Source organism: Ferrovibrio sp., assembly GCF_017994015.1.
GTDB lineage: Bacteria > Pseudomonadota > Alphaproteobacteria > Ferrovibrionales > Ferrovibrionaceae > Ferrovibrio.
The window spans coordinates 1-83,124 of sequence record NZ_JAGOLP010000015.1; the positions used below are offsets into that span (position 1 = coordinate 1).

Genomic DNA, 83,124 nt, shown 5'->3' on the forward strand with positions numbered 1-83,124 from the left:
CCGCAAGGCGGTGAATTTCAAAAACGGCTTTTCGGTCAATCTCACCGATGAGATCAAGAGCAAACTGGAAAAGACCATTGCGGCGAAGGGTCATGCCTTCGCCCTAGAGGTGATGGACAAGCTGAAGGCGATGCGCCAGACGATCCAAGGCGCTGGGACCGATACTGCCGCGCGCGCGGCAATATTGCCGAATTTGGCCGAAATGGCACTGGAAATCAAAGGCATGGGCGGCATCTTCGGCTACCCTTTGCTCACCATGCTGGCCAAGTCGCTGAACGATTTTGTCGGCACGCTGGGCATGCCGAGCGATGCGCAATTTGAGGTCATCCGCATTCATGTCGATGCCATGTATGTGATGCTCGGCCAGCATGTCACCGGCAATGGCGGCGCCACCGAACAGACCATGATGGCGATGCTCAATCGCGCCATTGACAAGGTGGCCCAACCGCCGGCGCATTAAGCGCCGGCCGCATCCGGCATCAATCAACCTGGAATAGCAACCACTTCAAATATGCGCTTTCCGGCAGATGCGGGTGCACCGGATGATCCGGACCCGCACCGCCTTGCGCCAACAGCCTGCCCTCACGGCCCGCCAGGCTGAGGCCGGCAGCAACTTCCTTGGCAAACAGCTCGGCCGGCAGCAGATGCGCGCAGCAGGCCACAAACCAATAGCCGCCGGGCGCCACCAGCGGCACCGCCAGGCGCGCCAGCTTGCGATAGGCCCGGCTGCCTGGGCCAAGGTCCTTGCGGCTTTTGACAAAGTTGGGCGGGTCGGTGATCACCAGATCAAAACGCTCGCCAGCCGCGCCCAGGCTTTCCAGCCGTTCAAACGCATCCGCCTTCTCGAAGCGGCAGATGGCATCCAGGCCGTTTTCCGCCGCCGCCTTGGCCGCCAGCGCCACGCCCAGTTCGGAACGATCAATACCCAGCACCGCGGCAGCGCCACCCTTGCCAACAACGCCCTTGGCCGCGCGCAAGGCAAAGGCACCGGTATGGCAATAACAATCCAGCACCCGCGCTCCGGCACTCAGGCTGGCGATCAGGTCGCGCGCAAAACGCAGGTCGAAATACCAGCCGGTCTTTTGCCCGGCCAGCGCATCAAGCGCAAAGCGCAGGCCACCTTCTTCCACCAATGGCGCCGGCTCCAGCGCGCCATCGGCCAGCGCGATGGTTTCACCCAGACCTTCCAGGCGCCGCACCGGGCTGTCATTACGCAACACGATGGCGCGTGGCTTGAACTCGCTGCGCAGCGCATCGATCAGCAGCGGCGTGAGCTTCTCGGCCCCGGCGGTATTGGCCTGCACAACAAACGAATCGGCAAAGCGATCAATCACAAAACCCGGCAGGCCGTCGCCTTCGGCATGCACCAGGCGATAATACGGCTGTTCGAAAAAGTTGCGTCGACGCTCGGCTGCACGCGCCAGTTTGCCGGCCATAAACACGGCGTCTATGCGCGTTTCTATATTCCTATCAAACAATCGCACGGCGATTAGGGAATGCAGGTTGAAACTGCCCACGCCCAGCCCGCCGCCATGGGCGTCGTAAACCCGCACTGCTTCGCCCGGCGGTAGCGCCTTGGCAGTTGTATCAAGAACCAGTTCATTGGCGTAAATCCACGGATGGCCGCTACGAATACGGCGATCTTCACGCGGCTGCACGCGCAAGACGGGCATGTTTGAAACGGGCATGGACATATCCCCGAAAAGTGCTTAATCCAGCCGGTGCGATACTCGATAAACAGCAATAAAGCGAGAAGTTTCGATGTTCCAACTGCACGACCAGCTGCGGCGCGACACGTTTCCGATCTGTCGCATGAAGCTATGCCTCGTGCAAATCATGAATGACAGCCAGTTCCCCTGGCTGGTCCTGGTGCCGGCGGCAGAGAACCTGATCGAGATCGCCGACCTGAATGAAAAGCAGCGCAAACTGCTGATCAACGAAATCGCTCAGGCACAGCGTGTGATGAAAAACGTGTTCGGCCCCGACAAGCTGAATACCGGCGCGCTCGGCAATCAGGTTTCACAATTGCATGTGCATGTGATCGGACGTTTTCACAACGATCCCTGCTGGCCGCAGCCGATCTGGGGCAAGCTGCCGCCCAAGCCCTACGATCAGACCACCCTGCGCGCCATCATTGCCAAATTGCAAAACGCCTTCATCTCGCGTCTCTGAGCCATGCTGCCGGATGCTGCCTGGATCGAAGCCGTAGGCATTGCCGCCGGCTGCCTCACCACGCTGGCCTATCTGCCACAGGTGATCCAGGTCTGGCGCAGCCGTTCGGCGCGCGATGTTTCGCTGGGCATGTTTGTCCTGATGGTGGCGGGCCTTGTGCTCTGGCTCGGCTATGGCCTGCTGATCGGCTCTGTGTCGCTGATCCTGGCCAATGCCGTCACGCTGCTGCTGGCCGGCCTGGTGCTGATCGGCAAATTGCGGTTCGACAAGCCGGGCTGACGCGCTATAAAGGCGCATGCGCCGCCGCGACCTGCTGCTCTCGCCCTTCGCCCTCGCTGCCGCCGGCCTGGCCCTGGCGCCATCCGGTCGTCCGGCCCAGGCCCGCGTGGCCGGCGATGAATTGCGCTTTTTCCGCATCCTGACCGGCTCTGCCGCCACCACCGCATTTCCAATCGGCACGCTGGTGGCTTCGGCGATATCCAATCCGGCCGGCAGCCGGCCCTGTGATCGTGGTGGCTCCTGCGGCGTGCCCGGGTTGATCGCCGTGGCACTGACCAGCCCGGGCTCAGTGGCTAACATTGCCGCCGTAGCCAATGAATCGATTGAGAGCGGTTTTGCCCAGGCCGATCTGGTCTATTCCGCCTATAGCGGCGAGGGCCTGTATTTCCGCCGCGCCAAGCAGCCCAATCTGCGCGTCATTGCCAATCTGTATCCCGAAACCGTGCATCTGATCGCCCGGCGCGACAGCGGCATCCAGGATATCCGCGACCTGGTGGGCAAGCGGGTGTCGATTGATCGCGCCGGCTCCGGCACACGCTTCAATGCCGAGATCATCCTGAATGCCTATGGCGTGCGGCTGAGCCAGATCAAGGCTGCCGAGCTGGATCCGGGCGATGCCGCCGACCGGCTGGCTGCCGGCGAGATTGATGCCTTTTTCCTGATCGCCGCCTATCCCGCAGCCGTGGTGGCCGACCTGACGCAGAAGGGTATCGCCACCGTGATCCCGCTGGCCGCCCGCGCCATTGAGGCGGCGCTGAAGCGGCATCGTTTTTTCAGCCGCGAAGTGATTGCAGCCAACAGTTATGCCGGCGTGCCAGAAACCGAAACCCTCAGCATCGGCATGCAATGGGTGGTTTCGGAAACTGCCAATGCCGAATTGATCTACGACATTGTCGCCGCATTATGGCAGCCGGCCAGCCGCAAGCTTTTGGATGGCGGCCATATCAAGGCGCAGCAAATCCGCCGCGAAACCGCCCTCACCGGCCTCTCGACGCCGCTACATTTCGGCGCCGAGCGCTATTACCGCGAAGTCGGCCTGCTCAGTTAGTTGGTGTTTTCCAGCGGCGTTTCGGCCTCGGCAGCCTGGCACCATTCGCGCATCGCCGGATGTGCCAATACCGCATCACTGTAGGCCTGGCTAATGGCATCCAGCGCCAGGCCATAGGTGCGGAAGCGCGTTACCACCGGCGCGAACATACAATCGGCAATGCCGAAACGACCAAACAGGAAATCGCCGCCGGCACCAAAACGCTGCCGGCAATCGCGCCACACTTCCTGCACACGCGCCGCATCAGCCCTGGCCTCGGCGCTGCCCTGATCGGGAAAACGCCGCGAAATATCCATGGCATAGTCGCGCCGCATCGCCATGAAGCCGGCATGCATCTCGGCTGACACGGCGCGGGCGGTGGCGCGGGCATCGGCGGCATCCGGCCACAAGCCAGCCGCCGGCTGGCGTTCGGCGATGTATTCGCAGATCGCCAGCGAATCCCAGATCCGCAGCGTGCCATCGATCAGCAGCGGTAGCTTGCCGGAAGGCGAATGGCGCAGGATTTCGGTCTTGGTTTCGGGCCGGCGCAGGCCAACCAGCACTTCGTGAAATGGCAGGCCGGCGGCTTTCAGCGCGAGCCAGGGGCGCAGGCTCCAGGAGGAATGGTTCTTGTTGCCAATCACCAGGGTAAGTTCAGTCATTCTATCCGTCTCCGGCTTTTGCCATGTCCCCTGGCCGCTTATAAATTGTCGGATGTTATTGCGCCAGACCGGAGCCAGCCGTGACCCAGCCGCTGATTGACAAAAGTGCCAAAGCCGCGCCGCTTGCCTGTTTCACCGCTGCCGGCTGGGAATTGGCCGCCAAGCGTGAACCGGCCACCACCCGCGCCTGGGCCGCTGCGCAGGGTTTCAGCGCCAGGCCGGGTCAGGTGCTGCTGCTACCCGATGCCAGCGGCAAGCCGCAGCGTGCGCTGGCCGGATTGCCGGAGCCGGCAGATCTCTGGTCCTATGCCGCAATCGCTGCCGCCTTGCCGGCGGGTGACTACCAGTTCGCCACCGCACCCGCCGACCCGAGCGCCGCCGCGCTGGGCTGGGCCCTGGCCTTCTATCGCTATGAGCGGTATCGCAAGCCGGCCGGCAAGGCGGCGGCGCGGCTGGTCTGGCCCGCCGGTGCAAACCAGGCCAGGGTGCGCGCGCTTTACGATGCCATCGCACTGGCGCGTGACCTGATCAATGCGCCCAGCAACGATATGGGCCCGGCCGAACTGGCCGAAGCGGCGCAAAATGTGGCCAAACAGCACAAGGCGGAATGCCGGGTGATCAGCGGCGATGCGCTGCTGAAGGCCAACTACCCGCTGATCCATATGGTGGGGCGTGCCGCCAGCAAGGCGCGGGCGCCGCGCCTGATTGATCTGCGCTGGGGCAAGGCCGGGGCGCCAAAGCTGACCCTGGTGGGCAAGGGGGTCTGCTTCGATAGCGGCGGCCTTGATATCAAGCCATCCTCCGGCATGCTGCTGATGAAAAAGGATATGGGCGGCGCCGCAATCATGCTGGGGCTGGCCCAGGCAATCATGGCGCTGAAACTGCCGCTGCGGCTGCGGCTGCTGATCCCGGCAGTGGAGAATGCCATCTCCGCCGATGCCTTCCGGCCCGGCGATATTGTGAAAAGCCGCAAGGGATTAACCGTCGAGATCGGCAATACCGATGCCGAGGGCCGGCTGATCCTGGCTGATGCCCTGGCCGAGGCAGATGGCGAAAAGCCCGATCTGCTGCTGGATGCCGCCACGCTGACCGGTGCTGCCCGGGTGGCGCTGGGGCCAGACCTGCCGGCCTTGTTCAGCACCGACGATACCCTGGCCGAGGCCATGCTGGCGGCGGGCCGCGCCGAAGCCGACCCATTCTGGCGCCTGCCGCTGTATACGCCCTACCGTGAGTATCTCGACAGCAAGATCGCCGATATCAACAATGCCGGCGATACGCCCTTTGCCGGCTCGATCACCGCCGCCCTCTTCCTGCGTGATTTTGTTACCGAAACAAAGGCCTGGGCGCATCTTGATGTCTATGCCTGGACGGCACGGCCAAAAGCCGGCCGGCCAGCCGGCGGCGAAGCGATGGGCTTGCGCGCATTGCTGCATATGCTGGAGCGGCATTTCCGCTAGAGCGAGCCATTCCAAAACACTTACCCTACCTGTGGCGGCATGCCGAAACGCAATTCTGTAGTTGCGCGCAATTTATATCCAAAAAAGACACTCATTTATCAAAGACATACGAATCATAGCCATTACCCGGAAAAGTTTTGGACCGGATATTATTACGGCTTGCATTCCATACGATCCGCTTTAAACGTGATGAATACTTATCATTAGTAAGTATAAGACAACCAGTAACTATCCCCGGGAGAGGAAGTTTCCCCGAAGATGCCCAAGCGTTCAAAGAATATTCTTGTCGGCAGTATCGAAATAGGCCGACGCCTGCGCGGTGCAGTCCTGGATCGAGCGCAAGCCTTGGGCCTCAGCCTGAATCAAGTCGCCGTTGCAATGGGCCGCGATGAAAGCACGCTGCGTGCCTGGTTTCGTGGCAGCAACCGCATGACTTTTGAAGATGTTCTGCAATTGGAAAACTACTTCGCCGAGCAAGGCCATCCCGGCCTGATTGACGATCTGCGCCCGCCGCACAGCCAGTCGCAATGGCGCCTGCAAGAGCAGCCGCTGGAAGCCCTGCGCAGCCCGGCCGAGCAGGCCTTGCTGCATGCTGCCTATAATCTGCTCGATAACAACGAGGAACCACGCGCACCGCTTAGCCTGCTGGCGGATTACGGCCTGCTGCATCGTGCGCAATTGCATCTGTTGCTCAGCGGCACAGCCTATCCGGTGCATTGCGGGCCGGATGCCCCGCCTTCGCCAATGGGCCGCCTGCTGCCGGGCCGTGACCCGCTTGACCAGCCCGATCCCGGTTTTGCCCTGGCATTGCAGCGGCATCTGCTCGGCCTGGAAAGCCGGCGCCGGCCGCAATTGCACAGCCTCAGTTCGGCCGATACCCGGCAGCGTTGCCTGACCGTGCGTATTTCGCCGCGTTTCGTCATCACCTTCCCGCTTGAGCAGGAGCAAGCATGAAACGCAAGAACAACAACCCGCCGCATCCGATGGATATTCAGGTGGGCCAGCGCCTGCGCGCCGCCCGCCTGCTGGCCGGCTTCAGCCAGAGCAAGCTGGGCGACCATGTTGGCCTGACCTTCCAGCAGATTCAGAAATATGAAAAGGGCATGAACCGCATCGGCGCCAGCCGGTTGCAGCAATTCGCCCAGTTGCTGAATGTGCCGGCAGCGTATTTCTTTGAGCAGCAATTCGATGCCGGCATGGCGGATATCTGCGCCGGACAACAGCCCGCACCCGGCTTTGCCGAACCCCTTGTGACCGTGCTGCGCAGCGACCAGACCCGCGACCTGATGGAGCATTTTGACCGCATCCAGAGTGAGGCGATGCGCGCCAGCATCCTGCATCTGGTGAAAACCGCCGCCAATTATGGTGGCGCCGAGCTGGGCTGAGCCGAACTATGCGATGCGCAGATTGCCGGCAGCGACCATGGCGGCAATTTCCTCGGCGCTGTAGCCCAGTTCCACCAGCAGGTCGGCGCTATCCTCGCCCACCTGCGGCGGCGAGCGGCGCAACGGCAGGCGGCCATGGCCTGCCGCATCACCATCGGCCAGGCTGCCAAACTGCATCGGCAAAGCCGGCAGCCGGGTTTCGCGGCCATCCGGCATGGTCAGCGGCAGCAGCCCGCCGGAGTGATTCAGATGCGGGTCGTCAAACAATTCCTCGGGCCGCGTCACTGGCGCGAATGGCAGGCCATGCGCTTCCAGCTTGGCAACCAGTTCAGCCTTACCATAGCCGGCGAAACATTCCGCCAGGCGCGGGATCAGCCGCGCCCGCGCCATAACGCGCTGGCTGTTGCTGGCCAGGCTCTGGTCGGCATAAAGATCCGGCAGATCAAATGCCGCGCAGAAAATCTTCCACTGGCTGTCGCTCACCACGGCAACAAAAACCTGCTCGCCATCGCGCACGCTGAACAGATCGTAGATGCCCCAGGCCGAGATGCGGTTTGGCATCGGCGCCGGCGCCTGGCCGGTGACGGCAAATTGCGCCATATGCTGCGCTACCAGGAAGATATTATTCTCGAACAGGCCGCTTTTGACATACTGGCCCAGGCCGGTGGCATCGCGCTGGCGCAGGGCAGCCAGGATGGCGATGGCGGCGAACATACCGCCCATGATGTCGTTGACCGAAGAACCGGCGCGCAGCGGCCGGCCCGGCGGGCCGGTCATATAGGCCAGGCCGCCCATCATCTGCACCACTTCATCCAGTGCCGTGCGGTCCTCGTAGGGACCAGCCAGGAAACCTTTCAGCGAACAATAGACCAGGCGCGGATTACGCTGGCTCAGCGCCGCATAACCGAAGCCCTGGGCATCCAGCGCGCCAGGGCGGAAATTTTCCGTCACCACATCGGCGCTATCGATCAGCCGCAGCAATGCCGCCCGCCCGGCATCGCTTTTGCTGTCGATCGCCAGGCTGCGCTTGTTGCGGTTGAACATGATGAAAAAGCCGGCCCCGGCACCCACCAGGCGGCGGGTATTGTCGCCTTCCGGCACCGGCTCGATCTTGATCACCTCGGCGCCGAGATCAGCCAGCACCAGGCCGCAGGTTGGCCCCATCACCATATGCGAGAATTCCACCACGCGCAGGCCGGCCAGCGGCAATGCAGCGGATGCAGATTGCGGATCAATGCTCATTATTGCCTCAGGCCCGTGCCGCGCGGCGCGCCAGTTTGTGGCTGTACATCATCTGGTCAGCGGCAGCCAGGGCGCTGCCGGGGTCCTCGCCAGCCTTGAGCGGATAGACGCCATAGGCGGCATCCAGCGGCAATACCTTGCCTTCCCAATGCAATGGCCGACGCTGGATCGCGGCGGCAAGCTGATCGGCTTTCTCGCGGCCCTGCTGGGCATCGGTCTCGGCCAGGATGACGCCATATTCATCGCCGCCCAGCCGCGCCACCACATCGGTATCGCGGGTGGCGTCCAGCAATATCTGGCCCACCTGGATCAGCGCGGCATCACCCGCAGCATGGCCGAATTTGTCGTTGATGTCCTTGAGGCCGTTGAGATCGAAGTAGATCAGGCAGGAGGCGCGGCCAAAACGCTCGACATGCGCCATGGCGCGGCTCAGTTCGCGCACAAAGGCGCGGCGGTTATAAAGCGGCGTCAGCGTGTCGCGGTCGGCCAGGCGTTCCAGATCGGCCAGACGCAGCTTGGTGCGGTTCAGTTCGGTGCGCAGATGATCCACCTCGCGCATCAGCGCCATCACCGCATCGCGCACCCGCGGCGTCAGTTCGGTTTCGGGAATGCCCATCACCGTGGCGGTGGCAGCGGGATTAGCGCCAGCCGGCGCCTGGGCATAGGCCGCAGCCCCGGCAGCGGCCGGGCGGGCCACGCCCTGCCCCGCGCCGCCCGGTGAAATGGGCGCGCCGGCACCTGCTCCAATGCCGGGCAAAGGATGGCGGTCGTCAATCCTGGTCATGCGCGATGGTCCATGCGCGCGGTAACTCCGGCCAAGACAGGGTCAATATGCGCCCATATATGAGCCTAGTTCGTTAACAAAGGATAGTCGGGCCGCGCTTTACATCACCCTGCCCGGCCCTATAATCCCGCGCTTCCCGCACACGCCAGGAAGGAACAGGCATGGCGAGCCCGCGTACCAGTCGCAAATCCGGCAAGGCCGCCCCAGCCAAGGCGCCCGAAAACAAAATGCCGGCGCGTAAAAGCACCCTTGCCACCCGCGCCCCGCTGGTTGGCATCATCATGGGCAGCCAGTCGGATTGGGCCACCATGGGCCATGCCGCCGATATCCTGGCGGCGCTGAAAATTCCGGCCGAACACCGCATCGTCTCGGCGCATCGCACGCCTGAGCGGCTTTATGCCTATGCCTATTCGGCTGCCGAGCGTGGCATCCAGGTGATTATCGCCGGCGCCGGCGGTGCAGCGCATCTCCCCGGCATGGCGGCGGCGATGACGCATCTGCCGGTGCTGGGCGTGCCGGTGGAAAGCAAGGCGCTCAAGGGCCTGGACAGCCTGCTCTCGATCCAGCAGATGCCGGCCGGCATCCCGGTCGGCTGCCTGGCCATCGGCAAGGCTGGCGCAATCAATGCCGGCCTGATGGCCGCTGCGATTCTGAGCTTGCAGGATGAAGCCCTGGCCACGCGGCTCAAAGCCTGGCGGGCCAAGCAGACCAAGGCGGTGAAATTGCAGCCGCGCGACGAGGCCTGAGGGTGGCCGCGCTTCCTCCCGGCAGCCGCATTGGCATTCTCGGCGGCGGCCAACTTGGTCGCATGATCGCGATGGCGGCTTCGCGGCTGGGCTATCGCTGCCATATCTATGCGCCGGAAGCTGACCAGCCGGCGGCGCAGGTGGTGGCCGATGTCACCCGCGCCGACTATGCCGATATCCAGGCATTGCAGGATTTTGCCGGCAAAGTTGATGTGGTGACCTACGAATTCGAGAATATCCCGGTGGAGCCGGTGGCGGCCCTGGCCGATCTGGTGCCGGTGCGCCCCGGTGTGGCAGCGCTGCGCATCACCCAGGACCGCCTGTTCGAGAAGGATTTCTGCAATCGGCATGCTGCGCCCACCGCGCCCTATCGCGCCGTCAGCAGTGTGAAGGATCTGGAAGCAGCGATTGACGCGCTCGGCCTGCCACTGATCCTGAAAACCCGCCGCATGGGCTATGACGGCAAGGGCCAGCGCCGCATCGACAGCCGCGAACAGGCCGCACAGGCCTTCGCCGAACTGCGTTCAGACCTGCTGATCGCCGAAGGCTTTGTGCCGTTCCAAAAGGAAATCTCGGTGGTGCTGGCGCGCAGCCTGGATGGCGCCCTGCAATCCTTCGGCGCGGTGGAGAATATTCATCGCAATCATATTCTATGGCGCAGTTTTGCCCCGGCCGGCATTGATGCCGCCCTGGCCGCCGAGGCCGAGGCGATGGCGCAGCGGCTGGCGGTGGGCCTGGATTATGTCGGCGTGCTGGCGGTGGAGATGTTTGTGGTGGATGGCCGCGTGGTGGTCAACGAAATGGCGCCGCGTGTGCATAATTCCGGCCATTGGACTTTGGATGCGGCGATCACGTCGCAATTCGAACAGCATGTGCGCGCAGTTTGCGGCCTGCCGCTGGGCAGCGCCGAGCGCCTGGCTGATGCGGTGATGGAAAACCTGATCGGCGACGAGATCGATGCCTGGCCCAAGCTGCTGGCCGAACCCGCCAGCAAGCTGCATCTCTATGGCAAGGCCGAGGCCCGGCCGGGCCGCAAAATGGGCCATGTCACCCGCCTGTATCCGCTGGGGCAACGCCCATCAGCGGAAAGCTGATAGCTAAATCAAGGCGTTAACCACATCTCATCCCGGCTTGGACTCTGGCGCGCCGGCACGCTATATTAATGTCCAGATTTTCCGGGTTGCCGAGAACGGCGACCGGCTTCGCGGTTGGCACAGAATGCTGCCGGCATGTCGAAGTTAGGAACAGAAGTTATGGCAACCATCGACACCTCTACCGGCAGCGCCGCGCAACAGGCCCTGCTGCGTTTGCAGAATCCTTCCGACCAAGCCGCTGGCAGCGATAACCGCACGGTTGGCAACCAGCGCAATACGCTGAACCAGGGTCCGGTCAATGCTGCCACGGCGGCGGCACAGCGCCCCGGCATTGCCGATACCGGCAATGCCGCTGCGGAGCGCCCGCGCCCGGCTGAAGCGGCGCGGAACAACAATGCGCCGGGCCAGGGCTTTGGCGATGCCACACGGGTGGATATCCGCTCGGCCGGCAATAACCCGGGCCAGCCCCAGGCAGCCAATGGCAACATCCCGGCCGAGCCGCGCAATAACGATCAGCGCAGCGGCGTGCAGATCAATTTCAGTGCCAGCGGTGCGGTGAACACGTCGAACAATCCAAACCAGGCCGGCCGTAATCTCAGCCTGTCGGTTTGATCTCTGCCGCCAATTCAGCAAAAAGCCCGGGGCTAGCCCCGGGCTTTTTCGTTTCAGGCGCGGCGAAACAGTCGCAGCGGGTTGGGTAGCCGGCTACCCAGGCTTTCGAGCTTGCCGCGCGCTTTCTGAATCTGCATCACATTGTCGATGCGGCGCATGAGAAATTCGCGCGTGGCTGTGAAGCCTGGCGTCTTGTCATCCAGCCACACCAGCAGCGTGGCGCTATACACCCCGGCCAGCAGCAGGCGCTTGGTGTAGAAATTGAAATCCGTGGCGGTATCGCCGGCGGCATACCAGATCGCATCCACTGTGCGGTAGAGCTGGCTCAGGAAACGTGGTGCCAGATGTGGCTGCGCCGCCAGGGTCAGCGCCCGGCGCACCGCCTCGCGCTGCGGCGCGGCGATTTCCAGCCGCAGCATGATCGCCAAAGCCACGCGCTCGCGGATTTTCAGCTTTGCGCCATGCTGTGCTTCAAAAGCCGCCACCATGGCCTGATCGGTTTCACGCACCCAGAAATCCAGCGCCTGCAACGCCCCGCCAGGAAAGGCGCGGCTGACCAGCCCGGCATCCAGACCGGCATCGCGTGCCGCAGCATTCAACGCCACGACGCTCCAGCCATCAAAGGCAACATGCGGCAGCATGGCCGCCAGCAGAGCGCGCTTCTCCTGCAACAGATGCTCGGTCTCGCTCATGTCTCACTCTCCTCAGGCCGTGTCGCCGGGCCTTGCGGCGGCGTTCTGTGGCGCATCTCACTCTCGAAGATCAGGTCGCTCAGATCACGCATGCGCTGCGGATAAAGCATGCCGTCCAGATGATCAAATTCATGCTGAACCACCCGGGCATGCCAGCCGCTCACCTCGCGTTCCAGCCGCTGGCCATCGGGCAGGATGCCGCTGTAGCGGATATGGGTGTAACGCGGCACCAGCCCGCGCAAGCCCGGCACCGACAGGCAGCCTTCCCAGGCCATGTCCTGCGCCTCGCCCAGCTTCTCCCAGGTCGGATTGATCAGGCGCACCAATTCGCGCTGGCCCTCGGCATCCGGCGGCGTGATGAACACCGCCACGCGCAGGCCAACATGCACCTGCGGCGCCGCCAAGCCCTGCCCCGGCGCATCGAACATGGTCTCCACCATGTCGTCCACCAGACGCAGAATTTCCGGCGCCGCCGGATTCGGCACCAGGGCCGCAGACTGCGCTAGAATCGGATGGCCCATGCGGGCGATTTTCAGGATGGCCATGGCTGGAATCTAGGCCAATCCATGCCGTCGGGCGAGGCTCGAAGCGGTTTACTGCGGCATTTTGGCGCCATTCAAGCCCGATAAACTGGCAAAAACCCAGCAATCCCGGGAAAAAATCATCACTAAAACCCGCTTCACAAAGGGGGTTGGGCATGTTACAAGCCCAACCTCGCCGGGTTGCCTCGGGCCTCGGCCACGGAATTTGACGGCCAAAACACCTAATTCGACGCCCGGCTCTAAAGACCAGGACGCCGGAAGCGACTGAAAGGAATGACCAGACGTGCAAGTGCTCGTTCGTGATAACAATGTCGACCAGGCTCTCAAGGCGCTGAAGAAGAAGATGCAGCGCGAAGGCATTTTCCGCGAGATGAAGCTGCGCGGCCATTATGAGAAGCCGTCGGAGCGCCGCGCGCGCGAGAAGGCCGAGGCAATCCGCCGCGCCCGCAAGCTGGCCCGCAAGCGCGCCCAGCGCGAAGGCACCGCTGCCTGATACCTGCCGGGAGCCCCAGGCTCCCGCGCCATAGCGTCATTCAGACGCAGGCAAAGCCGCCCTCCCAGGAGTGACTCTCCCGGGGCGGCTTTTTGTTTTACTATCAGCCGATGGTCACCGCCCTCTCCCTGTTGCTCGGCTGCCAGCTTGTTGGCGAATTGCTCGCTCGCGCGCTTGGCCTGCCGCTGCCCGGCCCGGTGCTGGGCATGGTGCTGCTGTTTGCCCTGCTTTTGCTGCGTGGCGCGACCTGGCAAACCACCGCCTTGGCCCAGGCGCTGAACCAGACGGCGGATTTCCTGCTCAAACATCTGTCACTGCTTTTTGTGCCGGCCGGTGTTGGCGTGGTGCAGCATTGGGCTTTGCTGGAAGCGCATCTATTGCCGCTGCTGCTCACCCTGGTGCTCTCCACCCTGCTGGCGCTGCTGGCCGGCGCCGGCGCCTTCATGCTGGTGCGGCGCTGGCGCGGCGGGGATGACACGGATGCGGCAAAGCCATGACTGCGGTCAGTGATATCTGGGTCTATCTGGCGGCCTCGCCGCTGCTCTGGCTCACCCTGACCCTGGCGGCCTATGCCGTAGCAAGCTGGTTTGCCGCACGCATGCACCATGCGGCCTGGGCCAACCCGGTGGCGCTCAGCATCTGCCTGCTGATCCCGGTTCTGCTGCTTACCGGCACGCCTTATCCCAAGTATTTCGAGGGCGCGCAGTTTGTGCATTTCCTGCTCGGCCCCACCACGGTGGCCCTGGCCGTGCCGCTTTACCGCCACCGCGCCGTGGTGCGCCGTGCCGCCGCGCCGATGGCCGCGGCTTTGATCACTGGCGCCGTGGTTGCTGCCGGCTCGGCCTTGCTGCTGGGGCGCGCCTTTGGCCTGGATAACGCTCTGCTGGCGGCACTGGCACCGAAATCCGCCACCGCGCCGATTGCCATGGCCATTACCGAACGCCTGGGCGGCCTGCCTTCGCTGACCGCCGCCATGGTGGTGCTGACCGGGCTGGCCGGCGTGCTGCTGGGCCTGCCGCTGCTGAACCGGCTGACCCGCGGCAGCGATGCTGCCTATGGCCTGGCGCTGGGTCTCAGCGCCCATGGCATCGGCACCGCTCGCGCCTTTCAGCGCAGTGAACTGGCCGGCACCTTTGCCGGTATCGCGCTGGGCCTGACCGGGCTGCTTACCGCCCTGCTGGTGCCGCCGCTGTGGCAGCTACTGGCGCCATGAGCCGGCCTGGCATAGACTCGGCGCAAAGTCGTCTCGGGAGGGTGACAGTGGGGCAAGCCGACCTGCTGCTTCAAGGCCTGGAATATATTGATCAGGGCATCAGCGTATTTGATCGCGACCTTGTGCTGGTGGCCTGTAATCAGCATTACGCCGCGCTTTATGGCTTCCCGCCCGAATTGTGCCGCCCCGGCACCAGCGTGGAAGCAATCTACCGCTACAATGCCGAGCGCGGCGAATATGGCCCCGGCGATGTGGAAACCCTGGTACGGGACCGGCTGGAACTGGCCCGCCGCTTCCTGCCGCATCGGCTGGAACGTACACGGCCGAATGGCGTGGTGCTGGATATTCGCGGCACGCCGCTGCCCGGTGGCGGCTGGATCACCACCTATACCGATGTGACCGAACGGCGCCGGGCGGAAGATGCGCTGCGGCAGGCACGGGACGACCTGGAAGAGATGGTCCGGCGCCGCACGGCTGACCTGGCACAGCGCGAAAGCGAATTGCTGCGGCAGAACCGCATGCTGGATGTCATCGTTAACAATGTGAGCCATGGCATCTCGCTGTTTGACCAGAATCTTGATCTGGTGCTGTGCAATCGGCGCATGCTGGAAATTCTCGACCTGCCGGATGAGTTCGCCATCCCCGGCACACCGATTGCGGCGCAGTTCCGCTATAATGCCGAACGCGGCGAATATGGCCCTGGCGATATCGGCGAATTGGTCAGCCAGCGCGTGAAGCTGGCCTTGCGCTTCGAGCCGCATCGGCTGCAACGGATGCGGCCGGATGGCCGGGTGATCGAAGTGATCGGCAACCCGGTGCCGGGCATCGGCTTTGTCACCACCTATTCCGACATTACCGAATTGCGCCGCGCCCAGGACCAATTGCGTGATGTGGCTGAAAGCCTGGAGCGCCGCGTGGCCGAGCGCACCGAAGCGCTAACCCGCGAAGTGGAGGAACGCCGCCGTGCCGAGCGCGAGTTGCGCCGCGCCAAGGAAATGGCCGAAGTGGCAAGTCGCGCCAAGAGCAGCTTCCTGGCCAATATGAGCCATGAATTCCGCACGCCGCTGAATGCCATCATCGGCTTCTCGGAAATGCTTTCGGCGCGCTATTTCGGCGAATTGAACGGGAAACAGCAGTCCTATGCGGAGGATATCCACAAATCCGGCCGCCATCTGCTGCAACTGATCAATGATGTGCTTGATCTGGCCAAGATCGAGGCCGGCAAGATGGAGCCGCATCCGGCGCCGCTGGAGCTGGATCACAGCCTGGCCGATTGCCTGGACCTGATCCGGCCGGAAGCCGACAAGGCCCAGGTGCTGATCAGCGCCGAATTGCCGCAGGATTTGCCGCTGCTGATGGCCGATGAACGCATGCTGCGCCAGATGCTGCTCAACCTGCTGAGCAATGCGGTGAAATTCACCCCGCCCGGTGGCCGTATCCATGTTGCCGCCAGCGCCGCGCCCGGCCTGCTGCGGGTCAGCGTGGCTGATAGCGGCATCGGTATGGCGCCGCATGAGATCAAGGTGGCGCTGGAACCTTTTGGCCAGATCAATGAAGGCGCCCGCAACAGCCTGCTCAGTCGCGGCCAAACCGGCACCGGCCTCGGCCTGCCGCTGGTGAAATCCCTGGTCGAACTGCATGGTGGACGGCTTGAGATTGAAAGCCGCAAGGGCGAAGGTACCACCGCCATCCTGGTTTTTCCTGTTCAACCCGTGCGCTGACCTCCCCCCATGTTCAATTACCTTGTTGCCACGCTGCGGCGCTGCCGCCGGCTGTTCCTTGATCTGGTGAAAATCATGCTGCCGGTGATGCTGGCAGTGAAGCTGGCCGAGGAAGCCGGCTTGATCACACAGGCGGCGCGTGGCCTTGATCCAGTAACACAACTGATCGGGCTGCCGCTGGAAGCCGGCATTATCTGGGTCACCACCGCCCTGGTAGGCATCTATGGCGGCGTGGCGGCCCTGATCGGCCTGGCCGGCCAGATGCAGTTGACCGAGGCACAGCTTTCAGCCCTGTGTGCCATGATGCTGTTTGCCCATTCGCTGCCGGTGGAACAGGCCATTGTGCGCCGCGCCGGGGCCAGCTTCTGGCTTACCACTTTGCTGCGCGCCGGCACCGGGCTGGGCTATGGCGCCGCCATCGTTGCCGTTTCGCGCCTCACCGGCTGGCTGGATCAGCCGGCCAATCTGCATCATCTGGCGGCACCGGCCAGCCAGGATGCCGGCTGGCTCGACTGGGCCATTGGCGTGGCGCAAAGCTTTGCCATGATCTTCGCCATCATCCTGCTGCTGCTGATTTTGCTGGATGTGCTGGAGCGTAGCGGCATCACTGCTCGCATCACCCGCGCGCTGGAGCCGTTACTGCGGCTTTCCGGCCTGGATGCCCAGGTGGCGCCGGTCACCACTGTGGGTGTGCTGCTGGGCCTGACCTATGGCGGCGGGCTGATCATCGAGCAGGCGCGTGAGCAGAATATTCCGCCCCGGCCCCGTTTCCTGGCACTGGCCTGGCTGTCGCTGAGCCATGGCCTGATCGAGGATACGCTGCTGATGCTGGCGATGGGCGGCAACCTGTGGGTCATCCTGGTGGGCCGCGTGCTGCTCACGCTGCTGATCGTGGCGTTGCTGGCAAGGCTGCTGCAAGCCCTGTCGGATGATCAGGTGCGGCGCTGGTTTGCGCCAGCCTGAGCGCCGAACTGAACACTGCGCCGATGCCAAGCAGCACCGGCCCCTCGGCATCAGAGAGGGCCAGGCCGGCGAGTAGCCCGCCCAGGCTGCCATGCCAGACCTGACGCCCCGGTCGCGACACCGAAGCCAGCGCCACCACCGGCATGTCAGGCGATAAGCCCTCGGCGATCAGCCGCCGGGCAATCTCCGGCGCAGTGCGGCCGCCCATGTAAAACATCAGCGTGGTTTCCGGATCGGCCAGGCCGCGCCAGTCAATATCCGCCGGCAATGCGCCTTGACGCGAATGGCCGGTGACAAAGCGCACCGAATGTGCCGCCTGACGATGGGTCAGCGACACACCAAGCTCGGCAGCGGCTGCCAAAGCAGCGGTGACACCCGGCACCACACGCACCGGAATACCGGCGGCGCGCAATGCCTCGATCTCCTCGCCGGCACGGCCAAAGATCATCGGGTCGCCGGATTTCAGCCGCACCACATTTTTGCCCTGGCGCGCCAGCTTGATCATCAGCGCGTTGATATCATCCTGCTTGCACGAGGCCCGGCGGCCACGCTTGCCCACCAGCAAACGCTTGGCCTCGCGCCGCGCCAGTTCCAGCACATCGTCGGAAACCAGATCGTCGAACAGGATCACGTCAGCGGCCTGCAAGGCGCGCATTGCTTTCAGGGTGAGCAATTCTGCATCACCCGGGCCGGCGCCCACCAGCGTCACCTCGCCGGCTGTTGTCTCGGCCGGTTCGGCCAAGGCCAGGATCTCGGCTGTATCCGGCAATGGCCGGGTGAAAGCCTGCTCGGCAAAACGCCGCCAGAAACTGCGCCGCGCCGCCTTGTCCGGCAGCAAAGCAGCGATACGGCCGCGCAGGGCTTTGGCTGCTGCTGCCCAGGCACCAAGCGCCAGCGGCAGGGCGGTTTCGATACGGCGGCGCACCGCCTGGGCCAGCACCGGCGCGGCGCCGGCTGTGGCAATACCGATCACCACCGGCGAGCGATTGACGATGGCGCCGAATTGCACATCGCAGAAGGCCGGTTTGTCGATGATGCAGCACAGCGCCCGCGCCGCATGGCAGGCGGCCTGCAACATGGCGCATTCATCCAGGCCATCAATATCCGCCACCACCAAAGCAGCGCCGGCCAGATCGCCGGCCTGCCAGTTTTGCAATTGCAGCAGATCAGCACCGGCAGCGGCCAGCAACTCGGCTTTCCATGCCGCAGCCTCGCTATTGCCGATCACCACGGCGCGGCGATTCTGCAGATTTAGAAACAGCGGCAGCACGGCCAATGGCGCGATGCGCGCCGGGCTGGCTTCAACCGGCTTTCTGCTGGATTCTATCGGCATCGATAAGCCTCCGGATTTCGCTGCGACAGGAGCCGCAATTGGTGCCGGCGCGCAGAGCCACGCCAACCGCTTCCACATCCACGCAGCCGGCATTGATACTGGCCACAATCTGATTGACGCCGATTTCAAAACAGGCGCAGACGATGGCGCCGCGATCCGGCTGTTCGGCACCGGCGCGCCCGGCCAGCAGGCGCAGCCGCGCCGCCGGATCAAGTTCAACTGCTTCAAGTTGCTCGGCAGCCCAGGCGCGCGACACCGCCACTGGCTCGGGCGCCACAAAAAACGCTCCCAGCAGGCGGCCATCGCGGAAGGCGGCGAAACGATGCTGCGCGCCAGCCGCATCGTGATAGGCCAGCATCTCCACATCACCAGCGCCGAACAGCGCCCGGGCATAGGCATCCCAATCATCCGGCAAAGCCGTATCGGCCAGCTCCACGCGCCAGCCGGCCTTGGCCGGCGCCAAGGCCCAATAGCCTGCTTCCAACTGCGCCGGCTTTTCTGCCAGCACAGCAAAGCCATACCAGGCGGCGCGATAGGGCAGCGCCCGCACCGGGGTGAATTTCAACTCCGGCTGACCTGACAACGCATCGCGATGCGGCGCGATCAGCGCATCAACCCGGGCCTGTGCGCTGTATTGCCCGGTCCAGTGCAGCGGCACAAATACCGAGCCCGGGCGCTGGTCTGGCGATAGCAGCGCGCGCGCCACCACATGACCCAGCGGGCTTTGCAACCGCACCAGGCTGGCCGGCAGGATGCCAAGCGCTGCGGCATCGGTCGGATGCAGTTCCACAAAGGGTTCGGCGATATGGCTCATCAGCCGCGCCGTCTTGGCGGTACGGGTCATGGTATGCCACTGATCGCGCACCCGGCCGGTATTCAGCACCAGCGGATAATCCTCATTCACTGCGGCGCACGGCGCCGTCTGGCGCACCGGCACCAGCCGCGCCTTGCCATCCGGCGTATAGAAACGCCCATCGGCGAAAAAGCGTTCACCGCCCCATTGGAACGGCGCCAGCGCATCATATTCAGCCGGACTGATACTGCTCAATTGCGCAATATCAAAATCCCGGCTGCCGGCATTTTCTGCGCCCGAAAGCGCCGCATGCTCGGCGAAGATCGTGACGGGATTTTCATAGGCGAAAGCTTCGCTCCAGCCCATGCGCCGTGCCACCTCGGCAAAAATCCACCAATCCGGTTTCGCTTCGCCCGGCAGCGGCAGGAAAGCGCGCTGGCGCGAAATGCGGCGTTCGGAATTGGTCACCGTGCCATCTTTCTCGCCCCAGGCAGCGGCTGGCAGCAACAGATGCGCCAGCGCCGTTGTATCCGTGTGGCGCACCACATCGGAAACCACCACAAAGGGGCAGGCCCGCAAGGCATCGCGCACCGCATCGGCATCGGGCATTGAATCGACCGGATTGGTGCCGGCGATCCACACCGCCTTCACCTTGCCGGCCTGCACAGCCTGGAACAGATCAACCGCTTTCAGGCCCTGGCGCGCGGCGATGGCCGGCGAAGCCCAGAAATCCTGCACGATGCGACGATGCGCCGGATTGTCGATCTCCATATGCGCGGCCAACTGGTTGGCCAGGCCGCCCACTTCGCGCCCGCCCATGGCATTGGGCTGGCCGGTGATCGAGAATGGCCCCTGCCCCGGCCGGCCGATGCGGCCGGTGAAAAGATGGCAATTCAGGATCGCATTCACCTTGTCAACGCCATGGCTTGACTGGTTGACACCCTGGCTGAATCCGGTAACCACCCGTTCGCTGCGGGCGAACAGGGCGTAGAATTGCTGAAGCTGTGTTGCGCTGAGCCCGGTGGCGCGCGCAGCTTCCGCCAGACCATCCTGGCGTGCTGCCGCCAGGGCTGCCTCGGCGCCCGTGGCATGGTGGGCCAAGAATTCTGCATCCATGCGGCCATCGGCCGCCAGATGACAGAGCAGGCCGTTGAACAAGGCCACATCCGAGCCTGGCGCAATCGCCAGATGCAGATCAGCGAATTGCGCCGTCATGGTGCGGCGCGGATCAACCACCACCACCCGCATCTCGGGCCGCGCCTGCCGGGCCGCTGCCAGGCGCTGGAACAGCACTGGATGGCACCAAGCCAGGTTGGAACCAACCAGCACCACAAGATCGGCCAGTTCCAGATCGGCATAATTCACCGGCACGGTATCGGCACCAAAGGCGCGTTTATGGCCCACCACCGCCGAGGCCATGCAGAGCCTGGAATTGGTGTCGATATTCGCCGCACCGACATAGCCCTTCATCAGCTTGTTGGCGACGTAGTAATCCTCGGTGAGAATCTGGCCCGAAACATAGAAGGCCACCGCTTCCGGCCCGTATTCTTCAATCACCTGGCGGAAGCGCGCGGCGGCGGTATCCAAAGCCACATCCCAGGATACTCGTTCGCCATGCAGCAAAGGATGCAGCAGGCGGTCATCCAGGCTCAGGGTTTCGAGCAATGCCGAACCCTTGGAGCAGAGCCGGCCAAAATTCGCCGGGTGATCCGGATCACCCCGCAGGCTAAGCGCGCCATCCTGTTGGCGCGAAACAATAACGCCGCAGCCAACACCGCAATAGGGGCAGGTGGTGCGGGTTTCCGTTGTCATGCGGCGCGGGCCAGCAAGGCCGCCAGCCCCAGCAGGATACGGCTGCCTTGCAGCTTTACCGGCACGGTTTTTGTGCAGCCCTGATCGGCGCCCTGAGCCGCGCCGGTTTCCAGGCTGATCAGCCAGTTATGCAGCGGGCAATTCACCGCATGGCCCTGCACAATGCCCTGGCTCAGCGGCCCACCCTTATGCGGGCAGCGATCTTCCAGCGCGAAGACGGCATCATCCTGGGTGCGAAACACGGCGATATCGCCAGCCGGCGATTTCACCACCCGGGCACCCCGGCGCGGAATGTCATCCAGCTGGCCGATATCAAGCCATTCATCCTGCATCATGGTCATTGCACCACCTCACGCACCGAAAGATCGGCCATCGGCTTGAATTCATGCGCATAAGCGCCGGCCACGCGCTCGGCCCAGGGATCAATCTGGGCAAAGGTTTGCGAGAACACAAAACGCGCATTCAATTCACGGCGACGCGGCAAATCCTGCACCACCTGGGCCTTGATACTGTCAAGACCAACGCGGGCGACCCATTTGTGGATACGGTCGAGATAATGCGCCTGTTCGCGATAGAGCTGCATCAGCGCACCGACGATCTCGATCACCTCGCCTTCGCTCTCGGCCTTGCAGAACAAGACCGTGGCCTTCACTTCCAGGCCGGCAGCGCCGGCGATATGCAGCTCATAGCCGGAATCGACGCAGATCACGCCGATATCCTTCACCGTCGCCTCGGCGCAATTACGCGGACAGCCGGAAACCCCCATCTTCACCTTGTGCGGCGTCCAGCTGCCCCAGGTATATTGTTCCAGCTTGACGCCAAGGCCGGTGGAATCCTGGGTGCCGAAGCGGCACCATTCGGTGCCGACACAGGTTTTCACCGTGCGCAGGCCCTTGGCATAGGCATGGCCGGAAACCATGCCGGCGGCATTGAGATCCGCCCAGACGCCGGGCAAATCCTGCTTCTTCACCCCCAGCAGATCGATGCGCTGACCACCAGTGACTTTCACCGTTGGAATGGCGAACTTGTCCACCACATCGGCGATGGCACGCAATTCCTTGGCCGAAGTGACGCCACCCCACATACGCGGCACCACAGAGTAGGTGCCGTCCTTCTGGATATTGGCATGAGCGCGCTCATTGATGAAACGCGACTGGTAATCGTCGGTATATTCACCCGGCCATGTGGCGAGCAGGTAGAAATTCAACGCCGGGCGGCATTTTGAACAGCCGCAGGAGGTTTTCCATTCCAGTTCCTGCATCACTGCCGGCATGGTCTTGAGCTGCTTGGCGATGATCAGGCGGCGCACATCGTCATGCCCCAGATCGGTGCAGCCGCACATCGCCTTCACCACTGCCGGCTGATAGCTATCGCCCAGCGTGACGGCGAGCAACTGCTCCACCAGCCCGGTGCAGGAACCGCAGGAGGCCGAAGCCTTGGTATGCGCCCGCACCGCATCGAGCGTCGCGTGGCCGCCCTCCCGGATCGCCGAAACGATCTTGCCCTTGCATACGCCGTTGCAGCCGCAGATTTCCGCATCATCCGGCAAGGCTGCAACGGCCGCCATAGGGTCCAGCGGGGCACCTCCCGCAAAACCCTGGCCGAAAATCAGCGTTTCACGTAATTCGGCAATATCGCGCCCTTCGCGCAACAATTGGAAAAACCATGCGCCGTCGCCGGTTTCGCCATACAGCACGGCGCCGATGATGCGGTTATCCTTCAGCACCAGCCGCTTGTAGATGCCGCGTGCGGCATCGCGCAGCACAATCTCCTCACGATCCTTCGCCTCGGCGAAATCACCGGCCGAAAACAGATCGATGCCGGTCACCTTCAGCTTGGTTGCCGTGACCGAACCGGCATAGGCCGCCGCCGCATCACCGGCCAGTTGCGCCGCCGCCACCTTGGCCATTTCATAAAGCGGCGCCACAAGGCCATAGCAGATGCCGCGATGTTCAACACATTCGCCGACGGCAAGAATGTCAGGGTCATCCGTCACCATATGGTCATTGACCACCAGGCCGCGGCCAACAGTGAGGCCGGCCTGCTTGGCGAGCATGGCATTGGGGCGGATGCCTACTGCCATCACCACGATATCGGCCGGCAATTCGCGGCCATCATCCAGGCGCACGGCTTCAACCCGGTTTTCGCCGAGAATGGCGTGCGTATTGGCCCGCGTGATCACTTCGATGCCGCGCGCCTCGATGGCGCGCTGCAACAGATAGCCGGCCGCCGGATCAAGCTGACGCTCCATCAGCGTTGGCATCAGATGCAGCACGGTCACTGCCATGCCGCGTTCAGCCAGGCCTGCCGCCGCTTCCAGCCCGAGCAGGCCGCCGCCGATCACCACGGCACGGCTGCCCGGCCGGGCCGCCGCCGCCAGCATCTTGTTCACATCATCCAGGTCACGATAGGCCAGCACGCCGGGCAGATCGCTGCCCGGCAGCGGAATGATAATCGGCAGCGACCCAGTCGCCACCAGCAATTTATCGTAGCCCAGCACCGTGCCGTCATGGGCATGCACCTGCCTGGCGGCGCGGTCTATATTCACCGCCTTGCGGCCCTTGAGCAGAGTGATGCCGTGGCTGGCATACCAGGCATCATCGTGGATCAGAATATCCTCGTAGCCTTTTTCACCCGATAAAACCGGCGACAGCATGATGCGGTTATAGTTGACCCGTGGTTCCTCACCCAGAATTGTGATTTCGTAGCGGCCCGGATCGCGTTCGAGTAATTCCTCCAGCACGCGCCCGGCCGCCATGCCGTTGCCAACAACCAGCAGCTTCTGTTTCATGGCGCTTTTCCTCAGGCTGCCTGCACAGCCGGTGCACGATGGCGGGCATAAAGGAATTCCAGAATCTGCTGGCGGCAGTGGTTGTAGTCAGGATTGGCTGCCAGGGCGAGCCGGTTGCGCGGGCGCGGCAGATTCACATCCAGCACTTCGCCGATCGTAGCCGCAGGCCCGTTGGTCATCATCACCACGCGGTCGGAAAGCAGCACGGCCTCGTCCACATCATGGGTGATCATAATCACGGTATTGTTCAGCTTGGCCTGCAATTCCATCACGGTATCTTGCAGCGTGGCACGGGTCAGGGCATCCAGCGCGCCAAACGGCTCGTCGAGCAGCAGCACCTTGGGTTCCATCGCCAGCGCACGGGCAATGCCGACACGCTGCTTCATGCCGCCGGAAATTTCCTGCGGGCGTTTTTCAAGAGCATGATCCATGCCAACCAGGGCCAGGTTATGCCGGGTCCAGGCATCGCGCTCGGCGGCGCTTTTGCTTTTGCTATGCACCTTGTCCACCGCCAGCCGCACATTGCCGTAGACCGTAAGCCAGGGCAGCAACGAATGGTTCTGAAACACCACGGCGCGATCCGGGCCGGGATCGTTCACTTCCTTGCCTTGCAGCAGCACGCCGCCGCGCGTAGCCCGCAGCAGGCCGGCCACGATATTCAGCAAGGTGGATTTGCCGCAGCCGGAATGGCCGATCAGGGCAACAAATTCACCTTGCCTGATTTGCAGGTTGATCTCGCGCAGAGCCACAAAAGTGCCATTGGCGCCGTTGAAGCTCATGCCAACATCATCGATGGAGAGATAGGCAGTCATGGGGCTTGCTCCTGTAAAAGGTCGGTCAACGATTGGCCGGCAGCCGGCGTGGCGTGGTGGATGTGGCTTCGGCAGCCTGGCGCTGCGCGCCGGGCACTTGCGGCCGGGCGGAAGAGACATAGCTGCCGTCAAAGAACAGGTCCGGCCCCATCGGGATCGGCGCGCTGGCCTGCGCCAGCAGCCAGGGGCCGGCATGCAGACCCTCGGGCTTGCGGTCGATCAGCGGGAAGGGTTTGTCGAGCGCAGCGGCGGCCTCGCGATACAGATCGGTGCGATAGACCTGATCGGCCAAAGCGGCAATATCGGTGCCTGGATCGATCAGTTTCCAGCGCCGCATTTCGCTGAGATACCATTCCGCCTGGCTGCGCCACGGGAAATTCGCGGTGTAGCGGCTGAAGACATGGAAATCAGGCATGTGCTCCGGATTGGCATCCAGGCCGTAGCGCACTATGCCAAGCATGCCGAGCCGGATCGCTTCGGCGGCATGGCTGCCGACATATTCAGGCCGCGCCATGATCTCAACGCCTTCCAGGCGATTCTCCGGCTTGTCGAGCCATTCGCCGGCTTCGATCAGGGCCATCAGCATGGCCTTGTGCACCACCGGATTGCGCTCGACCCAATCACGGTTGGCGCCGACCACCTTTTCCATCCGGTTATTCCAGATTTCGTAGCCCGAAATCAGGATACGGCCAACGCCGCGCAACACGGCGAGTGAATTCCATGGATCGCCGACGCAGAAGCCGTCAATCTCGCCGGCAGCGAGGCGGTCCGTCATTTGCGGCGGCGGCACCACCACCAGATTGACATCACGGTCCGGATCAATGCCGGCTGCGGCAAGCCAGTAGCGCAGCTGAATCTGGTGTGACGAATAGGGCCATACGGTGGCGAAAGTGAGCGGCGGCTTGCCGGCCTTGCGATCCTGGTTGATCAGGCGGCGCAGCACATTGGCGCTTTCGGCGCGGGAATACTGCAAGGCCGGCTCAGCGCTGACCAGCCGGTCCCATAATGCCGCAGAAATGGTGACGGCATTGCCGTTCAGCGCCAGCACAAAGCTGGTGATCTGCGGCTTTTTCCAGCCGCCGGCGCCAAGCGTGGCGGCCAGTGGCATCGGCGCCAGCATATGCGCCGCATCCAAGGCGCCCAAAGCCACCTTGTCGCGGATATTGGCCCAGGAGGGTTCTCGTTGCAGTTCAACCTTCAGGCCATGCTGGGTGAAGAAGCCTTTTTCCTGAGCAACAAACAGCGCCGCGCTATCAGACAACGCAATGAAACCGATCCGAAGCGGCATGGGAGCCGCCGCATTGGCGGCCCCCACTCGCTTTGCCTTTTTCTGACGCGGCGCCATCTTCAGGGCCTTACTGCTGGGCGTAGCCGCCAACGCGGCTGCCGATATAACCAATCATACGATCCAGCATGAAGCCGACCAGGCCGACATAGATCAGCGCCAGGATGATCTCGCTGATCAGCGACGAGTTCCACGCATCCCAGATGAAGAAGCCGATACCAACACCGCCGATCAGCATTTCGGCTGCGACGATGGCGAGCCAGGACAAGCCGATGCCGATCTTGAGACCGGTGAACATGAACGGCACCGTGGCCGGCAGCATCACCTTGAAGAAGAACTCAAAGCCATTGAGCCGCAGTACGCGGGCGACATTGCGATAATCCTGTGGGATATTGCGGATGCCCACCGCGGTATTGAGGATGATCGGCCATATGGCCGTGATGGTGATGACAAAAATCGCCGAAGGATCAGCATTGCGGAATGCCGCCAGCGACAGCGGCAACCAGGCCAGCGGCGGCACCGTGCGCAACACCTGGAAAATCGGATCAAGGCCACGGAAGGCCAGCGTTGATTGCCCGATCAGTACGCCAAGGCCGATGCCGATGATGGCAGCCAGCGAGAAGCCGATGGCAACGCGCTTGAGGCTTGAGGCAAGATGCCAGAACAGGCCCTTGTCGAGATTGCCCTTGTCAAAGAACGGATCGCTGATCAGCATCCAGGTTTCCTCGACGACGCGGCTTGGCGGCGGCAAGGTGGCATCTGGCGCCATGCAGGCGATTTCCCAGATGCCAAGCAGCAAGGCCAGGAACAGCAGTGGCGGCAGCACACGTTCCGCCACATGCTTGACGCCTGCCGCTATTTTCGGCAACAGCGTGACGCGCCAGTCGCGGCCCTCATAAGTGAGGGCCGCCTTGTCGATTGCTTCCATTTTCATGCTCATGCCCTTTCTGGCTCATGCGACGCGGCTGATGGAAAGGCTCTTGAGATAGGCCATCGGATCGGCCGGATCGAACACCTTGCCGTCGAAGAAGGTTTCCTTGCCACGCGAAGTGGATTTCGGCATGTCGGCCTCTGAAACCCCCAGGCCCTTGGCCGCTTCGCGCCACAGATCCTCGCGGTTCACTGCCTTGATCAGCGCCTTGGTGTCGAGATCGGTGGGCAGATAACCCCAGCGCATGTCTTCGGTGAGGAACCAGAGTTCGTGGCTCTGGAATGGATAGGAGGCATGATCGCGCCAGAATTTCATCATCAGCGGGCTTTCGGTACCCACCGTGGCCTTGCGGCCACCATCGCCATAATCAATCACGCCCTTGGCACGATCCAGGATGTCTGGCACCGGCACCTTGAACCAGTCGCGGCCACCGACGATCTTGCACATCTCGTCCTTGTTCTCCATCTTGTCGCACCACATCTGGGCTTCCTGCGTTGCCATCAGGATGGCCTTGGCGGCCTTCGGATTGGCATCCACCCAATCGGCACGCAGGCCGAGCGACTTCTCGGGATGGTCGTTCCACAACTCGCCGGTCATAAGTGCAGTGAAGCCGATCTTCTGGTGGATGAGCTGCAAGTTCCATGGCTCGCAGACGCAGAAGGCTTCCATGGCATTCACCTTCATGTTGGCCACCATCTGCGGCGGCGGCACAACAATGGTGGCAATGTCCTTGTCGGGATCAATGCCGGCAGCAGACATCCAGTAGCGGATCCAAAGGTCATGCGTGCCGCCCGGGAAAGTCATTGCGGCCTTGAGATCTTTGCCTTCTGCTTTGCCTTTCTTAAAGGCGGCAGCCAGGGCCTTGGCATCCTTGGTCACCCCCATATCGGCATAGCTGCGCGACACCGAGATGCCCTGGCCGTTCAGATTCAGGCGGGCAAGAATATACATCGGCACCTTGACGTTGTTCTTCGTCACCTTGCCGCTTGAAATCAGATAGGGCATCGGGGTGAGAATATGTGCGCCGGTGATGCCGCCACCGGCTTCGCCCAATTCAATATTGTCGCGCGTGGCACCCCAGGAAGCCTGCTTTTCGATGCTCATATCAGGCAGGCCGTATTTGGCGAAAATGCCCTTCTCCTTGGCGATAATCAGCGGTGAAGCATCAGTGAGAGCGATATAGCCAAGCCGCGCGCCCTTCACTTCCGGCCCCGCACCTTGCGCAAAGGCACCAGCCGGCAGCGCCAGCTTGGCGGAAGCGAGCAAGGCGGCTACGCCTGCGCTGCCCTTGATCACCTGACGCCGATTCAAGCCCTTGCTTACCAGACCCTTCTTGCTGCTGATCTCACGCATATGCTTCACGCCTCCTGCTGGTTGTCGGATACCGCCGGTCCCCCTGCGGCAACAAAAAAGGCGCCCTCCGATGCCGCATCGAACCCCAAAAGGGGCCGAGCCACATCGCAGGACGCCATTGTCCGTATCTATGTCCACTGCGCCGTTGCAGCAGACTGTCGCTGGTTACTAAGCAGAAAACGTGCCAAAAGCTGGATTTGTAATTTTTATTGATTTACCAGGGAAATTTGGCGAACCACTCGACCAGGGATTTCCTGCTGCACTGCACACAAAACAGGCGAAGCCTGCCCGCACGCTGAGCAAAGCGGCAATTCACTTCTTCAGCAGGTCGGCAAAGGCAAGCAGGGTTTCGGCCACATCAACCAGCTTCTGCTGCCGGTCCATGGCCAGTCTACGCAAGGCGGCGTAAGCCTCGTCTTCGGTCAGTTTTTTCTCGCGCATCAGCATGCCTTTGGCGCGCTCGATCAGCTTGCGCTCATTCAGCGTGGCCTTGGTTTTTTTCAGCTCGTCGCGCAGCGCCTGGAATTCGCGGAAGCGGGCAATCGCCACATCCAGGATCGGCTTCACCCGCTTCACATTCAGGCCGTCGATAATATAAGCCGAAACCCCGGCCTGCATGGCCTGCTCGATCATGCCGACATCGGATTGATCGACAAACATCACAATCGGGCGCGGTTGGTCGTCGTTGATCTGCCGCATGCTTTCGATGGTGTCGCGGCTGGGTGAATCCATGTCGACGATAACAATATCCGGGCCGATTTCGGCCACCCGGCGGGCGCTCAATTCACGCGGCGCCAGGCGTGCCACCAGTTCATAACCCTGCGCCCGCAACGCCTCGTTCAACACGGCGGCGCGTTCAGGATTCTCGTCGATCAACAGGATACGCAAGCCACTCACAATGCTTCACCCAGGCCTCAATTGCATGCCAGTACTAGCAATTCGCATACCAAAGCGGCAAAGTTGCCCATATGTGGCGTTAATTTGCGCTAACGGCTTGAATACCTTGAGAGGGAATATTGTGGCACTGGGCCTGATCTATGTGGATGCCGATGCCTGCCCGGTGAAGGCGGAAATCTACAAGGTGGCGGAACGCCATGCCATGCGGGTGCAGGTGGTGGCCAACAGCTTCATCCAGACGCCGCGGGCGGACTGGATCGCCCTCACCCAGGTGGGCGATGCGCTGGATGCCGCCGATGACTGGATCGCCGAACGCGCCGGCCCGGCCGATATTGTGATCACCGCCGATATCCCGCTGGCCGGCCGCTGCGTCAAGACCGGGGCCATTGTGCTGGCGCCAAACGGCCGGCTGTTTGATGAAAACAGCATCGGCCTGGCCCTGGCAACCCGCAACCTGATGACCGACCTGCGCGCGGCCGGCGAGCAGACACGCGGCCCCAAACCCTTCACGCCGCGTGACCGCTCGACCTTTCTGTCGGCGCTGCACGAGGCTATCCTGCGCCTGAAACGGAGAGTATCGCCATGATGAAAGCTGTTCCGGTGCCGCTGGCGAAAATCTATGTGCCGGCCAAATTCAAAGGCACGCTCGACCAGGCCAAGGTGGAAGCCCTGGCGGATGATATTGTCGAGAAGGGCTTGCAGATGCCGATCCAGGTGCGCGCCGACAAGGAGCGTTATGTGCTGGTGGCCGGGCTGCACCGGCTGGAAGCCTTCCGCTATCTCGGCGAGGCCAATATCCCGGCGCTGCTTGTGGCGGCGCGCAAGTTCTAATTCAGTGGCGCCCACCCAGGATCAGATCAGGCAGAGCCAGTGAAAACGCCGGCACATAAGTGACCAGCAGCAGGGCGGCAATCAGCGCGCCATAAAATGGCCAGATCGTGCGCATGACATAGCCGATGCTGACGCCGCCGATGGCGCAGCCGACAAACTGCGTGGTGCCGATCGGCGGAGTGTTGAGGCCCAGCGCACAATTGATCAGCATCAGCATGCCGAACTGCACCGGGCTCATGCCGTATTGCACGCAGATCGGCAGGAAAATCGGCGTGCAGATCAGGATGGTGGCGGCCATGTCAAGAAATGTGCCGAGCACAAACAGGATGACATTGACCAGCAGGAAGATCATCCACGGCGAATTGGTGATGCTGCCCAATGCGCGGCCGGTCAGGTCGGCCACTTCATACAGGCTGATGAGATAGCCGAAAGTGTTCGACACGCCGATCAGCAGCAGCACAACGCCGGTGGTTTTCACCGCCTTGGCCGCCGCCTTCACCAATTGCGCCCAGGTCAGCGAACGATACAGCAGCGTGGCGAGCAGGATGGCATACAGCACCGCAATGGCGGCGGATTCCGTGGCGGTGAAAACGCCGGTGAGGATGCCGGCCAGGATGATGACAATGATGAACAAGCCCGGTATCGCCGCCGCCGCCGAGCGCGCCACGGCCGGCCAGCCGGGGAACGCCCCGGCGCCATAGCCGCGCCGGATCGCCACCAGATAGGCTGCCGCCAGCATACATAGTGTCAGCAGGGCGGCGGGGACCAGCCCGGCCAGGATCAGCGCGGCGATGGACACTTTGCCGCCGGCCGCCAGCGAATAGATGATCATGTTGTGGCTGGTGGGCATCAAGGCGCCAACCAGCGAAGCATGGGTGGTGACATTCACCGCGTAATCGGCGTCATACCCCTCGCGCTTCATCATCGGGATCATCACCGCGCCCATCGCCGACACATCGGCCACCGGCGAGCCGGAAACACCGCCAAACAACGTACAGGCCACCACGTTGGACATGCCGAGGCCGCCCCGGATATGGCCGATCATGTCCTTGGCAAAGCGCACGATACGATCAGCCACGCCGCCATAAAGCATCAATTCACCGGCGAAGATGAAAAACGGAATCGCCAGGAACGAGAAGATATTCATGCCCGCGGCCATGCGCTGAAACACCACCGCCAGCGGCAGGCCTTCATAGAGAATGGTGGCTACCGCCGAAAGCCCGATGGCAAAGGCCACCGGCACACCAAGAATGAGCAGGCCGAAAAAGCTGGCGGCCAGAATGGTCAATGCCATGAGGGACGCACCTTCTCGCCAGCCATAAGCGCCAGAATATGTTCGATGGAAAACAGCACGATCAGCGCGCCGGCCAGGCTGAGCGAAACATGGTTGATACCTTCCGGCAGGCCGAGGGTCGGAATCTTGTAACCCATCACCGATTCCGCCAGCAGCCCGGCATGCCAGGCCATGGTGGCACCGAAGGCCGCCACCAGCAAGTGGATCAGCCCCTCCACCCAGCGCCGCCAGGGTGCAGGCAGCAGCAGGCCGACCAGTGATTCAAGCCCGATATGGCCGGCATCGCGCACGCCCACGGCGGCACCGAACATGGTGACATACAGCACCAGCACCAGGGCCAGGCTTTCGGCCCAGGTCGGCGTGTCATTCAGCACATAGCGGCCGAATACCTGCAAGGCCACCACGGCAACGATGGCCAGCAGCCCAGCCACCGCTATAATCATGCAGCAGCGTGCAATCGCAGCGTTGAGCGGCCCGAGGAAACGCAGCACAGCCATGTCCGGCGCGAACCGGCTCAATCAATTGCCTGGATGCGCTTGACCAAGTCCTGCAATTTCGGCGTACCGGCGAATTTGGCATAGACCGGCTGCATCGCAGTGGCGAAAGCCTTCTTGTCCACATCGGCCAGAATCTTGGCGCCGCCACCAGTGACGGTCTTCTCCGCCGCTGCTTCGCGGTCATCCCATAATTTACGCATCACCGGCACGGAATCCTTCGCCGCCTGGCGGATGATGGCCTGTTCCGCCACCGGCAGGCCATCCCAGATCCGTTTGGAAAACACCAGCAATTCCGGCGCCATCGAATGTTCGGTGACGCTGTACATCTGTGCCACTTCGTAATGCCGCGACGATTCGTAGGATGGCCAGTTATTTTCGGCGCCGTCCACCACGCCGGTCCTCAGCGCGGTATAAACCTCGGCATAGGGCAGCGGCGTGGCATTGGCGCCCAGCGCCTGCATCATCGCCACCCACATATCGGATTGCTGCACGCGGATTTTCATGCCCTTCATGTCATCCACGGTCTTGATCGGCTTCTTGGTGGTGTAGAAGCTGCGCGAGCCGCTGTCGTAGAAGGCCAGGCCGATGAAGCCCTGCGGCTCCAGCGATTTCAGGATTTCCTCGCCCACCGCGCCATCCAGAACCTTGCGCATATGCGCCTTGGATTTGAACACAAAGGGCAAGGCCGGCACGATGGTTTCCGGCACGATGTTGTTGAAGGGCGAGATATTCACCCGCACCATGTCGAGCGCGCCGATTTTGGTCTGCTCGATCGTGTCTTTTTCCGAACCGAGCACACTCTGGCCGAACACCTTCACGCTATGCTTGTTGGTGGTGCGCTCGGCGATCAGCTTGCCCATGTGCATCACTGCCTGCACGGTGGGATAATCCGCCGGATGCACATCGGCCGAGCGGAATTCCTTGGCCGCCGCTGGCAAGGCTGTTGCCGCCACCAGCGCAGCAATCCCGATAAAGCCTGCATTGACCACAGAGCTGCCCATCTTACCCTCCCGTTTGAGCGCGCCTTGTTGCGGCGCTTGCACCACTCATCATACAACTGACCGGCCGATATGAGTCAATCCGAAATCTGAAAGACTGATTTATGTACATTTTTCGGTATAAATTACACACCACCTATATGATGCCTTTACACTCAAACCACACTTATCATACAAGATAAGGACAAATTCGGAGACCAGTACGGTGGCCCTACGCCGACGCGAAACCCTGACCTCGCAATTGATCCGCAGCCTCTCGGCCCGGATTGAACAGGGCGGCCTGAAGCCGGGTGACAAGCTGCCCAGCGAGCAGGAACTGATCGAGGAATTCGGCGTCAGCCGCACCGTGGTGCGCGAGGCTATTTCATCGCTGCGCGCCGCCGGCCTGGTGGCGACGCAGCAGGGGGTTGGCGCCTTTGTGCAGAGCAATGCCCTCACGCCCTCCTTCCGCATTGATGAAGCCAATCTTGATCTGCTGAAGGAAGTGATCGGCGTGCTGGAATTGCGCATCGCACTGGAGGCCGAGGCCTGCGCGCTGGCGGCGCAAAGGCGGCAGGAAAATCATCTGGCCGCGATGCGGCTGGCGCTGGATCGTATGGAAGCCGCCATCGATGCTGAAGAGGATGCCGTGGCGCCCGATCTGGATTTCCATCGCAGCATTGCCGAGGCCACCGGCAATGTGCATTTCAGCCATCTGTTCAGCTATCTCGGCGCGTTGATGATCCCGCGCACCCGATTGCAGACCTTCCGCTTCTTCGCCGACGACCGGCTGGAATATCTGCGCCGGGTCAACCGCGAGCATGAGGACATCTACCAGGCCATCCAGCGCCATGACAGCGATGCGGCGCGCTCGGCGATGCGGCTGCATCTCAGCAACAGCCGCGAGCGCGTGCGCCGCGCGATGGAAACTTGAAGCCAGCGGCGAAAGCGGCGCATGCTGCGGCGGGAAAACATACAAAACAACGGGGGAAACGATAGATGAAGCGGGTATTGCTCACCGGTGCCAGCGGCGGCATCGGCACCAGACTGCGCCAGATGCTGAAACCGCTTTATCCCGAACTGATCCTGAGCGATCTGAAACCACCGGCCGATCTGGGCGCGGATGAAACTTTCCTGCCCGCCGACCTCGCCGATGCCGCAGCAGTGGAGCAAATCTGCCAGGACGTGGACGGCATCGTGCATCTGGGCGGCTATTCGGTGGAAGGGCCGTGGGAAACCATCCTGCAAGCCAATATAATCGGCTGTCACAACCTGTTTGAAGCGGCCCGGCGCCAGGGCGTGCGCCGGGTGGTTTTTGCCTCGTCCAACCATGTGATGGGCTTCCATCCGCGCCACAGCAAGATCGGTGTGGAAGCTGTGCCGCTGCCCGATACACGCTATGGCCTGTCCAAATTATTCGGTGAAGGGCTGGGCGCGCTTTATGCCCACAAGCATGGCCTGGGCGTGCTCAGCATCCGCATCGGCAATTTTGGCGACAAGCCGATTGATGCGCGCCGGCTGGCGATCTGGCTCAAGCCTGCCGATCTGGTGCAGCTCATTCGCCTGGGCCTGGAAAAACCCGATCTGGTTTATGAAGTGGTTTACGGCATGTCAGACAACCAGCGCGCCTGGTGGGATAACAGTCATGCGCTGGCGCTTGGCTATCGCCCTGAAGGCCGCTCCGAGGATTTTGCCGCAGACGCCCTTGCAGCGCAGAAGCTGTTGCCGCCCGATGCCATCGGCGATTATTTCCAGGGCGGCAGCCCGTTTTGCAGCCAGGAATTTGACGGCGATTTTGAGCGGCTGAAAAAATGAAGCTTGCCAAGCTTGAAGCCATCACGCTGAAAATCCCGTTTGACGACCTCTATGACGGGCCGCGCGCCAAGCGGCGTGGCTGGACCGAATTCGATACCCTGCTGGTGCGGGTGGAGGATGCCGAGGGTAATGTCGGCTGGGGCGAGGCCTTTGCCTATAGCTGTGCTGGCGCGGTGCGGGCGGCTTTGCTGGATATGGTGGCGCCGCTTGTGCTGGGCCGCGAGATACAGGACATCCCGACGCTGAACCGCGAATTGCAGCTGGCACTGCATATCTGGGGCCGCTATGGCATCACCATCTTTGCCCTATCCGGCCTGGATATTGCGCTATGGGATTTGCAGGCCAAACGCGCCGGCCTCAGCCTGGCACGGCATCTTGGCGGCAGAAACCGCGAACAGGTGCCGGCCTATGCCTCGCTGGTGCGCTATGCCGGCGCGGCGCAAATCACCACAATGATCCAGCGCGCCAGGACCGAGGGTTACACCGATATCAAGCTGCATGAGATTGACCCGCTGGTGATCGAAGCGGCCCGCGCTGCCGGGCCTGACCTGCGCCTGACCGTGGACGTGAATTGCGCCTGGAGCCTTGGCGAGGCCGAGACATTGCTGGCCCGGCTGCGGCCGCTCAACCTGCATTGGGTGGAAGAGCCGATCTTTCCGCCGGAGGATTATGACACGCATCAGGCGCTGGCGCGTTTCGGCGTGCCGCTGGCAGCAGGCGAGAATGCCTGCACGGCATTTGAATTCCGCCGCCTGATCCCCGCCCTGGCCTATCCGCAGCCCAGCGTGACCAAAATCGGCGGCATCAGCGAATTTCTCGCCACGCTTGATTTGGCGGAAGCCGCCGGAAAAAGCGCCATGCCGCATTCACCCTATTTCGGCCCGGGCTATTGGGCCACATTGCAACTGGCGGCAAACCGGCCCAGCATCGGCCTGTTTGAATTCCTTTATGTGCAGCCGGCAGCCTGGCTGGCGCCGGATATTCCGCTGCCGCGGCAAGGCCAGATCCAGATCCCGGACAGGCCCGGCATCGGCTTCACGCCAAACCCCGCCATCCTCGAACAGTATCGTGTGAACTGACATGAGCTATACCCGCATCCTCACCGGCCCCAAACCCAAGCTGGCCATGCCGCAAGGCGCCACCGACACGCATATCCATTTCTATGACAGCCGCTATGCGGCTTTGCCCAATACGCCAACGCCGCCCGATGCCTCGGTGGCCGATTATGCCCAGGTGATGGATTGGCTGGGTATTCAGCGTGTGGTGGTGGTGCAGCCGAATGCCTATGGTGATGATAACCGGCTGACCATGGATAGTGTGGCGCAGCTGAATGCCATGCCCGGGATACAGGCGCGTGCGGTGGCCGTGGTGAAGCCGGCGGTGAGCGACGCGGAACTGGCGCGCTTGACCGAAGCCGGCGCGCGCGGCCTGCGCATCATGGCCCTGCTTGGCGGCACGCTGGGGCTGGATATGGCCGAGACAATGGCAGCCCGGGTGGCGCCTTTCGGCTGGCATCTGTTGCTGCAACTGGATGGCCGCGACCTGCACCAGCATGCTGCGATGATCCGCCGCCTGCCCTGCAAGGTGGTGATCGATCATATCGGCAAATTCCTGGAGCCGGTGCCACCTGAACATGAAGGTTTCCGCGCGCTGCTCGATCTGCTGGCCGGCGGCAACGTGTGGGTGAAGCTGTCAGCCGCCTATGAAACCTCGAAGACCGGCGCGCCCCACTATGAGGATGTCAGCATCTTGGCGCGCGCTCTGGTGCGGGCGGCGCCCGAGCGCATGATCTGGGCCAGCAACTTCCCCCATGCCCAGGCAGCCAAATTCGGCTACCCGGATGATGCGGCCATGCTCGACCTGCTGCTCGATTGGGCGCCAAACGAAGCCGACCGGCACAAAATCCTGGTCGACAACCCAAGTGCACTCTACGATTTCGCTTGAGCAACAATCAGCGTGTAGCGCGCGCAGTCAGGCCGCAGCAGAGATAACCGGCGCCGCCAAGCAGCCGCGCCATATGGTCTGCCGTCAGGGCGACTCCGCCCAGCTCTACGCCGCCGAGATAGCTGTGGCGGGCCAGCTCGGCCAAAGCCAGCAGCAGCAGGGCCAGCAACAGCCAGCGCGCCGGGGCCGGGCGGTGGCGCATACCGATCAATACCGCCAGCAACAACACGCCCAGCACAATCAGCGGCATCGGCAGATTGAACAGCGGCAGCCTTTCCGCCGCCACCGCGATCAGCAATGCAATGCCGATAGCTGTGAGCAAGGGGGTGCGCTTGTGGCCGGGCGGCAGGATCAGGCCCAGCAACGCGCCCAGCGCCAGCGCCAGGCCACCCAGCGTGAGGCTATGAAAGCGCAGAGCCGGGGCAAAGCCGGCGATTCCCGGCAAACCCAGCGCCTCGCCCAGCTCGGCAGCGGCCAGGGCCGCCGGCAAGCCGCAGCCAATGCCCCAGAACAATGCCGCGGGCAGCGGGCTGCCAGCAGCCAGGGCAAAGCCCGCCGCCGGCGCCAGGAAACCCAGGCATAAAACGATTAGGCCCATATCGGGCAAGGAAAATTCGGCCATGGCGGCACTATGCCGGTTGCTGCCCCGGCTCGGCAAGCCCGCGTCTTGGCTAGGGGTTTTTCTAAAGCCCGCCCTTTCAAACGGCGCGGCGTTTCACATGGGGTTGACGGAGGGGGGCCAGGGGGCTATAACGCGCGCCTCTGATTTCGCCGCAAGGCATAATCCAAGCAACTGGAATACCCTATCCATGGCTCAGCATAAGTCTGCGGAGAAGCGCGCCCGCCAAACCATCAAGCGCACTGAAGTCAACCGCTCGCGTCGCACCAAGGTGCGTGGCGCGGTGAAGCAGGTTGAACTGGCGATTGCCAGCGGCGACAAGACCGCTGCCGCCGCCGCCTTCAAGCTGGCGCAGCCGGCGCTCGACAAGAGCGTCACCAAGGGCGTGGTCAAGAAGGGCACCGCCTCGCGCAAGCTGTCACGCCTGAACGCCGCCATCAAGACGATGGCTTGATCTTCACCGCCGGCTCTGGCCGGCGCGTGCAGATATAAAGTTTCCGACATCGCCACGCCCAGCCGGTGCGTGGCGATGTTTTTTTGTGCGCCTGCGATGGCAACGTGACTCAAGCGGCTGGCGATACTGTTCAAAGGAACGAGAGCAACGTCAATTTGCTGGCGATTACGACTCGTTGAAACACGATGTTCCCGCCTTCTTCCACTGATCGGCAACTAATCCGCTTGCGTGAAAACAACACGCTGTGCTGAATGCAAAACAGGCCACAAGTTCCATTCCTGCAACACGGAAAAAATATTTTGGAGAGTCATCATCTGTCCGCTTGCACCGCTTCGGCGTTTTTGCCTTTAATGCACCGCTGCCTCGCGATGGATGCGGATGCGACATGACGCGGCGACGGGAGCGGACTTTAGTGTTTTCAAGGTATTTTTTTCGTTTCCCAACGGAAGAAGCCACACGAAAAACATAAGGCCGCTCTGGTCGGATAGACGACATGGGCGGATGCACCGGCCAAGTATTGTAGTGCAGAGTTGGTCGAGTGGTGCGGGTTTTGAGTTGATGAATAAGGCGGCGCCGGCAGCGCGTTACGCACGAGAAAAACGAGTTAAACAAATCACGTGGCGCGAGGTTGGGGATGCAGGCAGCAAGGTCTGAAGTTGATAGCTATGCGGGTGATGTTTCACCGAGTGAAGCCTGGACCAAGCTACAGAGCGATCCGGCCGCTCTCCTGATAGATGTTCGAACCAAGCCGGAATGGGGCTTTGTCGGCACTGCCGATCTGAGCGCCGTTTCCAAGTCTCCTCTTTTGATTTCGTGGCAAGTGTATCCTGAGATGACTGTTAATCCGCAATTCGCTGACGAACTGCGCGCCAAGGGCGCTGCGCCCGGTCAGCCGCTGTTTTTCCTGTGCCGTTCCGGGGCGCGTTCGCGCGCCGCTGCCATCGCCATGACGGCAGCGGGCCTTGGCCCCTGCTACAATATCGCAGGCGGCTTCGAGGGCGACATGGACGGCGCCAAGCAGCGCGGTCGCGTCAATGGCTGGAAGGCCGCCGGCCTCGCCTGGTCGCAGAGCTGAGGCCGCATCATGGTGAAGTCTTTGCAGCCACAGCCCAAATCCGTCTCCACCAAGGCCGCCGCTCCGCTGGATGGCAGCTTGAGCGAGATCAACGCCATCAGCCCGGCCGAGGAAGCCGCCGCCCAGCTTGACCCGCAATGGCAGCGCGTGCGCGGCCGCCTGCGGGTTGCCTTTGGCGAAGCCGCGTTCAATTCCTGGCTCAAGCCGTTGGCACTGGCCAAGAATTCGCTGGGTGACGGCGACGTGCATCTTTCGGTGCCGACCCGCTTCATGCGCGACTGGGTGGCCAATCATTACAGCGAACGGCTGCGCGAGATCTGGCGCCTGGAAAATCCCGATGTGCGCCGGGTGCTGATCCATGTGCGCGTTGCCGCCACCACGCAAGGCGCTGCTGCCAGCCAGCAGGCTGGCGCCAAGCCGATGGCGGTGCGCCCTGCCCAATCCGCTGCCGTGGCTGAAACGGCCGAGCCGCGCAATCAGCAGGCTGAGATGCGCCGCCCCGCCGAAGCGATGCCGGCCGAACGCAGCGCCGCCATCCTGCCGGCACGCGACATGGATGATGTGGAGCGCGAACTTTCCGCGCCGCTTGATCCGCGCTTCACCTTCGAGAGTTTCATCACCGGCAAGTCCAACGAACTGGCCCGCGCCGCCGCCTTGCGCGTCGCCGAAAGCCCGCAGGTGGCCTATAACCCGCTTTTCCTCTATGGCGGCGTCGGCCTGGGCAAAACCCATCTGATGCATGCCATCGGCTGGCATATCCGCCAGCGCTTTCCGGAGCGTCGGGTTGTCTACCTGTCGGCCGAAAAGTTCATGTACCAGTTCATCCGCGCCCTGCGTTTCAAGGACACGATGGCGTTCAAGGAGCAGTTCCGCTCGGTGGACGTGCTGATGATCGACGACATCCAGTTCATCGCCGGCAAGGAAAGCACGCAGGAAGAATTCTTCCACACCTTCAATGCGCTGTGTGATCAGAACCGCCAGATCATCGTTTCGGGCGACCGCTCGCCCTCCGACCTGGAAGGCATCGAGGAGCGCATGCGTTCGCGCCTCGGCTGGGGCCTGGTGGTGGATATTCACCCGACCGATTTTGAATTGCGGCTTTCGATCCTACAGGCCAAGGCCGAGCGCAGCGGCCTGCGTGGCATCCCGGTCGAAGTGCTGGATTTCCTCGCCCGCCGCATCACCTCGAATATCCGTGAGCTGGAAGGCGCGCTGAACCGCATCTCGGCCTATTCCAGCCTGGTTGGCCGCCCGATCACCATTGCCTCGGCGCAGGAAGTGCTGTCTGACCTGCTGCGCGCCAATGACCGCAAGGTGACAATCGAGGAAATCCAGAAGCGCGTGGCTGAGCATTTCTCGATCCGCTTTGCCGACATGCATTCGCCGCGCCGCGCCCGCGCCGTGGCCCGGCCGCGCCAGGTGGCGATGTATCTGGCCAAGCAACTGACCTCGCGCAGTCTGCCCGAGATCGGGCGCAAATTCGGCGGCCGCGACCACACCACGGTGATGCATGCCGTGCGCAAGATCGAGGAGTTGCGCGAGATCGACAGCGCCTTTGCCGAGGATATCGACTTGCTGCGCCGCAAACTGGAAAGCTGACGCAAAAGATATTCTTTACAATTCAATGACTTAAAAGGGTTGCCGGGTTATCCCCAGCAACCCTTTTTTGCGTTGCGTTTCAATAGCTTCGCCGGGGTTGCTTTGCTATACTGTACTGACTCGGCGGAGCCACTGTCGGGCAAGGCAACATTCCCGGTTTTCAGCCATGAAACTCACCATCGAGCGTGCCGTCCTGTTGAGCGCCCTGAGCCATGTGCAAAGTGTGGTGGAGCGCCGCAACACGATCCCGATCCTCTCCAATGTCTTGCTGGAGACCGAGGGCGAGAAGCTGGCGCTGACCGCGACCGACCTTGATATTGCGGTGGTTGAGAAGCTGGCCGCCAAGGTGAGCAAGCCGGGCGCCACCACAGTGGCCGCGCACACCTTCTACGACATCGTGCGCAAGCTGCCCGATGGCGCCGAGGTGGAGCTGACCTACTCGCCCAACGACCAGCGCCTGGAACTGCGCGCAGGCCGCTCCAGCTTCAAGCTGTCCTGCCTGCCGAAGGAAGACTTTCCGGTGATGGCGGCGGGCGAATTGCCCAACAGCTTCCCGCTGCCGGCCGAGCAATTGCGCCGCCTGGTGGACAAGACCCGCTTCGCCATCTCCACCGAGGAGACGCGCTATTACCTGAACGGCATCTATCTGCATGCTGCCGCCTCGGCCGGCGTGCCGATGCTGCGCGCCGTGGCCACCGATGGCCATCGCCTGGCCCGCGTCGAAACCCCGCTGCCGGCCGGCGCTTCCGGCATGCCGGGCGTAATCGTGCCGCGCAAGACCGTGACCGAACTGCGCAAGCTGCTGGATGGCGCCTCGGCCGATGTGCGCATCGAATTGAGCGACACCAAAATCCGCTTTGCCTTTGGCGATCTGGTGCTGGTGTCGAAGCTGATCGACGGTTCCTTCCCGGAATATGAGCGCGTTATCCCGCGCGACAATGACAAGGTGATGGAAGTGGACAGCAAGGCCTTCTCGGCCGCCGTTGACCGCGTTGCCACCATCTCGACCGAAAAGAGCCGCGCGGTGAAGCTGACGCTGAAGCCGGAAGGCCTGGAGCTTTCGGCCACCAGCCCGGACCAGGGTTCGGCCACCGAGCAACTCACCATCGCCTACAGCGCGGCGCCCATCGAGGTGGGCTATAATTCGCGCTACCTGCTCGATATTGCCAGCCAGATTGAGGGTGAGAATGCCCGCTTCCTGCTGGCCGATGCACTGGCGCCGACCATCGTGCGCGACCCGGCCGACGATGGCGCGCTCTATGTGCTGATGCCGATGCGCGTGTGATGGGCAGCAGCGCCGCGGCATTGGCGGAGCAGCTAGACCGGCAGTCCACAAGCCTCGGCTCCGCCGCCCGAAGCGATCCGCTGCCGGGCAGTGATATGTCTGGCTGCACTATCTCCGCGCTGACGTTGCGTGACTTCCGCAACTATCCGACGCTCAATCTGTGCCCAGCCGCCCGTGCGGTGGTGCTGACCGGCCCGAATGGCGCCGGCAAAACCAATATCCTGGAAGCCCTGTCCTTCCTCAGCCCGGGTCGTGGCCTGCGCCGCGCCCGCCTGGCTGAAGCGACACGCCAGCATGCGCCCGAAGCACGCTGGGCGGTGCATGCCGAACTGATCAGCAATGTCGGCCCGATCAGCATCGGCACCGGCCTGATGCCAGACAGCGAAGCCGATGCCGGCGAACGGCGCCAGGTGCGGCTGAATGGCGAAGCCGTGAGCAGCGCCAATGCCCTGGCGGAATATCTCGACATCGTATGGCTGACGCCGCAGATGGATCGCCTGTTTGTGGATGGCCTCTCCACCCGGCGTCGCTTCATGGACCGCCTGGTTTTTGGCCTGGATAGTGGCCATGCCCGCCGTGTCGCCGCCTATGAAAAGGCGATGCGCGAACGCAATCGGCTGTTGAAGGCCGGCGCTGCGGATACCGGCTGGCTGGTGGCGCTGGAAGGCCAGATGGCCGAACATGGTGTGGCGGTGGCCGCCGCACGCCGCGATGGCTTGGCCCTGGTGGAAGCCGGCATGGCGCTGAGCGAGGCTTCCGGCGCCGCAGCCTTTCCAAGCGCCCGGCTGGAGGCACGCGGCCTGGTGGAAGCCTGGCTGGCGGAAATGCCGGCCCTGGCTGCCGAGGAGAAGCTGCGCCGGCTGTTGCACGAGCGCCGCTTCATCGACCGCGATGCCGGCGCTGCCACCGAAGGGCCGCATCGCAGCGATTTTGCGGTGTGGCACAGTGCCAAGCAGCAGGCCGCCGAACATTGCTCCACCGGCGAGCAGAAAGCGCTGCTGATCGCCATCACCCTGGCCAATGCCCGGCTGATCCGCGAACGCAAGAATTTTGCCCCGCTGCTGCTGCTGGATGAGGTTTCGGCCCATCTCGACAGCCAGCGGCGCAACGCATTGTATGACGAAATCCTGGCGCTTGGCGGCCAGGCCTGGCTCACCGGCACCGATGCCGAACTGTTTGCCGGGCTGGCCGATGCAGGCGCCTTCTATGCGGTGGCCGAAGGCGCGCTTGCGCCCTGTCCGGCGCCAAAACGAGGGTAAGACCATGAGTGAAGAACAATCCCGCAAGGACGAATTGGCCCGCAGGGATGAAGCCGCGCGCAACGGCGAAGGCTATGATTCCTCTGCCATCAAGGTGCTGAAAGGCCTGGATGCGGTGCGCAAGCGCCCCGGCATGTATATCGGCGACACCGATGACGGTTCCGGCCTGCATCACATGGTTTATGAGGTGGTGGATAACGCCATCGATGAATCACTGGCCGGTTATTGCGACCAGGTGACCGTGCTGCTGAATCCCGATGGCTCCTGCACCGTGCGCGACAACGGGCGCGGCATCCCGGTGGATATCCATCCCGAGGAAGGCGTTTCGGCGGCAGAAGTCATCATGACCCAGCTGCATGCCGGCGGTAAATTCGACCAGAATTCCTACAAGGTTTCCGGCGGCCTGCATGGTGTGGGCGTTTCGGTGGTGAATGCCTTGTCCAGCACGCTGGAATTGCGCATCTGGCGCGCCGGCAAGGCTTATTTCATGCGCTTCCGCCATGGCGATGCCGAGGCGCCGCTGGCCGTGGTGGGCGAGGCCGAGGGCAAGCGCGGCACCGAAGTGACCTTCCTGCCTTCGACCGAAACCTTCACCAAGACCGAGTTTGATTTTGCCACGCTGGAGCGCCGCCTGCGCGAACTGGCCTTCCTCAATAGCGGCGTCCGCATCGTGTTGCAGGATCTGCGCGGCGTGGAACCGAAAAGCGTGGAACTGATGTATGAAGGCGGCGTTGAAGCCTTCGTCGCTTATCTGGATCGCAACAAGACACCAATGCACAAGCCGCCGGTGACCATCCGCGGCGAGCGCGACGGCATCGGCATCGAAGTTTCGCTGCAATGGAATGACGGCTATCACGAGGCCGTGCTGTGCTTCACCAACAACATTCCGCAACGCGATGGCGGCACCCATCTTGCCGGCTTCCGCGGCGCGCTGACCCGCTGCATCAACAAATATGCGGAAGAAAGCGGCATCCTGAAGAAGGAAAAGGTGACACTTTCCGGCGAGGATAGCCGCGAGGGTTTGACCTGCGTGCTGAGCGTGAAGGTGCCGGACCCAAAATTCTCGTCGCAGACCAAGGACAAACTGGTTTCCTCGGAAGTGCGCCCGGCGGTGGAAAACCTGGTCAACGAACAGCTTTCCGCCTGGCTGGAAGAACATCCGGCCGTAGCCCGCACCATTGTTGGCAAGGTGGTGGAAGCCGCCGCCGCCCGCGAAGCGGCGCGCAAGGCGCGTGAACTGACCCGCCGCAAGGGCGCACTGGATGTTTCCTCGCTGCCCGGCAAGCTGGCCGATTGCCAGGAACGCGATCCGGCAAAATCCGAATTATTCCTGGTTGAGGGCGACAGCGCCGGCGGCTCGGCCAAACAGGGCCGCAACCGCGCCAATCAGGCCGTGTTGCCATTGCGCGGCAAGATTCTGAATGTTGAACGCGCCCGCTTCGACAAGATGCTCGGCTCGGCCGAAATCGGCACCCTGATCACCGCGCTCGGCACCAGCATCGGGCATGACGATTTTGATGCCGGCAAGCTGCGCTATCACAAGATCATCATCATGACCGACGCCGATGTGGACGGCGCGCATATCCGCACCCTGCTGCTCACCTTCTTCTTCCGCCAGATGCGGCCGCTGATCGATGCCGGGCATCTCTATATTGCCCAGCCGCCGCTCTACAAGGTGAAGCGCGGCCAGTCGGAACGCTACCTCAAGGATGAAGCCGCGCTGGAAAACTACCTGATCGGCGAAGGCCTGGAAGCCGCCGTGCTGCATCTGCATGATGGCAGCCAGCGCGCCGGCGCCGATCTGCGGCGCCTGGTGGACCAGGCGCGCCAGGCCCGCGCCATGCTGGAATCGGTTGGCAAACGCTATAATGCCTGGCTGGTGGAACAGGCCGCCATCCTGGGCATGCTGCGTAATGATGTGCTTGATGATGCCGCCAAGTCGGTGCCGGCGGCGGAATCCCTGGCACTGCGGCTGAATGCGCTGGCTTCCGATCTGGAAAAGGGCTGGGAATGCCTGGCGCCGGGCGATGGCACCCTGGTGGCGCGGCGCTCATTGCGCGGCTATACCGAAAACCACCTGCTCGATGCGCCGCTGTTCCGCTCGGCCGAGGCACGCAAGCTCAACGAACTGGCCGATGAATTGCAGGCCGCCTATCTGGTGCCGGCCCAGCTCAAGCGCAAGGACGAAGTGCATCCGGTGCGCGGGCCATCCGAATTGCTCAATGCCGTGATGGCAACCGGCCGGCGTGGCCTGACCATGCAGCGCTACAAGGGGCTGGGTGAAATGAACCCGGATCAGCTCTGGGAAACCACGCTGGACCCGAATGCGCGCAGCCTGCTGCAAGTCAAGGTCAACCACGCCGAGGATGCCGACAACATCTTCGAGACGCTGATGGGCGATGTGGTGGAGCCGCGCCGCGACTTCATCCAGTCCAACGCCCTGAGCGTCGCCAACCTGGATATTTGAGCCATCGGGTGTTCGCAGCCAGCGGTGAGCATGCAATACAGCCACCACATCACTGCCGGCCGCGCCACCCTCGCCGCCGCTGTTACTGGCGCAGGCAGCCCGGTGGTGTTCCTGCATGCGGCGGTCTGTGACAGCCGCATGTGGCAGCAGCAATGGCGGGCCGTTGCCGAGGATCATACGGCCATCGCCTATGATCGCCGGGGCTTTGGCGCCACCCACGCCGAGCGGCAGGATCATTCTGCTGTCGCTGATCTGCTGACGGTGCTCGACATTGTGGCAGGCGGCGAACCGGCGATCCTGGTTGCCTGCTCGCAGGGCGGCCGGGTTGCGCTTGATGCGGCCCTGCTGCATCCGGATCGGGTCTGTGGCCTGTTCCTGATCTCGCCATCCGTGGCGGCCGCCCCCGAACCGAGTTACACGCCAGACATTGCCGCAATGCTGGCGCAACAGCGACAGGCCGAGGCGGCCGGTGATCTGGACCAGCTGAATGCGGTGAAAGCCCGGCTCTGGCTGGATGGCCCGTTGCAACCCGAGAATCGGGTAACGGGGGAGAAGCGGGCGTTATTCCTGGAAATGAACGGCGCTGCGCTGCGCTTGCCGCCTTGCGGGGCGAATATCGACAATGTGTCCGCCTACCAGCGCATCGGCGAGATAACATCTCCGACGCTGATAGTCTGCGGCAGCTTTGACTTTCCGCATATCCAGGAGCGTTGCCGCCACATCGCCGGGATGATGCCGAATGCGGCCTTCCAGCCCCTGCCCGGCACCGCGCATCTGCCCAGCCTGGAACAGCCGGCCATTATCACAGGCCTGCTGCTATCATTCCTGCAAAACCCGGGCGAAACAATTCAGCCTGGCCGGATGCCCTGAGCTCCGCCCCCGGCCTTGCGCCAGATCAATGCGCCGCCGCTGCAAGCTGGCATGCTAGATTGTCTGCATATCCGGCAGGCATAACAGTTCGGCGGTAGGGATGACAGTGACAGCAGATGGCGCGAGCGATGCGTTTGGCGCCACCGATCGCCGCCTGGGGCTTTCCAGCAGCGAAGCCGCCGCGCGCCTGAAGGCCGAGGGCCACAATGAATTACCGCAGCCTTTGCGCCGCACCCGGCTCCGCATTGTGCTGGAGGTGATCCGCCAGCCGATGTTTGGCCTGTTGCTGGCCGCTGGTGCGATCTATCTGGTGCTGGGCGATGCCGGCGAGGCGCTGATCCTGTTCTGCTTCGCCACGCTTTCGGTATCCATCGCCGTGATCCAGGAAAGCCGCACCGAGCGTGTGCTGGAAGCCCTGCGCGATCTGACCAGCCCGCGCGCCCTGGTGCTGCGCGATGGCGAGCGGCGCCGCATCCCCGGCGTTGAAGTGGTGCGCGGCGACCTGCTGCTGCTGGCGGAGGGCGACCGTATTCCCGCCGATGCGATCCTGATCGACGGCCAGGGTATCAGCGTGGATGAATCGCTGCTGACCGGCGAGTCCGTGCCGGTGCGCAAACGCCCGGCCACGGTGAGCATTCCGCCGCCAGGGCATCCAGGCGGCGAGGATCAGCCTTATCTTTATGCCGGGGCCTTGCTGGTGGCCGGCCAGGGCCTTGCCGAAGTGCGGGCCACCGGCGCCTATAGCGAGATCGGCAAGCTGGGACAGGCGCTGGGCCAGATTGAGAGCGAAACGCCACGGCTGGCGCGTGAATTACGCGGCCTGGTGCGCGGCTTTGCCATTCTGGCGCTGCTGGTCAGCCTGTTGGCCATGCTGCTGTTTGGCCTGCTGCGCGGCGGCTGGCTGGATGCGCTGCTGGGCGGCATCGCGCTGGGCATGTCGATGCTGCCGGAGGAAATCCCGCTGGTGCTGACGGTGTTCATGGCGATGGGCGCATGGCGCATCTCGCAGGCCCGGGTGCTGACCCGCCGCGCCGCTGCCATAGAAGCGCTGGGCGCTGCCACCGTGTTATGCACCGACAAGACCGGCACGCTGACGCAGAACAGCATGAAGATTGTGGCGATGTATTGCGGCGATACCATGCTCGATCTGAGCATCGCCGACGACACGCCGCTACCGCAGCCTTTTGCCGATCTGGCGGCCTGCGGCATCCTGGCCAGCAAGCCGCAGCCGTTTGATCCGATGGAAAAAGCTTTTCATGCCCTGGCGCCGCGCCTGTCGGCGCCGCCGGCCGAGGGCCATGTGCTGCTGCATGAATTTGCGCTCAGCCCCGATCTGCTGGCGATGACCAATCTGTGGCATAGCGAAGGCGCGGCCGAAGCGCTGGTGACGGCCAAAGGCGCGCCGGAAGCCATCGCCAAGCTATGCCATCTGGATGCCGAAGCCGTGGCCCGGCTGCATATTGCTGTGGAGACAATGGCGGCGCAGGGCATGCGGGTGCTGGCCGTGGCCCAGGCCAGCCATGGCTGTGATGCGGCGATGCCGCAAAGCCAGAGCGGATTTGACTTCCGCTTGCTGGGCCTGGTTGGCCTGGCCGATCCGCTGCGCCCCAGTGTGCCGGCCGCCGTGCAGGATTGCCGCGCCGCCGGCATCCGCGTGATGATGATCACCGGCGACTATCCCGCCACCGCCGCCGCCATCGCGCGCCAGGCCGGCATTGATGCCGAGCATGTGGTGACCGGCGCCGACATGGCGCAACTGGATGATGCCGCGCTGGGCGAAAAGCTGCGCCGCGCCACAGTTTTCGCCCGCATTCTGCCACAGCAGAAGCTGCGCCTGGTGCGGCTGCTGCAAGGCCAGGGCGAGATCGTGGCGATGACCGGCGATGGTGTGAATGACGCGCCGTCGCTGAAGGCGGCACATATCGGCATCGCCATGGGCGGGCGCGGCACCGATGTGGCGCGCGAAGCGTCGTCCATCGTGCTGCTGGATGATGATTTCGCCTCCATCGCCCGCACCATCCGGCTGGGCCGCCGCATCTACGACAATCTGCGCAAGGCCATCGGCTATATCCTGGCTGTGCATGTGCCGATTGCCGCCATGGCCTTGCTGCCGCTGGTCTTCGGCTGGCCGCTGGTGCTGCTGCCGATCCATATTGCCATTCTTGAAATGGTTATCGACCCGATCTGCTCGGTGGTTTTTGAAGCGGAGGCAGAGGAGAAGGATGTGATGCAGCGCCCGCCACGCGCGCCTGACAGTCCGCTTTTCTCTGGCGCGCTGGCGGCCTGGAGCCTGCTGCAAGGTTTGCTGGCGGCTGGCCTGGTGGCAGTGCTTTATGCCTGGTCGCTGGCCGGCGGCATGGCCGAGGGTGAAGCCCGCGCCATGGCCTTCACCGCCATTGTCACCACCAATCTGGCGCTGCTATTTGTCAATCGCAGTTTCGGGCTTTCCGTGCTGGGGGCATTGGACCATGCCAGCCGGCTGCAATTGCTGGTGCTCGGCGGCATTATCGGCTTGCTCAGCATAGCGCTGGCCTGGCCGGCGGCGCGGGGCATGCTGCGTTTTGCACCGCTGACGCTGAACGACCTGCTGCTCTGCCTGGGCGGCGCTCTGCTGCTGCTATTGCTGCTCACCGGCCTCAAGCCATTCTGGCGCCGCCGGCTGCAATCCTGATCACGGCGCCGGCGCGCGGTCCTGATAGCTGGAGGTGACGGTGAGCGGGCTGCTGCCGGTATTGCGCACGCTGACAAAACCCCGGCTGCGCAGCGGGCCATAGATTTCCGTGCTCTGCCCAGGCGCCAGTTCCAGCTTGCGGCCTACCGGCGCATCCAGTTCGATACTGCCTGGCTGGCTGCCGGTATTGGCCACGATGATGCTGGTGTAGCTGCCCTGGCTGCTGACATCGATATTAGCCTGCGCCCCGGGCGCCAGGCGATATTGGCCGGCATGGGCAGCATAGGAAGCGACGATGAGCGCCAGCGTGACGGCGCTGGCCAGAAGTGTGCTGCGGAGTGACATGACGTTAACCTGCTTTCTGCCCATTCCGGGCCGCCCCGTTTCCGGGCCGTGTTGACTTGCCGCATCAGATGGACCGCCCTGGCGTGATGTAAATCCCATCCAGGGGCAATAGCGCCGGGCTTGTAGCCATCGTCACAGCGGCCAGGGGATCAAACGGCAAATCCTGGTTTCAGGCCATTATACAGAAGGTTATTGACTCATCCCTTATGGCGATAGAATAGTATTGCTCAAACACCAATAAATTATGCTTTTGGGGGATTTCGCTACCAATGCCGAAGCCCTGCCCACCAGTTTTACCAAGCCGGCTTGGCACTGCTCTGCTGGCTCTGACGGGCCTTGCCGCCTGCTCGGTGGATGGTTATGGCCTCAGCGCCACCAGGGTCAGCCAGGGTGACGGCGCCCTGGTTGTCGAAATCTACAGCCTGGGCGCCAATCTGCGGCTGCAATCCGGCGATCAGGGCTTTGGCCTCGGAGCCAGTAGGCGCTCCTATGTATTCCCTGTCGAGCAAGCCGCCAAGCTTGCGCCGGGCTGGCATTATTTCCTGATCGATCTGCCGGCTTTGCCGCCAGTGGCGATGCGCGGCACCAGCTATGGCCTTGATATGCAGGCTGGCCCGCTCCAGACCGGCCTCAGCCTCGGCTTCAGCGAAACCGTCCTGGCCAGCCAGCCGCCGGCGGAAGGTTCGCTGCTGATGCAGCTCAGTTTCCATCCCGACCTGCCCGCCCTGACCCGGCTTTCCTATTGCCGAAAGGACTCCATGCCATGTTGAAAGCCCGCCTTCCGGGCCTGTTGCTGCTTGCCGCCAGCCTTGCCGGATGCAGCGACAGAGCGCCGCTTTATATCGTCAGCCATTCCGTCGTCGGCGTGAATGCGGCAGTCAGCCCACAGATGTCATCCGGCCATCTGATCATCGGCTATGACCGCAAGTTCAGCACCAATCCGCCGCGCAGTGTGGTGGATACGGCAAATACCGGCGAGAAGGAAACCATGTCGGTGCTGAACTGCACCGAAGTGACGGTGGAGGGCATTTTCCTCACCAGTTTCCGCGAGCATCTCGCCACCGGCAAGGCCGCCATCGACCTGGCGCAGAATCTGAAAGGTGATGCCGAAGCTGCCAACAAATTCTTTGAATGCAGCAGCACGACCGGGAGCGGGAGCTGAACGCCATGGAAAAAACCACGACCTGCGCCCTGTTGTTGCTGACCCTGTTGCTCGGCGGCTGCGAAAACAACCTGATCTTCATGGAACGCAGCGGCTTCAATCTTGCCATCGACGTGAATGAGAATCCGGTAACTCCGGTGCATGTGAATGCCGGCATGATGCGCAGCATTGTGGCTCTGGTGCCGGGACGCGCCAACGATAATAGCGGCGAAGCCGTGTCGCTGATCTCAGGCTATGATCTGGCATATGAAGACAAGGCCGGCGGTTTCTTCAACGACAAGCTGGTGATCCGCAGCCAGTTTGCCTCTGGCGCCGCTGCCAACAAGATTGCCGAATCGCCGGATATCGCCAAGAAGATCGTCAACCCGACCCTGACCGTGATGCTGTCCAAGGATGTTGAAACCCGTGCGGCAGCAGCGCGCACCAAGATAGTTGGCCTGTCTGACGCGAATACACTGACGCTGGTGCAGGCGCTCAACAACGACAAGGCCATCAGCAAAAAATTCAATGGCAGCAATGCAGCAGCGGCAAAGCAGGAATTGCGGGGCTATGTCGGCAGCATCAACTCTGAGGCTGCGTTGCTGCCGATTGAGGCGCAGTTGAAGAATTTCCCCTGATCCGGAGAGCCCCCTCATGCCCTCAAGCGCCTTCGCCCTGGAAAAAACCATCGCCCTGCCGGCCCTGCAAGCCCATGTCAATCAGCGCCAGAATACCTATGGCGGTGCCTTGATCGCGCTATGTGTGGCGCCGGATGATGCGGTGAATCTGTTCATCCTTCAGGATGCCGCTGCACCCGCCCCGGCGGTGACACTGGCCTTGATACCAGCGCCGGATGCACCGGTGCCGGATGGAAAAACCCTGATCTGCACCGGATTTCTCTATATCGGCAACGAACAGCAATTCGTCGCCGCCTATCGCTGAGCCGGCTGTAGATTCCTGTTCCATAATTTGCGGCACAACATGTATGCGCGCATATAAACCGTTGCGCCCTGGCCCCTGCCTGGATGACAATGCTGTTAACGGGGCGGCACGGAACGCCGCTCTGACAGAATCAGGCAACAGGGGAACAACAATGCAAGCATCCGTATGGCGCGCTGGTCTGATGGCGGCGGTGGCCTTTGCCGGCCTTGGCGCCGGCCTGGGCAGCAGCCCGGCCTTGGCCGACAAGAAGAACAACACCGTCCGTTTCGTCTACGACCAGGTGCCGGAGAATGTTGACCCATTCTTCAACAATGTGCGCATCGGCGTGATCATCGGCCAGCATGTCTGGGACACCCTGGTCTACCGCGACCCCAATACCAACGAATATAAGGGCCAGCTGGCCAGCGGCTGGCGCCAGATTGACGACCGCACAACCGAATTCGACCTGCGCCAGGGCATCAAATTCCATAACGGCGAGGAATTCGACGCCGACGATGTGGTCTACACACTGAATTTCATCGCCAAGCCGGAAAACAAGGTGGTGACCCAATCCAACGTGAATTGGATCGAAAAGGCCGAAAAGGTCGACAAGTATAAGGTGCGCGTCGTCACCAAGGCGGTTTTCCCGCCGATCCTGGAATATCTGTCCGGCCCGGTGGTGATCCATCCCAATCAGTATTACGAGCAGGTTGGCCCGCGCGGCCAGAATGAAAAACCGGTTGGCTCGGGGCCGTTCCGCGTCACCCAGCATGTCGCCGGCAAATCGATCACGCTGGAGCGCAACAAGGACTATTTCAAGGAAAGCCCGAAGGGCGCCTCCAAGATCGAGAAGATCGAAATCCGCTTCATCCCGGATCGCCAGACCCAGCTTGCCGAACTGATGAGCCGGGGCGCCGATTTCCTGATGCATGTGCCGAAGGATCAGGCCGACCAGCTCAAGGGCCAGCCCGGCCTACAGGTGGTGAGCGGCGAAACCATGCGCATCGTGTTCATGCAGATGAACAGCCAGGCCGAAAGCGCCTTCCCGGCGCTGAAGGATATCCGGGTGCGCCAGGCGATCAACCATGCCATCGACAAGCAGGCCATGGTGAAGGCGCTGGTGGGCGAAGGCTCGCGCGTGCTGCACACCATCTGCTTCCCGACCCAGGTCGGCTGCACCGACGAGGGCGCCAAGCGCTATGAATATGATCCGGCCAAGGCCAAGAAGCTGCTGGCCGAGGCGGGCTATCCGGATGGCCTGGAATTGCCCTTCGTGGCCTATCGCGAGCGCCATCAGACCGAGGCGATCATCGGCTACCTCAAGGCGGTGGGCATCAAGGCCAACCTGAATTTCCTGCAATATGCCGCCATGCGCGAGCAGATCAGGGGCAACAAGGCGGGGCTGACGCACCAGACCTGGGGTTCCTTCTCGGTCAACGACGTGTCGGCCTCAACCCCGAACTATTACGCCTTCGAGGGTGAGGACATCACCCGCGACGAGAAGGTGCGCGACCTGCTGAAAAAGGGCAATACCACGGTGGAGCCGGTGGCACGCAAGGCGGCCTATCGCGAGGCGCTGACCATCATCGCCGAGCAGGCCTATGCCGTGCCGCTGTATTCGCTGCCGGTATTCTACGTCGCCACCTCGGACCTGGTGTTCAAGGCCTATCCGGATGAAATGCCGCGTTTCTGGGAAATGACCTGGAAGTAACCGGCCGAGGCCAAGCCCGATGCTGATTTTTATTGCCAAACGGCTTGGCCTTGCCCTGCTGGTGGCACTCACCGTGTCGGTGGTGTGCTTCCTGCTGGTGCGCCTCTCCGGCGATGTGGCTGCGGCCCTCGCCGGCGAGGGCGCGCGCCAGGCCGATATCGATACCGTGCGCAAGAATTACGGCCTCGACCGGCCGTTGATCGTGCAATATCTGGAATGGCTCTGGCGCACCTTGCAGGGCGATTTCGGCATGTCGCTGTATTTCAAGACCGAAGTCACCGCCCTGGTGCTCGACAAGCTGCCCACCACGCTGATGCTGGGCTTCTCGGCGCTGCTGTTTGCGCTTGGCATCTCGATCCCGCTGGGCGTTTGCGCCGCCATCTTTGCCAATAGCTGGATCGACCGCGTGGCGCTTGGCATTGCCGTGCTGGGTCAGGCATTGCCGAATTTTTTCTTTGCGCTGCTGCTGATCATGCTGTTTTCGATCCAGCTGCGCTGGCTGCCGGTTTCCGGCAGTGATAGCTGGCTGCATTTTGTCATGCCCACCATCGCGCTGGGCTATTATATCGCGCCGGCCTTCATGCGCCTGGTGCGCGCCGGCATGATCGAAGTGCTATCGGCAGATTATATCCGCACCGCCCGCGCCAAGGGGCTGAACGAAGGCATGGTGGTCTTCAAGCACGGCCTGCGCAACGCTGCTATCCCGGTGGTGGCGCTGGCCGCTGTGCAGCTCGGTTTCCTGCTTGGCGGCTCGGTGGTGATCGAGGCGATCTTCGCCCTCGATGGCCTGGGCTATCTGGCTTATCAGAGCATCGTCTACAAGGATTTCCCGGTCACACAATCGGTGGTCATGCTGTTATCGGTATTCTATGTGCTGCTCACCCTGCTCGCCGATCTGGCCAATGCCTGGCTCGATCCGCGCATCCGGGTGTCGTGATGAGCAGCAGCGAGGCGCTTCCCGCCGCAATGCCCGAGCCAAGCCAGCGCCAGCGTTTGCTGCGCCGGCTGCGCGGCAATCACAGCCTGATTTTTGGCGGCGGCCTGCTGCTGCTGATCGTGCTGGTGGCGCTGTTTGCGCCTTTGTTGGCGCCGCATGATCCTTATGCGCAGGATCTGACGCGCCGGCTGATCCCGCCTTTCTGGCATGAAAAAGGCCAGTGGGCGCATCCGCTCGGCACCGACAATCTGGGCCGCGACTATCTCTCGCGCAGCCTGTATGGCGCCCGCATCTCGCTGCTGATCGGGCTTTCGGTGGTGGCAATTTCCGGCACCATCGGCACGGCTATGGGCATGTGCGCCGGCTATTTCGGCGGCCGCATCGACATGCTGATCACCTTTTTCACCACCACGCGGCTGGCCATGCCGGTGATCCTGTTCGCGCTGGCCGTGGTGGCTTTGCTCGGCTCGTCGCTGCCGGTGGTGATCATCACGCTCGGGCTGCTGAAATGGGATCGCTTTGCTGTGGTGATGCGCAGCGCCACGCAGCAAACCCGCTCGCAGGATTACATTGCCGCCGCCGAGGCCGCCGGCGCTTCCACGCCGCGTATTGTGCTGGGCGAAGTGCTGCCCAATGTGGCGCCGCATCTGATCGTGATCGCCACGCTGGAAGCCGCCAGCGCCATCCTGTTGGAAGCCGCCCTCTCCTTCCTCGGTCTTGGTGTGCAGCCGCCGCTGCCATCCTGGGGCCTGATGATCTCGGAAGCCAAGAGCTATATGTTTTTCAGCTTCTGGCTGATCGCGATTCCCGGCAGTGCCCTGGCTTTGCTAGTGTTTTCGATCAACCTGGCCGGCGACGGCCTGCGCGACCTGCTGGCGCCGGAGGGCCGCTCATGAGCCCTGCCCTGCTGTCTGTGCAGAACCTGCGCGTGGCGCTGCCTACGCCCGATGGCGCGCTGGAAGCCGTGCGCGGCATCAGCTTTGATATCGCGCGCGGCGAAACCCTGTGCCTGGTGGGCGAAAGCGGCTGCGGCAAATCAATGACCGCCTTATCCATCATGGGCCTGCTGCCGCGCCACGCCCGGCGCGAAGCCACCCGCCTCAGCTTTGACGGCATCGACCTGAACCAGCCGGAAGCCGTGGCCGCCTTGCGCGGCAACCGCATCGCCATGATCTTCCAGGAACCGATGACGGCGCTGAACCCGGCCTACACCATCGGCGACCAGCTTACCGAAGGGTATATCCGCCACAAGCAGGCCAGCATGGCCGAGGCGCGTGAACGCGCCATCTATCTGCTGGGCAAGGTTGGCATGGCTTCCGCCGCCGGCCGCCTGGGGCAATATCCGCACCAGCTTTCCGGCGGCCTGCGCCAGCGCGTGATGATCGCCATGGCGCTGATGTGCGGGCCGGACCTGCTGATTGCCGACGAGCCGACCACGGCGCTGGATGTGACCATCCAGGCCCAGATCCTGCGGCTGCTGTTTGATCTGCAACAGGAATTCGGCATCGCCCTGCTGCTGATCACCCATGATCTTGGTGTGGTGGCGCGCGTGGCGCATCGTGTGGGGGTGATGTATGCCGGCGAAATTGTTGAAAGCGGCAGCACCGAAGCCATCCTGCGCCAGCCCCGGCATCCCTACACCCAGGGTTTGATCAGCTGCATCCCGGTGCCAGGCCGCTCCAAGCCCGGCGACCGCCTGGGCGTGGTGCCCGGCGTGGTGCCCAATCTGGTTGGCGGCTTGAAAGGCTGTGGTTTCCGCAGCCGCTGCGCCGAGGCCCAGCCGGTCTGCGCCGCGCCGCCGCCCACCCATGATGATGGCGCCGGCCATGCCTGGCGCTGCATCAAGGGGGCCGCATGACCACCGCCCTGCTCAGCGCCAGCGCCGTCACCAAAAGCTTCACCGTCAGCCAGGGCGTGTTCAAGCCCAGCCGCAAGCTGCATGCGGTGAATGGCGTTGACCTGACCATCGAACGCGGCGATGTGCTCGGCATCGTCGGCGAAAGCGGCTGTGGCAAATCCACCCTGGCCCGCATCCTGCTGGGCCTGCTCAAGCCCGATGCTGGCAGCATCGCCCTGGATGGCCAGCCGCTGGCGGGCATGGACCGCCGCGCCATTGCGCGCCGCGTGCAGCCGATCTTCCAGGACCCATATTCTTCGCTCAATCCGCGCCGCAGCCTGGCCTCGCTGGTGGCCCTGCCGCTGGAAGTGCATGGCATTGGCACTGCCGCCGAGCGGCGCCGCAAGGCCATCGACATGCTGGAACGGGTCGGCCTGGCCAGCCGCTTCGCCGACCGCTATGCGCGCGAGCTTTCCGGCGGTCAGCGCCAGCGTGTCGCTATCGCCCGCGCCCTGGTGATGCAGCCGGATATCGTGATCTGCGACGAGCCGACCTCGGCGCTCGATGTCTCGGTACAGTCGCAGATCATCAACCTGCTGCTTGATCTGCGCCGCGACTTCAATCTGACTTATGTATTCATCAGCCACAATCTGGCAGTGGTGGAGCATATCGCCACCAAAGTGGCGGTGATGTATCTCGGCCGCGTGGTGGAACAGGCCGAGACGGCCAAACTTTTCGCCAGCCCGCGCCACCCCTACACCAAGGCCCTGCTGGCTTCGGTACTGACCCCGGAACCCGGCCTGGGCATTCCCGATACCGGGCTTGGCCTGGCATTCCCGGATCCGTTCAATCCGCCGCCTGGCTGCCCATTCCATCCGCGCTGCGCCGATGCCATAAACACCTGCCGCGCCGAGATGCCGAAACTGGTGGATGGCGCCGCCTGCCATGTCTTTGCTTCTGGAGTCTCGTCTCATGCGTGATCTGCATCTGCCCGGCCGTTCCGTCGCCATGGGGCGACATGGCGCCGCCGCCACCTCGCATTCGCTGGCCACCATTACAGCGCTGGATATTCTGAAGCGCGGCGGCAATGCCGCCGATGCGGCGATTGCCGCCTGTGCCGTGCAATGTATCGTCGAGCCGGAATCAACCGGCATCGGCGGCGACAATTTTGTGCTCTACGCGCCGGCCGGCACCGATACCAACAAGGGTGGCAAGGTCTATGGCCTGAATGGCTCGGGCCGCGCCCCGGCCGGGCTGAACCATGATCTGCTGCTGGGCCAGGGGCTGACCGAAATCGGCCTTACCAGCGTGCATGCCGTCACCATCCCGGGCGCGGTGGATGCCTGGGCCAAGCTGAACAAGCGTTTCGGCAAGCTGGCCCTGGCCGATCTGTTGCAGCCGGCAATCCAGTTCGCCGAGGAAGGTTTTCCGATCACCGAACGGGTGAGCGTGGATTTTAACCGGCCGATCAACATCGCCAAGCTGAGCGCCGATGCCAATTCCGCCGCCGTGTATCTGCCCGGCGGCAAGCCGCCGCAGGCCGGCGATATCCTCCGGCTGGAAGCCTATGCCAAGGTATTGCGTGAGATTGCCGCCAAGGGCCGCGATGGCTTTTATGCCGGCTGGGTGGCCGAGGATATTGTGCAGTATCTGCGCAGCCTGGGCGGCACCCATACGCTGGAGGATTTTGCCAGCCAGGAATCCTTCTGGGTCGAGCCGATCAAGACGCGCTACCGCGACGTGGAATTGCTGGAAATTCCGCCCAGCGGCCAGGGCATCACCACCCTGATCATGCTGAATATCCTGGCCGGCCTGGATATCGGCAAATACGCGCCGCATAGCGTGGAGCGTTTCCATCTCGAAGCCGAGGCCACCCGCCTCGCCTTCCAGGCCCGCGACACCTATGTGGCCGACCCGGCCTTTGCCGATGTGCCGGTGGAAAAGTTGCTATCGGCTGGCTTCGCCGACGAATTGCGCGCCCGCATCGACATCAAGCGCGCCATGCCGGCACCCGGCCCGGTGGGCAATGGCGCGGTCTATCGTGATACGGTTTACATCTCGGTGGTGGATGGCGACGGTAATTGCTGCTCCTTCATCAACTCGCTGTTCTGGCCCTTCGGTACCGGCCTGAGCAGCCCGAAAACCGGCCTGCTGCTGCAAAATCGTGGCGCTGGTTTCCGTGTTGATCCCAATCACCCCAACAACGTGGCGCCGGGCAAGCGGCCGATGCACACCATCATCCCGGCCATGGCGCTGAAGGATGGCAAGCCCTGGCTGTGTTATGGCGTGATGGGCGGCGGTTTCCAGCCGGTGGGCCAGAGCCATGTGCTGACCAATATCGTGGATTACGGCATGGATGTGCAGGAAGCCATCGACAGCCCGCGCGGCTTCCATGTCGCCGGCAAATTCGAGGCCGAGCGCGGCATCCCGCCTGAAGTGCTGGCCGGCCTTGCCGCCCTGGGCCATGAGATCAAAATGGCCGAGATGCCGCATGGCGGCGGCCAGGCCATCTTGCTGAACGGCAATGGCGTGCTGATGGCCGGTTCCGACCCACGCAAGGATGGCTGCGCCCTGGCCTATTGAGGCCCGGATACTTCAGCGGTTTGCGGGAAACGCGGCGCGCCCGGCTCAAGCGGGGTGCGCAGCGTGTTCACTGTGAACGATACCGTATGGTAGAAGCCGGCCAGGGCCAGGATTTCGACGATCTGTGCCGGTGAAAAAACCGCACTGGCCTCATGCCATAGCGCATCGTCCAGGCGCTTCTGCCCGATCAGCATATCCACCATGCGCAGCAGCAGGGCTTCATCGGCGGCCGCAAAATCCGCCGCGCCGCCCTGGTAGGTGGCGGTTAGCTCGGCCGCTGTGAAGCCGGCCTTGGCGGCGAAAAATGCAACATGCACGCCCCATTCATATTCCGCCCCCAGCCTGGCGGTGACACGCAGGATGACAATCTCGCGCTGGCGCAGACTGATCGAGCCCTTGTCCAGCAATGCGCCGCCACGCCAGCGATCCAGCACACGCGGGTTATGCGCCACCTGGCGGAATAGCGCGATGGGCGGCACGCCCGGCGGCATCATCTGCTCCAGCTGGCCGGCAACATCAGCGGCAAAAGGCGCTGTCAGTGGCGGCAAGCGGGGTTCGGGCTGGGTACTGGTCATGGGCTTCCCCCTTTGCTATCTTTTTAGTAGCAAATGACATAATGCTGCATTTTTAGTAGCGCAAGGGGTAAATTATGGCGCAAATGAAAAAACCGGTGCGTGGCTCCAGTTCCGGCCGGCCAATCATGGCCGCCCTGGATCTGCTGGGCCGACGCTGGAGCTTGCGGATCCTTTGGGAATTGCGGGCAACGCCGCTGACTTTCCGCGCCTTGCAGGATGCCTGTGGCGGGCTTTCACCAAGCGTATTGCAGCAACGCCTCAACGACCTGCGCAAAGCCGGCCTGGTGCTGCATGACGGCAGCAGTGGTTATGGGCTGACCGAAGCGGCGCGCAGCTTGCAGCCGATCCTGCTCACCCTGAATGATTGGGCCGAGGGCTGGGCTGCGGCGGAAACGCCGGCAGGCTAGAAACCGCGCTGCTTGCGATTGAATTCAAGCTGCTCGTTATCGAGCTGCAAGCCGATCAGCACTTCCACATCGCGGCTGGTGCGGCCCGCGGGCAGCGGGATACGCTGCTCCAGTTCCTCACCCACCGCCACGCGGCGGCGGCCTGGCGGCATCGGCAGCCGAGCCGTAAAGCCGTCACGCGACAGGATATTCTGCTGCTTATCCACCACGGCGACAAAATACGGCACACTCAGTTCGCGCGCATCGCCCGCAGCCGGCCCACGGGTGCCCGCCACCTGCAAGGTGAAGGTAACGGTGACGACGGAGTTTTTCTCGGCGAATTTGCAGCCGCCGTTGAAATCCAGCAATTCCACCTCAAAGGCCACATCGGTCAGGTCACGCCCGGCGCCTGCACGGAACTGCACAGATTTCTGCGCATCGCCCAGGATGCCGACTCGCGGGCAGGGTTGCGGTGGCAGATCGCTTTTTTTGCTGAACCAGCCGCCCGAGCCGCAGCCAGCCAGCAGCAGCAGGCCGGCCAAAGCGGCGCCGCGCAAAGCGGCCTGCACAGCCGGGCGTGAATTGCTGGAAGCAGCCGAAGCGGCCATGGCGCACTTTCCTTCCACCGTCAGGTACGATAGCTTGCCCGGCAATTGGCGGGCTCGGTTCTGTATAGAAGAGGCCCCGCCCCCTTACAAGCGACAGCCCTTCAGGCCGGAATGAACAGCGCGCCCGATCATCAGCAAACCACCCCGATGCCCGATATTGATATCGTGCTGGCGGCGCCGCGCGGCTTCTGCGCCGGGGTGGACCGCGCCATCCAGATTGTTGAGCGCGCCATCGAAAAATACGGCGCCCCGGTCTATGTGCGGCATGAGATCGTGCATAATCGCTTTGTGGTGGAAACCCTGGCCGCCAAAGGCGCGGTTTTTGTCGATGAGCTGGACCAGGTGCCAGCCGGGGTGCCGGTGGTGTTCTCGGCCCATGGCGTGCCGAAATCGGTGCCGAATGCGGCCAAGGCGCGCAACCTGTTCTACCTGGATGCGACCTGCCCGCTGGTCAGCAAGGTGCATCGCGAGGCTGAGCGGCATCATCGCGAGGGCCATCATATCCTGCTGATCGGCCATGCCGGGCATCCCGAGGTGATCGGTACCATGGGGCAATTGCCCGAAGGCACCGTGACGCTGGTGGAAACCGTGGCCGATGTGGCCGCCCTGGCGCCGCCCGAGGGCATGCCACTGGCCTATATCACCCAGACCACACTTTCGGTGGACGACACCGCCGAGATCATCGCCGCCTTGCAGGCGCGCTATCCCGGCATCGAAGGGCCGAAAAAGGAAGATATCTGCTACGCCACCACCAACCGCCAGGCCGCCGTGAAGGCGATTGCTGCCGAATGTGATGCGATGCTGGTGATCGGCGCGCCGAATTCCTCCAATTCATTGCGGCTGGTGGAAGTGGCGCAGCGCAGCGGCTGTCTGGTGGCGCAACTGGTGCAGCGCGCCGGCGATATCGACTGGACGGCGCTGGCCGGCATCCGTCGTGTCGGTATCACCGCAGGCGCCAGCGCGCCGGAAGTGCTGGTGGAGGAAGTGATTGATGCGTTTCGCCAGCGCTACAGGGTCACTTTGCGTGAAGTGACCACCGCCACCGAGGCGGTGCAGTTCAAACTGCCCGGCGCCCTTGATTCCAACGCAGCCTGAAGCAGCAGCATGGCCGTTTATACCGAGATCAGCGAAGATCAGCTCTGCGCCCTGCTGGCCGAATACGATATCGGCTCGCCGCTCTCCTGCAAGGGCATCGCCGAGGGCGTGGAAAATTCCAACTACATGCTGGGCACTGAGACCGGCACGTATTTCCTGACGCTGTATGAGCGCCGTGTGAAGCGTGAGGAATTGCCGTATTTCCTCGGCCTGATGGATCATCTGGCGCATAAGGGGCTGCCCTGCCCCACGCCGATCCAGGGCCGCGATGGCCAGGCTTTGCGCGAAGTGGCCGGCCGCCCCTGCGCCATCATCAGCTTTCTCAACGGCGTGTCGCCCAAGCGGCTGACACCGAAACATTGCTTCGAGGTTGGCGCCGCCACGGCGCGGCTGCATCTGGCCGGGCGCGATTTTGCCGGCCAGCGCCCCAACGCACTCAGCATCGATGGCTGGTTGCCGCTGATCCAGGCCTGCGGCAGCCGCGCCAGCGACGTGCGGGCCGGGCTGGAGCATGAATTGGCGCGCGAATATGACAGCCTGCGCGCCACCTGGCCGGACCTGCCGGGCCGGGTTGGCGACCGGCCATTGCCGCATGGCGTGATCCATGCCGATCTGTTCCCCGACAATGTGCTGTTCATCGGCGAAGCCTTGAGCGGCCTGATCGACTTCTATTTCGCCTGCAACGATTATTACGCCTATGATCTGGCGGTGCTGCTGAATTCCTGGTGTTTCGAGACCGACGGCGCCTTCAATGTTACAAAAAGCCGGGCACTGATCAGTGGGTATGAAAGTGTGCGGCCCTTGACCGATGGCGAGGTGCATAGCTTGCCGCTCTTTGCCCGCGGCTCGGCTTTGCGTTTCCTGCTGACGCGGCTGTATGACTGGCTCAACCAGGTGCCGGGCGCTTTGGTGAAGCCGAAAGACCCGATGGAATACTGGCAGAAACTGAATTTCCATCGCCTGGTGCTGGGCGCCAGCGCCTATGGCGTTGAACGCTGAAGCATGGCTGATCTGGAGCGGATCGAAGCCTTCACGGATGGCGCCTGCCTGGGTAATCCGGGGCCCGGCGGCTGGGCTGCCCTGCTGCGCTTTCAGGGCCGCGAAAAGGAATTGAGCGGCGGCGACAAGGCCACCACCAATAACCGCATGGAAATGATGGGTGCGATTTCAGCCCTCGAAGCCCTGAAGCGGCCCTGCCATGTGGTGCTGCATACCGACAGTCGCTATGTGATTGATGGCGTGACCAAGTGGCTGCGGCCATGGAAGGCGCGCGGCTGGAAAACCGCTGATCGCAAGCCGGTCAAGAATGTTGATCTATGGCAGAAGCTGGAAGCCGCGATGGCGCCGCACAAGATCGACTGGCAATGGGTGCGCGGCCATAGCGGCCATGTCGAAAACGAGCGCGTGGACCAACTGGCTCGTGCCGCCGCCACCGCAATCCGCGATGGCGGCGGTAATGCCCAGGCTTAGGCCTGGCCGAGCAGTGTGCCGGCGTCGGAAATCTCGAACGCGCCGGGCTTTTCCAGATTGATGCTCTTCACCACGCCATTGTCGATGATCATCGAATAGCGCTGCGAGCGCACGCCCAGGCCGCGCGCCGAGAGGTCAAATTCCATGCCGATCGCCTTGGTGAAGTCGCCGCTGCCATCGGCCAGCATCATCACCTTCTCGCCGGTATTCTGCTGCTTGCCCCAGGCGCCCATCACAAAGGCGTCGTTGACCGACAGGCAGGCAATCAGGTCAAAACCCTTGCCCTTGAATTCATCGGCTTTTTCGATATAGCCGGGCAGATGCTTGGCCGAGCAGGTCGGCGTGAAAGCGCCAGGCAGCGCGAACAAAGCCACCTTCTTGCCCTGGAACAATTCGCCGCTCTTCACCGCCTCGGGGCCATTGGCGCCGTAGGTGTAGAGGGTGACGTCGGGAATGCTGTCGCCGACAGTGATCGTCATAGTATCCTCGCTCTGCTGATGCTTTTGGTCATTCCTTGGCGGGCGCCGCCGCAATCGCCGGGCGGCGCCGAAGCGCCCATAACATGGGTCGGTCTGGAGCCGGAAACAAGCCTCAATCCGGGCGCCTGATGCGGTGAAAGCCGGCAGCAACATCATCCTGCGCCGCCATATGGACAAATGCCCGTAACAGGGTAACATTTGGCTAGGTTTGGAGTAGGATGGCGGCATGAAGCGCACAGCCAGGGGCAAGAAGATGTCCGGCTATCTTGAGCGGCACCTGCTGGTGGCGATGCCCGGCATGGGCGACCCCCGTTTTGCCCGCTCGGTGATCTACATGTGTTCGCATAATGCCGAGGGCGCCATGGGCCTTGTGCTCAACAAGCCCTATCCCGGCCTGAGTTTCCCCAGCCTGCTGCGCCAGCTCAGTATCGAAACCACTGTGGACTCGAACATCATTGTGCGGTCCGGCGGGCCGGTGGAAACCGGGCGCGGCTTTGTGCTGCATTCCACCGATTACATGCAGCCCGGCAGTGTGCCGATTGATGAGCGGCGCGGCATCGGCCTCACCGCCACGCTGGATGTGCTGCGCGCCATCGCCACCGGCAGCGGGCCGCAGCATCGGCTGTTTGCGCTGGGTTATGCCGGCTGGAGCGCCGGCCAGCTCGATACCGAATTGCAGCAGAATGGCTGGCTCACCGTGCCGGCGGATTTTGACCTGATCTTCGATTCGGAACTCGACAGCCTGTGGGAACGCTCGCTCGGCGCGCTCGGCGTACAGATCAGCCATCTTTCCGCCGTTGCCGGCCACGCCTAGAGTCTGAAATACGCCACCAATTCGTTTAGCTGATCAGCCTGGCTTGCCATCGCCTGGGCGGAAGCCGTGGTCTGTTCTACCAACGCGCCATTACGCTGGGTCATCTCATCCATGTTCGAGACGGCGGTGTTTACCTCGTCCAGCCCGGTCGCCTGCTCGCGGCTGGCGGAAGCGATCTCGGCCACGATATCCGCCACCTTTTTCACCGAGCCGACAATTTCGCCCAAAGCCTGGCCGGCCCGGTTGACCAGTTCGGCACCCTGGCGCACCTGGCCATTCGATACCGAAATCAGTTGCTTGATCTCCTTCGAGGCATTGGCTGAGCGCTGCGCCAGCCCGCGCACTTCCTGCGCCACCACCGCGAAGCCTTTACCCGCTTCACCGGCCCGTGCCGCTTCCACGCTGGCATTCAGCGCCAGCAGGTTGGTCTGAAACGCGATTTCATCAATCAAGCCTACAATATCAACAATCTTGCGCGCGCTGTCCTCAATGCCGTTCATCGCCGTGACCGCCTGCTGCACCACGCCGCCGCCGGTATTGGCAGTTGTGCGTGCCGCGGCGGCAAGCTGGTTGGCGGCTTCGGCATTTTCCGCATTCTGCTTCACCGTGGCGGTGATCTGGTGCATCGACGCGGCGGTCTGCTCCAGGCTCGCCGCCTGCTGCTCGGTACGGCCGGCAAGATCGGTGGAGCCGGCGGAAATTTCCGCCGATGCCTCACGCACTGCCTGGGCGGTCTGGCTGATCCGCTGCACCACCTCGGATAGCTGGCTGGCAGTCTGGTTGACATTGGATTGCAGCGCCGCGAACACGCCCTGGAATTCGCCCTCCACCCGGCCGGTCATATCGCCATGCGCCATGCGGTCCAGCGTGCGGTTCACCGCCGCCAGCGCATTGGCGAAATTATCCAGCAGGCTGTTCACACCTTCGGCCAATCGCCGCATCACACCATCCAGCGCCGCCGCATCGATACGCTGCACCAGATCTCCGGCCGCCGCCGCCGACACGATCTGGCCCACCGACCGATCAATCAGCGCCTCCTGTGCCTGACGCTCCTGCTCAAACCTTTGCCGCCCCGCCTCCACCTCGCCTTGCAGCTTTTCATTCTCCAGCCCATTGGCCTTGAAAATCTGCACCGCGCGGGCCATGTCGCCGATCTCGTCGGGCCGGGCGCGTTCCGGCACCTCGGTATCCCATTCGCGCCGGGTCAGCCGCTCCATCACCAGAGTCAGCCCCACCAGCGTATCCACCACGCGGCGGCCGACATAGAGCCAGCCGATCAGGCCGGCCACCACCAGGCTGAGGCCGGCCAGCAGAGCCAGCACGATCAGGCCGGTTTTCACCATGGCAAAGGATTGCTGCGCCGCCTGGCCGGCATCGGCATTGGCGCTTTCCACAATGCGCGCCACCTCGGTGGAGAGCGTTGTTGCCGCGCGGCGCGAGTTGGCCAGCGCGGTATCCACCTGGGCCAGCGCGATCAATTCGCGACGGCGCAGCGGGATCACGCCTTCACGCCCGGCGCCGAAACTGACCATGGCCTCGGTGGCGGCCTTGATCGCATCATCGTTATAGGCATCCAGCACCCGCTTGAGCGCACCGCGCATGCGCGTCTCAGTGCTCTGGAACCGATCCACCAGACTGTTGAGCGCCGCTTCGCTGGGCGCATTGCCGATGGCTTCCAGCAGGCTGGCGGCCTGGTTCATGCCGGCGGTCAGATCCGACAGGCCGTCAACCAGGGCAAATTCAAATTCCGCGACGCCCTTCATGTAATCGGCGACATCCTTCAGGCTGCGCCCGCCGCTGCCGACATTTTCCAATGTGGTGACAATGGAAAAGGCCGTGTCGTCAGACAGTTTGGCGCTGGCCGTGGTATAGGCATCCAACGTGGCGCCGATCTTGCGCGCAATCTCGGCGCGTTGCTCGGCCAAGCGCAGCCGCAGGGCGGTGCGCTCGCCAATCGTGTTGATTTGGCGGTCCAGTGCGCTGACCGCGGCATCGATCTTGCTGAAATCGCCGCTAGGATCCTTCTGCTTGATGCTGGCTAAGCTGGTGCCGGTGGTATCAATCAGCTTGTGGATCTGCTGCTCCATCTCGTTGCGTTCGGCCTCTGAACGCGCCGCCCCCAGGGCCGGTGCCGCGGCGGCAAGCTGGGCCGCCTGCACCGAAAGGTTAAGCGAGGCAGTGACGGCCGGCAGGTTGTCATCCATCACATGACCAAGCGAGGCATTGATGCGGTTCATGAACAGCCCGGCACTGAGCGTGCAGACGAGTGTAAGCGCGGCAATGGCACCGAAGGCGAAGTAAAGCTTCTGCCGGATGCCGAAGCGGCGCTTGGCATGGCTCATGGTCATCGGGCTCATCGTCATGGGGAGCGTGTCGGCGATATTGCTCATTGCAGGCTCCTGATCGACTGGAAGCGGCCTTCGGCATCAATCCGGGTGAGGAAGACGGCATCCGAACCCTGATTGTCATCCGGCCCGAAGCCGAGCGTGACACCGCCGAGATCGTAATTGCCACTGCCGAGCGCCTTGAGCAGGGCCGCGCGGCTCGGCTCGCCCTCCAGCTTCTGCAACGCCTGGATCGCCAGCCGGCCAACCATATAGCCTTCCAGCGAGATGAAGCCGGGCCAAGCTTTTGGCATATAGGCAGCCAGCGCCTTCTGATAGGCCGCCACGAGCGGAATGGACGTGTCACGCGGGAACGGCACCACCTGGGTCACCACCACGCCAGCACCATCGGGGCCAAGATCACCCGCCAGCGCATCCGAGCCGACGAAGGAGATATTCACGAACACGGTTTTGAGGCCGAGCTTCTTGGCGGCGCGGATGAATTCACCGGCCGGCGCATAAGGGCCGATAATGATGATCGCCTGCGGCTCGCGTTTACGCAATTCGATCAAGGCCCGCTTCACCGCCGTGGTGTTGCGCTCGAAAGTGGCCTCGCCGGCCAGTTCCATCTTTCGCTTGGTCAATGCGCGCTGCACGCCGGCCAGGCCGGCCCGCCCGAAGGAATCATTCTGATACAGGATGGCGATGCGCTCATGTTTCAGGTCGACGGTGAGGCGCTCCACCATCTCCTCGGTTTCCTGGAAATATGAGGCACGCACATTCACCACATGCGGCTTATAGGGATTGCGCAGGAATTCGGCGCCAGTAAACGGCCCGATAAACGGCACCTGGGCCGCCGCCACAATAGGCTCCATCGCTGCCGAGGTGGGCGTACCAACCGGGCCGATCAGGGCAAACACCTTATCCTGATCCAGCAACTGGCGCGCGGCAGCCGCAGCCTTGGCTGGCTCATAGCCATCATCGCGCAGCACCAATTCCAGCTTGCGGCCCTTCACACCGCCCGCCGCATTGGCTTCGGCAAAAGCCGCCAGGATGCCATCGCGCATGCCGGTGCCAAGCGCCGAAGCCGGGCCTTCCAGCACTGCGGCCTGACCAAAGACGATACGATCCGCATAAACGCCTGGATCGGCCGCCCATGCCGGCGCCGCGCCACCCAGCAAAATTGCCGTTGCGGCGACGATGCGACGCCAGCTGCTATTGCTGCTGCCTGCCATCCCATACACTCCCTGTAACGCTCCGCTCTGCGGCAGAGTCAGGTCAAGTCTAAGGGATATCCGGGGAAATATAAAAGAAACCATGGCTGGGAAAGGCATTAATATTGCCACCCCGATTCCAGACCATCGGTTGTGCTCTGCGATGACTAATCGCTCAACAGCCGGGCATAGAGCCGGTGATCGCGCCACGCGCCATTGATCTTGAGATAACCGCGCAACACACCTTCCGGCTTGTAGCCGGCGCGCAGCAGCAGCCGCTGGCTTGGCTGGTTTTCCGGCAAGGTGGCGGCTTCCACCCGGTGCAGGCCCAATTCGCTGAAACACCAGGCGGTGCAGGCTTGCAGCGCTTCGGTCATATAGCCCTGGCCGGCATGCGGGCGCCCCATCCAGTAACCGAGCTCGCCGCATTGCGAAGCGCCGCGCCGCAGATTCGACAAGGTGATGCCGCCCAGCAACGTGTCGTTGCGACGGTCAAAGATGAAAAACCCATTGCCCTGATCAAAGCGCCGCAAACGATCAAACCAGGTCAGGCGGCGCCGAAAGCCCTCGCGGCTCAGGGCATCCTCGGCCCAGCTTGGCTCCCAGGGCTGCAAATGCTGGCGGCTGATGGCGCGCAAAGCCGCCCAGGCTTCAAAATCACTGGCCTCCGGCTGGCGCAGATAGACGCGCTCGGTGGTCATCGCGGGCGCCGGCTGCGAAAGGAAGCGCCCGAAGATCATGGCAGCGCCTCAGCCGAACCGCGCCGCAAAGCGGTCATAGGCTTCAAGCCGGCCGATCGGCCCCAAAGCCGCCAAAGCCGGCTTGGCGCTGCGCATGATGCGCTCGGCCACACGGCGCAAAGCCGCTTCGTCGACCTGCTCAACAGCAGCCAGGATTTCATCAATATCCAGCATGCGGCCATAAACTAGCATCTGGCGGCCAAGCTGCTCCAGCCTTGCGCCTGAACTTTCCAGCGACATCACAAGGCCAACTTTAAGCTGGTTGCGCGCCCGCATCGTCTCATCGGCATCGATATGATGACACAGCTTTTCCATCTCGTCGGCCAGCACCGGCATCAATTCAGGCAGCTTTTCGCCGCCAGTGCCGGCATAGATGGTGAGCAGGCCGGTATCACGGTAGCTGGTGGGATAGGCATAAACCGAATAGGCTAGGCCGCGCTTTTCACGCACTTCCTGGAACAGCCGCGACGACATGCCGCCACCGAGCACGGTGGCATAAACCTGCATGGCATAAAAATCCGGATCGTTGAACGGCAGCGCCGGCAATGCAAAGGCGACATGCGCCTGCTCCAGATCGCGCTCCTCGCGCGCTTCGCCGCCGGCATAACTGGCGGCATCATTGGCACGCCGCGGCGTGGTGGGCAGATTGCCGAAATGGCTCGCCGCCAAATCCACCAGCGCGTCATGCTCCACCGCACCGGCCGCCGCCACCACCAGATTGGGGGCGTGGTAATGCCGATCCAGGAAACCCTGCAAATCCTCGCGGCGCATGTTTTCCACACGCTCAATGCTGCCCAGGATGGGGCGGCCTAGCGCCTGGTCGGGATAGGCCCGTTCTTGCAGGTGATCAAAGATTATATCGTCTGGCGTATCTTCCGCCTGGCCGATCTCCTGGATGATGACCTCGCGCTCGCGCTCCATCTCCTCGGGATCAAAGGTCGAATGCTGCAAGATATCGGCCAGCATATCGAGCGCCAGCGGCATGTCGTTCTGCATCACCCGGGCGTAATAGGCGGTCTGCTCGCGCGATGTGAAGGCATTGAGATGGCCGCCCACCGCCTCGATCTCCTCGGCGATGGCGCGGGCATTGCGCCGCTCCGTGCCTTTGAACGCCATATGCTCCAGCATATGCGCCACGCCATTGATTTCAGGCGTTTCGTCGCGTGCGCCGGCATCAACCCAGACGCCGACGGATACGGTTTTGACCTGCGGCATGGTTTCGCTCACCACACGCAGGCCGTTGGGCAAAGTTGTCAGGCGCGGGCTCATGCTTGGCCTCCGATGATGCCGTCGATGAAACCGCGCACTGCGTTCACGTCATTGGGCAAGATGGTCATACGTTCCGGTCGTTCAAACAGATCGGCCATGCGCGCCGGCAGCGGCGGATGCTGGCCGGTGGCGGCCTGCACGGCGGCGGGGAATTTGGCCGCATCGGCCGTGGCCAAAGTCACCAGCGGCAGATCGGCCGGCACAATGCCCCTGGCGCGCGCCTCGGCGGCCACATGCAGGCCCACGGCGGTATGCGGATCGATCAAGCGGCCGGTCTGGCGGAAACCGGCGGCAATCGCAGCATGGGTTGCCGCTTCATCAGCCCGGCCGGCGGCAAACAAATGCCGCGTCTCGGCCAGCGCATTGGCCGACACGCTGAAGCCGCCGTCACTATCCAGCGCCGCCATCATGGCGCGGATTTCAGCGCCGTCGCGGCCATGCAGATCAAACAGCAGGCGCTCAAAATTGCTCGCCACCTGGATATCCATGCTGGGGCTGATGGTGGGCGCCACCCCGCCCTTGCGGTAATCGCCGCTCTCAAAGAAGCGCGTCAGGATGTCGTTGCGATTGGTCGCCACGATCAGCTTATGCACCGGCAGGCCCATGCGGGCGGCGCAATAGCCGGCAAATATGTCGCCGAAATTGCCGGTCGGCACGCAGAAGGCGACCGGGCGATCCGGCGCGCCCAGGCTGAGCGCGGCGGCGGCGTAATACACGATCTGCGCCATGACCCGGGCCCAGTTGATCGAGTTCACGGCGGTGAGGCCGGCGCGCTCGCGGAAAGCTGCTTCGCCGAACAGCGTCTTCACCATGGCCTGGGCATCGTCGAAGGTGCCTTCCAGGGCGATGGCATGCACATTGGCATCCGCCACCGTGGTCATCTGCCGGCGCTGCACATCGGAAACCCGGCCATGCGGAAACAGGATGAATATCTCAAGCGCCTGGCGGCCGCGGCAGCCCTCAATTGCGGCCGAGCCGGTATCGCCCGAGGTGGCGCCCAGAATGGTGGCGCGTTTGCCGGAGCGCGCCAATGCCCAGTCAAACAGTCGGCCGAGCAATTGCAGCGCCACGTCTTTGAAGGCGATGGTAGGGCCGTGATACAGCTCCAGCAGCCAGTCATTGGCATCCAACTGGCTGAGCGGCGTTACCGCCTTATGGCCAAAGGTGGCATAGGCCTCGTTGATCATGCGGCGGAAATCCGCATCCGGGATCACGCCGCCGACATACGGCCGCATCAGCGTGAAGGCCAGCTCGGCATAGGACAGGCCGCGCATGGCGCGCCATTCGGCAGCCGAAAAGACCGGCCAGCTTTGCGGCAGATACAGCCCGCCATCGCCAGCCAGGCCTGCCAGCAGGACACCTTCAAAATCGAGGATCGGGGCTTCGCCCCGGGTGGAGACATATTGCATCATGGTGCTCAATTCAGGTAACGCGCCTTGAGATGCGCCTTGAAGGCCGCGGTGCCAAGCGGCTTGCCGGTGGCCTGGCGCAACAGGTCGTCAGTGGAAAGCAGCGATGCCTGGCCATGCACATTCTGGCGCAGCCAGCGCAGCAGCGGTTTGAAATCGCCCTTGGCGATGCCGGGCGCAATCGCCGCATCGGCTTCACGTGCGGCGGCAAATAGCTGCGCCGCCGCCAATGCACCCAGGGTGTAGGTGGGGAAATAGCCGATTGAGCCAACCGGCCAATGGATATCCTGCAAGCAACCCTGCGCATGGTCTGGCACAGCAACACCTAGCAGACTCTGCATGCCATCGCCCCAGGCATCGGGCAGGTCATTCACGTCCAGATCGCCGGCCAGCATGGCCTGTTCCAGCCGGTAGCGCAGGATGACATGCGCCGGATAGGTTGCCTCGTCGGCATCAACCCGGATCAGGCTGGGCTGCACCCGGGTATAGAGGCGGCGCAGATTGCCAAGCTCCCAGGCTTCGCCCTTGCCGCCGAAGATGCGGCGCAACAACGGCGTGGCATAGGTGAGGAATTCCTCGCCGCGGCAAACCTGCATTTCAACCAGCAGACTCTGGCTTTCATGCAGCACCATGCCGCGCGCCTCGCCCACCGGCTGGCCGGCCCAGCGCCGGGGCAGGCCGAGTTCATAAAGCGCATGGCCAGTTTCATGCAGCACGCCCATCAGCGCCTTGGTGAAATCACTTTCCGAATAGCGCGTTGTGATGCGCACATCCTGCGACACACCGCCGGTGAAGGGATGCGCGGATACATCCAATCGGCCATGGCGGAAATCAAAGCCCAGCGCCTTCATCAGCGCCAGGCCGGCCTGGCGCTGATGTTCAACCGGGAACGGCCCGGGCAGCGGCAACGGCGCCGGCTGGCGCGCCTGGCGCGCCAACGCCTTGTCGATAAAGCCGGGCAGGAACTTACCAAGGTCCGCAAAGAGTGCATCAATCCGCGCCGCCGAGCCACCTGGCTCGTATTCATCCAGCAGGGCATCATAGGGCTGGCAGCCAAACGCCGCCGCCTTGGCCGCCGCCACTTCGCGGGTCAGCGCCAGCACCGGCGCAAAGGCTTTGGCAAAGGCTTTGAAATCATTCGCCGGCTTGGCCTTGCGCCACACCATCTCACAGGCGTTGGCAGCCTTGGAACGCGCCTCCACCAGCTTGGGATTTAGCGCCGTGGCATGGCGCCAATGGCGGGCGATTTCGCGCAAGTTGGCGCGCTGCCAGTCGGTCAGGGTCGCGGCCTTGGCTTCGGCGCTGGCGATCAGGTCACCCAGGGCCGGGTCGGTGAGCCATTCATGATGGATCACACTCAGCGTGGCCATCTGCTCGGCCCGCGCTGCCGCGCCCCCCTCCGGCATCATTGCTGACTGGTCCCAGCCGAGCACGGCCAAGGCGCCGTTCAGCGCCGACAGGCGGCGGAAGCGCTGTTCCAGGGCGGCATAAGGCTTCATCATCTCGCGCTTTCGGGCGGTCGGCTCGGCCGGCGGGTTGCGGGTTGCAGCGCTCAGACGGCGCCGCGCTGCCGCCGACGATGCCACAACACGTAGATCACAGCCAGTACCACGGCGGCGCTATACCAGGTGAAGGCATAGGCCAAATGGTTGTTGGGGATATCCATGCGGGCATGGCCGCCGCGTGGCCAGACGCCTGGATTGGGCGTGGCATCGGCATCAATGAAAAAAAGCGGTGCATCCTGGATGCCGGCCTGGGCCAGCATGGCCTTGGCATCGGCATAATACCACAGATTGGCCTTGGTATCCGGATCAGGGATCAGCCAGCCGCGGATGCCGGGCGCGTGCACGATGCCGGTAACCGTCACCTCGCCGGGCACCTGGCCGTCCGGCCGGGTGGCCGCCTGCTTATGCTCGGGCGGCACCCAGCCGCGCCGCACCAGCACATGGCCCTGGCCATCGGCGCGCTTCAGCGGCACGATCACCAGATAGCCGAAATTGCCGCGCTCGGAATGCGCCAGCATGTGGAATTCATGCCTGTAATCATAAGTGCCGGTCACCGAGACACGGCGATAGCTCCACTCCGCGGCCGGCAGTGGGCCGGGCGGCAGCGCCACCGGCTCGGCAGCCAGGCCCTGCTGCATGCGCTCGATCAGATCAAGCTTCCAGAACAGCCGCTGGGTCTGCCAGGTGCCGAGGGCCAGCAGCAGCACCAGGGCCGGCAGCGTGATGAGCGTGGGCCACAAGGCCGGACGGAAGCCGAAAATCTGCACGGTTTACTCTTTGAGCAATTCGATGTCGGAACTGGCCTTGTGGCGGTATTGCAGCGCCACCAGCGTGGCCTTGAATGGCCGCAGCATGCCGATGGACCCGCCCAGGATCAGCGGCGTCCACAATACCATATGCAGCCAGAAGGGCGGCTCGTATTTCAGCTCGAGCCAGAGCGCCAGCCCAACCACAAGGAAGCCGAGGATCAGGATGACGAAGACGGCGGGGCCGTCGCCGGCATCAATCGCGGCATAATCCAGGCCGCAGGCCGGACAGGTCGGCCGCAAGGTCAGCAGGCCGGAAAAGATCGGGGCTTCGCCGCAGCGGGGGCAGCGGCAGCGAAGCCCCGTGGAAAATGGCGATAGCGGCGGGTACATGCCGCTATCGCTCCAGCTTGATCATCAATGGGCCACCGAGGGGCCAGCGCCCCACCAGTAGATGCAGGCAAACAGGAACAGCCACACCACGTCGACGAAATGCCAGTACCAGGCAGCCGCCTCGAAGCCGAAATGATGATCCGGCTTGAAATGGCCCTTGAGCGCACGGCCAAGGCAGACGGCAAGGAAGATGGTGCCGATCAGCACATGGAAGCCGTGGAAGCCGGTTGCCATGTAGAAAGTGGAGGCGTAGATGCCATCCTTGAAGCCAAAGGCAGCATGGCTGTATTCAAAAGCCTGGCAGATCGAGAACAGCACACCCAGGATCACGGTGAGGGTGAGGCCCTGCACCAGACCCTTGCGGTCGCCATGCACCATGGCGTGATGCGCCCAGGTCACGGTGGTGCCGGAGAGCAGCAGGATCAGGGTGTTGATGAACGGCAATTCCCACGGATTGAAGGTCTCGATGGAAGCCGGCGGCCATTGGTGGCCAATCGCCTCGGTGGGATAGAAGGCGGCGTTGAAATACGCCCAAAACCAGGCGACGAAGAACATCACTTCAGACGCGATGAACATCACCATGCCGTAGCGCAGATGCAACTGCACCACCGGGGTATGGTGGCCTTCATGCTCGCCTTCGCGCACCACATCCGACCACCAGACGATCATGGTGTAGAGCACAACCAGGAAACCCGGCAGCACCCACCACAGGCTGGCGCCATGGAAATAGGCAACCGAACCGATGGCCATGATGAAAGCGCCCATCGAGCCGATAAAGGGCCACGGGCTCGGATCGACAAGATGATAATCGTGGTTGCGTGCGCTGTCGGCTGACATGGCTTTACCCCCTAGTGACTCGCCGAGGTTGACAACTAATTCACCGCCCGCTCAGCCGGCGCGGTGCCGGCTTGGCGGTCGGAGAGCCGGGTATCACCCGGCTTACGGAAGAAGGTGTAGCTGAGCGTGATGGTTTTCACATCGCGCGTCTTGGGATCTTTGAGGATGCCCGGATCAACGAAGAACGATACCGGCATATCAACACTCTGGCCGGCTTCCAGCACCTGCTCGGAGAAGCAGAAGCAGGCGATCTTGTCAAAATACGGCCCGGCTTTTTCCGGAGTCACGTTGAATGACGCGGTGCCGGTGATCGCCTTATCGGTCGGATTGGTGGCACGGTAGAAGATCAGCGTCTCCTCGCCCGGCACCACCTTCACTTCGCGCTGCACCGGCTGAAACCGCCAGGGCATGTCGGGCGCGGTATCCGAATTGAAGCGCACGGTGATCATCTGACCCGGCATCGGCTGGCTGGTGATGGCGCCTGGCGCCTCGGCCGAGCGCTGCGGCGTGCCGCCAAAGCCGGTGACACGGCAGAACAGGTCGTAAAGCGGCGCCGACGCGAAGGCCAAGCCGGTCATGCCGGCCACCACGGCCACACAGATCAGCGCCACACGCTTGTTGGCCTGGTTGGCATTGCCTTGATTACTCATCCGGCACCGCCTTTCAGCATCGGGCCGGTCATCTTGGCGATGGTGATCAGGTAGAACAGGATCGCCAGACCACCCAGCACCAGGGCCAGGGCCAGATTGCGGCCGCGCCGCGGCTTCGGCTCCTTGCTCATGCCAGCCCCCCTAGCGCCATGCCGGGAAAACCGGGCGCTATGCCAAGGCCATATTCAACCAGCAGCAGGGTGAACAGCAGGAACAGGTACAGGATCGAATAGGCAAACATCTGCTTCGGCGCTCGCAGGTCATTGCCGCGCCAGATACGGAAGGCCAGCAGCAACAGACCGATACCGAGAATGGCCGTGCCAATACCATAAAGCGGCCCGACCAAACCGAGCAGCCAGGGCGCCAGGGTGAGCGGCACCAGCAGCAGGCTGTAGATCAGAATCTGGCGCCGCGTTTCCGCCTGACCGGCCACCACCGGCAGCATCGGCACGCCGGCACGGGCGTAATCATCCGAACGATACAGCGCCAGCGCCCAGAAATGCGGCGGTGTCCACATGAAGATGATGCCAAACAGCAAGGCCGGCAGCAGGCCGATATCACCGGTGACGGCAGCCCAGCCGATCATCGGCGGGAAGGCGCCGGCCGCACCGCCAATCACAATATTCTGCGGCGTGCGGCGCTTGAGCCACATGGTGTAGATGAAGACATAAAAGCCGATGGTGAGCGCCAGCAGCGCAGCGGCCGACCAGTTCAGCGCCAGACCCATCACCGCCACCGAGGCGACCGACAGCACCACGCCAAAACCGAGTGCTTCCTGGGCGCCGATACGGCCTTGCGGAATCGGCCGCCCCTGGGTGCGCGACATCACTGCGTCAATATCAGCATCATACCACATGTTGATGGCGCCCGAGGCGCCGGCACCAATGGCGATGCAGAGCAAGGCCGTGAAGGCCAGCACCGGATGCAGCGAACCCGGCGCCAGCACCAGGCCGACCAGGCCGGTGAACACCACCAGCGACATCACGCGCGGCTTGAGCAGGGCAAAATAATCCGCTGCCCGCGCATCACCCGCCAGGGCGGTGCCGCCGGGAAAATCAGCGATGCCATAAGCGCGACCAAGGCCGGTCTGGCCGGCCTCGGGGCTTTTGCTGGTGTAACTCGCGTCAGTCACGATGGTTGGGGCTCCATGGACCAGCGGGCGGCCCGGATCATGGACCGCCCTGCCCGTCTTACGACAAACCGGTGCTTACTTGATAACCGGCAGCTTTTCGTACTGATGGAATGGCGGCGGCGAAGACAGCGTCCATTCCAGCGTGGTGGCACCCTCGCCCCAAGGATTGGCGGCAACCGGCTTTTTCCGCATGAAGGCGTAGAAGACAGTGCCAACAAAGAACAGCGTGGAGGCGAAGGCGATATACGAGCCGATCGAGGCCACATAATTCCAGCCATGGAACGCATCCGGATAATCCGGGATGCGGCGCGGCATGCCTTGCAGGCCGAGGAAGTGCATCGGGAAGAACAGCAGGTTGACGCCGATGAAGGTGGTCCAGAAATGGATCTTGCCGGCGGTCTCGCTCAGTTCATAACCCGACATCTTGCCGAACCAGTAATAGAAGCCGGCGAAGATGGCGAACACGGCACCCAGGCTGAGCACATAGTGGAAATGCGCCACCACGTAGTAGGTGTCATGCAGCGACATGTCGATGCCGGCATTGGCCAGCACAACGCCGGTGACACCGCCCACGGTGAACAGGAAGATGAAGCCGATGGCGAACAGCATCGGCACCTTGAACTCGATGGAGCCGCCCCACATGGTGGCGATCCAGGAGAAGATTTTCACACCCGTAGGCACCGCGATCACCATGGTGGCAGCGGTGAAATAGGCGCGGGTATCAACATCCAGACCCACAGTATACATGTGGTGCGCCCAGACCACGAAGCCGACGAAGCCGATGGCGACCATGGCATAGGCCATGCCGAGATAACCAAAGACCGGCTTGCGCGAGAAGGTGGACACGATCTGGCTGATGATGCCGAAGCCGGGCAGGATCAGGATGTACACTTCGGGATGGCCGAAGAACCAGAACAGATGCTGGAACAGGATCGGATCGCCGCCACCTTCCGGCTTGAAGAAGGCGGTGCCGAAATAGCGGTCAGTGAGCAGCATGGTGATGCCACCCGCCAGCACCGGCAGCGACAGCAGCAGCAGGAAGGCGGTGATCAGCACCGACCACACAAACAGCGGCATCTTGTGCAGGGTCATGCCCGGCGCGCGCATGTTGAAGATGGTGGTGATGAAGTTGATCGCGCCGAGGATCGACGACGCACCGGCGATATGCAGGCTGAGGATGGCAAAGCCAACCGCCGGGCCGGGATGGCCAACATCGGATGACAGCGGCGGATAGATCGTCCAGCCGCCACCCATGCCGTTGCCGCCGGCCGGGCCGGGCACAAAGATCGAGATGAACAGCAGGCCGATGGCCGGGATCAGCAGCCAGAACGAAATATTGTTCATGCGCGGGAAGGCCATGTCCGGCGCGCCGATCATCAACGGCACGAACCAGTTGCCGAAGCCGCCGATCATCGCCGGCATCACCATGAAGAAGATCATGATCAGGCCGTGGCCGGTCACCAGCACGTTGAACAGGTGGTGGTTGTCGCCCAGGATGCCGTTGCCGGGGTTCATCAGTTCGGCGCGCATCAGCACCGACATCAGACCACCGATCAGACCCGCGCAAACCGCGAAGATCAGATACAGCGTGCCGATATCCTTGTGATTGGTCGAATACACCCAGCGGCGGAAACCTGTCGGGTGATCGTGGTGATCATGAGTATCGTGGGCGGCGTTAGCGTGAGCCTGGGCCATGGCGTTCCCCTTGACGCGAGATTGGTCGATTTACTGGGCGGTCGCGTCGGCGGCGGCAAGCCGCGGCGACGGGCCATCGACGGAAGCGAATTTCTGCTTGGCCTCCTCCGCCCACTTGGCGAAGGCTTCCTTGGACACGACCTGCAACTTGATCGGCATGTAGCCGTGATAGGCGCCGCAGATTTCCGAGCATTGGCCATAGAACAGGCCTTCGCGGTCGGCACGGAACCAGGTCTCGTTGAGACGACCCGGCACGCCATCCTTCTTCACACCGAAGGCCGGCATGGCCCAGGCATGAATCACATCGGCGGCAGTCACCAGCAGGCGCACATTGGTATCAACCGGCACCACCACGGTGTTGTCGGTTTCCAGCAGGCGCGGCTGACCCGGCTTCAGATCCTTTTCCGGCACCATAATGGCGTCGAAAGTGAAGTTGCCATTATCCGGATATTCGTAGGTCCAGAACCACTGCTTGCCAATCGCCTTGATGGTCAGGCCGGCTTCCTTGGTCTTGTCACCATAATATAGGAGCTTGAACGACGGCACCGCGATCACCACCAGGATCAGGATCGGCACCACGGTCCAGACAACTTCAACCAGGGTGTGATGCGAGGTCTTGGACGGCACCGGGTTGGCCGAGGCGCGGAAGCGCACCATCACATAAACCAGCAGGGCCAGCACAAAGATGGTGATCAGGGTGATCACCCACATCAGCAGATTGTGGAAACGCTCCACTTCATGCATCACCGGGCTGGCGGCATCCTGATAGTTCAGCGCCCAGGCCTTGGGCAATTGCTGCGGCACTTCGGCCAGGGCATCGCCCAAGCCACCGAACAGGGCCACAAAGGCGCCCATCAGGGTCGCCGCAATCAAAAGCATCCGGGGCGCAGCGCCCGCCGGGCGCCGATCAAAAATCCGCCGCATCGTCCAATTCCTCGCTACTGCTCGGGCAGGGTTCTAGTTTTCCAGGGCGGAACATACACCGAAGCGCCCGTGTCGCCCAGCCCCGGCACTTTGTGCGACGATTTGTCGCTATGCCATTTTGCTCCGGCATAACGCCCCTTACGCTTTGATTTTGCTTGCTCTTGCGCCTGGGCCGGGCAGCTTCTAAGCTGCACCGGCAGAGGGGACCGCGCATGCTCGATCCGGCGCAAAAAAAGCTGACGCAAGATGTGCTGGAATGGCTCGACCGGCCAGCCTTTGCGCTTGAGTGCCGTACTGACGGCACCTACAGCTATTTCGCCTGCAATAATGCGTATGCGGCGATTGCCGCGCTGCCCAGCACCGGGCTGGCGGGGCAGGATTTTTCCATCGGATTCGCGTTAGGCGAAGCAGAGCGGCTGAAGCCACATCTGGAAGCTGCGGCGCAATCCGGCAGCCGCCAGGTGCTGAACCAGTTGCTGCGCTGGGCCAGTGGCTGGTTGTGCCAGAGCATAACCATCGCGCCAGTGCGCCAGGAGGATGGCGGCACCGGTGCCCTGGTGGTGATCGCCGAAGCGAATGATCCGGCGCAACTGCATCAGGCCGCCCTGCAAGTCGCCGAACATAAAATCCGCGACTTTGCCGAATTGGCCTCGGACTGGTTCTGGGAAACCGATAGCGAGCATCGTTATTCCTGGATTTCCGAGAGTAGTTACGCTTTTTCCAACGACCAGCGGACGCGCCTGCTGGGCATGCGGCGCTGGGAGATGGCCGGCAGCCAGGAAGATACCGACGAAGCCTTCTGGGAGGAACACCGGCGCCAGCTGGAGCGCCGCGAACCGTTTCGCAGCTTTCGCTATTGCACCATCCACAACCATCAGGAGATGTGGACCGAAATCAACGGCAAGCCGGTTTTTGACGCCAACGGACATTTCATGGGCTATCGCGGCTCGGGCCGCGACATTACCGAGCAATATCGCCAGCAGCGCCGCATTGAGGCGGCGCTGCGCCGGGCTGAGGAAGCGAGTCGGGCCAAAAGCCAGTTCCTGGCCAATATGAGCCATGAATTGCGCACACCGCTGAATGCCATCATCGGCTTCTCGGAAATCATCCGCGACCAGATGTTCGGCTCGGTCGGCATCCCGCGTTATGTCGACTATGCCCGCGACATCAATGCCTCGGGCACCCATCTGCTGGCGGTGATCGGCGATATTCTTGATATGTCGCGCATCGAGGCCGGCTATTACGCGCTGGACGAAAAGCCGGTGGAGCTGGCATCGGTGATCGCTTCGGCGCTGACCATGGTGCGGCCGCAGGCGGAGCGGGCCGGCGCCGTGCTGCGTAATCTGTGCCCGGAAAGCCTGCCGCAGCTTCGCGCCGACGAGCGTGTGCTGAAACAGGTGCTGATCAATTTGCTTGGCAATGCAGTGAAATTCACCCCCGCCGGCGGCACAATCGATGTGGTGTACCGCACCACCGAAGATGGTGGCCTGACGCTGAATGTGGTGGATAGCGGCATCGGCATCCCACCCGACCGGTTGGAACATATCTTTGAACCATTCCAGCTCGCCAAGGCCGAGGTGGCGCGCCAGCATGGCGGCACCGGCCTGGGCCTGAGCATTTCCAAGCGGCTCATGGAGCTGCATGGCGGCTCGCTAAGCCTGAGCAGCACCGTTGGAGTTGGCACTCAGGCACAGCTCATTTTTCCGGCCTGGCGCCTGCTGGGCGAAATCGATGACCATTGGGTGGCACCAATCGAGCCGCCTCCTGCCCCGGCGCCCCGCCCGGCGGCGCAGCCGGTGAGCCGTGTGCCGGATGATCCGCGCGGCAGCGAGGCGGCGGAACATCGTGGCCAGCTTGATGCCTCTGCCGGCGAAACCTTGCGCGTGCTGCTCGATACCATGGGCGAAGGTGTGCTGGTGATCGACCGGCATGGCACCATCGTGTCGATGAGCGCGGTGGGCGCCGGGCTGTTCGGGTATGATCCACTCGATCTGGTGGGGCAGAATGTGCGCATCCTGATGCCGGAGCCGTTCCGCACCGGGCATGACAGCTATATCCGCAACTACCTGAATACAAAGCGGGCCAAGATTCTGGGTCTCGGCCGCGACACGCTGGGGCGCAAGAAAACCGGCGAAATCTTCCCGATTCATCTCAGTGTCGGCGAATTCGACAATGGCGGCGAACCCGGTTTCATCGGGGTGATGCGCGATATCTCGGATCGCCGCGATGTGGAATTGCGCGCCGAATTCGCCAGTCGCAACGATCCCCTGACCGGGGTGCTGAACCGCGCCAGCTTCATCGCCGAGGCCGAGCGTATGCTTGGCGCGCAGCACCGGGTTGAACCCGGCCTATGGGTATTGTTCGACCTTGATGTCGATTCCTTCCGCGATATCAACGAAGGCTTTGGCTTCCATGTCGGCGACACAGTGCTGAAAATCGTCGCTGAGCGGCTGGGCGAGGGCCTGCCGCGCGAGGCTTTGGTGGGCCGTATCGCTGCCGATCAATATGCGGCTCTGGCCGCCGCGCATGATCTGAACAACGCACTCAATCTGGCTCAGGCGCTGCACGCCCATCTCACCCGCCCGGTGGCGGCCGAGGGGCGTGTGCTGTCGCTGAAGATTTCCATGGGCGCGGCGATCCTTGATGATCCGGGCGAGAAGATCAACGAGGCCCTGGCCAAGGCCGAACTGGCGCAGAAGCTGGTGCGGTCGGCAGGCGGTGATTCGACCCGCTTCTACAGCCCGGAAATGACCCGGGCCGCTGAGCGCCGTCTGCGCCTGACCCTCAATCTCGACTCGGCGGTGCAGAACGAGGAGTTCCATGTTGTTTACCAGCCGGTGGTGGAAGCCGGCAGCAGCGCCGTGGCGGCCATGGAAGCCCTGCTGCGCTGGCAGCACCCGGAACTCGGCACCGTCTCACCGGCGGAATTCATTCCGCTGGCCGAGGAAAGTGGCGCCATCGTGCCGATCACCCGCTGGGTGCTGGGCCATGTTGCCGAGCAGGTGCGGCAATGGCGCCGTGACGGCGTGGCGCCGCGCCGGGTGTTTGTGAATGTCTCCGGCCAGCAATTTGTGCGCGACGACCTGCCTGGCTATTTCCGCGCCATGGCGGCGCGTGAGCCGGACCTGATCCCCTTCCTGGGTATCGAGATCACCGAGCAGGCCGCGATCGAGAATATGGAAGAGACCGTGCGGGCGATTCAGGAACTGGCCGATATCGGCATCGATGCTGCCCTGGATGATTTCGGCACCGGCTATTCGTCTTTGAGCTACATCCAGCGCCTGCCGATCCGCAAGATCAAGCTGGACCGCGCCTTCATCACCGACCTGCCCGTGAATGAGAAGGATGTTGCCCTGGTGCGCGCCATGGTCGGTATGGCCAAGGGCCTTGATCTGCCGGTGGTGGCAGAGGGCGTGGAGACCGAAGCACAGCGCGATTTCCTGCGCGGCGTCGGCTGTAGTGAGTTGCAGGGCTACCTGATCAGCCGGCCGGTGCCGGCCGAGGCAATGGCGGAATTACTGCGCCAGAGCGACCGGCGCCGCCGCTGACCCCTCCCCCTGCCGGGCCGTGCTTGCCGGGGGCTGTATTTCCGCCCAGCCTGCGCCATATTGTTTTCAGCAAGCTTTTCCAGAGGATATAGTCCAATGCCCGGCGTCGATACCGCCCAAGAGCTTTTCTTCACCCGCGCCGGGCTGGACCGCAGCCGCCTGGAAACCCTGGTCGGCGATGCCCTGCATGGCGCCGATGATGGTGAATTATTCCTGGAATACAGCCAGTCTGAAGCGCTGAGCTTTGATGATGGCCGGCTCAAATCGGCCAGTTACGATACCAGCCAGGGCTTTGGCCTGCGCGCCGTTTCGGGCGAGCAGACCGGCTATGCCCATGCCTCTGAACTGAGCGAAGCGGCGATGCGCCGCGCCGCCAGCACGGTGCGCGCCGTGCGCGCCGGCCATGGCGGCGAAATGGAGGCGCCGCCATTGGCCACCAACCGGCATCTCTATGGCGACGACAACCCGCTGGCCGAAATCGCCTTCGAGCGCAAAGTAAAGCTGTTGCAGGATATCGACGCCTATGCCCGCGCCAAGGATAGCCGTGTGCGGCAGGTCAGCGCGTCGCTGGCGGGATCATGGCAGGCCGTGGCGATCCTGCGCGCCGATGGCACGCTGGTGGAGGATATCCGCCCGCTGGTGCGGCTGAATGTTTCGGTGGTGGCCGGCCAGGGCGACCGCCAGGAAAGCGGCAGCCGTGGCGCCGGTGGCCGCATCAGCTTTGCCAAGTATTTTGATCCGGCGCATTGGCAGGCCGAAGTGGATCAGGCTTTGCGCATGGCGCTGACCAATCTGGAATCGGTGCCGGCGCCGGCTGGCGAAATGCCGGTGGTGCTGGGGCCGGGCTGGCCCGGCATCCTGCTGCATGAAGCCATCGGTCATGGCCTGGAAGGCGATTTCAACCGCAAAAAAACCTCGGTCTTTGCCGGCCTGCTGGGCCAGCGCGTGGCGGCACCGGGTGTCACCATCGTGGATGACGGCACGATGGCGGATCGCCGTGGTTCAGTGGCTATTGATGATGAAGGTACGCCTGGCCAGTACAATGTCCTGATTGAAAACGGTATTCTGAAAGGCTATATGCAGGACAA

The 83,124-nt window shown here is 62.9% G+C and carries 83 protein-coding genes; 46 read left to right on the forward strand and 37 right to left on the reverse strand.

Features of this window, described 5'->3' with window-relative positions; all coding sequences use genetic code 11:
* A partial coding sequence (locus KBB36_RS09865) for a hypothetical protein (RefSeq protein ID WP_290979547.1) occupies positions 1-460 on the forward strand: 460 nt, incomplete at its 5' end.
* Between the two features lie 19 nt (positions 461-479).
* Here KBB36_RS09865 and KBB36_RS09870 read toward each other — a convergent pair.
* On the reverse strand, positions 480-1,688 hold the full coding sequence (locus KBB36_RS09870; protein ID WP_290979550.1) for a class I SAM-dependent rRNA methyltransferase: 1,209 nt from the start codon (positions 1,686-1,688) through the stop codon (positions 480-482).
* A 73-nt stretch (positions 1,689-1,761) separates the two neighbouring features.
* On the opposite strand from KBB36_RS09870, the gene KBB36_RS09875 reads away from it, so the two are divergent.
* Genes KBB36_RS09875 through KBB36_RS09885 form a run of 3 tightly spaced genes read left to right on the forward strand, consistent with a single transcriptional unit; the run spans position 1,762 to position 3,499 of the window.
* Positions 1,762-2,172: an HIT family protein gene (locus tag KBB36_RS09875; protein ID WP_366933180.1), complete on the forward strand. Its 411-nt coding sequence runs from the start codon at positions 1,762-1,764 to the stop codon at positions 2,170-2,172.
* Between the two features lie 3 nt (positions 2,173-2,175).
* Positions 2,176-2,451 (forward strand): SemiSWEET family sugar transporter, encoded by a 276-nt coding sequence (locus tag KBB36_RS09880; RefSeq protein ID WP_290979556.1) that lies wholly within the window; start codon positions 2,176-2,178, stop codon positions 2,449-2,451.
* Between the two features lie 16 nt (positions 2,452-2,467).
* Positions 2,468-3,499 (forward strand): TAXI family TRAP transporter solute-binding subunit, encoded by a 1,032-nt coding sequence (locus KBB36_RS09885; protein ID WP_290979559.1) that lies wholly within the window; start codon positions 2,468-2,470, stop codon positions 3,497-3,499.
* Here the strand turns inward: KBB36_RS09885 and KBB36_RS09890 are convergent.
* Entirely contained in the window at positions 3,496-4,140 is a 645-nt protein-coding gene (locus KBB36_RS09890) for a glutathione S-transferase family protein (protein ID WP_290979564.1), read from the reverse strand. The genes KBB36_RS09885 and KBB36_RS09890 overlap by 4 nt on opposite strands.
* Before the next feature lie 80 nt (positions 4,141-4,220).
* On the opposite strand from KBB36_RS09890, the gene KBB36_RS09895 reads away from it, so the two are divergent.
* The 3 genes from KBB36_RS09895 to KBB36_RS09905 all read left to right on the forward strand — a co-directional run bounded on the left by KBB36_RS09895 (position 4,221) and on the right by KBB36_RS09905 (position 6,982).
* Positions 4,221-5,597, forward strand: coding sequence for a M17 family metallopeptidase (locus KBB36_RS09895; RefSeq protein ID WP_290979566.1), 1,377 nt, complete (start codon positions 4,221-4,223; stop codon positions 5,595-5,597).
* Between the two features lie 429 nt (positions 5,598-6,026).
* The gene (locus KBB36_RS09900) at positions 6,027-6,551 is read left to right on the forward strand and encodes a hypothetical protein (RefSeq protein ID WP_290979569.1); all 525 of its coding nucleotides are present in this window, start codon (positions 6,027-6,029) and stop codon (positions 6,549-6,551) included.
* Positions 6,548-6,982, forward strand: a complete 435-nt coding sequence (locus tag KBB36_RS09905) for a helix-turn-helix transcriptional regulator (RefSeq protein WP_290979570.1) — start codon at positions 6,548-6,550, stop codon at positions 6,980-6,982. Before KBB36_RS09900 ends, KBB36_RS09905 begins: the two co-directional genes overlap by 4 nt.
* 6 nt (positions 6,983-6,988) lie before the next feature.
* Here KBB36_RS09905 and KBB36_RS09910 read toward each other — a convergent pair whose 3' ends face one another.
* Positions 6,989-8,224: a CaiB/BaiF CoA-transferase family protein gene (locus KBB36_RS09910; RefSeq protein WP_290979573.1), complete on the reverse strand. Its 1,236-nt coding sequence runs from the start codon at positions 8,222-8,224 to the stop codon at positions 6,989-6,991.
* Positions 8,225-8,231: 7 nt separating this feature from the next.
* Positions 8,232-9,008, reverse strand: a complete 777-nt coding sequence (locus KBB36_RS09915) for a GGDEF domain-containing protein (RefSeq protein ID WP_290979576.1) — start codon at positions 9,006-9,008, stop codon at positions 8,232-8,234.
* A 227-nt stretch (positions 9,009-9,235) separates the two neighbouring features.
* On the opposite strand from KBB36_RS09915, the gene purE reads away from it, so the two are divergent.
* From purE to KBB36_RS09930, 3 genes are all read left to right on the forward strand, one after another.
* The gene (purE, locus tag KBB36_RS09920; RefSeq protein WP_290979769.1) at positions 9,236-9,754 is read left to right on the forward strand and encodes a 5-(carboxyamino)imidazole ribonucleotide mutase; all 519 of its coding nucleotides are present in this window, start codon (positions 9,236-9,238) and stop codon (positions 9,752-9,754) included.
* A 2-nt stretch (positions 9,755-9,756) separates the two neighbouring features.
* Positions 9,757-10,848 carry a 5-(carboxyamino)imidazole ribonucleotide synthase gene (locus tag KBB36_RS09925; RefSeq protein ID WP_366933181.1) on the forward strand — a complete coding sequence of 364 codons (1,092 nt, stop codon included), beginning with the start codon at positions 9,757-9,759 and terminating at the stop codon, positions 10,846-10,848.
* 159 nt (positions 10,849-11,007) lie between these two features.
* Positions 11,008-11,460 carry a hypothetical protein gene (locus KBB36_RS09930; RefSeq protein ID WP_290979579.1) on the forward strand — a complete coding sequence of 151 codons (453 nt, stop codon included), beginning with the start codon at positions 11,008-11,010 and terminating at the stop codon, positions 11,458-11,460.
* 53 nt (positions 11,461-11,513) lie between these two features.
* Here KBB36_RS09930 and KBB36_RS09935 read toward each other — a convergent pair whose 3' ends face one another.
* Together KBB36_RS09935 and def are read right to left on the reverse strand one after the other, a co-directional pair.
* A complete protein-coding gene (locus KBB36_RS09935; protein ID WP_290979582.1) occupies positions 11,514-12,152 on the reverse strand; it encodes a COQ9 family protein in 639 nt (212 codons plus the stop codon).
* Complete coding sequence (def, locus tag KBB36_RS09940) at positions 12,149-12,697, reverse strand: peptide deformylase (RefSeq protein ID WP_290979584.1); 549 nt, start codon at positions 12,695-12,697, stop codon at positions 12,149-12,151. Before def ends, KBB36_RS09935 begins: the two co-directional genes overlap by 4 nt.
* 280 nt (positions 12,698-12,977) lie before the next feature.
* Here def and rpsU point away from each other — a divergent pair, with 280 nt between their 5' ends.
* From rpsU to KBB36_RS09965, 5 genes are all read left to right on the forward strand, one after another.
* Positions 12,978-13,187, forward strand: a complete 210-nt coding sequence (gene rpsU / locus KBB36_RS09945; RefSeq protein WP_290979586.1) for a 30S ribosomal protein S21 — start codon at positions 12,978-12,980, stop codon at positions 13,185-13,187.
* Positions 13,188-13,297: 110 nt separating this feature from the next.
* A complete protein-coding gene (locus KBB36_RS09950; RefSeq protein WP_290979589.1) occupies positions 13,298-13,684 on the forward strand; it encodes a CidA/LrgA family protein in 387 nt (128 codons plus the stop codon).
* Positions 13,681-14,400, forward strand: coding sequence for an LrgB family protein (locus KBB36_RS09955; protein WP_290979592.1), 720 nt, complete (start codon positions 13,681-13,683; stop codon positions 14,398-14,400). The genes KBB36_RS09950 and KBB36_RS09955 overlap by 4 nt, the downstream gene beginning before the upstream one ends.
* A 47-nt stretch (positions 14,401-14,447) precedes the next feature.
* The gene (locus KBB36_RS09960; protein ID WP_290979595.1) at positions 14,448-16,121 is read left to right on the forward strand and encodes a PAS-domain containing protein; all 1,674 of its coding nucleotides are present in this window, start codon (positions 14,448-14,450) and stop codon (positions 16,119-16,121) included.
* Between the two features lie 9 nt (positions 16,122-16,130).
* The gene (locus KBB36_RS09965) at positions 16,131-17,084 is read left to right on the forward strand and encodes a nucleoside recognition domain-containing protein (protein ID WP_290979598.1); all 954 of its coding nucleotides are present in this window, start codon (positions 16,131-16,133) and stop codon (positions 17,082-17,084) included.
* Here KBB36_RS09965 and cysG read toward each other — a convergent pair.
* The 9 genes from cysG to KBB36_RS10010 form a co-directional block, all read right to left on the reverse strand.
* Positions 16,999-18,417, reverse strand: coding sequence for a siroheme synthase CysG (gene cysG / locus KBB36_RS09970; RefSeq protein WP_290979601.1), 1,419 nt, complete (start codon positions 18,415-18,417; stop codon positions 16,999-17,001). The genes KBB36_RS09965 and cysG overlap by 86 nt on opposite strands.
* Positions 18,386-21,022, reverse strand: a complete 2,637-nt coding sequence (locus KBB36_RS09975; protein ID WP_290979603.1) for a nitrate reductase — start codon at positions 21,020-21,022, stop codon at positions 18,386-18,388. Before KBB36_RS09975 ends, cysG begins: the two co-directional genes overlap by 32 nt.
* On the reverse strand, positions 21,019-21,354 hold the full coding sequence (gene nirD, locus KBB36_RS09980; protein ID WP_290979775.1) for a nitrite reductase small subunit NirD: 336 nt from the start codon (positions 21,352-21,354) through the stop codon (positions 21,019-21,021). The genes KBB36_RS09975 and nirD overlap by 4 nt, the downstream gene beginning before the upstream one ends.
* 5 nt (positions 21,355-21,359) lie before the next feature.
* The gene (gene nirB / locus KBB36_RS09985; RefSeq protein WP_290979606.1) at positions 21,360-23,813 is read right to left on the reverse strand and encodes a nitrite reductase large subunit NirB; all 2,454 of its coding nucleotides are present in this window, start codon (positions 23,811-23,813) and stop codon (positions 21,360-21,362) included.
* Positions 23,814-23,824: 11 nt separating this feature from the next.
* Positions 23,825-24,625: an ABC transporter ATP-binding protein gene (locus KBB36_RS09990; protein ID WP_290979608.1), complete on the reverse strand. Its 801-nt coding sequence runs from the start codon at positions 24,623-24,625 to the stop codon at positions 23,825-23,827.
* A 25-nt stretch (positions 24,626-24,650) separates the two neighbouring features.
* A complete protein-coding gene (locus KBB36_RS09995) occupies positions 24,651-25,913 on the reverse strand; it encodes a CmpA/NrtA family ABC transporter substrate-binding protein (RefSeq protein WP_290979611.1) in 1,263 nt (420 codons plus the stop codon).
* A gap of 67 nt (positions 25,914-25,980) precedes the next feature.
* Positions 25,981-26,850 (reverse strand): nitrate ABC transporter permease, encoded by an 870-nt coding sequence (gene ntrB, locus KBB36_RS10000; RefSeq protein WP_290979614.1) that lies wholly within the window; start codon positions 26,848-26,850, stop codon positions 25,981-25,983.
* Positions 26,851-26,862: 12 nt separating this feature from the next.
* A complete protein-coding gene (locus KBB36_RS10005) occupies positions 26,863-28,194 on the reverse strand; it encodes a CmpA/NrtA family ABC transporter substrate-binding protein (protein ID WP_290979617.1) in 1,332 nt (443 codons plus the stop codon).
* Between the two features lie 312 nt (positions 28,195-28,506).
* Positions 28,507-29,091 carry an ANTAR domain-containing protein gene (locus tag KBB36_RS10010; RefSeq protein ID WP_290979619.1) on the reverse strand — a complete coding sequence of 195 codons (585 nt, stop codon included), beginning with the start codon at positions 29,089-29,091 and terminating at the stop codon, positions 28,507-28,509.
* 127 nt (positions 29,092-29,218) lie between these two features.
* On the opposite strand from KBB36_RS10010, the gene KBB36_RS10015 reads away from it, so the two are divergent.
* Together KBB36_RS10015 and KBB36_RS10020 are read left to right on the forward strand one after the other, a co-directional pair.
* Positions 29,219-29,677 carry a YaiI/YqxD family protein gene (locus tag KBB36_RS10015; RefSeq protein ID WP_290979778.1) on the forward strand — a complete coding sequence of 153 codons (459 nt, stop codon included), beginning with the start codon at positions 29,219-29,221 and terminating at the stop codon, positions 29,675-29,677.
* Entirely contained in the window at positions 29,674-29,922 is a 249-nt protein-coding gene (locus KBB36_RS10020; RefSeq protein WP_290979622.1) for a ParB N-terminal domain-containing protein, read from the forward strand. Before KBB36_RS10015 ends, KBB36_RS10020 begins: the two co-directional genes overlap by 4 nt.
* Before the next feature lies 1 nt (position 29,923).
* Here the strand turns inward: KBB36_RS10020 and KBB36_RS10025 are convergent, their stop codons facing one another.
* Genes KBB36_RS10025 through KBB36_RS10035 form a run of 3 tightly spaced genes read right to left on the reverse strand, consistent with a single transcriptional unit; the run spans position 29,924 to position 32,714 of the window.
* Positions 29,924-31,216, reverse strand: coding sequence for a TRAP transporter large permease (locus tag KBB36_RS10025; protein ID WP_290979626.1), 1,293 nt, complete (start codon positions 31,214-31,216; stop codon positions 29,924-29,926).
* Entirely contained in the window at positions 31,207-31,734 is a 528-nt protein-coding gene (locus KBB36_RS10030) for a TRAP transporter small permease (protein WP_290979629.1), read from the reverse strand. Before KBB36_RS10030 ends, KBB36_RS10025 begins: the two co-directional genes overlap by 10 nt.
* Positions 31,731-32,714: a TRAP transporter substrate-binding protein gene (locus tag KBB36_RS10035; protein ID WP_290979632.1), complete on the reverse strand. Its 984-nt coding sequence runs from the start codon at positions 32,712-32,714 to the stop codon at positions 31,731-31,733. Before KBB36_RS10035 ends, KBB36_RS10030 begins: the two co-directional genes overlap by 4 nt.
* A gap of 202 nt (positions 32,715-32,916) precedes the next feature.
* Between KBB36_RS10035 and KBB36_RS10040 the strand changes: the two genes are divergently transcribed.
* From KBB36_RS10040 to KBB36_RS10055, 4 genes are all read left to right on the forward strand, one after another.
* Positions 32,917-33,624, forward strand: coding sequence for a FadR/GntR family transcriptional regulator (locus KBB36_RS10040; RefSeq protein WP_290979635.1), 708 nt, complete (start codon positions 32,917-32,919; stop codon positions 33,622-33,624).
* Between the two features lie 65 nt (positions 33,625-33,689).
* Entirely contained in the window at positions 33,690-34,505 is an 816-nt protein-coding gene (locus KBB36_RS10045; RefSeq protein WP_290979638.1) for an NAD(P)-dependent oxidoreductase, read from the forward strand.
* Positions 34,502-35,584, forward strand: coding sequence for a mandelate racemase/muconate lactonizing enzyme family protein (locus KBB36_RS10050; RefSeq protein WP_290979642.1), 1,083 nt, complete (start codon positions 34,502-34,504; stop codon positions 35,582-35,584). The genes KBB36_RS10045 and KBB36_RS10050 overlap by 4 nt, the downstream gene beginning before the upstream one ends.
* Before the next feature lies 1 nt (position 35,585).
* On the forward strand, positions 35,586-36,449 hold the full coding sequence (locus KBB36_RS10055) for an amidohydrolase family protein (RefSeq protein WP_290979645.1): 864 nt from the start codon (positions 35,586-35,588) through the stop codon (positions 36,447-36,449).
* A gap of 7 nt (positions 36,450-36,456) precedes the next feature.
* Here the strand turns inward: KBB36_RS10055 and KBB36_RS10060 are convergent, their stop codons facing one another.
* A complete protein-coding gene (locus KBB36_RS10060; protein WP_290979648.1) occupies positions 36,457-37,071 on the reverse strand; it encodes a hypothetical protein in 615 nt (204 codons plus the stop codon).
* 187 nt (positions 37,072-37,258) lie between these two features.
* Here KBB36_RS10060 and rpsT point away from each other — a divergent pair, with 187 nt between their 5' ends.
* The 8 genes from rpsT to KBB36_RS10100 all read left to right on the forward strand — a co-directional run bounded on the left by rpsT (position 37,259) and on the right by KBB36_RS10100 (position 48,748).
* A complete protein-coding gene (rpsT, locus tag KBB36_RS10065; RefSeq protein ID WP_290979651.1) occupies positions 37,259-37,522 on the forward strand; it encodes a 30S ribosomal protein S20 in 264 nt (87 codons plus the stop codon).
* A 634-nt stretch (positions 37,523-38,156) separates the two neighbouring features.
* Complete coding sequence (locus KBB36_RS10070) at positions 38,157-38,597, forward strand: rhodanese-like domain-containing protein (RefSeq protein ID WP_290979654.1); 441 nt, start codon at positions 38,157-38,159, stop codon at positions 38,595-38,597.
* Positions 38,598-38,606: 9 nt separating this feature from the next.
* Entirely contained in the window at positions 38,607-40,196 is a 1,590-nt protein-coding gene (gene dnaA, locus KBB36_RS10075) for a chromosomal replication initiator protein DnaA (protein ID WP_290979657.1), read from the forward strand.
* 166 nt (positions 40,197-40,362) lie between these two features.
* Entirely contained in the window at positions 40,363-41,481 is a 1,119-nt protein-coding gene (dnaN, locus tag KBB36_RS10080) for a DNA polymerase III subunit beta (RefSeq protein ID WP_290979660.1), read from the forward strand.
* A 95-nt stretch (positions 41,482-41,576) separates the two neighbouring features.
* Entirely contained in the window at positions 41,577-42,740 is a 1,164-nt protein-coding gene (gene recF, locus KBB36_RS10085; protein WP_290979663.1) for a DNA replication/repair protein RecF, read from the forward strand.
* Positions 42,741-42,744: 4 nt separating this feature from the next.
* Entirely contained in the window at positions 42,745-45,207 is a 2,463-nt protein-coding gene (gene gyrB, locus KBB36_RS10090; RefSeq protein WP_290979666.1) for a DNA topoisomerase (ATP-hydrolyzing) subunit B, read from the forward strand.
* Positions 45,208-45,237: 30 nt separating this feature from the next.
* Positions 45,238-46,077, forward strand: coding sequence for an alpha/beta hydrolase (locus KBB36_RS10095; RefSeq protein ID WP_290979781.1), 840 nt, complete (start codon positions 45,238-45,240; stop codon positions 46,075-46,077).
* Positions 46,078-46,177: 100 nt separating this feature from the next.
* A complete protein-coding gene (locus KBB36_RS10100) occupies positions 46,178-48,748 on the forward strand; it encodes a cation-translocating P-type ATPase (protein WP_290979669.1) in 2,571 nt (856 codons plus the stop codon).
* Here the strand turns inward: KBB36_RS10100 and KBB36_RS10105 are convergent, their stop codons facing one another.
* Complete coding sequence (locus KBB36_RS10105) at positions 48,749-49,093, reverse strand: hypothetical protein (RefSeq protein WP_290979672.1); 345 nt, start codon at positions 49,091-49,093, stop codon at positions 48,749-48,751. It lies immediately after the preceding gene.
* Between the two features lie 269 nt (positions 49,094-49,362).
* On the opposite strand from KBB36_RS10105, the gene KBB36_RS10110 reads away from it, so the two are divergent.
* From KBB36_RS10110 to ggt, 10 genes are all read left to right on the forward strand, one after another.
* Positions 49,363-49,863: a hypothetical protein gene (locus KBB36_RS10110; RefSeq protein WP_290979675.1), complete on the forward strand. Its 501-nt coding sequence runs from the start codon at positions 49,363-49,365 to the stop codon at positions 49,861-49,863.
* The gene (locus KBB36_RS10115) at positions 49,857-50,255 is read left to right on the forward strand and encodes a hypothetical protein (protein ID WP_290979678.1); all 399 of its coding nucleotides are present in this window, start codon (positions 49,857-49,859) and stop codon (positions 50,253-50,255) included. Before KBB36_RS10110 ends, KBB36_RS10115 begins: the two co-directional genes overlap by 7 nt.
* A 5-nt stretch (positions 50,256-50,260) precedes the next feature.
* On the forward strand, positions 50,261-50,872 hold the full coding sequence (locus KBB36_RS10120; RefSeq protein WP_290979681.1) for a hypothetical protein: 612 nt from the start codon (positions 50,261-50,263) through the stop codon (positions 50,870-50,872).
* Positions 50,873-50,888: 16 nt separating this feature from the next.
* Positions 50,889-51,176 (forward strand): hypothetical protein, encoded by a 288-nt coding sequence (locus tag KBB36_RS10125; protein ID WP_290979684.1) that lies wholly within the window; start codon positions 50,889-50,891, stop codon positions 51,174-51,176.
* Positions 51,177-51,327: 151 nt separating this feature from the next.
* Positions 51,328-52,866, forward strand: a complete 1,539-nt coding sequence (locus KBB36_RS10130; RefSeq protein ID WP_290979686.1) for an ABC transporter substrate-binding protein — start codon at positions 51,328-51,330, stop codon at positions 52,864-52,866.
* A gap of 19 nt (positions 52,867-52,885) precedes the next feature.
* Positions 52,886-53,803 (forward strand): ABC transporter permease, encoded by a 918-nt coding sequence (locus KBB36_RS10135; protein ID WP_290979689.1) that lies wholly within the window; start codon positions 52,886-52,888, stop codon positions 53,801-53,803.
* A complete protein-coding gene (locus KBB36_RS10140; protein WP_290979692.1) occupies positions 53,803-54,699 on the forward strand; it encodes an ABC transporter permease in 897 nt (298 codons plus the stop codon). Before KBB36_RS10135 ends, KBB36_RS10140 begins: the two co-directional genes overlap by 1 nt.
* Entirely contained in the window at positions 54,696-55,661 is a 966-nt protein-coding gene (locus KBB36_RS10145) for an ABC transporter ATP-binding protein (RefSeq protein ID WP_290979695.1), read from the forward strand. The genes KBB36_RS10140 and KBB36_RS10145 overlap by 4 nt, the downstream gene beginning before the upstream one ends.
* A complete protein-coding gene (locus KBB36_RS10150; RefSeq protein ID WP_290979698.1) occupies positions 55,658-56,620 on the forward strand; it encodes an oligopeptide/dipeptide ABC transporter ATP-binding protein in 963 nt (320 codons plus the stop codon). Before KBB36_RS10145 ends, KBB36_RS10150 begins: the two co-directional genes overlap by 4 nt.
* On the forward strand, positions 56,613-58,223 hold the full coding sequence (gene ggt, locus KBB36_RS10155) for a gamma-glutamyltransferase (protein ID WP_290979701.1): 1,611 nt from the start codon (positions 56,613-56,615) through the stop codon (positions 58,221-58,223). Before KBB36_RS10150 ends, ggt begins: the two co-directional genes overlap by 8 nt.
* Here ggt and KBB36_RS10160 read toward each other — a convergent pair.
* The gene (locus KBB36_RS10160) at positions 58,217-58,798 is read right to left on the reverse strand and encodes a carboxymuconolactone decarboxylase family protein (RefSeq protein ID WP_290979704.1); all 582 of its coding nucleotides are present in this window, start codon (positions 58,796-58,798) and stop codon (positions 58,217-58,219) included. The two genes, ggt and KBB36_RS10160, sit on opposite strands and share 7 nt — an antisense overlap.
* Positions 58,799-58,872: 74 nt before the next feature.
* On the opposite strand from KBB36_RS10160, the gene KBB36_RS10165 reads away from it, so the two are divergent.
* The gene (locus KBB36_RS10165) at positions 58,873-59,205 is read left to right on the forward strand and encodes a helix-turn-helix domain-containing protein (RefSeq protein ID WP_290979707.1); all 333 of its coding nucleotides are present in this window, start codon (positions 58,873-58,875) and stop codon (positions 59,203-59,205) included.
* Here KBB36_RS10165 and KBB36_RS10170 read toward each other — a convergent pair.
* The gene (locus KBB36_RS10170; RefSeq protein ID WP_290979710.1) at positions 59,202-59,792 is read right to left on the reverse strand and encodes a hypothetical protein; all 591 of its coding nucleotides are present in this window, start codon (positions 59,790-59,792) and stop codon (positions 59,202-59,204) included. The two genes, KBB36_RS10165 and KBB36_RS10170, sit on opposite strands and share 4 nt — an antisense overlap.
* A 111-nt stretch (positions 59,793-59,903) precedes the next feature.
* Between KBB36_RS10170 and ispH the strand changes: the two genes are divergently transcribed.
* The 3 genes from ispH to rnhA are packed head-to-tail and all read left to right on the forward strand — an operon-like array spanning position 59,904 to position 62,357.
* Positions 59,904-60,887 carry a 4-hydroxy-3-methylbut-2-enyl diphosphate reductase gene (gene ispH / locus KBB36_RS10175; protein WP_290979713.1) on the forward strand — a complete coding sequence of 328 codons (984 nt, stop codon included), beginning with the start codon at positions 59,904-59,906 and terminating at the stop codon, positions 60,885-60,887.
* A 9-nt stretch (positions 60,888-60,896) separates the two neighbouring features.
* A complete protein-coding gene (locus KBB36_RS10180) occupies positions 60,897-61,886 on the forward strand; it encodes a homoserine kinase (RefSeq protein ID WP_290979716.1) in 990 nt (329 codons plus the stop codon).
* Between the two features lie 3 nt (positions 61,887-61,889).
* The gene (rnhA, locus tag KBB36_RS10185) at positions 61,890-62,357 is read left to right on the forward strand and encodes a ribonuclease HI (protein WP_290979719.1); all 468 of its coding nucleotides are present in this window, start codon (positions 61,890-61,892) and stop codon (positions 62,355-62,357) included.
* Here rnhA and KBB36_RS10190 read toward each other — a convergent pair.
* Positions 62,354-62,836, reverse strand: a complete 483-nt coding sequence (locus KBB36_RS10190; protein ID WP_290979721.1) for a peroxiredoxin — start codon at positions 62,834-62,836, stop codon at positions 62,354-62,356. The genes rnhA and KBB36_RS10190 overlap by 4 nt on opposite strands.
* A gap of 226 nt (positions 62,837-63,062) precedes the next feature.
* Between KBB36_RS10190 and KBB36_RS10195 the strand changes: the two genes are divergently transcribed.
* Positions 63,063-63,650, forward strand: a complete 588-nt coding sequence (locus tag KBB36_RS10195) for a YqgE/AlgH family protein (RefSeq protein ID WP_290979724.1) — start codon at positions 63,063-63,065, stop codon at positions 63,648-63,650.
* Here the strand turns inward: KBB36_RS10195 and KBB36_RS10200 are convergent.
* The 14 genes from KBB36_RS10200 to coxB all read right to left on the reverse strand — a co-directional run bounded on the left by KBB36_RS10200 (position 63,647) and on the right by coxB (position 78,443).
* Positions 63,647-66,040: a methyl-accepting chemotaxis protein gene (locus KBB36_RS10200; protein WP_290979729.1), complete on the reverse strand. Its 2,394-nt coding sequence runs from the start codon at positions 66,038-66,040 to the stop codon at positions 63,647-63,649. The genes KBB36_RS10195 and KBB36_RS10200 overlap by 4 nt on opposite strands.
* Entirely contained in the window at positions 66,037-67,209 is a 1,173-nt protein-coding gene (locus tag KBB36_RS10205; protein ID WP_290979732.1) for an ABC transporter substrate-binding protein, read from the reverse strand. Before KBB36_RS10205 ends, KBB36_RS10200 begins: the two co-directional genes overlap by 4 nt.
* Positions 67,210-67,355: 146 nt before the next feature.
* The gene (locus tag KBB36_RS10210) at positions 67,356-67,889 is read right to left on the reverse strand and encodes a GNAT family protein (protein WP_290979736.1); all 534 of its coding nucleotides are present in this window, start codon (positions 67,887-67,889) and stop codon (positions 67,356-67,358) included.
* A 48-nt stretch (positions 67,890-67,937) separates the two neighbouring features.
* Positions 67,938-69,197 (reverse strand): pitrilysin family protein, encoded by a 1,260-nt coding sequence (locus KBB36_RS10215; protein WP_290979739.1) that lies wholly within the window; start codon positions 69,195-69,197, stop codon positions 67,938-67,940.
* A complete protein-coding gene (thrC, locus tag KBB36_RS10220; RefSeq protein ID WP_290979784.1) occupies positions 69,194-70,606 on the reverse strand; it encodes a threonine synthase in 1,413 nt (470 codons plus the stop codon). The genes KBB36_RS10215 and thrC overlap by 4 nt, the downstream gene beginning before the upstream one ends.
* A gap of 8 nt (positions 70,607-70,614) precedes the next feature.
* Positions 70,615-72,108, reverse strand: a complete 1,494-nt coding sequence (locus KBB36_RS10225) for a carboxypeptidase M32 (RefSeq protein ID WP_366933182.1) — start codon at positions 72,106-72,108, stop codon at positions 70,615-70,617.
* 50 nt (positions 72,109-72,158) lie between these two features.
* On the reverse strand, positions 72,159-72,878 hold the full coding sequence (locus tag KBB36_RS10230) for an SURF1 family protein (protein WP_290979741.1): 720 nt from the start codon (positions 72,876-72,878) through the stop codon (positions 72,159-72,161).
* Positions 72,879-72,881: 3 nt separating this feature from the next.
* Positions 72,882-73,250 (reverse strand): DUF983 domain-containing protein, encoded by a 369-nt coding sequence (locus KBB36_RS10235; RefSeq protein ID WP_290979743.1) that lies wholly within the window; start codon positions 73,248-73,250, stop codon positions 72,882-72,884.
* A gap of 24 nt (positions 73,251-73,274) precedes the next feature.
* The gene (locus tag KBB36_RS10240; RefSeq protein ID WP_290979745.1) at positions 73,275-74,087 is read right to left on the reverse strand and encodes a cytochrome c oxidase subunit 3; all 813 of its coding nucleotides are present in this window, start codon (positions 74,085-74,087) and stop codon (positions 73,275-73,277) included.
* A 35-nt stretch (positions 74,088-74,122) separates the two neighbouring features.
* Positions 74,123-74,737 carry a cytochrome c oxidase assembly protein gene (locus KBB36_RS10245; RefSeq protein ID WP_290979747.1) on the reverse strand — a complete coding sequence of 205 codons (615 nt, stop codon included), beginning with the start codon at positions 74,735-74,737 and terminating at the stop codon, positions 74,123-74,125.
* Positions 74,734-74,868, reverse strand: coding sequence for a hypothetical protein (locus KBB36_RS10250; RefSeq protein WP_290979750.1), 135 nt, complete (start codon positions 74,866-74,868; stop codon positions 74,734-74,736). The genes KBB36_RS10245 and KBB36_RS10250 overlap by 4 nt, the downstream gene beginning before the upstream one ends.
* Positions 74,865-75,773, reverse strand: a complete 909-nt coding sequence (locus KBB36_RS10255) for a heme o synthase (protein WP_290979789.1) — start codon at positions 75,771-75,773, stop codon at positions 74,865-74,867. The genes KBB36_RS10250 and KBB36_RS10255 overlap by 4 nt, the downstream gene beginning before the upstream one ends.
* 171 nt (positions 75,774-75,944) lie before the next feature.
* The gene (gene ctaD, locus KBB36_RS10260) at positions 75,945-77,564 is read right to left on the reverse strand and encodes a cytochrome c oxidase subunit I (RefSeq protein WP_290979753.1); all 1,620 of its coding nucleotides are present in this window, start codon (positions 77,562-77,564) and stop codon (positions 75,945-75,947) included.
* A 30-nt stretch (positions 77,565-77,594) separates the two neighbouring features.
* The gene (gene coxB, locus KBB36_RS10265) at positions 77,595-78,443 is read right to left on the reverse strand and encodes a cytochrome c oxidase subunit II (RefSeq protein ID WP_290979755.1); all 849 of its coding nucleotides are present in this window, start codon (positions 78,441-78,443) and stop codon (positions 77,595-77,597) included.
* A 257-nt stretch (positions 78,444-78,700) separates the two neighbouring features.
* Here coxB and KBB36_RS10270 point away from each other — a divergent pair, with 257 nt between their 5' ends.
* Positions 78,701-82,036 carry an EAL domain-containing protein gene (locus KBB36_RS10270; RefSeq protein ID WP_290979758.1) on the forward strand — a complete coding sequence of 1,112 codons (3,336 nt, stop codon included), beginning with the start codon at positions 78,701-78,703 and terminating at the stop codon, positions 82,034-82,036.
* 96 nt (positions 82,037-82,132) lie between these two features.
* A partial coding sequence (locus KBB36_RS10275; RefSeq protein ID WP_290979766.1) for a metallopeptidase TldD-related protein occupies positions 82,133-83,124 on the forward strand: 992 nt, incomplete at its 3' end.

What these genes read in the sequence shown, in the direction of transcription:
- KBB36_RS09875 (WP_366933180.1), top strand. Translation starts at nt 1,762, where the DNA reads ATGTTCCAACTGCACGACCAGCTGCGGCGCGACACGTTTCCGATCTGT.
- ntrB (WP_290979614.1), bottom strand. Translation starts at nt 26,850, where the DNA reads ATGAGCATGAAAATGGAAGCAATCGACAAGGCGGCCCTCACTTATGAG.
- KBB36_RS09975 (WP_290979603.1), bottom strand. Translation starts at nt 21,022, where the DNA reads ATGACAACGGAAACCCGCACCACCTGCCCCTATTGCGGTGTTGGCTGC.
- KBB36_RS10070 (WP_290979654.1), top strand. Translation starts at nt 38,157, where the DNA reads ATGCAGGCAGCAAGGTCTGAAGTTGATAGCTATGCGGGTGATGTTTCA.
- KBB36_RS09965 (WP_290979598.1), top strand. Translation starts at nt 16,131, where the DNA reads ATGTTCAATTACCTTGTTGCCACGCTGCGGCGCTGCCGCCGGCTGTTC.
- KBB36_RS10120 (WP_290979681.1), top strand. Translation starts at nt 50,261, where the DNA reads ATGGAAAAAACCACGACCTGCGCCCTGTTGTTGCTGACCCTGTTGCTC.
- KBB36_RS09905 (WP_290979570.1), top strand. Translation starts at nt 6,548, where the DNA reads ATGAAACGCAAGAACAACAACCCGCCGCATCCGATGGATATTCAGGTG.
- KBB36_RS10045 (WP_290979638.1), top strand. Translation starts at nt 33,690, where the DNA reads ATGAAGCGGGTATTGCTCACCGGTGCCAGCGGCGGCATCGGCACCAGA.
- KBB36_RS09885 (WP_290979559.1), top strand. Translation starts at nt 2,468, where the DNA reads ATGCGCCGCCGCGACCTGCTGCTCTCGCCCTTCGCCCTCGCTGCCGCC.
- ctaD (WP_290979753.1), bottom strand. Translation starts at nt 77,564, where the DNA reads ATGGCCCAGGCTCACGCTAACGCCGCCCACGATACTCATGATCACCAC.
- KBB36_RS10215 (WP_290979739.1), bottom strand. Translation starts at nt 69,197, where the DNA reads ATGAGCCCGCGCCTGACAACTTTGCCCAACGGCCTGCGTGTGGTGAGC.
- KBB36_RS10210 (WP_290979736.1), bottom strand. Translation starts at nt 67,889, where the DNA reads ATGACCACCGAGCGCGTCTATCTGCGCCAGCCGGAGGCCAGTGATTTT.
- KBB36_RS10025 (WP_290979626.1), bottom strand. Translation starts at nt 31,216, where the DNA reads ATGGCATTGACCATTCTGGCCGCCAGCTTTTTCGGCCTGCTCATTCTT.
- KBB36_RS10170 (WP_290979710.1), bottom strand. Translation starts at nt 59,792, where the DNA reads ATGGCCGCTTCGGCTGCTTCCAGCAATTCACGCCCGGCTGTGCAGGCC.
- KBB36_RS10150 (WP_290979698.1), top strand. Translation starts at nt 55,658, where the DNA reads ATGACCACCGCCCTGCTCAGCGCCAGCGCCGTCACCAAAAGCTTCACC.
- KBB36_RS09935 (WP_290979582.1), bottom strand. Translation starts at nt 12,152, where the DNA reads ATGAGCGAGACCGAGCATCTGTTGCAGGAGAAGCGCGCTCTGCTGGCG.
- recF (WP_290979663.1), top strand. Translation starts at nt 41,577, where the DNA reads ATGTCTGGCTGCACTATCTCCGCGCTGACGTTGCGTGACTTCCGCAAC.
- KBB36_RS09870 (WP_290979550.1), bottom strand. Translation starts at nt 1,688, where the DNA reads ATGCCCGTTTCAAACATGCCCGTCTTGCGCGTGCAGCCGCGTGAAGAT.
- KBB36_RS09955 (WP_290979592.1), top strand. Translation starts at nt 13,681, where the DNA reads ATGACTGCGGTCAGTGATATCTGGGTCTATCTGGCGGCCTCGCCGCTG.
- rnhA (WP_290979719.1), top strand. Translation starts at nt 61,890, where the DNA reads ATGGCTGATCTGGAGCGGATCGAAGCCTTCACGGATGGCGCCTGCCTG.
- KBB36_RS09880 (WP_290979556.1), top strand. Translation starts at nt 2,176, where the DNA reads ATGCTGCCGGATGCTGCCTGGATCGAAGCCGTAGGCATTGCCGCCGGC.
- nirB (WP_290979606.1), bottom strand. Translation starts at nt 23,813, where the DNA reads ATGAAACAGAAGCTGCTGGTTGTTGGCAACGGCATGGCGGCCGGGCGC.
- KBB36_RS10225 (WP_366933182.1), bottom strand. Translation starts at nt 72,108, where the DNA reads ATGATGAAGCCTTATGCCGCCCTGGAACAGCGCTTCCGCCGCCTGTCG.
- KBB36_RS10190 (WP_290979721.1), bottom strand. Translation starts at nt 62,836, where the DNA reads ATGACGATCACTGTCGGCGACAGCATTCCCGACGTCACCCTCTACACC.
- KBB36_RS09990 (WP_290979608.1), bottom strand. Translation starts at nt 24,625, where the DNA reads ATGACTGCCTATCTCTCCATCGATGATGTTGGCATGAGCTTCAACGGC.
- KBB36_RS10100 (WP_290979669.1), top strand. Translation starts at nt 46,178, where the DNA reads ATGACAGTGACAGCAGATGGCGCGAGCGATGCGTTTGGCGCCACCGAT.
- gyrB (WP_290979666.1), top strand. Translation starts at nt 42,745, where the DNA reads ATGAGTGAAGAACAATCCCGCAAGGACGAATTGGCCCGCAGGGATGAA.
- KBB36_RS10055 (WP_290979645.1), top strand. Translation starts at nt 35,586, where the DNA reads ATGAGCTATACCCGCATCCTCACCGGCCCCAAACCCAAGCTGGCCATG.
- KBB36_RS10125 (WP_290979684.1), top strand. Translation starts at nt 50,889, where the DNA reads ATGCCCTCAAGCGCCTTCGCCCTGGAAAAAACCATCGCCCTGCCGGCC.
- rpsT (WP_290979651.1), top strand. Translation starts at nt 37,259, where the DNA reads ATGGCTCAGCATAAGTCTGCGGAGAAGCGCGCCCGCCAAACCATCAAG.
- KBB36_RS10005 (WP_290979617.1), bottom strand. Translation starts at nt 28,194, where the DNA reads ATGCGTGAGATCAGCAGCAAGAAGGGTCTGGTAAGCAAGGGCTTGAAT.
- dnaA (WP_290979657.1), top strand. Translation starts at nt 38,607, where the DNA reads ATGGTGAAGTCTTTGCAGCCACAGCCCAAATCCGTCTCCACCAAGGCC.
- KBB36_RS09995 (WP_290979611.1), bottom strand. Translation starts at nt 25,913, where the DNA reads ATGCCGCTTCGGATCGGTTTCATTGCGTTGTCTGATAGCGCGGCGCTG.
- KBB36_RS10270 (WP_290979758.1), top strand. Translation starts at nt 78,701, where the DNA reads ATGCTCGATCCGGCGCAAAAAAAGCTGACGCAAGATGTGCTGGAATGG.
- coxB (WP_290979755.1), bottom strand. Translation starts at nt 78,443, where the DNA reads ATGCTTTTGATTGCGGCGACCCTGATGGGCGCCTTTGTGGCCCTGTTC.
- KBB36_RS10020 (WP_290979622.1), top strand. Translation starts at nt 29,674, where the DNA reads ATGATGAAAGCTGTTCCGGTGCCGCTGGCGAAAATCTATGTGCCGGCC.
- KBB36_RS10160 (WP_290979704.1), bottom strand. Translation starts at nt 58,798, where the DNA reads ATGACCAGTACCCAGCCCGAACCCCGCTTGCCGCCACTGACAGCGCCT.
- KBB36_RS10140 (WP_290979692.1), top strand. Translation starts at nt 53,803, where the DNA reads ATGAGCAGCAGCGAGGCGCTTCCCGCCGCAATGCCCGAGCCAAGCCAG.
- KBB36_RS10205 (WP_290979732.1), bottom strand. Translation starts at nt 67,209, where the DNA reads ATGGCAGGCAGCAGCAATAGCAGCTGGCGTCGCATCGTCGCCGCAACG.
- def (WP_290979584.1), bottom strand. Translation starts at nt 12,697, where the DNA reads ATGGCCATCCTGAAAATCGCCCGCATGGGCCATCCGATTCTAGCGCAG.
- purE (WP_290979769.1), top strand. Translation starts at nt 9,236, where the DNA reads ATGCCGGCGCGTAAAAGCACCCTTGCCACCCGCGCCCCGCTGGTTGGC.
- KBB36_RS10110 (WP_290979675.1), top strand. Translation starts at nt 49,363, where the DNA reads ATGCCGAAGCCCTGCCCACCAGTTTTACCAAGCCGGCTTGGCACTGCT.
- KBB36_RS10250 (WP_290979750.1), bottom strand. Translation starts at nt 74,868, where the DNA reads ATGAGCAAGGAGCCGAAGCCGCGGCGCGGCCGCAATCTGGCCCTGGCC.
- dnaN (WP_290979660.1), top strand. Translation starts at nt 40,363, where the DNA reads ATGAAACTCACCATCGAGCGTGCCGTCCTGTTGAGCGCCCTGAGCCAT.
- KBB36_RS10130 (WP_290979686.1), top strand. Translation starts at nt 51,328, where the DNA reads ATGCAAGCATCCGTATGGCGCGCTGGTCTGATGGCGGCGGTGGCCTTT.
- KBB36_RS10035 (WP_290979632.1), bottom strand. Translation starts at nt 32,714, where the DNA reads ATGGGCAGCTCTGTGGTCAATGCAGGCTTTATCGGGATTGCTGCGCTG.
- KBB36_RS10060 (WP_290979648.1), bottom strand. Translation starts at nt 37,071, where the DNA reads ATGGCCGAATTTTCCTTGCCCGATATGGGCCTAATCGTTTTATGCCTG.
- KBB36_RS09950 (WP_290979589.1), top strand. Translation starts at nt 13,298, where the DNA reads ATGGTCACCGCCCTCTCCCTGTTGCTCGGCTGCCAGCTTGTTGGCGAA.
- ggt (WP_290979701.1), top strand. Translation starts at nt 56,613, where the DNA reads ATGCGTGATCTGCATCTGCCCGGCCGTTCCGTCGCCATGGGGCGACAT.
- KBB36_RS10115 (WP_290979678.1), top strand. Translation starts at nt 49,857, where the DNA reads ATGTTGAAAGCCCGCCTTCCGGGCCTGTTGCTGCTTGCCGCCAGCCTT.
- nirD (WP_290979775.1), bottom strand. Translation starts at nt 21,354, where the DNA reads ATGCAGGATGAATGGCTTGATATCGGCCAGCTGGATGACATTCCGCGC.
- KBB36_RS10145 (WP_290979695.1), top strand. Translation starts at nt 54,696, where the DNA reads ATGAGCCCTGCCCTGCTGTCTGTGCAGAACCTGCGCGTGGCGCTGCCT.
- KBB36_RS09930 (WP_290979579.1), top strand. Translation starts at nt 11,008, where the DNA reads ATGGCAACCATCGACACCTCTACCGGCAGCGCCGCGCAACAGGCCCTG.
- KBB36_RS10165 (WP_290979707.1), top strand. Translation starts at nt 58,873, where the DNA reads ATGGCGCAAATGAAAAAACCGGTGCGTGGCTCCAGTTCCGGCCGGCCA.
- KBB36_RS09910 (WP_290979573.1), bottom strand. Translation starts at nt 8,224, where the DNA reads ATGAGCATTGATCCGCAATCTGCATCCGCTGCATTGCCGCTGGCCGGC.
- cysG (WP_290979601.1), bottom strand. Translation starts at nt 18,417, where the DNA reads ATGCCGATAGAATCCAGCAGAAAGCCGGTTGAAGCCAGCCCGGCGCGC.
- KBB36_RS10095 (WP_290979781.1), top strand. Translation starts at nt 45,238, where the DNA reads ATGCAATACAGCCACCACATCACTGCCGGCCGCGCCACCCTCGCCGCC.
- KBB36_RS10050 (WP_290979642.1), top strand. Translation starts at nt 34,502, where the DNA reads ATGAAGCTTGCCAAGCTTGAAGCCATCACGCTGAAAATCCCGTTTGAC.
- KBB36_RS10135 (WP_290979689.1), top strand. Translation starts at nt 52,886, where the DNA reads ATGCTGATTTTTATTGCCAAACGGCTTGGCCTTGCCCTGCTGGTGGCA.
- KBB36_RS10245 (WP_290979747.1), bottom strand. Translation starts at nt 74,737, where the DNA reads ATGAGTAATCAAGGCAATGCCAACCAGGCCAACAAGCGTGTGGCGCTG.
- KBB36_RS10200 (WP_290979729.1), bottom strand. Translation starts at nt 66,040, where the DNA reads ATGAGCAATATCGCCGACACGCTCCCCATGACGATGAGCCCGATGACC.
- KBB36_RS10235 (WP_290979743.1), bottom strand. Translation starts at nt 73,250, where the DNA reads ATGTACCCGCCGCTATCGCCATTTTCCACGGGGCTTCGCTGCCGCTGC.
- KBB36_RS10240 (WP_290979745.1), bottom strand. Translation starts at nt 74,087, where the DNA reads ATGTCAGCCGACAGCGCACGCAACCACGATTATCATCTTGTCGATCCG.
- KBB36_RS10195 (WP_290979724.1), top strand. Translation starts at nt 63,063, where the DNA reads ATGAAGCGCACAGCCAGGGGCAAGAAGATGTCCGGCTATCTTGAGCGG.
- KBB36_RS10105 (WP_290979672.1), bottom strand. Translation starts at nt 49,093, where the DNA reads ATGTCACTCCGCAGCACACTTCTGGCCAGCGCCGTCACGCTGGCGCTC.
- KBB36_RS09900 (WP_290979569.1), top strand. Translation starts at nt 6,027, where the DNA reads ATGACTTTTGAAGATGTTCTGCAATTGGAAAACTACTTCGCCGAGCAA.
- ispH (WP_290979713.1), top strand. Translation starts at nt 59,904, where the DNA reads ATGAACAGCGCGCCCGATCATCAGCAAACCACCCCGATGCCCGATATT.
- thrC (WP_290979784.1), bottom strand. Translation starts at nt 70,606, where the DNA reads ATGCAATATGTCTCCACCCGGGGCGAAGCCCCGATCCTCGATTTTGAA.
- KBB36_RS09915 (WP_290979576.1), bottom strand. Translation starts at nt 9,008, where the DNA reads ATGACCAGGATTGACGACCGCCATCCTTTGCCCGGCATTGGAGCAGGT.
- KBB36_RS10180 (WP_290979716.1), top strand. Translation starts at nt 60,897, where the DNA reads ATGGCCGTTTATACCGAGATCAGCGAAGATCAGCTCTGCGCCCTGCTG.
- KBB36_RS09890 (WP_290979564.1), bottom strand. Translation starts at nt 4,140, where the DNA reads ATGACTGAACTTACCCTGGTGATTGGCAACAAGAACCATTCCTCCTGG.